Raw genomic sequence first — 115343 nt, forward strand, 5'->3', positions numbered from 1 at the left:
TGAGTTTTAGTATTTCACTATTGAATTGGAGGAGTTTCTCCCTGATGTTAAGCAGGCCTGGATGTGCTAACAAAAAATGGAGACAATGTTAAGGGGTTATTTTCATACCCTTAACTTTTTAAATCCTCCTTTGGATTCTTCTTTTCTTCTTTTCTTCTTTTGTTTAAACTGCTTTGCTATATAATCTGAAGAATATTCAGCACGTGTAATCAGATCCAACAGCTTGACCAAATTTGGGATAGTAATTGTGTCTTTTTGATATTGAAGGTCATCAATCAACAATTCTTTAGATGGGAGTTTATCATAAATCTGATTTACTTTTCCTTCACCAGCAATATTCATTCCGCATCGCTCTTCTATAGCTTTTGCACTGTATTCTTTTCCCAGGCTACTGCCATTAAAAACGTTTTTTGTTATATGGTCAATAAAAGTAATGCCATAAAGCTGACCTTCCATACTTCGTCTAAAAATGGCATAAATCCCCTCTTTTTCCAATAGCTTTGCAAGTTTGCTCACAGGCATTGCTTTCTCGTTCAAGAGCGCCGTATTAATAGCATTTTTTACATGCAACTTATCCGTCGTTTTTCTTATCTGATTATCTTTAAATTTCTGCTCTAAAAATTTCAAAGTCGGTTTGTTATAAAAACTACTCGATTTTATTGGAACACCAATTGGTTTGCCTTGCTCATTTAGTATGCGGTATACCAATCCTTTTGCTGAAAATATTTTGGAATTTTCATTACCACGGTCAGCCAGAACATTGTATTGCTTTAGTACTGCATTAAGTTCAGCTAGGCTTGAATACTTATAATGGTTCAAAACAGTGTTCAGAACATTAAGAATAGCTTTTTTAGATTCAGTCTTTCCATATTGAATCCTTCCCATTGAAATAGGCTCTAAAGTAAATGCTTCTTTCTGTTTTTGTCCTTCTGCTTTTATGAGCCCAAATTGTTCTTCAATCTCCTTTCTTGCAGGTTCTGATTTTCTGATTCCTAAGTGATGCAGATCAATACGTTTGCCATCTTTTTGGATATTTATGGAAACCACATGCAAATGCGCATGTCCTGCATCATGATGCTGGTATACTAAATAAGGCTGTTCTGAGAATCCTATTTTCTCCATATACATATCGGCAATGGCTATTAGTTTTTCTTTGGAATGTTTTTCCGATGGGTCAAAATTCAAGGAAATATGAACTGTATTGCACTTTACATTTTCGTTTAATTCCGCACGTTTTATAAACCGATTGAGTTTCATGGTATCGCTCAATTTTTCAACATCCGAAGGATAGTTTCCTGCTGTGATACACTCGGCAACCCCAGCTTTGACTTTGTTCTCATTGTAGTAAAAAACACTACGAATGGAATGACTTGTTTTTATGATTGCAACCATTTGTAGGTAATTTTTGAGGTATGGCTTTCAATCTGGTCTATCTTATTATTTATGATTTTTGGCTGAAAATCGACTTTAAACAATCTGACAATGGTAATTTTAAGCTGAACCAATACCATCAGAATTATGGGTATGATTTGGAAGCAAGTCTGGCAAAACATTCAATCAAAGAGCTCAATACTCCGCAGTATAAAGAAGACCTTTTAAATTCCCTTAAAAAAGGAAACCTTCAGTCGGCGACTTTTGTTGTCGGCGGTACTGAAAGTAAAATGTTTGTGGAGGCAAATCCCCAGTTTAAGACTGTTAATGTTTATGATGAAAATTTACAAAGAATTAATCATCGAGAGAGCAAGGAAGAAAAAAAGGCTGAATCTCAAAAAGAATCAGTATCTAAAGATCAAAAAAAAAATCTAGATTCTGATGAAGGTGATTCAGGGAGGAAAGATAATAAAGTAAAGAAAAGAAAAACTCCTTCACTTTAAAAGTTATGGAAAAAATAAAGCCTTTATCGGATTTTTTTACCGCAATAGAGAATGATTACCGGATTAGTCCGATGCATATTGCCATTTATGCAGCTCTATTACAATTTAGATCCGTTAAGGGCTTCATTAATCCAATTTTTGTCTTTAGCTCGGAGATTATTGTTATTGCTAAAGTTTCTTCAGCAAATACGTATCATAAATGTGTCCAGGAACTTCATCAGTATGGATACATAAAGTATAGACCATCTTTTAAAAAAAATCGTGGCAGTGAAGTATATTTTTTGTTTTTAGCTGATGCGGACAATTAAAGGTTCTGCAATTAATAATTTTATGAAATTGTATTATGAATGAAATTGTAACCAAGGAAGATCTGAGACAGTTTGGTCTTCTTCTAGTTGATAAAATACAGGCTGTATTTAAAGATAAGGATTCTGAACGGAAAGAAACTTTGGAACCAGAGTGGATTAAAAGTAAGTCTGTGAGAAAACTGCTTGATATTTCAGCAGGTTCAGTTCAGAATCTTAGAACAAGCCAAAAAGTCCGATTTAAAAAAGTGCTTGGCTCGTATTATTACAATAAAGAAGATCTTCGAAAACTTTTTGATGATGATAAACACTAAAAGATTAAAAGAAAGCTATATAATGAGTTATCTGTCAATGTATAGTAATGATCCTAAACTAAATGTCTGGCATTTGTCGATTTTAATAGCAATATTAGGATTAGGGTACAGGCAGGGGCAGAGAAGAAGGATTAAAGTCAGCCGCAGTAAAATTATGGAACTCTCACATGTGAATACACTGCCAACTTATCATAAGTATTTTAAACAGCTTCAGGATTTAGGATACATTAAGTACACCCCATCTTATCATCCAGGTTATAAAAGTGAAGTTAAACTATATAAAAAGAGACTATCTCAAAATATTTGAGGTAGTCTCTTTTAAGTTTAAATATATTTTGAAATTATTTATCACGAAGAAATGTTGTATTTCTTTTTGATTGCCTGGATTTCTTTTTCAAGTCTTCCCAGAACCGCTAAATCGGGTTTTGAAATCTTTGAAGCGGTTTTGTTGAGTTTTTTATTCAGAATGGACATTTCACGTCCGATTGTTGCCTGCTCTGTTATGGCATAGGCCTCGGTCTGTTTTACCGATGCATGGCCGAGTAGTTCCTTTACGACATTTATTGGAACATTGTTATTGAGAGTTACCGTGCTTCCAAAAGTTCGGCGGGCCATATGCGTGTTGAGCGTAAAAGGAAATCCGCATAAAACTGCAACTTCTTTCAGATATTCGTTCATTTTCTGATTTGAAGAAACAGGCAGTACCGTGCCACACTGAATACAGAGCGGGTGGTCTTTATACTTTTCAATTATTTTTAGTGCCTGAGGAAGCAGAGGGACATTAAATGAAGAATTGGTTTTCTGCCTTTCAGACATAATCCACAGGTTTCCGTCAATACCTTTTTTGATATCAGTCTTTTTTAATTGGTATGCATCGATGTAAGCCAGTCCGGTGTAGCATTGGAAGACAAATACATCCCTTACGACATTAAGCCTGTCAGTCGTGAAATAATGACTTTCAAGTTCGTACAATTCCTGTGCGGTGAGTGGTTTTTTTACCAGTTTTGTTTTACGTCCCTTAAAGTTCTTAAATGGGTCCTTGGTGATTAATTCCTTATCAATGGCGCGGATTACAATCTTTTTGAAATTTGCAATATACTTTAGGGTTGTGTTGTTGCTGCAGTCGCGTACAGTTCTAAGGTAAAACTCGAAGTCCTTTACAAACTCAAGATTCAAATCCGCAAATTCAAGATCGTGCTTTTTAAGCTTGAATTTGATAAAAGCTGTTAAATGGTTTTTAGTAATGGTAAACCGGTCAAGGGTGCCTTTTGCATAGCCTTTTCCAAGAAGCGCCTCCATTTCATCGTTATGCTTTTGAAATTCTTCGAGCACCTTAATCTTTGGCCCTGTCCTTCCCAGAACCTCGTCCATAATTTTCTCAGCGGTTATGGTTTTGCCGCTGTACATCATTTCGGTTTTGATTTCATTGATTTTTAAAGTCAGCGAATCCAAAAAGAAGTTCAACGACTTTGCATCTTCCTTTGATCCGACCGCTCTTTCGAACCTTTGATCCCATCGTGTATTATCCCATCTTCTCTTAGTTGAACCTTCCTTACGGATACCGTCAACAGTTATTCTGAAATATACGATCCATTCTCTACTTTCTATTTTGGGTCTTTTTAAAAAGAATCCCAAACCAAAACTGCTTTCCAACATAATCCTACTTTTTAAATTAATAAATGTAGAATAATATCACTTTCAAATCAAGTCGTTAATCTCGTTAACCCCTATAAAGTAAGGGATTTTTGCTGTTTCTGGTGCACTTTTCTGTGAGCCGGAAAGTGCACCGATTCTGCACCTTTAATTTTGCGAGCATTTATAAATATTGAAAACAGGCAATAAAGCAAAAAAGCCAGTAAATCATCGGATTTACTGGCTTTAAGACATTTTTTAAGGCTTTTTGAAAAGATTGAAAACTTTAAGTTTTCCGGCTTTTCGGCCTTTCCGTGGGGAGAGCAGGATTCGAACCTGCGAAGTTTACACAGCAGATTTACAGTCTGCCCTCGTTGGCCGCTTGAGTATCTCCCCGAAGCTTGTATTGATGCGCTTTGTTGTGCTAAGCGGTTGCAAATATATAAACGTTTTTGATGTTTACAAACTAAAATCACACTTAATTTTAAGTTATTTTCAAGATATTTTTTAATTGGTTGGTATTGAATAAAATAAAAAAATCTCCACCAGGGAGATTTTTTTATTTTATGCTGAATATTGGTATTATTTAGCTAAAAGCTCTAAGATTTTTGCTCTTAATTCAGGACCTCTTAAGTCTTGGGCAACTACTTTTCCTGTTGCATCAAGTATAAAAGTTGCGGGAATCGATTCAACATTGTATTGTTTAGCGATTGGTTCGTCCCAGTATTTTAAGTTAGAAACCTGTGTCCATGTTAAGCCATCTTTTGCGATAGCTTCTTTCCAGGCACCAGCTTCTTTGTCTAAAGAAACACCAACAATATTGAGTCCTTTTGCATGTAGCTCTTTATAAATAGCGACAACGTTAGGATTTTCTTTTCTGCACGGTCCACACCATGAAGCCCAGAAATCAACAATTGTTACTTTACCTAAACTCTGTTTAAGAGAAATTACTTTCCCTTCGGGATTAGGCGCAGAAAAATCTGATCTTCATTTAGCGTCACCAGCAGGAGGAGCTGTTGCACCAACTGCAGGCATTTTTGCTTGACCGATTTTTGTTTTGATTTCTTTACCAGGAGCAGTATTTTTTAATGACTCATCTAAAGAATTGTATAAAGCCTCCGCTTTTTTAGCATCAGTAGAAGGATCTCCCAACATACCCTGAATGATCAAAGCAGAAATAAATGATTTTGGGTGAGTTTCAGCGTAAGCTACATATTTCTTTTTAGAATCAGCTTGTACTTCAGTTTGAATAGTCACGTATTGTTTCATCAAACCATTGATAGTTGCAGTATCCTGAGCTTGTTGAGCTGCTTGCATTTTCTGAGTATTGTTTTTCTGAAAATCAGCTAGTCTTTTTTGAGTTTTAGTAAGTTCGTCATTGAATTTTACATACTCATCGTTATTGTAAGTTCCGGAAATTTTAGATTTATGGATACTGTCTTTGTCAATAGCAATATTGATTTCTCCGGTTTCTAAGATAAAAGGGATTGGTCCGTTAGCACCCTGAAGGATTAACGTATGGAAAGCTGGTTCAGTTACTTTTCCTTTTATTTCAAATTTTCCGTTTTCAACTTTTACAGTATCAAGCGCTACTGCCATTTTTGTAGTAGGATCCTGACCTTGAAGAATGATAGTTTTTCCGTTTTCGATTCCTTTTGCAGTTCCTGTAATTAGGTACTCTCCGTCTTTAACTTTGCTGCATGAAATGATTGCTATAGAAGCAGTAAGTAAAAAAAATATTTTTTTCATTATAAAAAATTAATTAGTTAATTGATTTGTGCAACAAAAGTATCTAAAAATATAAAATATAAAGAATTTTGTTGCCTAAAATTTTGTTATAGTTTTTTTGTGCTTAATTAGCATGTTATCAGAGTATTTATCTGTGAAATTTAACTAAAAAATTTTAATAATAGTATAATTGTGGCGCTAAAAGCATAAAATTTTAATTTTAAAGCATAAAAAAAGCATCCTGTTGCCAGAATGCTTTTATAGATAATTTGGATATAAATCTATTCCTGATTTGTTTTTTTTCTCCACGTAAAAGAGTTGAGAATATGTCTTTTAGCAAATCTTCCTGGAGAATCTGCATTTACCATTTTTACATAAGTAGCTTTAGGAACACTGATGTATTCGTAAACGCTACCGTTAGAGAAATCGATAATTAAACGACCATCAACAAATTTATAATCTGTAATTGAACAAGTCGAAATTGTTTCCGTGTATTCCGGTAAGTTAGCTTTAATCGTTTCAGGATTAATGCTTACCAAAAAGTGATAAGCCTCAATGATCGCTTTACTTTTTTCTTCCGCAGCTTTCAAACCAGCATCATCACCTTGAAATTTATCAGGATGTGATTCTTTCATCGCATTACGATAGATGGTTTTTAAATCTTTTAGTTCTGCAGTTTTTTCTACATTTAATAACTTACGGTATTCAACTATTTTTTTCATAAATAAAAGGTAACTTATTGTCTATTAGTTTGAAATGTGTATTTAATACTTCAAAACGACAAATTTTTTGCAAAGGTACACTTTTTTTTAACTTTTTAGTTTTGAAGGAAAAAATATTCGTAATTTTTATAGTCTCAGTCTCAGTCTTCAGTCTCAGTTTACAGTTTCAGTTTTAACATACAGGTAAAACATGACCACGGCTGCGACTGAAAACTAAAAACTACTTCTGTTCCGGCTTGTAATTGGCCTTATCGAAGTTTTTAGACTTTTTAGGATATTTGTCGTAGCTGATATCGCTTGGATTTTCAATAACAGATTTAATGGTGATCATATCGCCTACATTAAAATTGGAATGCGCTAATTTGTAATCTAAAAGATATTCTCCACAAAAATAATTATTGTTTTCATCTTTCTCAATGATGCCGGTATAAACTCCTTTTTGCAACATTTTTTCGTGTGATCCTTTCGACATGACTTTTTTATTTTTAGAATTGAAGCTGCAAAGTTAATCAATATATCGTTTGGTTTGGGCAGTTTAAGACAATCTCAGTATATTTGCACATGCAAAAAAACTTTAGACCCCATCCGAATTCTTTCAAAAATACATTTTGTGTTTTTAATGAAGTTTCACCGGATGCTGTAACAGGTTTAAAAATCCAGTTCGAAAGTAAAGCCGGAAGCACCTATTATTATACCGAAAAAGGGATGTACAGGGTTTCGAATCATTGGGGAAGACTAGCCAACAGTAAATGGCGTCTGGTCGCAATGGAACCGGAAACGCCATCGAAAACTAAAATTGGTTTTGCTGCCTGGAATGAATTCTATCCGGACAATGCTACTGATAAATTGTATTATATTCAGGCAGATTTCGAAAAAAACACGGTTAATTATCAGCACCGAAATAATCCGGATTATGATAAAAAAGCAGTTTTAAGAACGGGTTTCGAAACCACAAAACGAATCAAGCAAATCAGGAATTTGCAGCAATTAACTTCCTGGGCGAAATATTTTGAGGAAGACATCGATATTTTGAGAGAGAAGATAATCACCGAATTGATTTTTACCGAAAAAACATTAGACGAAATTAAAAGAGAAATATAATGGGACGCAACAACGAAAGAAATATTAAAAAACACAATGATAAGCTCCATAAAGCGCAAGACAAAGCCAAACAGGCTGTAATCTCACGAAAAGAAAAGCTAAAAGAAATTGTGAGAAAGTTTAACGAAGATAAAAAGGAAGAATAGAAAAAGTAGTTTCAAGTGAAAAGTAAAAAGGGAGAAGTGAAACCTGGAACTTGAAACCTGAAACAAAAAAACAAAGTAGATATGAATACAAAATTCGAAGACTTAAAAGTAAGTGTGCAGGAGATAATTGACCTGATTGCAGCGAAAAATGACAAAGAAGCCAATAATAAATTACTGGAAGTAAATGAAACTTTAGATGAACTGTTGGATCACGCCGAGGAAGACGAAGATTTAAGAGAAATCAGCAGGTATCAGGTTTTACTGAACCAGCTGCATGTGAAAATCAATGGTGAAGAAGAGGTTGATGGAGAGTAAAAAATGTTTTTGCGATACGGGCTTATCGTTTAATGCTTGTTGTGGATTGTACCTGGAGCAAAATCAAAAAGCGCCAACTGCATTAGCTTTAATGCGCTCCCGATATTCGGCTTATGCGACTCACAATGCCGATTATCTTCTGGAAACGACACATGTTTCAGAAAGGCAATATTATTCAAAAACTGAGATCCTGAAATGGGCAACCAGTAACCAGTGGCAAAAATTAGAAATTTTAAGTTCGTCTGAAGATACGGTTGAATTTAAGGCTTATTTTTTAAATGCAGATCGACAACCTCAGACACATTACGAATTTTCGACTTTCAGATTCGAAAAGGAGGGTTGGTTTTATGTGGATGGAAAGTTTGAATAATTTATAATTTAGGAGTAATTTCCGTCTATTTCATGGTGTTTTTTTAACTAAAAATTAATAAACGTTTCTTTTTTCGTAATTCTAAAAAACCGTAATTTTAGAATTATGAAAAACGAATTTAAAAAAGGTTTTTACTTTAAGACTTACGAAGCACCGTTTCAGTCTCCGTTTGAAAAACTTTTTGGCATTTTCAAAGAGCTGATCACCCATACTTCGGGCGATTTTGATGAAGCCATAGACTGGCTCAGGGAGCTGGATATCGAGTATAAACTTACCGATGAAAACTACACAATCGATGATTTTATCGAAGATTTAAAAAAGAAAGGTTACATAAAAGACGAAGCCAAAGACGATGGTACGCCAGGATTTGGAATCACTGCTAAAACAGAACGTGCAATAAGGCAGCAGGCCTTAGATCAGATTTTTGGTAATTTGAAACGTTCCGGAAGCGGAAATCACAAAACCAAACATGCCGGAAATGGTGATGAGCATACAGGAGAATTCCGTGAGTTTAATTTTGGAGACGGTTTAGAGCGTATTTCTTTAACAGAAAGCTTGAGAAACGCCCAAATCAACAATGGAGTGGAAAGCTTTATGCTTACCGAAAACGATTTGGTGGTAGAAGAAACGCAGTACAAAGCACAAATGAGTACGGTTCTGATGATCGATATCAGCCACAGTATGATTTTGTATGGAGAAGACCGAATCACCCCGGCCAAGAAAGTAGCCATGGCTTTAGCCGAATTAATCACGACACGTTATCCGAAAGATACATTGGACATTCTGGTTTTCGGAAACGATGCGTGGACAATTCCGATTAAAGACTTACCGTATTTGCAAGTGGGACCTTATCATACCAATACGGTTGCGGGACTTCAGCTTGCAATGGATATTTTACGCAGAAAGCGAAATACCAACAAACAAATTTTTATGATTACCGACGGGAAACCAAGCTGCGTTCGCGAACGGGATGGTTCGTATTACATGAACAGCAACGGTCTTGACGACTATATTGTAGACAAATGTTACACACAGGCACAGCAAGCCCGAAAATTACACATTCCGATTACGACTTTTATGATTGCCAACGATCCTTACTTACAGCGTTTTGTCAATCATTTTACAGAAGCCAATCAGGGAAAAGCATTTTATACCGGACTTAAAGGTTTAGGCGAAATGATTTTTGAAGATTACGAAACGAATAGGAAGAAGAGGGTTCGGTAGTTTTCAGTGTCAGTCTCAGTTTTCAGTTGTCATGCTGAGCAGAGTCGAAGCATTTTTAAATGGATAAAGGTTTCAACGCAGAGGAGCACAGCAGTGCGTCTTTTCAAAGTTAATTCGCAGCAGGTGCATTTGCACAAAAAAAATGATAAATAACAAAATAGATATTTCAATAAAAATGGAAATAAACAATATAAATACATTAGGTCAGTTAAAAGCCTCAGGATATAAAAGTATAGGTATCAAAGACGAATTACGAAATAATCTTCGGGAGAAAATCAAATCCGGACAAGCTGTTTTTGAAGAGGTACATGGTTTCGAAAATACAGTAATCCCGGAATTGGAGAGAGCCATTTTATCACGCCACAATATCAATTTATTAGGACTTCGCGGACAGGCAAAAACGCGTCTGGCCCGAAAAATGATTGAATTGTTAGACGAGTATATTCCGTTTGTTTCGGGTTCTGAAATCAATGACGATCCTTTAAATCCGATTTCCCGTTTTGCAAAAGATCTAATTGCGGAAAAAGGAGATGAAACTCCAATTTTATGGTTGCACAGAAGTGAACGATTTTTCGAAAAACTGGCTACTCCGGATGTAACAGTGGCCGATTTAATTGGCGATGTCGATCCGATTAAAGCGGCAAATTTGAAATTATCGTATGCAGACGACCGCGTGATTCATTTCGGAATGATTCCAAGGGCCAATCGCTGTATTTTTGTAATTAACGAATTACCGGATTTACAAGCCAGAATTCAGGTGGCTTTGTTTAATATTTTGCAGGAAGGCGATATTCAGATCAGAGGTTTCAAATTGAGAATGCCGCTTGATATGCAGTTTGTTTTCACTGCAAATCCTGAAGATTACACCAACAGAGGAAGTATTGTTACTCCGTTGAAGGATAGAATTGGTTCTCAAATCTTAACGCATTATCCTGAAACTGTAAAAATTGCCAGAACAATTACTGAGCAGGAAGCCAAATTAGATCAAAATCAAAGTGAAACCGTCTATGTTCCAAGTCTGGCTAAAGATATATTAGAGCAAATAAGTTTTGAAGCGCGTGACAGCGAATATATTGACAATAAAAGTGGTGTCAGTGCCAGAATGAGTATTACGGCTTTCGAAAATTTAATTAGTACCGCAGAACGTCGTGCTTTGATAGCCGGAGCAGATAAAACCACCTTGCGTTTGTCAGATTTTATCGGAATCATTCCTGCTATTACCGGAAAAGTCGAATTGGTTTACGAAGGAGAGCAGGAGGGAGCAGCTTCCGTAGCTCAGACTCTGATAGGTTTGGCCGTCAGAACTTTGTTTTCGGAGCATTTTCCTAAAATTGAAAAATTAGAAAAACCCGGAGAAAAAACTCCTTATTCTGATTTGATCGAATGGTTCTTTGCAGAAAGTGGTTTCGAATTGTTAGACGATTGCTCGGATAAAGAATATCAGGATATCTTAGACGAAGTTACGCCTTTAGATGTTTTATTGAAAAAGTACCAGCCTCAACTGGATAAAAAAGATCAGTATTTCATGAAAGAATTTATTTTATGGGCACTGGTTGAATATAAAAAATTGAGCAAGGATCGTTTTGCAAAAGGACACCAGTTCAAAGATATGTATGGAAGTTACATCAGTAAGTTGTAAATACTTGTGATATTAAAGAATTTCAAAACCTGACACGTTTTTAAAACCTGTCGGGTTTGTTTTTTAAACTTAGTAAATTATGTTTCAACAGTTTATTATTTCTAAAAATCCCTTTACCACTTTAAAATCAACTACCTTGTTCCGTTGACTGTAATTGCAGTCTTTCCTAAAAATATAATGGAAGATAGTTTTGAAGATTTGATCGCTTCGTACATCGAAAATAAAGTAGGTATAGCGGAGCATTTTTTAACCCCTGAATTAGCAAATCATTTAAAACAAAATTTACTCGATTTAAATCAGAAAAATTTATTGTTAAGCGCCGGAATTGGAAACTCGGATAAACTGTCGTATGACGGTGCCATCAGAAGCGACTCGATTTACTGGCTGGATAAAAATCACAATAATGTTTTCGAGAATGAATTTTTTGCCAAAATTGATGCTTTTATACTATACCTTAATGAAAGCTGCTATACCGGAATTACAGGTTACGAGTTTCATTATGCCTTATACGAAAAAGGAGATTTTTACCTGAAACATTTGGATCAGTTCAAAAATAATCCCAGTCGTAAATATTCCATGATCAGTTATCTCAACAGCAATTGGCAGGAAGCCGATGGCGGAGAATTGCTGATTCATCAGGTGAATAATAATCAGAAGATTTCACCAACACAGGGTAAAACTGTTTTTTTTAAAAGTGACGAACTGGTACACGAAGTTTTAGTGACTCAGAATACGCGAATGAGTATTACAGGCTGGCTTAAGAGTGATTAATATTCTTTTTTTTTAGAAGTTATAAAAGAGATAAACGTTATTTTTGCATTCAAAAAGAACCTTATGTTATTTCTCGTTTTAAGTATTATTTGCAGTGTTGTGGTGGGCGTTATTTTTAAAATCACCAGAAAATACAATACGAATCCAACCCAGATTGTCGCTTTCAATTATGTGTTTGCAATGCTGCTTTGTTATTTTACTTTTAGTCCGGATCTTAAGGAAGTTACTGTTAATTCGCCCTGGATCATTTATATCGCCATTGGTGTTTTGCTGCCTGCTGTTTTTCTGTTTTTAGTAGCTTCTATAAAACATATGGGAATCGTAAAGACAGATGCGGCCCAAAGATTGTCGTTATTTATCCCTATTTTGGCTGCCTGGTTTATTTTTAAGGAAGAATTCAACAGTTATAAAGTAATTGGGCTTCTGACGGGTTTTCTGGCACTTTTATTCATCTTAAAAAAACAAGCCACAAATACGGGGAACAAGTGGATGTATCCGGCAATTGTTTTGTTTGGCTTTGGTGTTATTGATATCCTTTTTAAACAAATTGCTCTTTACACGACTTTACCTTATACTACTTCACTATTTGTAGTTTTTGCAATTGCATTGCTTGTTGCGGTATTTATTGCTGCTTATGAGTTTGTCATTAAAAAAGCCAGATTCGAATCTAAAAATATTCTTTTTGGAGCTTTGGTAGGCCTTTTTAATTTCGGAAATATTTTGTTTTATCTGAAAGCACATAAAGCATTCTCTGAGAATCCTTCGACTGTTTTTGCAGGAATGAACATGGGAGTTATCATTCTTGGCAGCGTGGTTGGTCTTCTTTTTTTTAAAGAAAAACTGTCCAAAATTAACTTCGTCGGAATCATTTTAGCTCTAATTTCCATTATTTTTATTGTTTTTTCACAATTGAAGTAATTTTTTTACTTGTATAAAGTCTTTATTTACAGGCTTTTTTGTAGTAGAATTCATTTTGTTTAAAATTAATTCTACTAATTCCATAGAATATATAAAGTAATTTATATAGATTTGCAATGACAATGAAAAACTATAGCCAAAATAGCATTCCGTTTATGTGCAGCTTCACGATGTGTTGCATGATGAACGCTGTAATGAAATGGCCTTAATAGAAAATGGACTTGTTAGTTATTTTTTTTTTAGCCTTTCATGCACCATGAAAGGCTTTTTTTGGAATTATTAAAAAATTATAAGATGCGATCAAATAGAAATACCAACATAATGATGCAGTGCTGTCTGATAAAAATACCATGTTGTATCCGTTGAAACAATTAGAAAAGCTGAACAAAAATAAACAACCCCAATTTAAAAGATATATAAAATGAGTGCAGAAATAATAAAACAGAATCCCTTTCAATCTATGATTGATCGCTTTAATATCGCCGCTGATATTCTTAATTTAGAGGAATCCATCAGGCAGAAATTGCAGCGTCCGGAAAAGCAAATCGTTGTGAATTTCGCTATAACCTTAGACAATGGAACAATTCAAAATTTTGAAGGATACCGCGTCATTCACAATACGGCACTTGGACCGTCAAAAGGCGGAATTCGTTACGATACAGGTGTTAATCTGGATGAAGTCAAAGCACTGGCTGCCTGGATGACCTGGAAATCTGCTGTAACAGGAATTCCTTTTGGAGGTGCAAAGGGCGGAATCATTTGTGATCCGAGAACCCTTTCCAAAACAGAATTGGAAAAAATAACCAGAGCCTATACCAAAGCATTAGCTGATATCTTCGGACCTGAAAAAGATGTTCCTGCTCCCGATATGGGAACCGGACCTGACGAAATGGGCTGGCTCATGGATGAATTTTCATTGGTACACGGCAAAACGATTCATGCCGTAGTGACCGGAAAACACCTGCATTCCGGAGGTTCTTTGGGAAGAGTAGAAGCAACAGGGCGCGGTGTAAGCATCATCAGTATTCTGGCGCTTCAAAAGCTAAAAATCAGACCTGCAAGAGCTACGGCTGCGATTCAGGGTTTTGGGAATGTTGGTTTGCATTCGGCTTTGTTTTTATTCGAAAAAGGATTGAAAATTGTCGCCGTAAGTGATGTTTCTGAAGCTTTTTATAATCCGGACGGACTCAATATCCCGGAACTGATATTGTATTACAATCTGAATAATAAATCAATAAAAGGATACCGGAGAATTCACCAGATCAACAAGCGTCTGGAAGATATATTGGAAAAAGGTTTTGATACCGTTTTTAGAGTTGCAGCAAAATATGATGTAACGCCTCGTATTGCGGCTTATATTATTGCATTGAAAAAAGTGGCTGAAACGCAGTCTGTAAAAGAAGTGGCGGCAGATAGTCCAAAGTATAAACAGAATTAAAAATTTACTCTAAAATTAGACCTGGATAATTTTCATCAATTGATACTTTTCTGTGAATGGGATGGTATCAATTGATGAAAATATCTTCTTCCTGACATATTTATAATACAACAAAGTAATTTTTAAAAATGGAACATATTAATTTTCTTGCTTTCGCAATGCCTGCCTTTTTTCTTTTTTTATTTATTGAATTTAAGATAGCGCAACGAAAAAAAAGACCGGAAATTTTTAATTACGAAAGCTCTGTTTCGAATATTAGTATTGGTATTGCCGAAAGATTAATTAACCTGTTTAAAGCGGCGAGTTTCTATCAGTCCTATTATTTCATTTATAATAATTATCGGATTTTTGATATTCCATCGAATTTTTTTGTCTGGTCTGCCTTAATTCTCGCAACCGATTTTGTCTGGTATTGGTACCACAGGTTAGGACATGAAGTCAATTTTTTCTGGGCAGCTCATATTGTGCATCATCATAGTGAAGAATTTAATTTTACCGCTGCAGCGAGAATTACTACTTTTCAGGCTGTTATCCGGACTGGATTTTGGTGTGTTCTTCCGTTTGTAGGGTTTCATCCAACAATGGTCATAACAATGCTGATTGTTCATGGTGCTTATTCTTTTTTTACGCATACACAGCTTATCGGAAAAATAAAGTGGCTGGAATATGTTTTTGTTACGCCTTCTGTTCATGGAGTCCATCACGCCTCCGATGAGAAATATCTGGATAAAAACTATGGGGATATGTTTACTTTCTGGGACCGACTTTTCGGGACTTTCCAGACGGAAGAGGAAAAACCAAAATATGGATTGACGCATCCGTTGAAAAGCTACAGTTTCTTATGGCAGCATTTTCACTATTACTTTGAAATTTATGAATTGATGAAACGCTCCACACATTTCAAAGAAAAATGGAAAGCAGTTTTTGGAAGCCCCGCACATATGGATCAGGACATTCGGCCCCTGCTGGAAAAACGGTTTTTACAGGATAAAGCGAATCCGAATCAGCGACTTCGATTTAAAAATTATCTTTATATCCAGTTGGGAATTTCGACTTTTTTGCTAACGGTTTTTACCTATTATTTTGAATTTTTAAATGGTTTTGATAAGGTTTTTGTGCTGTCGATTATATTGATTACGCTAATTAATTGTGGTGCTTTACTGGAACAGCGAAAATGGATTTATTATCTCGAATATGCCCGAATTTACATGATCGCGGTCTATTTCCTGTACGAAGAAAATTTAATCACCTTTTTCTTTATCCCACTAGGAATTATGATTTTCGCTGAACAATTATTCTCCTTGGGTAAACGGTATCAGAATGTGGTGCTTCAGTTGGAATCTTCGGACTGAATAGAAGTGAGAAGTGAGGTGTGAAAAGTATAGAAAAAAGCGGTATTTGAAAGGGTGTCGTTTTTTTTTTTTTTTTTTGCCACTGATTTACGGATTTTAAAAGATTTTTTAATCTATGTGAATCTGTGCAATCTGTGGCTTTTTTTTAAAATTATATGGTTTTAATCGCCATGATTTTCTCTTCAAAAGTATCTTTAAAGTCGGATTTGCTTTTGATTCTTGTTTTGTACGTATAGATTGTAGCTACGGAAAGTTCCAGAAATTCAGCCATTTGGCTGCTGTCCTGAATTCCCAGTCGATACAATGCGAAAATTCGAAGCTCGGTGTTTAAGAGTTCGCCTTTTTTTACAATGCATTTATGGTCATTCGGAAATAAATGATTGAAATCGGTCACAAAAGTCGGGAATAACTTCAGGAAGATTTCATCAAACTGATGGAATAAATTCTCGCGTTCTTCCTTTACATTATAGCGTTTTAAACTCGCAATCACTTCATCTGTTTTCTTTGTAATGATCTTATGAAGCGTACTTTTCTGAATATGATCTATTTTATTAATGAATGCCGATGTTGCTTTGATAAAATAGGTAATGTATTCTTCCTTAATAGCATTGGCCTCGCTCAGGCTGATGTTCATCTCCTGCAGCTGACTATATGAAGAAGCCATTATTTTTCTCGCCTTATTTCTTTCTTTTAGTTGCTTGAAAATAATGATCGAAAACAAAATGATAATCACGGTCAGTATCGTTAACAGAATAATAATTCTTTCCAGTTTATCATTCTTTTCTTTTACATTATTCAGTTGTGCTTTTTCGATGATTGGCAAAATAGACGAAATCTCAATTTTGCGGTGTCTGGCGTTGTAAAAAGTAGCATCATCCATAGCAATATTAATGTATTCGTTGGCTTTGTCGAGATACCCCATTTTAAAGAGTTCATTGGCCAGATTTCGCAAGGCGACGGTTTCTTTGGTCGCATTTTTTACGTCAGCAATAGCAGCAAGTGCCAGGTAATGAACGGCTTTTTTGGTGTATCCTCTTTCTGAGTAAATGTAACCCAGACTTGAAGTTGCAATTCCGTAATAATCGGGAGGCAGATCATAATTATTAATCCAATAGCTGAAGGCAAATTCGGCACCACGCCAATCCTGCTGCTTGAGTCTTTTCAGACTTTCGGCGGCCCAATATTCGTTGGTGTTCGTTCCGATTAATTCTAATGCCTTTTTCAGAAAATGATTTCCCTGTTGTACATAGTGAATGTTAAAACGCTGATCACGGTTATAATCGGCTAAATCATAATAAGCACGCGCTTTTATATTGTAATACTCAAATTTGTTTTGTGAGTCCAGTTTTTTGTCGTCAACGACATTCAAAGTATCAATAGCTTCTTTAAATAAACCGGAGGAAAGGAGTACGAAACCTTCTTTAATTCGGCTTTTGGCCAGGTATTTGGGATCTTTCAGCACAATCGCCTTAATCTTTGCTTCTTCTAAATAATAATAAGCGGAATCATATTTAAAAGATTTGTATTCTTCAAACAGCGACATATAGCAATTATAAAGGGCGGTGTTGTTCTGGCTCAGTGTAAATTTGGATACATTTTTTTTTAGTGCTTCTATCTTCTGATATTTCTTTTTGAGATATACTTCCTTTTTAAGGAGCACTTTATCTAATTCTTCCAGAACAGGATCTGTCTCTTTCGCAGTGAGAGAAAAACCTGCAATGAAAAAATACAGAATTAATATTCTTTGCATAGTCATGTTTTGGTTTAGGATAAAAATAGTTTTTGGTTGGTGTGAGTTAATTCGTTTTTAATTCAACATAAGCCTGAGAGCTCAGACCTGATAACTTTTAGAATTTAGAAAATTGAGACGTAACACATTTAAAAACAAGGGTTAGTTTATTTAAAAACGGGCTCTAAATGTTAAAAGTAGTTTAATAATTTGCAATTATACAATAAAAAGCAATTATATATATGCATAGTGAAAAAAATATACACTTTAATTTTGATATTGTCATTTATACCATTAATCAAATGCCATTTTTTATCTAAACAATGTCTTGATTTTTGCTCTTGTAAAAATATCTTAAATAATTGATTATTAAATAGTTGTTATGTTTTTTGTTTGATTTTTATCTTGATTTTTCTCAGATATTTTTTTTAAGATTTATTTAACGTATAGCTTCGCTCTGTCCTTTAGGAATAAAAAAACTAACAATCAAACCACAAATTTATGAGATGTAAAAGTATTTATTGGTTGGCTGTTGTGATGAGTTTAACAGCCATTGGCTGTGATAACACTGACGACGGAAGCCACGTTGATCCCATTACCATTTATGAAAAAGTAAACGGCAACTGGGGATTAACAAATCTGAAAATGGTTGATGAATTTGCGAAAGCAAGTAAAATCGAACCAAACGAAGAAAACTTGAGTACCTATTTTAATTACGAAGATTTTAAAATCAACTTCGTAGCAGACGCACAAAACAGGCCTACAAGTTATGAAGTTACCGGAAATGTTCCTCCATTATTTGCTCCCAAAGGATATTGGGCATTAAGCTCAGATTTTCAGCAGACCAATGCCAGTGCAATACGAATCTATTTGTACAGCGATGCTCAGAAAACTCAAAAAACAGATGAACTCAGGATAATTTCAGTTCCGGGTAAAAATGAAGAAATGCAGCTTCAGCTGATGCGTACTTCCGGCGGAGTGGATTTTGTGTCTTATGTATTCAAATTAAATGCTATTAATTAAAAAGTAATATGAAAAAGTTTATATATACAATTTTACTTGCCCTGTTGATGGCTCCGAATTTTCTAACGGCCCAGGAAAATGCCGGTGCTGTGGGACCAATGTCATCCTATCCGGTAGTGTACAAATATGATGAAGCAGTAACCTGGTATTTTGATCTTTCAGGAACCACGTTTGCAGAAACTGAAGATCTTTACATCTGGATTTGGTCCCCATCTGAGCCTGATGCGGGCAACTGGGAAAACTCTTCTGATTTTGCCAAACTAAAATACGAAGGTGATAAAATCTGGAGTTTTAAGCTGACCCCAACGGCGTATTTTGGTAAAACTCCCGAGGAAATCGCAGCAAGTGCAGGTTTTTGGTTCCGTTTAAAAAACAAAAACGGATCGAAGCAAAGTGATGTTGCCAACATGACGTATACTGATTTTTCCTCCTTTTATACAGCAAACGAATTAATCAGATCCTATCCGGCCAAACCAACAATTGATAAACCGGTAAGTATTTTATTTAATTCGAATTTAAAAGACGGTTTCGCCGGAGTTCCAAGTGTTCACTTCCATAGTGGTTTAAACAACTGGGCTGTTTTGCAGGAATATCAGGCGTGGCTTCCGGAAGTTTCTGAAAAAACAAAACTAAAGGATTTAGGAAATGGTTTTTACAGAATGGATTTGATTCCACAGGAATATTATAATACGGAACCTGGTTTTGTTATGGAAAACATTACGTTTTTAATGGTAGCAAAAGACTGGACCACTAATTCCGGTGATCAGATTATATATGCAGGCGAATTTGTGCCGCCACCGCCGCCTGTTTTTGCTTTTTTCCCTTTACAGATCAGTCAGAAAGACTTTTTGGGAATGTCAAGAAAAAACAATGAATCGGGGGTAAACAAATTGATTTACACCATTACAGCCGGCAGTAAAACCTTTTCTGGTGAGTTTTCGGGAGGAACTGCTGAGATCAAAGGATTTGTCAATTTAGTTTCAGAACTAAACGGAGTTCCGAATTTAACTGAAATTCATGTCCTGGTAAAAGATAACAAAGACAAAACAATTTCGGATACGTCGATTCCCCTTAAAACTTTAGACAAATAATTCACTATCAAATTAAACACCAATTCTAATGAATAGTAAAAATATAAAAGGAGTCCTGCATCTGATGTGGACTACTAAATCGGCGGTATTGATGATATTCATGCTTTTTCTTTCGGCAGGAGTTTTTGCCCAGGGAAAAAAGCAGGTATCAGGAACCGTTTACGACAATACCGGAAGTGTATTGCCGGGAGCTTCTGTTATTGAGGTGGGAACCAAAAACGGAACAACTACAGACTTTGACGGAAAATTTACTTTGCAGGTAGCGGTAGGAAGTGCCATCGAAGTGTCATTTATAGGCTCCACAACCCAAAAAGTTCAGATCACCGGAACAACTGCTAATCTTGATGTTCGTCTGCAAAATGACGGTTATACACTGGCAGAAGTTCAGGTCGTTTCTGTGGGATACGGAAAAGTAAAAAAATCAGACTTAACAGGTGCCATTTCTACCGTTGGAGCAGATGATTTAGTAAAAGGAACCATCTCTTCAACCGAGCAGGTTTTGCAGGGAAAAGTAGCGGGATTGAATATTATTCGTCCCTCCGGTGATCCGGCTGCAGGTGCTACAATCCGTTTGCGTGGGGGAACTTCGCTTACAGCAAGTAACAGTCCGTTGATCGTGGTTGATGGTATTGCAGGAGTTGATATTAATGTGGTTCAGCCTTCCGATATCAAATCGGTAGACGTTTTAAAAGATGCTTCGGCAACGGCTATTTACGGTTCAAGAGGTGCCAACGGAGTCATCATGATTACAACCAAATCAGGGACAAAAGGAGTTTCTGTCGTTTACAGCGGCTTATCGAGTATTGGTTACGTTGCAGATAATTTAGATCTTTTATCTGCCAATCAATGGAGAGGTTATGTACGTGATACCGGAAATACGGATGCTGTTGATTATGGTGGAAATACCAACTGGCAGAAAGCCATCGAACAGACCGCTATTTCACAATCCCACACTTTAAGTATCAATTCCGGAAAAGCAGACAGCGGTTTCAGAACTTCGATTTCGTATTTGAATAATGAAGGGGTTATAAAAAAATCCGGCCTGGAAAGAATCAGCGGAAACGTTAGCGCTTACCAATATCTTGGCGATAACAAAGACGTGAAATTTGATATGGGATTGTTTGCCAATATCGATAAATGGAATCCTATCGATTACAGGATTTTTGAACGTGCTTACAATTTAAATCCAACGATTCCGGTCTATGACGCCAATGGAAATTTTTCTTCTGTGAGTGGAAATATCTATGAAAACCCGGTTGAAATTCTAACCAACAGAACTGTTGATAATGAGAGACACAGACTTTTGGGATATTTTAAAACGGAAGTTAAATTCCTGAGCGATTTTACAGCTTCAGCTAATATTTCCCTGGAACATAATGCCGTAAAAGGTGGAACATACAAACCATCCTACGCCGTTATGGAAGGGAGAACAGAAGATGGCTACGCACAAAGAACCTATGCAGAATACACCAACGCGCAGGGTGAAATCTTTGTGAATTACAACAAAACTTTAGACAAACATACGATTGGAGCCTTAGCCGGATATTCCTATTTTGAAAATATATATGAAGGTTTCGGAGCACAAAGAAGTGGTTTTGTAACAGATGCTTTTGGCTATAATAACTTAGGTGCCGGTTACAATTATCGTTTGGGCGATGTGTATTCCTATAAAGGGAAATCAAACCTGGTTTCGTTTTTTGCGCGTGCGAATTATTCTTACGACGGAAAATATCTTCTGACTGCTACGGTAAGACGTGACGGTTCAAGCCGCTTTGGAGAAAACAACAAATGGGGAACTTTCCCGTCTGCTTCTGCTGCCTGGAAAATTTCAGGTGAAGAATTTATGAGTTCTTCCAAAGGCTGGCTGGATAACCTGAAACTAAGAGTAGGTTACGGAGTTACCGGTAATCAGGACGGAATTGGGGAATACAAATCACTTTCTATTTTAGGAGTTGGAAACGACAGTTATTACGATCCGGTTACGAAGACATGGAGTTTAGCTTATTCTCCGAAACAAAACCCGAATGCTGATCTGAAATGGGAATCCACGCAACAAATTAATATTGGGGTAGATTTCGGTTTATTCAACAGAATTACGGGTTCATTCGAATGGTATTCCAAAACGACAAAAGATTTATTATATACCTACGAAGTACCACAGCCTCCTTATTTAGTAGGAACAATGCTGGCCAACGTGGGTGAAATGTCCAATAAAGGTGTGGAACTTACTTTGAATGCCAACATCATCAAAGGCGATAAGTTTACCTGGGATGCGAATCTGACTTTAGGGCACAACATTCAGAAAATTGAAAAATTATCAAATCCAACGTATAAAACAGATGTCATCTACAGCGGCTCTTTACACGGATTAGCAGGGATGTCCGGACAATATTCGCAGGTTATTGCTGAAGGATATCCGGTTGGAACTTTCTGGGGTTTTCAAAGTGCAGGACTGGATGCCGATGGAAAAATGTTATACTACAATGCCGCAGGGGAGACGGTAGCAGAGAGTGCTTTGGTGGATGCAGATAAAAAAGATTTAGGAAATGTACAGCCGGATCTGACTTTAGGAATCGGAATGAACTTTACCTACGGAAATTTTGATCTTGGTATTTCAGGATACGGAATGTTTGGACAAAAAGCCTTAAATGCGACCAATATGATGCTGAACGATCCGAACAGATTACCGGCTTTCAACGTTCCGGATGATTTCCTGTCAAGCGGAATCACTTCAGCGCCGAAATACTCCAGCTACTGGATAGAGGATGCTTCTTTCTTCAGGCTTCAGACCCTTTCTGTTGGGTATACATTACCCTTGAAATACAAAAGCTCTAAGCTCAGAATTTATCTAATGGGAGAAAACCTTGCTGTATTTACAAATTATAAAGGAGTGGATCCGGAAATTGGTTTAAATGCACAGGATGGTGCAGACCAAACCGGATTAGCCTCGCCTGGAATTGACCGATACAACAATTATCCACGACCAACAACGATTTCTGTTGGATTAAATTTTACGCTGAATAACTAAGCGAATTGATAACCATAAAATATTAAAAATGAAAATCAAAATAACAGCAGCGATACTTTTAAGCATGCTTTTTACGGTGTCATGTACAAATTTGAATGAAGATCTGTATGATAAAGTAGAAGACGGAAATTTTGGAAACACTCCAAAAGAAATTGATGCGCTGGTAGGTGGAGCCTATTCTTCGTTAAGAGGATTTGCAGACGGGATATCCAATAATTATCCAACTTGCGAATATGTTTTCTTTTTGAATGAAGTGGTGTCTGATGAAGCTACCATTCCAACCAGAGGAACCAACTGGTATGACGGCGGACAATATCAGGACGCACAAAAACATACCTGGAAAGCAGACAACAGAATGATCCTTTCGGCCTGGCGTTATAATTACACCGGAATTGCCAAAATCAATGCGATCATTTATCAAATTGACAAATCTTCCCTGACCACTCAGGCAAAAACACCGATTTATGCGGAGTTAAAAGCGTTAAGAGCCTACTACTATTACAATCTTTTGGATATGTTTGGTAATGTGCCAATCGTAACCAATTTTGAAGACCTGGATTTACCGTCTAATTCGACAAGAAAACAGGTGTATGATTTTGTAGAGAAAGAATTGCTGGATGCCATTCCGTATTTGAATTCTAACATTGTATATTCTAAACTGACCAAAAATGTGGCCTATTCTATTTTGGCCAGGTTGTATCTTAATTCAGAAGCATTCATCGGGACAGCGCGTTGGCAGGATTGCCTGTCCATGTGCCAGAAAGTTACAGGTTATACTTTGACACCGGATTTCTTCGCCAATTTTGCAACAGAAAATCAAACTTCGACTGAAATTATTTTTGCCATTCCGTACGATTCAAAAGCGGGAACAGTAGGGAATTATATGAGTTCCATGTCTTGTCATTATTTGCACAAACTAACGCTTTCGCCAACAGGAAATTATCCGTGGAGTGCCAACGGAATGTGTGCACAACCGGGAGTTTATTCTGCCTTTGCCGATACCGATAAAAGAAAAAAATGTATGGTTGCAGGTGATCAGATCAATCTGGCAACTGGCTCTGTCATTATTATGGATAACGGAGAACCGCTTACTTACACAGAGAACCTGACAAGTTTAGCCGATGCTAAAGAAAATGAAGGAATCCGTTTAGGTAAATATGAAATGAAAGCCGGAGAAAACTGGGAACGTGACCATGATTTTGTACTCATTCGTTATGCCGAAATCCTAATGATGCAGGCAGAATGTTATGTACGTTTAGGTTCCGCAGATTTAGCAAAACCATTTTTACAACAAATAACAGCACGTGCGGGAGAAGAAATGCCGGCAACAATCGATCTTAATTTCATTGATCAGGAATTACTTAAGGAATTTACTTTTGAAGGAAGAAGAAGAACAGATAACATCCGTTTTGGAACTTTCTTTTTACCATGGTGGGAAAAAGGAGCAACTCCTAAAACCAGGGCTATTTTTCCGATCCCAAGCAGTGTTTTAACGACCAATAAAAATCTGGTTCAGAATCCCGGGTATCCTGTAAATTAGATTCTGGAATGTCAGTCTTCCCTGTTGGTTAGTCGCGGAAGGCTGACATATTTTTAAATACTCACTTTCCAAAAAAAATATTTTTAGCCACAGATTAAAAAGATTCTCACAGATTCTAAAGTTAAGAAAACAGTACATAAAATCTTTTTTAATCTCTGATCCCGATAGCTATCGGGACTGGTAAAAAAAAGAGAATATTAAATTTTACAAATATTTTTAATTACAGTGAAAGACGAGTTATAAAAACAAATATCAATTAAAATGAAAAAATACATCACATTATTATTTTGTGTAATTGTGAATTTTTTAGTGGCACTCGGTTGTAGCAGCGACGATAAAAATTCAGATACACCTGTAACGCCGGAAACAATTGCGCCGGTTGCCATTGAAAAAACAAACAGCACCAAAATTTATGTGCACTACATGCCGTGGTTTGAAACCAATGAAAGTAGTGCCGATAAAAAATGGGGATATCACTGGACAATGGCCAACAAAAATCCAAATACTATAGATGCAAATAACCGCAGGGAAATTGCATCGTATTATTACCCGCTTATCGGTCCTTATCATTCAGGCGATAAAAATGTGATTGAAAACCATTTATTACTGATGAAATATTCAGGAATTGATGGTGTTTTGATTGATTGGTACGGTACTTATGATGTTTTCGATTACAGAATGGTAAAAGAAAATACAGAACAGCTTATTGCTATGCTGGACAAAGTTGGATTGGAATATGCTATTGTTTATGAAGACCGGGTAACAAAAAGTGCTGTCGATGCCGGAAAAGCCATTTCTGTTACCAGCGCCGCAAAAACCGATTTAGCGTACATGGAAAAAAATTATTTCGACGATAAAAATTATATCAAAATCAATGGAAAACCTTTGCTGCTGAATTTCGGACCAATCGTTTTGCAAACACCGGCAGAATGGACCAATGTTTTTAATACCCTGACCGTAAAACCAACTTTTATAACCCTTTGGGACCAATCGATTGAAGCCGGAGAAAATGCGTCAGGAGAATATGCCTGGGTGTATAAAAACAGCACCTATCTGACTAATTTTTATACGAATACAAAACCAAAACTTTCGGTAGCAATAGGAAGTGCTTATCCCGGTTTTAAAGATTTTTATGCCCAGGGAGGCGGCGGAGCAGCAATTGGATGGACAATCGAGCCTAATAACGGAGCTACACTCGATGAAACACTTGCGATGGCTAAAAATGCCAATCTAAATTATCTGCAATTAATTACATGGAATGACTTTGGAGAAGGTACGATGTTCGAACCCACAGTGGAATTTGGATACACCTATATCGAAAAAGTAAAAGCCTTTGCCGGAGTTAAAAGTGCCGAAAATGTATTCCCTGATATTAGCCAGTTATACAATTTACGCATACAAAAGAAAGGGAATGCCGATGCCCAGAAAAAATTAGACCAGGCTTTCAATTATTTTGTTTCTATGCAGTCCGCTAAAGCAAAAGAATTACTTAATGAAATTAAATAAGAGTTGTAATTAATACAATTAGATAATGAAAAACATAAGATATAGCTATTGCCTGATTACTTTAGCATCCATGCTGATTTTTGCCTGCAGTACTAAAAAAACATATACCATAAGTTCACCTGATAAAAATGCTACATTAGTTTTTGAATTAACAGCGTCAGGCCAGCCTCAATACAGCTTTTCTTCGAATGGGAAATCGGTTATAGAACCTTCTTTGCTGGGATTTGAATTTCAGGGAATCCAGAAAATGACCGATCATTTTGAGGTCGTTTCAACCGAAGAAAAAACGGCTGATGAAACCTGGGAACAGCCCTGGGGAGAATTCAAAAAAGTAAGGGATCACCATACCGAAATGATTGTTCACCTGAAAGAATCTGAAGGCGAAGAGCGTTTGGTTGATATTATTTTCAGGGTTTTTGATGACGGTTTAGGATTTCGGTATGAATTTCCGAAACAGCCCCATTTAGGGAAAGTAAAAATCTCAAATGAAGTTACCCAATTTACGTTCAAAGATAATAATGACGTTTGGTGGATTCCCGTACATCGCGAAAACAGCTATTACGAAAGCACCTATCGCAAAACGTTAATGAGTAAAACGGATACGATCAATACACCGGCAACTTTTGAAACGAAAGACAAATTGTATGTTGCCATTCATGAAGCGAATCTGACAGACTTTGCGTCAATGACTTTATTAAAAACTTCCGACAAGCAATACAAAAGTGATCTGGTGGCCTGGGCAGATGGTGTAAAAGTCTATGCGGAAACGCCTTTTAAAACACCCTGGAGAACAATTGTGGTTGGTAAAACACCCGGAGATGTCGCTACTTCAACCATTATGCTAAATTTAAATGAGCCTTCCAAAATTGAAGATTTATCCTGGATCACCCCTTCTAAGTATATTGGAATCTGGTGGGGAATGCATTTAGAAAAATTCACTTGGGGGCAAGGCCCAAAACACGGTGCTACGACTAAGAATACCAAAGAATACATTGATTTTGCTGCGAAAAACAATTTTGACGGCGTTCTGGTGGAAGGCTGGAACGAAGGCTGGGACGGCGACTGGACTGCCGACGGATCTGCTTTCAGTTTTGTAAAAGCATATCCTGATTTTAATCTGGAAGAAATTACCAAATATGCAGCCATGAAAAATGTTCGTTTAATCGGACATCATGAAACGGCCGGAGCTACTAAAAATTACGAAAGCCAGCTGGAAGATGCTTTTAAACTGTATCAGAAAATGGGAGTAAATTCCGTAAAGACCGGTTATGTAAACAAATATTTAGATAAAAAAGAATGGCACGACAGCCAATACGGAGCGCGCCATTACAGAAAAGTAATCGAAACAGCTGCGAAATATCATATCATGATCGATAATCACGAACCGATGAAAGGAACGGGAATACAACGTACGTATCCAAACTTCATGTCGCAGGAGGGCGGAAGAGGGCAGGAATACAACGCGTGGTCCGCAGATGGCGGAAATACTCCCGAGCATCTGACGACTTTGCCTTTTACCAGAATGTTATCCGGTCCTTTTGATTATACTCCGGGTAATTTCAATTTTGATTATAAAACGCCTTCAGGAGCCAGGGTACAGACTACCTTAGCCAATCAGCTTGCCTTGTATGTAATTATTTTCAGTCCGCTGCAAATGGCTTCAGACTTACCTGAAAATTACGTAGGAAAGCCGGAATTTCAATTTATTAAAGACGTTCCGTGTACATGGTCTGATACGAAGGTTTTAGATTCCAAAATTGGAGAATATACTACAATTGTCCGTAAAGACTGGAATGAAAAAAATTGGTATCTGGGTTCTATTACCAACAGTAATGCCCGTGACCTGAAAGTAACGCTGTCATTTTTAGATCAAAACAAAGAGTACGAAGCAGAAATATACGCAGATGGAGTGGGAGCCAATTATAAAACAAATCCGTATCCGGTTACTATTTCGAAACAAAAAGTAAATAACAAAACAGTTTTAGATATAAAACTGGCAGCTGGCGGAGGAACAGCCATAAAGTTTACTCCAATAGAAAAATAAGTTGGTTGAGTTTATTTGAGTTAAGTTGAGCAACAAACCCGATTTCTGAGAAGAGGTCGGGTTTGTTTTTTGAGGTTCTTAGATTCTGAGATTCTGAGGTACAAAGGTTCAGAGTTACAAAGGTTCAAAGATGAAAGATATAAGCGTTTAAAAGTGTAAAATTAAGGATGTAGGAAGACCACGGTTTTTAATTGCATGCAGCTTTAGTTAGAGGTAAAAGGATGATGCTAGAAAGGGCTTTAGCCAAAATTTCTATTCTCTTTCATCTTTCATCTTTCATCTTTCATCTTTCATCTTTCATCTATTTTCTTTCATCTAAACCCTGTTATAATCCGCTTTCCAATGAACAATTGCTTTTTTGATGGCGGCTCCGGTCAGGCTGTTTTTAAGGGTGTCTTCTACAAGGGGTAACAACTCATCGTCCGGTGCAAATCGCAGGGCAAATAGCTGATCGTCGGTTAATTTGTATTCAAATTCTTCGAATCTTTTTCCTGAAACTGTAAAATACCGGTACCGAAGCTCCAGTCTGACAATTCTGTTTTGTAGCGTTAAGGCATAATGCTGGCGCAACATAAAAGCAAGGCAAAACAAAAAGATAAAACCAACACTGATAAAGGCCCAGATTAACTTTTCATCTTCGGTAAAAGCAAAATAAATACTGCTAATCAAAAATGCAATCAGAATTGGATAGTATACAAAATGGTGTGGAGGATAAAACCGAATATGATTTTGGTACGTTTGAATTTTCATAATGATTTGGTTTATGAGATATGTGGTAAAAGTATAAAAGCTATTCTAATAAAAGAATAGCTTTTTTTTCAAAATAAACTAACAACCAATATTTTATAATTTAAATCTTTGAATGTAATTTATAAGAGTGAGTTTTTATAAATACAAAGAGTTTAAATTATTTCAATACCTTAAAACCTTTTGGTAAAATTATTGGATTACCTAAAGAAGCTGTTACATTTTAAAATCATAATCTTATACAATTCAAATATCAATCATCTTTTTTTTTTTAAAGTGTAGTTATAACTTTCCATTCCTTTAATTTTGACTCAAATGACTTACTCGCATTTGCAGGACTAGATGACGGTAAAGTTATGAGTTGGAATGTTTTGTCGATAGAAACGTATTTTTTAAAAAATGCCGCTGCTTTTTGTCCGTTAAACAAAATGGTTGTGATGTTGGGATGCTCTGCTAAAAATGTCTCAAAGTCATTTGCAATTTCATTTTTTATGGCACTGTCTAAACTTCCGACTCTGTCGCAAAATTGTAAAACATCCCATACAGCAATTTTATGCTTCATCAGGATTGTTTTTTTAGTGTCATAATCAGACGTACTATCTTCTTGTAAGATGGTAAAAATAAACTTCCAGAAATTATTCTGGGCGTGGCCATAGTATTGATTCAATTCCAAAGATTTTGTCCCGGGCATTGTGCCCAATATCAACAGGTTAGCGTCTTTGGCGCTTATAGGAGAGAAAGAGAAACTTTTCATGCTTTTTTATTAAGGTGAAAGGTGCTGTACAGCTTAAATCATTTAGAGTTAATTATAAAACAATTTACAAAAATTATATAACACTTTTCGCTGTTGATTATTGCAACTTTGAACTAGATATTTTTAAGGAATTTTTCTATAAAAGAAACGTTCTTTATTACATCTATAAGTAGCAGATTATCAAATTTAAATACAGGTAAAATGAAAGTAGTTACTATAAATACAGAGAAAATTAAAGATATTTTTGAAGCTTTGGCTTTAAATATTGGAGGTAAAGCAACTTTTGATTTAGACGAATATACTTTAGAGTTTAATAATAGTTTTGCTAAGGGGTCGATTATTGGATCCTCTTTTAATGATGCTATTTCCTATGTTCAGTTTGATATGACTTTTTCTGCTGACGTACAGATGAATATTGCAAATCCAAAATCATCTCCTGTCTATTTTGCCTATTGCTCTAAAGGAAATTTGTCTCATAGTTTCGGAATTTTAGGCGAGGAAAGAAAACTAAAAACCTTTCAGACTGCGATACTTTCTTCCAAAAAAGAAAATGAAAACGTTTTGTTTTTTGAAAAAGGCATCAAAACCAAATTTACATTGATTATTGTTGGAACTCACCTTTCCGAACAAAATCAGACCAATTCGCTGAATGCAAAAGTAAAGGAAACATTTTTTGAAAACAGCGCACGCGAAGATTTCTTTTATCTGGGTTCTTATAATTTAAGAATTGGTGAAAAAATAGAACAATTAAATGCTGTAACCCAAACGGGTATTGTTCGTAATTTACTGAAAGAAGGTATTTTAAGAATTATCCTGGCTATGGAAATTCAGCAGCATACAGACGATTTAGCGGCTACCTCAAAAGATACCAATTGTCTTACCTTAAAAGAAATGGAAGAAATTAGAGAACTTTCAGAAGCTATAAAAGCAAATCCTGAAGAGGCTTTCACCATAAAATCATTAAGTAAAAAATCCGGCCTGTCTCCGAATAAACTGCAGGAAGGGTTTAAGATGATTCACAATCGTACCGTTAACGATTACATAACACATATGAGAGTTTTAAAAGCTGAAATCCTAATCAGAACTTCCGATTTAAACATCTCGGAAATCGTTTACTGTATTGGTTTTACAAGCAGAAGTTACTTCTCCAAAATCTTCAAACAAAAATTCAATTGCAGTCCAAAAGAATATAAATTCAATTTGAATCCTTTGGCTATTACAGCTTAATTTATTTAAAGTTTCTAAGCTGCTAAGGTACTAAGGCTCTGAGGAAAATCAGAATCTTAGTCATTCAGTAGCTTCGTATCTAAAAATCAATTGAATCCTTTGGCTATTAGAGCTTGATTTATGAGGATTTAAGTTCTTAAGGTGATAAGGATCTAATAAAAAAAACTTAGAAACTTAGAAGCTCAGCACCTCAGTATCTAAAAAACATATATATTTGCATAACTAATTATGTAATTAACTATATTATGAATTTTTTTGATAAAGTAGGCAAGGTAGCTTTAGGAAGCCGTCTTCGATTGATGACCGCTGCGATTACAGATGATGCAGCTAAAATATACGAGTTGTACGGGATCAGTTTTATGCCCAAATGGTTTCCGGTTTTTTATATGCTGACCGAAGAAAGAGAAATTACCATCACTGAAATTGCCAATGAAATTGGACATTCGCAACCTTCAGTGAGTAAAATTATTCAGGAAATGACGACGGCGGGGCTCGTTCAGGAAAATCTGAAAACAACCGATAAACGCAGAAATAGTGTTGCTTTGACCAGCCAGGGGATAGTGGTTTCGAAAGAATTAAAACTACAATGGGTCGATGTTGAGGCTGCTGTTGAGTCTTTAATAACAGAATCAAACCATAACCTGTGGGCTGCACTGGAAGAATGGGAGTTTTTGCTGGAACAAAAATCACTGCTGAAAAGAGTGATTGAAAACAAAAAAATACGCGAAAGCCAGGACGTGCAGATTGTAGCCTTTGAACCAAAATACCTTGACGCTTTTAAAGCCCTTAACGTAGAATGGATTTCGACTTATTTTGAAATGGAAGCAGCAGATTATAAAGCATTAGACAATCCGCAGGAATATATTCTGGACAAAGGCGGTAAAATCTTTGTGGCTTTATACCATGATGAACCGGTTGGTGTCTGTGCGTTAATCAAAATGAAGGATGAAAACTATGATTTTGAAATGGCAAAAATGGCTGTTTCACCAAAAGCACAAGGGAAAAACATAGGCTGGCTATTGGGTCAGGCTATTGTAAACAGTGCAAAAGAACAAGGAGCAAAGAAAATATACCTGGAGAGTAATACGATCCTTAAGCCCGCTATCAACCTGTATCATAAATTAGGATTCCAGAAAGTTTCGGGTCTCGCGACACCTTATAAACGTTGTAATATTCAGATGGAGTTGGTTATTGCATAAAGTTGCTAAGGTTCTGAGTTGCTAAGTTTCTAAGAGAAGACTTAGTGTCTTAGGAACTCAGAACCTTAGAACCTTAAAAAAGACCTCAGCGATGAAATCTGTAATACTCTAAATCAACATGTTTTTTACCTTCGATCGAACATAAAATCGAATTCATTCCAATGACACTGAAGGTAATTCCGTTTCCTCCGAAGCCTAAAACGTAATGTTCGTTTTTATTTGGATCCGGTTTTCCTAAATAGGGTAAACCATCCTTGGTTTCACCAAAGGTACCTGCCCAGGAATAATCAATTTTGAAGTCGATATTTGGGAATTTCCTTTGGAATTTTTTTAATAGAAATTGTTCTTTTTTTGGCAATATTTTATCACGCTTCTTAGAATCTTTAAATTCTTCGTCACCGCCTCCCGCAATGATTCGGTTGTCCTGCGTTCCGCGGAAATATAAATACGGAGAAGAGGTGTCCCAAAAGACCGCATTTTTAAAAGCTTTAGGTAAATCCGGAAGACTCTCGGAAGTAATTACAAACGTGCTTTTCAGGTCAACAACTTTCTCTGTGAGTGTTTCGGTACTTTCATAACCGCTGCAGTGTATGACATGATCGGTGGTCACTTTAAATTTGGTATCTGTGTATGCAATAACTTTTCCTTTATGGTCCTGAGTGGATGTAATATTGGTACGGTCCAGAATTTGCATTCCTTTTTTCTCACAATACTGTATTAGATCCTGAGCCAGTTTATACGGATCCATAACAGCTGCTGTTTTAGATTCTATGGCAGCAAGGGCATTGAGTCCTAATTTTTCAAGATCCCACTTTTCCAGCCAGCTTACATCGAAACCATTTTCTTTTCTGGATTTAAATTCGGCCTTCAGGAAAGGAAGATCCTTTTTTAAGGAACAGAAATAAATGCTTTTTTTGAATTCAAACTGGCAGTCGCTTTTTATGGTATCGATTATATTTCGCAGGTCAAAAATGGCTTTTTTTCCATTTCTGTAACTGTCAACAGCACATTGTAATCCTCTGATTTTTATTAATTCATGTAAAGATATGTCTATTTCATACTGAAGTAATGCGGTACTTGCGGCGGTACTCCCGTTGCAAATATCACGGCGATCCACCATAATTACTTTTTTTCCTTCGTTTATGAGTTTATAGGCGGTCAGTGCTCCGGTAATTCCTGCGCCGATAATTAGGATTTCTGTCTCTAAATCTGAATCTATTGACGGATAACTTACTTCCATGGCATACTTTAATGGCCAGAAGGTTTCTGTTGAACGTAGCTTCATTTTTTTGTGATGTTTTTGGTACGTGTTTTTGTCCTGTTTTTATCTTTCCGTTCATGTTGCTCATCTGCTTCAGCAATAGAATGCGATGTTCTCACACTTTCGTCTTTTTTGGCAAGCTCACTAAGTCTGTGGTAATATTTCTGTACGATAATCATCTCTTCTTCAGTCATACTTTCAATATCAACCAGAGTATTGCTTGAATATTCATTTGAAGCAACTAATTCATTTAATTTCAATTGAATAGCCAGAGAATCTTTATTCTGTGCTTTCTGAATTAAAAAGACCATTAGAAAAGTAATAATTGTCGTTCCGGTATTGATTACCAGTTGCCAGGTTTCAGAGTAGTTGAAAATGGGGCCTGAAGCAGCCCACACGACAACAATTAAAAAAGCACTTATAAAAGCAGTTGTACTTCCTGCTGCCTTAGAAACGTGTGTAGCGAATTTTTCGAATGCACCGGTAGTATTCTGTTTTTTCTTTTTCATTTCAATTTAACGTTTACGTTTGCTGACTTTTTCTTCCTTAATCACTTTATTGTTTTTTTCGTCATAGACAGCATCGTTTATCTTTTGTCCTGTCTTACTGAAAATCTTAATTTTCGGATCATCATGCGTACCTGTAATCACAATTGGGAACCCGATAAGGCCAAACAGCGGAAGGCCTAAACGCATTCGTAAATCCAATAAGCCGTCAAAACTGGTGGTTCCTTTTATAGTGGGTTTAAAACCTGCTACCGTAAAAGTAAAGGGCTCAATATGAATCAGGTTGTTATCAATAGTGGAGACAATTTCGATGCCTTTCATATCCGGATTGCTTAAGCCTTTTTGGCCTGTCTGTGAACTTATTCCGTCAAATAATTTCATGCCTTTTACCTGTACATCACGTAAATTCAGTATTCCGCCACCTTCAAGAGATTCATAAATTGGACCCATATTACCGTTCAGATCCCCTTTTATATTATAGTCCACAGAAATGATTCCCTGCGCTTTTTCGGCAGCACTAACCATGTTATGAAACATTGGAATTTCTTTGTAAGCCCTTTGTACACTGAAATCTTTGGCTGTAAAATGAGCGTCAAAATGGGCTGAGGTTGGTGATTCATCTTTGTAGTTGGCATCAATACCCAAAAGGCAGTCAATAATGTTGAAAGTGGTTTTTTCTAAATAAAAATTACCTTTTGTAATTCCCACTTTTCCCGCAAGTTTATTGAAAACCAAACCATTGTATTCTACTTTATCCACGTTTGTTTTCAGTCCGACATTTAAATTTTTAGGAATAATGACCACGCCGCTCATTTTCGGATGGTCTTCTTTGGCGTATTCTACGTCAATATTCCGATCTTTATTTTCTCCTTGCTTAAGTGCCATAAACTCATCAACATTGATCAGTTTTGATTTCATATTAAAATCTCCGCTCAGCGTTCCGTTTGATTCCAGGAAGTAATTAATGGTATTGAGGAGATATCCGTTAATGGCAAAATCTGATTTTCCATAAGAAGCATCAAATTTTTCAAACCACATCTTCTCATTTTGAAAACGAAAATTACCCTGTTTGATAAAAAAGGCTTTTGGGAAAAGTTCAGATGTCGCTTTTATGTTTTTAAGGATGATCGTTCCTTTATTGTCTAATTTGTCATATTGTCCGTTGGTTGCATAACTTTGTTTTCCTTTCAGGGAAAGATCAGCTTTTGCATAACCGGTTATATCAACACCTTTTCGGGAAAAGACTTTGTAAATACGTCCTACATTCAATTCTCCCTTGACTTTTGCATTATAAGCCAAATCACTAAAGTCGGAAAGTGTCGCATTTACATACACAGGATTTCCTTCAAAAGCAAAAGAGGCAGGTGCCACAGAAACAATCAAATCCTTAAATGTTCCGGCTTTGTTGAGTACATTGGCTACCAAAGTAATATCGGTAATCGGATTTGGATAAGATTCTGTTTTGAGCCAGCCGTTTCGCAGTGAGATTCCACCAATCGTTTTAGGAAATAATTTTTTCGTGGTACTGAAAGTTCCTCTTGCCTGAAGATTCGTTTTTAAGATTCCTTTTAATTCAAGTGAAGTCAAACCCAAAGCAGCATCAACTGTTGCGAGATCCAGCGCCCCTTTTACACTGGCATTGACATCCATTTCAGTAAAACCTTTGCTGTGCAGGTACGCTGTGAAATAATCTTTTTCACCAACTTTAAATTTAAGGGTATTTAAATTAATGAGCAGTTTTTCAATATCAAGCGAAGGCATAATGGCATTGAGGTTCATTTGAAAATCTGTCAGTGGAGCAGGGGCGTTTTGATAATTGATTGCGCCTTTTTCAATTTTAAGGTTAAAAGCAAGATCCGGTTTTAGTTTTTTGGCGACATTATAATCTCCTTTAAACGTAAAAAGCAAATCACTGTTCCCGGAAATTTCGGTTTCGTTCATCCAGGTTAAATATTCCGGAGGCATTACGGAAAATAAATCTTTTAAGGTTGTTTTCTCTGATGCCGCTTTGATATTGATTTTATACCCATCTCTTAAAATGGTCAGTAAACCGGTAAATTTCAGTGGTAGTTTATTGATTTTTAATTCATTTTTCTGAAGAATAAAAGAAAGCGCATGCGTATTGATTCTGGTAATTAAATCAGCACGGACTTCTTTCTTTCTGAGGTAAGCGGTTCTGTTGTAATAGAAATCAACGCTGTCAATTTTTGCATCTGTATTTAAATCAAAAATATCTTCACTTAAATTTCCTTTTCCAATATAATTGAAGCCTTTGGCATCTATCAGAATTTTGGCAGAGCGATCGTTGTATTTTACGTGACAGTCTTCAAGGTCAATTCGTTCCAGTCTGAGCGCAGTTCCTTCTTCGGCATCTTCTTTTTGATTTTTTTTATCTTCGGGAGCGATATAAATGTTATAATTGGCCTGTCCTTTTTGGTTGACCATTACATTTATTAAGGCTTTGGAAATATATAATTTGTTGATTTTAACTTCATTGTCGAAAATCAGCCTTTTGAGGTTGATTCCAAAAGCAACCTGCTCGGCTTTTATCAAAGTATCATTGCCGAAAGGAGCGGAGCCGGTCATCGATAAATCATCTAAGGAAACAGTTAAAGAAGGGAAATGTGTAAAAAAAGAAAGTCTTGATTTCGTAAAATCAAGTTTAGTATCCAGCCGTTCATTGGCAATTTTTTTTACTTCAGAAGCGACTTTTCCGGGAAATAAAAGCGGAATCAGGAATAATAACAGCAGGATTGCTGCTGTTATTATTCCTGTTATTTTTAAAAATTTAAGGGCGGTATGTTGGAATGAAAATGGCATGTACAATAGATTTAAAAATTATTCAACACATAAAGGTGAAGATTTTAATTTTGAAAAGGCGGAAAAAAGCAGCGTTTTGATACATTTTACATTTTGCAAATAACAGTTTGCAACTACTTATTTTTTCTCTTTTTGGGCTTCTGCTTTTTTAGCGTCTTCCTCTTTTTGTTTTTCCTCTTTTTCTTTTTGTTCTTTCTCCTTTTTCTCTTTTTCTTTTTCAGCTTTTTCCTGTTGTTCTTCTTTTTTCTCTTTTATTTCTTCCTGTTTTTTCTCTTTTTGTTTTTCTTTTTTCTTGTAATATCCTCTCAACAGGAAATTACTTTTTGCAGCTTCCATATTTTGACTAAAACCTTTGGTTCCGCTTTCGAGATTAGAGAGTGTATTAGAAACGCTGTTGGCCATTTTATCATCTCGGACCAATCGGGCCAGGGCTCCGTTTCCGTTATTCATACTGTGGCTGAAAATTGCCAGTTCATCGGTTATGACGGCAGCATTGTCAACACTTTTCTTAACGCTTTTCATTAAATCCTGCATCTCAATTCCGTTAAGAGAAGCAATTGCACCGTTATTTTCGATTACTTTAGTAGATTTCACTCCCGGAGAAATAGTCAGGACTTTATCGCCCATTAAACCATCAGAACCAATACTGGCACGGGCATCTGTTTTAATGAATTCGCGAACATCATCTTTTATAACCATCGAAACCACAACAGAGGAATCGTTTATCAACCTGATTTCTTCGACTGTTCCGATATTAATTCCTGAAAAACGGACATTATTTCCCACTTCTAAACCGCTGACCGTTTTAAATTGTGAGGTGATATGAAAGGTTGATCCAAATAGATTTTTTTGTTTTCCGATGAAGTAAATTGCCATTATAAAAAGCAACAATCCAACTGTTACAAACATTCCTAATTTCCAAGTATATCCAGATTGCTTATCCATGATTTCTAATTTTATTTTTAAGTTTATTCAAAAAAAGAGCATACCCACTCGTCTTCACTTTTTTCTAGTTCTTCGTAAGTTCCTTCAGCATGTATTACACCGTCTTTTAAAACCATAATGCGGTCTGCAGTAAGTTTTGCGCAGGCCATATCATGTGTAATAATGATTGATGTTGTTTTGCGTTTGTGTTTTATTTCTAGGATCAACTCGCTGATTTCTCTCGATGTGATCGTATCTAAACCGGTTGTTGGTTCGTCGTATAAAATAATTTCAGGTTTAAGAATTAAAGTTCTGGCCAGACCAATTCTTTTTTGCATTCCGCCAGATAATTCAGAAGGCATTTTATCTATCGCATCGCTCAACCCTACATTATCAAGTGCTTCCAGAACTTCGGCTTCTACTTCTTCCGGTGTTAAATCCCTTTTGTGTTTTCTCAGTGTAAAAGCCAAATTTTCGCGAACTGACATCGAATCGTACAAAGCACCACTTTGAAATAAAAAACCAATTCTTACCCTGATTTCATTCAGGTCTTTTTTACTCAGGTTCAGCACATTTTCGTCGAATACTTTTATTTCGCCTTTGTCAGGTTCAATTAAGCCTACGATGCATTTTATGGTTACTGATTTTCCCGAACCGGAACGGCCTAGAATCACCAGGTCTTCCCCTTTATTTACAGTAAGATTGACTCCTTTTAAAATCGTATTATTTTTGCCAAATGTTTTGTGCAGATTTTTAATCTCGATTATTGGAGTTTTACTTTTTGCTTTCGGTTCTTTCTCTATATTTTTTTCTTCTTTAATCATCTTTAAAAAAATAAGTCAGTTATTTGAACGGCTACCATATCAATTATAAAAATGGCTAAAGAGGCGGTTACCACAGCAGAGTTTGCTGCTTTTCCAACACTTTCAGTTCCATTAGAAGCATTAAATCCTTTGTAACATCCAATCATTCCGATAAAAAAGCCAAAGAAAAAAGTCTTTATTGTGGCCGGAAATAAATCCAGAAATTCTAATGATTGGAGAATTTGTGTCAGATAACGATAAAAATTGACATCCCCGTGAATATTAATACCAATATATCCGCCGACAATTCCTACTGCATCAGCAAAAAACACCAATATCGGAACCATTAACGTACAGGCTAAAATGCGCGTTACTACCAGATAATTGTACGGATTAATAGCCGAAACTTCCATAGCATCAATTTGCTCTGTTACTTTCATAGAACCTAATTCAGCACCAATTCCTGACGATATTTTTCCGGCACAAATCAGAGCGGTAATTACGGGAGCAATTTCACGAATTAAAGAAAGTGCCACCATTCCCGGTAACCAGGATTCGGCTCCGAATTTTACCAAAGTCGGCCTTGATTGCAGTGTAAGAACCAATCCCATAATGAAACCTGTTATAGCGACAAGCGGCAATGATTTATATCCTATAATATAGCATTGCTTCACGAATTGTTTTGCCTCATAAGGAGGTACAAAAACTTCCTTAAAAAACTGCTTTGCAAACAAGGTTGCATTACCAATCTCTTCGAATGTATTTTTTAAAGTGAGAATCAAAATACTACTGTTTTAGTTAGTTTAAATTTTTGAAAATCAATATTTTAACATATCTGAATTTTCCTTTGTTATTTCTGAATAAAATTACCCTATTAGTTAACAAAAATTCTTACACAACTTTTTATGATGTTTATATAATTTACATAACAGTACAATAATTTTAGCAAGTTAACGTTTCTTCAAAAATTCTGAAAAACAAAAAATCCCTTTGCGATAAAGGGATTTTTAAAGTAGTAGTAGAAAATTCAGTTTTTTGAAATATAGAGTAAGTGGTTAAATTATTGATTAATAGCAACGCCGGTTTTAGCTTTCATTAGCGGAATCACCTTGCTTTCTGATAACTTTAGATTTTCCATAATTAATCTTGCCGTTAGATAACAAACCGTAGATTCTGATCCCTGATTCAGGTTTACATTTTCTTTTTCCAGACCGTCATATCCTCCTCCGCTAATCGGATTATACATAATTTGATTGAGGTGATTTTTCCCTAAAAACCAGTTAAAGGCAATTTTCATCTTTTGTTTGTATTCCGGATTTTTAAAGGCGCTGTAAAAAGAGTTCAGTGTTTGAATCATGTACGAAACATCAATTGGCTGTTCGCCATATTCATGCGGCTCTGAATCTTTGTGGTACCAGCCGTTGTTTGAAATTACTTTGAAATTATCGCCTTTATAAGTTTTCGAAATCAAGAAATCCAACGATTCTAGAGCTACTTTTTTATAGATAGGTTTATTGGTTACTAAATAAGCGTACAACATAGACTCCGGTAAAATTCCGTTTCCGTAAGTCATATAATTTTCGAACCATTTCCAGTCTTTCGTTGAAGAAATTTCATAATTAGACAATAATTTGGCATTCAGTTTATTGATAATTGCAGCCACATATAAATTAGGAACAGCACTGTGATACAAATACAAACCTTTTGTTGCAAAACCAATAGAGCGTGGCGACTGAATACTTTCTGCCCATTTTAAAGAGTTCAATAAACATTTTGCCGCTTTTTTAGTTATAGATTCCGGCAACAGGCTGCCAAGAGAAACAACAGTTCCTAAAGCCCAGATGCCGCGTGCATTAGAATCTTCTAAATTAACTTCTTCATTTTGCTCAATATGTTCCCGATTGTGCTGATCTACATAATTCATGAAATTACCTTTTGGTTTCTGGCAACGTTCAATGAAATCTAAATAAATCAAAATATAAGGCAAATCATCTTTGTCTTGTGTTAGTTTATAATGCATACAAATCGCAACCAGGGCTCTTGCATTGTCATCCAGCGTATAACCGGAAGAAATATCGGGAACAGAAATTTTGCTAAACTGAATGATACCAAGTTCGGTAGTCATTTTTTTAACGTGGGCCAACTGAATGGAAGGATAGCTATATTTGATTTCATATGTTTTATCCATCAGCTTTTTGTAAGTATTCATATGCGTAATCCCAACATTTTCCCAGGAAGAAGCTCTTGTTTTTCTGAAAGCGTTTTTCCCCATTTCTTCTCTTAGATTTTCATCATTAAGTAGTTTAATGGCAGCTGCGGCAAACTGATTTTCATCTCCAATATCAACTAAAATTCCTGAATCTTCTGTTAGCACTTCTTTGGTATGCGGAATTTTGGATGCTACAATCGGGCAGGCACAACTCATGGCGTAAGAAAAAGTGCCGCTTACAGCCTGATTCGGATCTTTTGAGGTAAACATATAAATATCTGTTGCCTGTAAATATTCTAAAAGCTGATCTGTTTCAAGATATTGGTTGATAAAACGAACATTATCATGTAAGTCCAATTCATTGACAATACCTTCAAGTTTTTCACGGTATGTATCAACGCCGTCAATAATTAAGTTTGGATGTGTTCTTCCAATAATTAAATAAAGTGCATTTGGTGTGTTTTCTACAATTTTACCTAAAGCTCTCAAACCGGTTTCAATATTTTTTCCTTCTCCTAAAAGTCCAAAAGTAGATAAAACAGTTCGGTCTTCAAATCCTAATTTTGCTTTCGCTGTTTCCGGTGCCTCGTAAACAACAACGTGTGTTCCGTGAGAAATAGTGGTGATAAATTCTTTTGGAATATCATAATCATTAATCAATATTTCTTCGGATCTGTTTGTCATTACAAATACAGAATTACTGTAATTCAGCAATAATTTTACAAATGTTCTTAATTCGTTATTAGGACCGGGAAGTACAGTATGAAAGGTAAACGTTACGGGTTTTTTGATCACATTTAAGAAATCTAATAAATGATCGCCGTAGTTTCCTGAAAACAAACCAAATTCATGTTGAATATGAACGAGCTTAATACTTTCATCCGCATTCATTTCTTCCGCAACGCGCGTATAATCTTCTCTGTTTTTTGTGTTTAAGGTAAAGGCCTGTGTTGGTTTTGCTTTTGGTTTATCGACCAGTTCACAAATTTCACAAGTGACAGATTTACCATAAACATCGGTAATTCCTTTGATTGTATCCTGCGTATAAGTAGCTATTCCACATTGCGTTGGTGGGAAAGTAGATAGAAAAACTATTTTTAATTTACTTGATAGTGCTTTCATGGCGATTATTTTTTAATTCGTTTAATATTTAGTAAGGACACAGATTCAATTGTTGGTTTGTCATCTTTTTCTAAAAGGACTGCTATTTTTTGTAGCCAATTTCATCTTTTTCAGTGTTTATTTTTATAATGTTTAAAATTAGAACTAACATAAGGCCACGATTAATCCAATCCGCTAAAAAATTAACTCTAAAGGATTTACGTGGGAATTCTGTAAGACATAAATTGAAATTCTGATAGTTCTGCTGGATTTTCAGCATTATTGTGTTATGTACTCGATTGCGCTAAAAAAAAAATGGATTGAGTTAAAAGAAGCTGTTTTTTAAAAAGAAATTTGAAATAACAAATCAGACCTTATAAGTCATTTTATAAACTAAAAAATCAAATATTATGTTACGTTGGACAGTCATTTTTATTATTCTTGCTATAATAGCCGGAATATTTGGCTTTGGTGGAATTGCCGCCGGAGCAGCTAGTATTGCAAAAGTTTTATTCTTCATATTTTTAGTGTTATTCGTTATCTCATTAATAAGCGGAAGAACAAAAGTGTAGTGATCATTCATTAACTTATAAATTAAAAGCGTCGCAAGTGTATTACTTAAGACGCTTTTTTTATTGTGAAAATGAGATAATGAGAGAATGAGATAATGAGAGAATGTGATAATGAGAGAATGAGAGAATGAGAGAATGAGAGAATGTGAAAATGAGATAATAAGAAAATGTAAAAATGAGAGAATGTAAAAATGTGAGAATGTGCGACGGCGACTGCCACTGCTTTTTCGACCACCCCTGAGACTGAGACTGTCACTGTGCCTGCTTTATTTTCTGTCACAACTTTACCAATCGTCTGCAACTGACTCAGATGTCTCCGGATGTGGATGAGTGCAAAACTAACCCATTCGTAAATGGTGAATTTGCCGAAGCCGGGAATTTCGAAATCGAGGCAGGTTAAGGTTAAATCATAGTTTTCGGAAACATTTAATAGTTCCTTTTCAATTTTTAAAAGGGATAATGCTAATGAGTTTTTGTTGTAAGTTATATTTGACGGAATTATAGCTTCCGGAGATTTCATTTTTATATCGTAATTAAAGAAAAGAGCTTCTATGTCTTTCACTTTTTCGTCTGGCTTTCTGGACGTTTTCCCGGTCTTTCCTGCAAACATTTCAGGAAACCCGGAACATCCCATAATCAAATGCTGTATAACTTGTCCGGCAGTCCAGCTTCCTTCAAACGGAACGGTATTTAGTTCTGTTTCAGAAAAAGAAGTGAGTTTATGATTTAACTCCTTAAAGGTTTCGACTATTTTTTTTTGAATTTCTGTCTTCATTTTTTCTGATTTAGAAATTATTTTTTTACAGCTGTAATCCACCAGACATTACCAAAAGGATCTGTTACACCACAGGCTCTGCCGTAATCCTGGTCGCTTGGCGGCATCAGAACGGTTGCACCGGCCTGAACTGCTTTTTCAAAAGTTGCATCGGCATCCGGGACATATACAAATAAGTTTGCTGTTTGTTTTTTCCAGTCTTTAGATTCATCTGTAACCATGATGGTGCTTCCGTCAATACGTATTTCGGCATGCATTACAGTTCCGTCGTCCCGAAACGATTGCGGATCGGAGGTTTCGGCATTAAAAACATTTTGGGTAAAAGCTATAAATTGTAATGCTCCGTCTAAAATTAAATAGGGCATTATGGTCTGATGGCCGGCAGGTAATTTCATCGTTATAGTATTTAACAATTAGTAACAATTAATGCTGTAGAATGAATATTTTAAAAAGTACTTCCGTATAGTTATGCTAATACTTCACAGTGATATCCGTAGGAGTTAAGAAGGGCTATTATTGTTCGGTTTGAAATTGATACTGCATGAATTCTCAAAATCTTATCACAATCTTCAAGGTCAAAATTAATGACACTGTCAGGAAAATGTTCAAGAAGCTTCATTACAATCATTTTTGACTGCTCCGTTTCCTGAACATTTGTTTTAAAAACTTCGATCATTGTTTTGAAGTTTATAACGCGATATTTTTATGTCGCTCAATTTTATGATAATAGAAATAAGAAATCAGCAGGATCACCAAAATGATTAATGGGAAAAAAGACTGAAATCCGAATCCGTCCACTGCAAAATGGCTTATGGAAGCAAATAAAAAGTCAAAAGTAAAGCCGGCGTAAGCCCACTCCTTTATTCTGTTTGGTACTTGCGGAATCACCAGTGCCAGAACGCCCAACACTTTAAAAACGACCAAAGCGTTACCGAAATATTCAGGATAGCCTAAATGTCTGATGCCTTCTTTGGCCAGTTCGGTCTGTGAAGTCAATGCAGGCATAACGCCTTCGAATAGAAAAATAATAATAGTGGTGATCCAGAAAATAATTTTTGCTTTCTTCATTGGTTTGTTTTTTAAATAGTTAAGTTGAATATTTAATACAAATCTACCATTGTTATTCCTTTATTGAATACGTATTTGCGACTTTTTTAGGGTCATTTACGACAGATTTTTTTTTAGGTACAAAGTTGCAAAGGTTCAAAGGTTGAGAGGTGCTGAGTTGGAATTTGGAATTTGAAAAATTGGAATTTAATTAAAGAATATAATTTTTGATGACAAACAAATCGGCAAAACCCAATCGGGTGTAAATATCTTTTCCCATTGCAGAGGCCTGCAATAAGGCATATTCGGCTTTTAAATCTATGGAGCGATTAAGAGCAAATTTCATGATTGCTTCGGCAAAACCTTTTCGTCTCATTTCCGGGATTACTCCAACGCCGTGAATTCCGATATTATTTCCGGTTTGAAATAACATGCAGGTCCCTATAGGTTGATTTTCCAACGAAAATAAATAAAAAGAAACCTGATTGTAATTCCGGATCAGGATTTCTTTACTGATTTCATAACCAAAAGCTTCCGGATATAAATCAGCCCAGATTTTGGCGTCCTGTTCATTGGTAACCCGTTTGAAATGCAGATTGGTTTCGTATTTGAATTTTTGTTCCAATCGCAACGCCATTGCGACTTGTTCTGTTTTAACCGTTAAACCTTTGGCTTCCAGAATTTCGTTTGAATTGCTGTGGTGAATATCAAAATACGGAAGAACTAAACCTGAATTGGCCTGCATGATTTGTATTGCAGTTTCAGCATCAGTTTCAGAAATATCCGTTCGAAACCATAATTTGTTGGGCCAGCCTGAATTTTCGATTTTGCAGTATTCCGAATTTTCTTTTTTATGATAAGATTCAAAAGGAGTTCCGACGGTTTTCCATAAACCGGTAAGATTATCAATATTGTCGCGGATCAGATTGCTATTTTTCATTTCGTAATAAATTATACAACAAAGGTAAGTTTCGTTTTTAGTCAAAACCTTTACATATGTTGATTACAGGTCTTTTTCAAGACTTTTTCTGATCCGGCTTAATTGTGTAGGCGTAATCCCTAAATGTGAAGCGATGTGGAGCAGGGGAATCCGGTTCGAAATATCGGGATGTCTGGAGATAAATTGCAAATATCTTTCGGTGGCGTTTTCCATGACTAAGGAGATTTCCCTTTGTTCTTTTTCAATCACCCAGTTTTTTTCCAGATAAGCGATGTAGAAATTTTTAAGATCATCATTCCGGAAAATCAGTTCCCGGTATTTTTGGTAATTGATGCGGATCACAATTGAATCTTCGAGTGCCTCTATAGAAAAATCAGAAGGGGTTTGCTGTAGGGAAGAAGCTGTTGAACCTGCAAAAGAGCCTTCGGTAAAAATATTTTTGTTGTAAATAGTGCCTTCTTTGTCGGTAATATAAGCTCTTAAAATGCCTTTGCAGATGAAATAAAGTTCTTTGGCTACCTGACCATTTCTAAGTAAAATATCTCCTTTTTTTACCGATTGAAATGCAGTAATGGCTTCTATTGACTGCCAGGATTCAGAAGTGATCGGAGCATAATTTTGAAAATTTAACTGTAATTCGCTGAGATATTTGTTTTTATCAATTGTCATGGCTTAGAAAAGATTTTTTATTGCTTATCAAAAGTATTTATTTTTTTTGTTTTGTGAAGGTTCAAAGGTGCAGAGGTTCAAAGGTGCAGAGGTACAAAGGTGCAAAGGTGCAGAGGTCTAGCGTTTTTTCTTTACTCTTTGTTCACACAAACAAAAAAAACGCTGCAGAATCGAAATCCTGCAGCGTCACTCAAATAAATAATTAAAAAACGGGTATTATCTCCAACCTCCGCCCAATGCGCGATATAACTCGGTATTGGCAGATAGTTGTTCTCTTTTCAAATTAGCCAGTTCTAACTCACTTTGCAATAAATTGGACTGCGCCGTGATAACTTCAAGATATTCTGCCATTCCGTTTTTGAATAACAAATTGGCGTTTTTAATGGCTTGCTGTAATGTTTTTACACGCTGCTCAAGGAAAGATTTCTGAAGCTCTAATTTCTCCACTTTTACCAAAGCATCAGCTACTTCACTAATGGCTACCAGAACAGCTTGTCTAAAGCTTAAAACGGCTTTTTCTCTTTCGGCAACTGCAATATTGTATTGTGTTCTTACCTTTTTATTATTCAGTAAAGGTTGTGTCAAACCTCCTGCAACAGTTCCGAATAAGGAAGCAGGAATGTTGAACCAATTACTGGTTTCGAATGAATTTACGCCGCCCTGAGCAGTAATTTTAAGCGACGGATACAAATCGGCTTTTGTAATTCCGACGTTTGCATTGGCTACTTTTAAGGCCAGTTCGGCACTTTTTACATCCGGTCTGCGGCTTACTAAAGAAGACGGAATTCCGATTGCATTGTTATTTTTAACTTCAAGAACGCTTAAACGGGTCGTTCTGGTTTTTGAATTTGGAAAAGATCCTGTTAAAACACTTAAAGCATTTTCCTGAACAGCAATGTTTTGTTCCAATTGCGGAATCAATTGTTCTGCAACCAATTTCTGTGCTTCAGATTGTTGAATCGCCAGTGTAGTAACCTGACCCGCATCGTATTTTAATTTAATGATGTTGGTCGTACTGTCGTTTAACTGTAAATTTTTCTTAGCGATTTCCAATTGTGCATCCAGCATTAAAAGATTGTAATATCCTTTCGAAACATTGGCTACGATAGTAGTCTGCAATGCTTTTTTTACTTCTGCAGATTGAAGATATCCGGCATAAGCGCCTTTTTTCTGATTACGGATTTTACCCCAAATATCAGCTTCCCAGGATAGTGATGCTCCGGCAGAATAATCGTCAATGTGTTTTTGACCTAAAGCCTGATTCAGGTTCATGCCCGTAAAACTATTGTCAGACGGATTACTCGTGCTTGCGGTTACATTTAAATTAATCTGAGGAATATTTCCCCATTTTGACTGTGTAAATCGGTATTGTGCGATTTCAATGTTTTTCGTAGCGATTTGTAAATCATTATTTCTCGCCACTGCACTATCAATCAATTGAATAATGTCACTTTCTGTAAAGAAATTTTTCCACTCCAGATCCCCGATACTTGTCGTATCCTTTGAAACCGATGCACTCCTGAAATTTTCAGGAAATGCATCTTTTGGAGTTTCAATATCCTTAGAAACTTTACAGGATATGAATGTGATGATCAGAATAGTGGCCATCACGATTTTGGTTATATACTTTTTCATTTTATAGGTTGTCATTAAATTTCTTTACAAGTATCTTTTCTCGTGTCAAGATCTCTTGAAATTTTATAGGATATGTAAGCGATGCCCGTAATAATGGTCACCAGTATTGTCGTTATATAATTTTCCATTTTTATTTTTCTTCGTTATGAATTACGGCTACCGGTTTTCCGGTAACTTTTTCTTGTAAATATTGGAATACGATGAATAAAACAGGGATGATAAACAAGCCCAGAATTACTCCCGAAATCATTCCTCCGGCGGCACCAATACTAATAGAGTGGTTACCCTGAGCCGATGGACCTTTGGCACTCATCATCGGAATCAATCCAACAACGAAAGCCAGTGACGTCATGATAATCGGACGTAAACGCAGTTTGGCAGCATCGATGGAAGCTTTGACCAATGCCTGACCTGATTTTCTTTTTTGTACCGCGAACTCGACGATCAGAATCGCATTTTTGGCGAGCAATCCGATAAGCATTACCAGTGCAACCTGTACATAAATGTTATTTTCGATTCCTGTTAAACCAATCGCTACGAATACTCCAAATATACCTGCAGGTATTGAAAAGATTACGGCCAGTGGCAAAATGTAACTTTCATATTGTGCAGCAAGTAAGAAATAGATGAATATCAGACACAATAAGAAAATTGTTGCCGATTGCCCTCCGGAAGAAATCTCCTCACGGGTTTGTCCTGAAAACTCATAACTGTAACCTGCAGGTAATTGCTGTGCTGCAACTTCTTCAATCGCTTTGATAGCATCTCCCGAACTAAATCCCGGTTTTGGAATCGCATTAATCGAAATAGAGTTGAATAAGTTGTATCTCGAAGCGGTTTCTGAACCATAAATACGGGTTAGTTTTACTAAAGTATTTATCGGAACCATTTCGCCATTTTTGTTTTTTACAAACACACGGTCAATAGCGGACGGATCTGCTCTGTCGGCAATATCGGCCTGAACCACGACTCTGTAATATTTACCAAATCGGTTAAAATCGGAGGCCTGAGCACTACCAAAATAAGCCTGCATCGTCTGCAGTATATCTTTGACTTTTACGCCTAACTGATCGGCTTTCTCATCGTTGATATCCAATTGTAATTGTGGATAATCGGCTTTGAAACTCGTAAAGGCTACGGCAATTTCCGGACGTTTCATTAATTCTCCAATGAAGGTTTGTGAGATGCCGCTAAATTTATCCAGTTTACCACCGGTTTTATCCTGTAATACTAAATCCAATGCCTCAACATTACTAAAACCCGGTACAGTCGGGAAACTGAATACGAAGAAACTTCCTCCTGAAATCGCGCCTAATTTGCCACGAACCTGATTCATGATTTCGTCGATATTTTTGATATCCCCACGCTCTTCATTTGGTTTAAGCAATACGAAAACAACTGCTGAAGAAGGACTGGTAGAGTTCGTCAATAAGTTGAAACCGGAGATTGCCGTTACAAATCTTGAAGCATCAAGACCTCTTAACGTATTTTCTGCCTGCGTCATTACTTTCTGAGTTCCATCCAATGATGTTCCTGAAGGCGTATTTACCGCAATGGCAATAAATCCCTGATCTTCTGTCGGAATAAATCCTGCAGGAGTTGTTTTAACCATTACAACCGTAGCGAAAGTAATTAAAGCCAAACCACCTAAACTCACCCATTTGTTACGGATTAAGAATTTTAATCCACCCACATAACGGTTGGTTAAAGCATTGAAACTATTGTTAAATCCGGCAAAGAATTTTTCTTTAAACCCTTGTTTAACGTATGGAGTTTCTCCGTCGTGTGCTGCATGATTATCTTTTAAGAATAAAGCGGCAAGGGCAGGGCTTAAAGTAAGGGCGTTTACAGCTGAAATTACAATTGCAATTGCCATTGTGAAAGCAAACTGGCGGTAGAAAACCCCGGTTGAACCTTCCATAAAACCTACCGGCAGGAATACAGCAGCCATTACCAGCGTAATCGAGATAATAGCACCCGTAATTTCGTGCATTGCTTCATGAGTTGCTGCTTTTGGAGACAGATGTTTGTGCTCCATTTTCGCATGCACGGCCTCGACGACGACAATCGCATCATCGACCACAATACCAATCGCTAAGATTAAAGCGAAAAGCGTAAGAAGGTTAATCGAGAATCCGAATAACTGCATGAAAAAGAACGTTCCTAAAATTGCTACGGGAACAGCAATCGCCGGGATTAATGTCGATCTAAAATCCTGAAGGAAAATAAATACCACAATAAATACCAATATAAAAGCTTCAATCAAAGTATGTTCAACCTGCTCAATAGACTGGTCTAAAGAAACTTTTGTACTATAGAAAATATTGTGTTTTATTCCCGCAGGGAAATCTTTTGAGGCTTTAACCATCAATTTGTTGATCGCAACCTGAATATCATTGGAGTTCGAACCCGCTAACTGGATAATACCAATTACAACTCCTTTTTTACCATTAAGACGTGTTAAACTGTTATAAGAATAAGCACCAAGTTCTACTCTCGCCACATCTTTCAATCGAAGTACAGAACCATCTGCATTAGAACGAATGGCGATGTTTTGATAATCTTCGGGTTTGGTCAGTTTTCCTTTGTATTTAATAACGTATTCAAAAACCTCTTTACTTCTTTCTCCAAATTTACCCGGAGCAGCCTCTAAACTTTTGTCCTGAATAGCGGCCATAACTTCATTTGGCGTAACATTATGAGTAGACATTTGTGTTGGGTTTAACCACACACGCATGGAGTAATCTTTGGTACCACCAAAAATAGCAGCCGAACCTACACCCGGAATACGTTTGATTTCAGAGATAATATTGATTTGTGCATAGTTGGCAACAAAAGTCTGGTCGTATTTCGCTTCATCTTCGGTATACATACCGATTGCCATAATAAAACTGTTTTGTTGTTTGGCTGTGATTACACCTTGCTGTACCACCTCTGAAGGCAGCTGACTTGTAGCCTGTGCCACCCTGTTCTGAACGTTTACAGCAGCCTGATCGGCATCTGTACCCAATTTAAAGAAAACAGTAATCGCTAAAGTACCGTCATTACTGGCTGTTGAACTCATGTAAGTCATGTTCTCAACACCATTTATAGACTCTTCCAGAGAAGGGGCAACAGAACGTAAAACCGTTTCTGCGTTAGCTCCCGGATAAACTGCCGTTACCAAAACCGATGGCGGCGCAATATCAGGAAACTGTTGTAAAGGTAATTTTGTAAGTCCAAGTACTCCGAGGATCACCAACAAGATGGAGATAACGGTTGCCAGTACGGGTCTTTGTATAAATATTTTGAACATTTTCGTAAAAATTATTTTTTGTTAGTTATTTGTGCAACCTTGGCAGTAGCAGCTTTCTCAGGCTGAATCAACTGACCTTCCTGAAGTTTGTCGATACCGCTTAATACAATTTGGTCACCCGATTTTACACCATCCTTAATAAGATAATTGGTACCGCTTTTACCGATTACAGTAATTGGCATTTTGGTTACTTTATTGTCAGTTCCTACAGTAAAGACAAAAACTTTATCCTGCATTTCAATCGTAGCCGATTGCGGAACCAAAATAGCGTCATCATGCTGAAGACCTAAACGTATTTTACCGGTGTTACCTGAACGTAAAGTTCCGTTTGCATTTGGGAAAGTGGCTCTTAACGTAATAGCTCCGGTAGTTTTATCAAACTGACCGTCAACCATATCAATTTTTCCGGTTTGCGGATAGGCATTATTATCGGCTAATATTAAAGAAACCGGAGGTAATTTTTTTATTTTGTCTCCAATGCTGTTTCCGGCATATTGCGATTTAAAGTTGATGAAATCAGTTTCACTTAAAGAGAAGTAAGCAAAAACTTCATGTACATCGGAAAGTGTTGTTAAAGCTTCAACATCTGTTGCAGAAACGAGGCTTCCTTGTTTTTTTGGTAATCTTCCGATATAACCACTTACAGGAGCAGTAACATTGGTATAGCCTAAATTGATTCTTGCTGATGCTACCATTGCTTTTGCCTGCTCAATATTGGCAGCGGCAATTTTCTGGGAAGCTTTAGCCGTTTTCAGCTGATGGTCAGATACTACTTTGTTTTGTACGAGCGGAGTTAATTTGTCTACTTCTAACTGAGCGTTGATCAAAGCAGCTTCAGAAGCGTGAAGACTTGCCAGGGCATTGTTTAACTGCTCACGGAAAGGACGTTCGTTTATTTTGAAAAGCGACTGGCCTTTAGAAACATACGCTCCTTCGTCTACCAGAACGCGATCTAAATTTCCACTTACCTGTGGACGGATCTCAACATCTACAGTTCCTTGTATAGAAGCAGGATATTCAGCATCAGTCGTCGTGTTAGCACTTGTGATTACCGAAACAGGTAAAAGTGGTGCCGGAGCTGCAGCTGGTGCCTGAGATTTATCAGCACAACTTATCAGCACAAGTGCCAGAATAAAGCTGGTTATAATTACATTTTTCATTTTAATATTGGTTTTAATTTGTTGGACATTCTCGTTTTTTAAATATTTATTTTGGGTATTATCTGAATTCATCTTATGGTTATTAAATTTTCTAACGTTGTTAAGTAAATAAGTGTAAAAGTCTATATAATCATGGTTGCCAAATCTATTTCATAATTGGTATTAAATTATTTATCACCGTTAAGTAGCACAGAAAAAAAAGCCTCTATATTACTCTATTAAATTTTCTAACACTGTTAAGTAAAGTAGTAAAAAAATAGTTGCTAAATTACCTATTAAATCATTTATCACTGTTAAGTAAAAATGAAATTTTTTTTATTGTATTGATTTTATAATACCACCAATCGCATCTTTTAAGATTTGGGCATTTATGGTTGCCATGATATCACTTTTATTAATGATGTTAATGGCAATCAAACCATGAATAACAGAAAAGAAAGTAAAATATTTTTGTTTGATAACCTCTTCCGTTGGATTACTGCTTTTCATAATTTCAGCAATTACAGAAGTAAATAATTTATAAGGTGTTTTAGAAGCATCACATTGTTCCGAACAACAGTTCATTTGAACCCCAAACATGACCTGATACATTTCGGTATCCGTAAAGGCGAAATCCCAATAGGCCATCCACATAGCTTCTATCTGCTCTTCCGGTTTTTCAAATTTAGCTTTGGCACTTTCAAGTTCCCTGCCCAATTTCATAAAACCTTTACCGGTTAATTCCCTTAAAATAGCATCCTTGTTAGAAAAGTATTCATAGATAATAGGAGCCGTATATTCAATCTTATCAGCAATCTTTCTCATACTCAGACCTTGCCATCCTTCTTCTTTGACGATAGCGTAAGCAGCCTCAAGAATATTAGTTCTTGTCTCTTCTTTTTGTCTTAAAATACGATCTTTACTTGCCATTTTGATTAAGTATTAAATTGTTTAACACCGTTAGGCAAATGTAGGACGGTTTTTCTGATTATCATATAATTTCATTATAATATTTTCTTATTGTAGTATAGAGTACTGTAAAAAAATGCCGGAAGTCCTTATTTATAAGGGTTTCTTATTTAAAAATTATTTTTAAGAACCAGTTTTTTCGTATTTGATCGCTTAATAAGTGTGCATTTTTTTATCGCCTGCATAATAATTTATCTTTTTTAATGATTCAGTAATTATAATTCTTTATTTTATTGGATAATTATCGGGATTTTGTGACGTATGAAAAATAGCGTTTAGAAAAACAGTTTTTGAAGGTTCATCTACCATATAAAAAGCTATGTAAGGAAATTTTTTGAAGGGCAAAAAACTATAATTATTATCGTGAATTTGATAAAAAGGGTTTATTTGTAAAGCTTTATAAGTTTTTTTGTAATCATTAAGAAAATCTAAAGCTACTTTTTTACTCGCTTTTGCAATATAATATTCAAGAGCTTTTTCAATATTCTTTAATGCAATAGGAGAAACGATAATCTTATAACTCATACTTCTTTTTTAGATCTGTATAAAGTGATTCAGCGTCTGTATATAATTTTTCATCGGGGTTAACCTGACTGTCCAAAATTTCTTGCTGCTTATCAGATAATTTATAAGGTTTTACATTTTCGATCTCAAATTTTATCTTTAGTGATTTCATGAAATCTTTAACAGCTTCTATCTGAGAAGCATCTTTTGTATATGCCGTGATGTTGATTGCTTGCATGATTTAAAATTTACTAAAGTTGATAAACAAAGTTAATACAAAAGTCTAACTTTCATGTTGATCATCATAATTTATTTTAATCAGACAGCTAACTAAAAAAGGGCTTTTGTTATCCTTAAATTACTTTACTTTTTTCGATTGACGTATATGATAATTGGATTTTTACCATCCAAACCTCTTTTATTGCGACCAAATAAACCAATTTCAGTATCATCCGGGCTTTCTGATTTTAATTCGTTTGGATTTACATAGGTATACATTCCATAGCCATGGCCGGAGATAACCCAACCATCAGTTTTATTTAAATGTGTAACTCCAAAATCTCCAGCTGGCCCACCTGGATAAACAGGCCCAAATTCTTTCATTAATTTTATTGCTTCACTTTCCAAATTTGGAATTGTGTCTGCACTGTCAAAGATTATATATGTTCCGTTTTTAAATTAAACCCAATCCTTAAATTTTGGATTTATGGCAAGTTCAACGTGATTTACTAAAGTTTTTTGAGTCATTGTGTTAGTTTTCTGGATGTTAACTTTCTTTTTCTCTGAGTTACTACAACCTAATAAAAATAAGTTTAGAAGGATAAAAAATATTTTAAATCTTTTCATTATCGGCGGTTTAGCATTTATGGAGTATTTATAACTAACTCTTAAGAAGTTTCAGGACTTTGTAACAGCAATATTAGTTGAATAACTTTTAAAAACAATGAATTTACGTAAAAAGCAAATTGGAAAGTTAAGTAGGGCGCAAGATCTAACAGTATTCCTTCTGGTATTATTTTCATTTCTTACCACTTAGAAAAAAGACCGCAAAAAAAACATAATTATAATTATTTTCTTACTTTTTAATTCTTCTTATACTATCTTAGTTTTTAAAATTAAAAAGTGTTGAAAACTAAAATCTAAAGATAGTAGTTTTACTATCTTTGTAAAGCCATTGTAAAATGAAGTCAAGAGAATTTATTAGGGAAGCTGTGCGAAATGGATGGGTATTCTTAAGACAAGGTAAAGGAAGTCATGAAATTTATAAAAAGCAGGGAAAGCAGGTTGCAATTCCCAATCATGGAGCAAAAGAGATAGGAAAGGGGGCTAGAACAAAAACTGAGGAAAGAAATGGGACTTTAATTTTTTGTAAATAATGAAAAAGTATGAAAACAATTAGAATTATAATCGAAAGAAACGAAGATGGTTTTTGGGGATATGCAGAAAATGAAAAAGCAATTGTTGGCGGAGGAGATACGGTGCAGGAATGTAAACAAGATATATTGGATTGTATTGAAACTTTAAAAGATTTAAATACAGCTAGTAAACCAGCTTTTCTGGAAAAAGAGTATGGGCTAGTTTATAAATTTGATACAGCTAGTTTATTAAGCTATTATAAAGGAATATTTAGCAATTCGGCACTTGAAAGAATTACTGGAATAAATCAAAAGCAAATACAACATTACGCATCTGGTCATCGTAATCCAAGAGCAGAACAACGTTTGAAAATAGAAAATGCTTTACACAATCTGGGTAGAGAACTTTTGGCGGTAGAGTTATAAAGGATTAAAAAATCTGGTGATAAGATTAAGAAGGTTATGAGAGATAATTGTAATTCAATAGTTATCTATTTAACATAATTTGGTGACACACATGCTTCCCAATAACTTACAATTGTTTTGATGGTTTCTTTAATATCGTTATACGCTGTAGGTTTAACAAAAAAGCCCTGAATTGATTTCGAATAAGCATCGATAACATGTTTTTGTTCGGCACTGGTAGAAAAGAATAAATACGGAATAGATTTCAGTCTTAAATCTTCATTTTCATGAATTTTTGCACGTAATTCCATACCACTTAACTTGGGCATATTGATATCAGAGAAGATAATGAAAGGCTCAATTTCTGTAGAGGTTAGGTACTCTAAAGCTTTTTCGCCCTCAGTAAAAAAGATGATTTCATTTTTATAATTAAGCTCTTCAAATATATCAGTTAAAATTTCCTGATCATCTAAATCGTCTTCAATAATAATAATGGGGCCGCCCTTGTTCATTTTTAGTTTTTGGTAAAGATAGTTTATTTTAATCCGGTAAGCAATCTTTTATAATTATGGAGACACTTCATTTTTAATTTAAAAAGAAGATCCGGAAGCATTTTTAGAATTCTCCGGAACTAAAAAGGCTTTAGCCAAATACGCCTATTCGGCTAAAGCCAGGATTCTTACAAATACAAAATCCCTCCACCTAAAGCAGGAGGCAATCAAAGTAAGTTATGGTAAACCAAAGTTTTTAGCCCAAAAACTTAAATTTTCTTATATAACTTAAATGTTAGGAAAAACTTAAAAACAGACCTCAAACTTCACTGTTTTTAAATAGCTTCAAGCTAAAGCAGCAGGCTATTGATTCGGTTATAAAATGGAGTTTCAATTCCGTATTGAGCCGCTTTTTCAATCACATAATCTACCAAAAATGGTTTCTCGGTTTGATTTTGGTTTTCGAAATCCAATTGCAGAGATGATTTGGATTCGAATGGAAACTTAGTCAGTAACTCTTTTGAAGTTTTAATGTCTTCGTTTGTCAAATTAATATTGTTTTTACTGGCAAGGGACTGAATTTCCATCATCATATTTTCAAGAATCTCCATTAGATTTGAGTCTTCCAGAAGTTGCCCGAAAGTGACTTTATAGGCAGAAGTGATTGCGGCAACAGGTGCAACGAATAAGTATTTTTTCCATAAAATTTCGTTGATGTTAGCCACATGTGTAATGTCTAATCCACCTGCTGCCAATAAATTAAGTATCGATTGGTCTTCGTTTCCTCCAACAAAAATTTTCCCGGGACCCCCAACATGCTGAATATGTCCGGGCTTCTTAACATTTGAAGCAACATAAATACAACCTTCCATAATTTTTCCGGTCTTGGGTAAAGTCTCACGGATTATTTCTCTGGCATTCACTACATTTTGCAAGGTGATTATGACTGTTTCGTCATTGATACAATCTTGATAAGTGGCTAATATACTGCTTATAGAATAGGACTTACAAGTAAGAATCAGCACATCCAGAATTCCAATTTCGGTTGGATTATCTGATACTAAATCCGGAAATATAGTTTCTTTAGTGCCTTTAGATTCAAATAGTAAACCTTCGTTTTGAATCGCTTTTTTAGTATCGCCTCTACAAATGAATATAATTTTGGTCGTACTGTCCTTGTACTTTTTTGCTAACGGAGCGCCAACAAATCCGCCGATTCCACCAATTCCGATAATTCCTATTTTTATTGTATCTGAGTTCATATTGTAGTATTTTGGGTTTAAATTCGTAATGCAAAGTAAATAGGTTCATAATCATTAATTGATGTAAAAATATAGGTTATATTTGTAAAAATTAAGGATTATGAAAGACACGTTTTTTATATACAAAGATTTCGAAATTTATTCGGTAGAAGAACTTACCTGGAAAAAGGAAGTTCACAGGCATAACTTTTTCGAATTATTGTATATTGAATACGGAACGGGAAATCATACTTTAAATTCGATTCCGCACCAGTATAAAAAGCACGATATTTATTTGCTTACCCCAAAAGATTATCACTCTTTTAAGACACTGGACCCTACAAAATTTCACTGTTTGCGTTTTCTGCCCGGTTTTTTTTCGAATAAAAAAGAAATCGAAGAAATCGAGAAGTTGTTTTACTACCACAATCAAACCAACGGTAATTTGGTTTTCCCTGAAGACGATAAAGCCTTTTGCGAATTGCTTATTGTAAAAATACTGGATGAAATAGCAAAGCAAAAAGAACAAAACGAAATTATAATCAAGACTTTGATGATGTCGCTGATTCAAATCATTCGAAGAAACGCCAGTATCAGTGAAAGAAATTTAAACCTGCAAACGACTCAGGTATTAAAGATAGATACTATTTTGAGTTACATTCGCTCTAATATTGCCAATCCGCATTTGTTAAGGAAAAAAGAAATCGCCAATCATTTTAATGTTTCGGTCAATTATATTGGCGAGTATTTTAAAACGCATTTAAATATTACTTTAAGAGACTATATCGAGCAGACAAAGCTTAAAGTTGTCACAGAGAAATTAAGCAAAAGCAATCTGACTTTCTCAGAAATCAGCAACGATCTGGGCTTTATCGACAGCAGCCATTTTAATAAATTCATAATGCGAAGCACCGGAATTTCTCCCTCTGAGTTTAAAAAAGCATTAAGTAGTACTTCATAACGTATTACTAGCTTTCTTAAAAATAATGGTGTTGCCATTCTATGTATATTCAAGCAGAAGGCTCACACGGCAGCTCAAAGTTGTTGCAAAATACAAAATGAATAAATTTGTAACCATTTGTGTTTCAAAATTTCTGTTTCAAAAAAAAGAAACATAAATTTTGAAACAATTTTTGTAACAAAGTCAACAGTGCGATAGATAAAAAAAGTAAGAAAAATCTTTTAAAAAATGAAAGTTTTTTCTTATTTTTGCAGCTCTTAAATCTTCACATTAAGAACGTATTAAAATTGCCTGGGAACAGGTTTTATATTCACTAAAAATGGAAGATATGAGTACAAACACTTTTTCAAAAGAAACTGAAACAAGATTAATTGATTTTTTTAACCACATCATAGCCCCGGAGGATATGGCGAAGGTAATCCGACAGGTAAATTATACAATGGCCTTAGGTGTGATGCGGGAAAAGGAAACTCCCCAAAACGGAATAGAAAACAACTTTTACTGGCTGAATGAATTGGCCGAAATTTTAAATCCTTATTTAGAAGTGGAATAAGTTTTTTCTTTGGTATTATTTTTAAAATGAGAAACCTCGATCTTGGAAAAGGTCGAGGTTTTTTGGTTTAATAAATATACAATAGCCTCCTGCTTTAGCTGGAGGTTTATAATAGAATAGTAAAAGGGCTTTAGCCAAAAATAAACATTCGGCTAAAGCCAAAATCTTATAATACGAAATTCCTCCAGCTAAAGCAGGAGGCTATTCAACCTTTTGAAACTTAAAAAAAGAATTAAAGTTTGCTCTCGTCCCAAAGTTTCGGGATCGCGATTGCGTCTTTGTGAGAGATTTTCTGTTGCTTATTACAATACGTACAAGGTTTTAAAAACCTTGCAGGAAAGCCTGAAAAAATAAAAATAAAATTTTCTTGTATGACTTATATGGTAGAAAAAACTTTACTAGTAAATCCGCAACGAGAATTAAATCTTTGTCGAACCACTTGCTAAGATTTCTCCTTCGTCGAAATGACAGAAAGTGAAAATAAAAACTTTGCGTCTTTGCGGGATTATTTTTATTTTCATAAGCCTTGTCCCGAAGCTTCGGGACGTTCAGGATGACAATTAGAGGATTTAAGAATAATCTAAAAACTTTGTGAATCGCCACTAAATCTTCCATAAAAAAAGGACGATACTTTATAATGTATCGTCCTTTAAGATATTTTATCTACATTTTAAAATTAGCTTTAAAATGTAGCTATCAGAATGAATTATTTTACAATAATTTCTTTGTTTAAATATTGATTTCCTACCTGGAAAACAAAAAAGTAAACTCCTTTTGACCAGCTAGATACTTCTACCTGAGTAGGATTTGCTATAGTTTTTACTAATGCACCTGTAGAAGAATAAATTTTTACTGCATCTATAGGATCCGGAGAACTAATAGAAACCGTATGACTTGCAGGGTTTGGATAAACTTTGATTGTATTATTTAAAACAACATCATTCAGACCCAAATTATATTGACAATTGATGCTAAAAGTTACTGTTTTATCGTAAACCCATGTTGTAGTTCGAACACTATTAAGGTCATCAACTTGTATACAGCTTAAATCCGGGTTTAAACTGGCTTTCATTAAATTAAAGAAAAGTGTTTTTCCGTTATTTAAGTTCAAAGACCTAAGTTTATTAGCTCTGCAATCTATAGAGGTCAGTTTCACATTTAAACTAATGTCTATATCCACAATTTTATTATTCTCGCAGCCAAGGTCGTAAAGCACTAGATTTTTAGACAAGTCTAATGCAGTAAGCAGGTTTGATCCTGTTCTTAATCTTTCCAGTTTAGTATTGTTAGAAAGGTTTAATGATGGGATCTTATTAGTACCACACTCCAGCGTTTCTAAATTTACAAGTGCTGATGTATTCAACGCTGTTAAATCATTTCCAACAACGTATAATCCATCTAACTTGGTATTGCTACTTAGATCTACTGTTATTAAATCGTTATAGTTAGCATTTAATCCGGTAAGGTTTATAAAAGCTTCAATTCCGGATAAATTTTTGATTGATTGCCAGCTACAATCCATGTATCCTGTGAAAGCTTCCGCTTCGGTTTTGCTTATTTCAGCATCACCATCTGTGTTAATCTCCGTTTTTCCAACTAAAAAGGCTTTGAATTTTACATCCGGAATTGTAATGTTTTGCGATTGTACTGCTGAAATTGCCAGTAAAAGAAATGTAGAAAGAGTAATTTTCATTTTCATAGAAAAAATTTTAAGGATTAATTTGTAGCGCAATTTAGAAATTTTAACATTATAAAAAAATGTTAATTATACAATTTATACAAAGTTTACTTACAATGGAATGTCTATTAAAAAATTAAATTTCAAATCGATATTCGATTTTTTTTTACTTACTGAAAGGAGAATATTTTTTATAGGAAAAGCATTAAAAAAGAGGAGTACGATAGCAGGAAATAGCTACTTAAAAACCTTAAGGTTTTCTTTAATTAAAAGTTTTGAAAAAAAAGAGCATAAAAACTTTGCTCCCGAAGCCTCGGGATTCTGTCTTTGCAAGCCAATTTCATCAGCCAAGTTATTACCTTCAAGGTTAGAAAAAACCTTGCAGGAAACTTGAAAGAAGAAGCCTTCTATGATAAAAAAAGGACAGCACTTTTGTATGTGCTGTCCTTTAGGCAAATGGTACAGATTTTTGGTAATCTACTATAAGGAGACTAAAACGCAGGTTATTCGTTTATAATGTCGCCTTCCTTAGTTTCTTCACTGGCAATTTTCACCAGTTTATCTTGCGGGTTCAAATCGCCGAAAATTTCAATTTTATCGTCGATTTCTCTTCCCCTTTTTACGTCTACCCGTGTTGCTTTATGATTCAGGACTTTGATTACAAAAGTACCTTCGGCAGAATTGACAAGTGCTGATTTCGGGATTACAAACGTGCTGTCTTTAGCGTTAAGCGGTAAAAGCACTTCGGCCACCATTCCCGGTAATAAATTTTTCTTAGTATTCTGAACATCCATTTCTACACGTTCCGAACGAAGTTTCAAATCTAAAGCTCCCGACATTCTGGTAATGGTTGCTTTAAACGTTTCCGGTAACGATTTTACATTAAAACTCATTTCGTCGCCATTGTGTAAATATCCCGTATACAATTCCGGAACCGAAACGGCCAAACGTAATTTGTTTTGTTGCTGAATCGTCAGTAAAGGCAAATCTGATCCTTTTCCGGCTGGGCCTACAAAGGTTCCAAGATTCACATTTCTTGCTGCCACAACACCGTCAAAAGGCGCACGGATTTCAAGATACCCTCTCATGATCGACACTTCTTTGTGGGCTGCCACTGCCGCCTGATATTGGGCGTAATCGGAGTTTTTCTTTCCGTTGGCCATTTCCAGATCATTTTTAGAAATTGTTCCTTCCACTTTGCTCGTTTCATACAAACGGTTGTAGGTACTTTTGCTGGTAGCGTAAATGGCTTCCATCGATTTTAATCTCGATTCGGCTGCCGCCAGTTGTGAACTGATTTCGGGTGCTTCCAAAACAATCAGAAGTTGTCCTTTTTTTACCTGAGTACCAATATCTACTTTTAGTAATTTCACGAAACTGCTTACTTTGGCATATAAATCTACTTGTTGAAAACCGGTTAATTCGGCAGGCAAACGCAATTCTGTCGTTAGCTTTTCTTTTTGTAAAAGGAAAGTTTCTGTTTTAGGCTCCAGTTCCGGAGTAACCGTTTCTTCTTTCTTTGAATTACAACTGGCTAGAAAAAATACAGCTGTAAAAAATAATGCGGTCGATTGTATAATTTTATTTTTCATAAATGTGAAAGTTATTTTAGAAAGGTCATTTATGTTATCACCTTTTAATTTATTGGTATTTGTTTTCAACAAATTAGTTTTTAGTGGTGATTTCATTTTCTGATTTTAAGGATGAGATATAATGGATGCTTTCTTCGTCTTCAGGATCTAAGGAAACCGACTGTGTTGTGGTATGTTCCTGTGCCCAGGCAAAGATAAGTGGCAGGATTAGTAAAACGGCAAAGGTCGAGAATAATAATCCGCCAATAACGGCTCTACCCAACGGTGAAACCTGATCGCCGCCTTCTCCGTGTCCAATTGCCATTGGCAACATTCCCGCAATCATCGCGACAGAAGTCATGATAATCGGACGAAGACGTAAGGCCGCTGCTTCACGGGCCGATTCTAAGGCATTCCCGTTTCGTTTTCGCAATTGTTCTGCGTTGGTGACCAGTAAAACGGCATTGGCAATCGAAACCCCAACCGACATAATGATTCCCATATACGATTGCAAGTTTAACGTTGAACCTGTCAGCGTCAGCATCAATAACGCTCCTAAAACAACCGCCGGAACTGTGGTTAAGATAACCAGCGACACTTTGAACGATTGAAAATTAGCGGACAACATTAAGAAGATTACAAATATGGCAACCAATAATCCTACCTGTAAACTGCTTAATGTTTCGCTTAATACTTTACTTAAACCAATTGGCGTAATGAATAACCCCCTCGGTAATTCTCCCAATGCGTTTATTGTTGCATCCACATCTTTTACGGCCGTTCCTAAATCGGTCTGGCTAATGTTGGCTGTAACGGTAATGTATGGCATAGCCCCTAAATTGTCATTTTCACCACTTACAAATCCGGGTGTAATTTTGGCAACGTCACTTAATACAGGACGAAGCGAGTTTTTCAATACCGGAATTTCTCCAATATCGGTTTTGCTTTTCATTTTGTTCAAAGGCACCTGCACCTGAACGTTATACGATAATCCGGCTCTTTCGTCGACCCAGGTGTTTTTCTCTGTATATCTGGATGATGAAGTTGAAGCGACCAATGATCTTGAAATATCATTCATATCTACGCCTAATTCAGCGGCACGCGTTCTGTCAATATCAATATTCATGGCCGGATAATGAATGGGTTGACCAATTTGTACATCTCTGAAATAAGAGAATTTTTTCAGTTTCTCTACGATTTGATTGGCATATAATTCATTGCGTTTTTTGTCTTTTCCGGCAATACGGACTTCGATTGGAGTAGGGGAACCCTGGCTCAATACTTTATCGGTCAGTTCGATTGGTTCAAAAGAAAGTTTTACATCCGGAAGGACTTTTTTAATTCGGGCTCTGAAGTCGTCTTTAAAGTCATCCATATCGGTATGGTATTCTTTTAAACTCACCTGAAAAACGGCTTCATGCGAACCTGCCATGAACAAATAAATCGGGTTGATCGAGAATAACGATGGATGTTGTCCCACATAAACAGAAGAGATTCCGATATGTTCCTTGCCCACCATTTTTTGCAATTCCTTCAATACAATAATCGCTTTCTCTTCGGTACGTTCTAAACGGGTTCCGTCGGGAGCACGCATTCTTAACTGGAACTGACTTGAGTTTACTTTAGGAAAAACATCTTTTCCGATAAAAGAAATAAAAACTACAGCAAGCACCGTAATTCCGATAAGATACACTAAGGCGGTTATTTTTTTATAAGGAAACAAACGATCCAAAGTTCTCATAAAACGGATTCTGAAGCGTTCGAAAGCACCAATTTTCCCGTTATTGTCCGTATCTGTTTTTTCAACATATCCTTTTTTCTGCGTGATCAGGTCTTTCTCCGATTCAGGTGTCAGGCCGCAGGCGTTAAATTCTGCTTCATCATCTGTAATCGCCGGACCATGTTCGTGCTTCGGGTGCGCTTTCATCAGCCAGTTCGCCATTACGGGAACAAAAGTCTGTGACAGTAAAAACGAAATAACCATTGAGAATCCGATTGCTAAAGCCAAAGGCAAAAACAACGCTCCCGGAATACCCACCATGGTAAATGCCGGAGCAAATACCGCCAGAATACAAAGTAAAATCAATAATTTAGGCAAGGCAATTTCCTGACAGGCGTCCCAAATGGCGAGTGCCTTGGGTTTGCCCATATCGAGATGCTGGTGAATGTTTTCGATTGTAACCGTACTTTCATCTACCAAGATTCCAATCGCCAGAGCCAGTCCGCTTAAAGACATTAAGTTGATCGTTTGTCCGAATAATTTAAGGAATAAAACCCCTGAAATAATCGAAATCGGAATGGTTAAGATTACGATCAGCGCCGCACGTCTGTCACCAAGAAAAAGTAACACCATTAATCCGGTTAAAACCGCTCCGATAATTCCTTCGGTAATCAAACTTTTAACCGAGTTGATTACATAAACCGACTGGTCAAATTCGTAGGATAATTTTACGTCTTCCGGTAATGTACTTTGAATTTTAGGCAATTCCGCTTTCAATTTCTGAACCACATCCCAGGTCGAAGCATCTCCCGCTTTTGCAATACTGATATAAACCGAACGTTTTCCGTTGACCAAAGCATAACCGGCCGTAATATCGGCACCATCTTTTACCGTGGCAACATCACCCAGTTTTAAGTTTTGAACCCCGCCTTTAAACAAAGGAATCTGCTCAAAATCCTTAACTTCTTTAATTGTATTGTTGGTAGGTGTAATATAATTGACATCGCCCATTCTGACATTCCCTGAAGGAGCCGTCTGATTGTTGATACGGATCGCCTCAACCACCTGATCCGGAGTCATATTGTGCGAACGTAATAAATCGGGATCAACGTTAACCTCAATTGTTCTTGGGCTTCCGCCGAAAGGAGCCGGAGATAATAAACCGGGAATCGAAGTAAACGAGGCACGCACGTAAACGTTGGCTAAATCCTGCAGTTCGTTATTCGATCTGATTTTACTGCTCAAAACCAATTGTCCGATCGGTAGGGAAGAAGCATCGAAACGAATGATAAACGGAGGTTGCGTCCCCGGAGGAAATGCCGCCTGAATCCTGTTCGAAAGGGAACTCAGTTCGGCTGCTGCCTGCGCCATGTTGGTGTTTTCATAATAGGTTAACTTCATGATCATTAACCCCTGAATATTTTTGGTTTCAACTGATTTTACACCATTGGCAAAAGGTAAAATGTTGACATAAGTTTTAGCAAAATAAGCCTCCATCTGGTCGGGGGTATACCCTCCGAAAGGATGCGCAATATAAATTACCGGCAGGTTCATTTTAGGAAGAATGTCTACCTTAATGTCCTTGATGGCACCAATTCCGAAGAAAAATAAACCAGCAACCATTACCAGGATGGAGATGGGTTTGCGGAGTGCGAAACGTATTAAATTCATTACGATCTATAATTAAAATTCATTTATAAATAAGTCAAAATTGCCGGTTGCGGCCACTTTTAGCAAATACGATTGCCACACATTGTTATTGGTAATATCACGATCAATTTCGGCACGGTTTAACGTATACATGATTTGTGTTAAATCGGTCAGATCCGTTAATCCGTTTTTGTATAAAGTCGATTTTTGCAGGTAAGCTTTTTTGGCAGCATCAACCTGAATAGGTGCTTCGGCATAATTGTCCAAAGTGATTTTGATCTTATCATCGGCAAAATTCATTTGCGATTTCAGTTCCCGGTCTGCCTGATTGTATTCTTCCTGTAAAGCCTGTGAAACAAACTTCTGAGCGCTTACCTGTTTGCTCATTCGGAACGGAGTAGTCAGGTTCCAGCTAATTCCAATTCCAACCAGATAATTGGTGCGATCCGGATTTACGCCATCCCAGTAGTTTCTGGTAAAAGCGGTCTGATCGGTAATATAATCAGATTGAAATCCTGATGCTCTGGTCTGCAGGACACCAAAAGCGGTCATGGTCGGGTAATAAAAATGTTTGTATAATTTAGCCTGCTGATTGCTGTAATCCATTCGGGCTTTGTACAATTGAAGTAACGGATGCAGACTATCAGTCGTTTTTTCAGCCACTAATAATGCTTTCGGAACATTATTGACAAAAAGCGTATCAACAGCAAAATCCTGAGGGGCAACGCCCATTAGATCGACTAATTTATTGTTCTGTTCCTTGACGAAATTCCGGGCCAGATTCAGCGCAATTTTAGCTTTCGAAACTTCGGCTGTCGCTAAAGTGGAATCTACTCCGGCCAATAATCCGTTTTTTACCCTCGCAGCAGCAGTTCTTTTGAAAACTTCAGCACGACTTAAATTCTTTTGCTGTGAAATCAATAAACGCTGACTTGCCAGCAAATTAAGATAAGCGGCAGAAATCCGGATTTCCTGCTGGAACATTTCTTGCTTTAAATCGGTTTCTTTCGTCTGAACGTCCATTTTAGCCAAATTGATTTTTTCTTTCGCTTTTCCGAAAGTGAAAAAATCCCAATTCATATTGACTAAATAAAGCGCTCCAAAAGCAGAATTCCAGTTCTGATCCGGTAAAGCCGGTCCGGAAGAAGCCGTTCCCAAACCATTGAAACCATACAAAGCACCGTTTTGGCCGTTGATGGTTCCGTAATCCTGTTGAGCCGACAAGTTCAGGTTGGGTAAATAATCGCGTTTTGATTGTTTCAGCGTCTCCCGCGATGCATTGGTGTAGTTGTTTTTTGCTCTGATTGAACCGTAGTTTTCAAGCCCCGTTTTTATAGCTTCTTTTAAAGACAGGGTTTGTGAATAACCAAGAGTGGCAAAAATCAAGAAAAATAGTAAAGTAATTTTTTTGAAATACATAAAATTCGTGGTATCAAATTATGAAACAAAATTATTTTACTTCCAATGATTTTTGTCATCTTAAATGATGTAATACGATTAAAAATGACGAATTGAATTGGTCATTTAATGGAAAAATTAAATAAAAATAAGTGGTTAATTTGTAAACTATTTTAAGTTTAAAAAATGAATAAAAAATTTGATAACATATTGGATAACAAATGGTGGCAGGAGATTGCCGTTGTTGCCTTTTCATTTACGATCTACACGTTAAAAAATGACTGGATGTTATTTAGTTCTTTTACTTCCATATTAATGGGGGTTTTTTTCTATTTTATTTTATACATGCACGCCCAGTTCAACCGTTTTTTACTGTTGCCCATACTTTTCAAAACCAGAAGACCCGTAACCTATATCTTACTGACGCTGTTTGGGGTGTTTGTGTTTTCAATTGTCTTATATGAAATAACGATGCTGGATATGTTCAGCAATTGCCGTTTGTACCAAAATTCACATCAGAGAAGTTATGTCTATCAGCTCGCCAGCGTTTTAGGAACACTGGTTTGTATACTGAGCCCGATCATTGTTTTCAAGTTCTACAGAATTCACAGAAAACAAACCGATGAAACTTTATTGTTCAATCAGATGCAGCTGAATTCTTTGAAAGGACAATTGAATCCGCATTTCTTATTCAATACTTTCAATACGCTGTACGGAATAAGTCTCGAATTTCCGGACAGAACGCCGGATCTGATTATGAAAGTTTCGCAACTTATGCGCTATCAGCTGGAAAGTAATAATAAACAATGTGTATCTTTAGAAGACGAACTGGAATTTATAAACAGTTATGTACAGCTTGAAAAAGAAAGGGTAGGATATCGTTGTGACATTACGTATGATTGTAAAATCGACAACGAAAATGCCTATAAAGTATCACCCATGCTGTTGATTGCTTTTATTGAAAATGCCTTTAAACACGGAACCTGCGCGATCGAAAAATGTTTTGTACGTATTATCGTTACGGTAGAAAACGGCTTGTTGCATTTGCATGTTGTCAATTCAATTCCAACCAAGAAAACAGATGTTGTTTCGACAAAGATTGGTTTGAAAAACACGATTGAACGTCTGAACCTGATTTATGGAAAAGACTATAAACTGAATATTCAGGACGATAAAAATACGTATATAGTTGATTTGAAATTACAACTGAAAAAGTTCGTATAATGACAGAATCTAAAAAATGTATTATTGTTGATGATGAGCCGGCAGCGCATTATGTGCTGGCCAATTATATAAAGCAAAATCCAAATTTGGAACTTGTTTTTCAGGGGTATAATGGTATTGAAGCCATGAATTATCTTCGGGAAAACAAAGTTGACCTGATGTTTCTGGATATTAATATGCCGGAGATTTCAGGTATGGAACTGCTCAAGATTCTTCCTGTACATCCTAAAACGATCTTAACGACTGCTTATTCTGAATTTGCACTCGAAAGTTATGATTATGGTGTCATTGACTATCTTTTGAAACCCATTTATTTTCCCAGATTTCTTAAAGCAATAGATCGTTTTTTTGCCACTGAAAATGTAAAAGCGAAACAAGATGAAGTGGTAGTCAATTCGGTTAGTGTAAAAGTAGATAGCTATGTAATTGATATAAAATTAGACCAGCTTTTGTTTGCACAGAGTTTTGGAAATTATGTGAAATTATATACCACCAAACGGACGTATCTGGCTTCGATTACAACCAGTGAACTCGAGAAATGCCTTCCGGAGAAAAACTTTATGCGCATTCATAAATCCTATATTGTGGCCTTAGATAAAATTGAAGCTACGGAGAAGGATTTTATCGTTATAAAAAAAGAGAAATTACCAATCGGAATTACCTACAAGCGGGAACTATCGGATCGGCTAAAAAAATAAAAAGTTTTACAGAAATTCATTTTAAATTCATTTAATAGTAGTAGTTTTATTACGCATTTTAAAGATGGTTTAATTTAAATATTGAAATCATGAAAAACTTAATTTTAGCTTTCGCTTGTTTTTGCAGCAGTTTTTTGATGGCACAAAACGGAATTATGCCAACAGGAGTAATCACTCCGCCAGAAAAAGTCAGATTTACTTTTGAAAAAGAGTATCCGAAAAAAGTTCCGGTCTGGTCGATAGAATACGTGGGAGATGATAATGATGAAATCAGATATGAAGCGAAGTTCAATGCTGATAATAATACAAAAGCACTGGCTGTCTACGATAATCTGGGAAATCTAAAGGCCTATGAATTACAGATTCCGCTGAGCCAGCTTCCCCAAAAAGCGCAGGCGTACCTGAAAAATAACTATTCCGCTCAGGCAATTCGGGAAATTGCAGTAGTTGTCGATTATAAAAACAAAACAACCTACGAAGTCGGAATAGAAAAAGAGAACAAATTTTATGATGTGGTCTTCGATAAAAATGGAGGTTTTGATGTCATCATTCAAAAAGATTAAAAACAAGAATTCTTACTAACTCAATATATTTCAATGACAAACCCGACAGGTTTTAAACCTGTCGGGTTTTGTTTTATAATCAGGATACGAAAAAATGGATTTAGATTGTCAAACCCGACAGGTTTAAATAGAAGACATCTAACATCTAACATCTAACATCTAATATCTAACAATTACAACATCATACCACCGGAAACCTCTATACGCTGTGCATTTACCCAACGGGCATCTTCGGTACATAAAAAGGCAACCACACCACCAATATCATCCGGTAATCCAACCCTTCCTAAAGCGGTTAAAGAAGCGATATGCTGGTTAAGCTGCTCATTGTCTCTAACGGCTCCGTGACCAAAATCAGTTTCAATAGCACCGGGAGCAACAACATTTACTTTTATTTTTCGATCTCCCAACTCTTTTGCCTGATATTTAGTCAGCGTTTCGATTCCGCCTTTCATAGATGCATAAGCAGAATAACCAGGGAACGAAAATCTCGCCAAACCGGTAGATATATTGATAATTCCACCACCGTCATTCATGATGGTTAATGCTTTTTGAGTTAGAAAAAACGGGCCTTTAAGCTGAATATTACTCAACTCATCAAAGTCTGCTTCCGTAGTTTCCATGTACGGTTTATGAATTCCGATTCCGGCATTGTTCACCAGAAAATCGAATTTATCAGCGTTAAAAGTAGTTTTTAAAGCTGTTTGTACGCTTCCTAAAAAAGTAGCAAAAGTATCGGATTGCGCCACATTCAATTGAATGGCAACCGCTTTCTGCCCTAAATTTTCGATTTCTTTTACCGTATCTTCCGCTTCTTCTTTTTTACTGTTGTATGTCAGAATAACGTTAATTCCTTTTTTTGCTATAGCCAATGCCATATTTTTCCCTAAACCTCTGCTTCCGCCTGTTACTAAGGCGATTTTTGTATTTACTGCCATTTTTAGTTGTTTTTAAATTTTGATTATTTGTATTGAAATGCTATCGCGGATTAGTAGATTTAAAATTTAAAAAATCCCCTAAATCTGCTAAATCTGCGAGAGAAAGAAAAACATAGAGAAGTGTTATCTTAATTAGAATGCATTGCATTAAAATGATTTCTCAAATCTTCAGCACTTGCGTTTAATCGTGTTTCGCTGGTTCCAAAAGTAAGTTCGCTCCTTCCGTCTTTCAATTGCTCAAAAATAGATTCGATAAAACTGCTCACACTCGGATGCGCATCGTGAAGACCGGTTCCGCCAAGATTCGTGTTTAGTGCCGGTGGAATAATTTCGATCACTTCAATATTTTTTGATTTCAGGATATGACGAAGTGAAAGCGTAAACGAACGGAAAAAAGCTTTTGTGGCCGAGTATACCGGAATTTTTGCAAAAGGTGAAAAAGCCAGCCCCGACGTCACATTCATCACCGTCGTAAGTGATTTTAAATTCATAAATAAAGAAGTCAAATGCAATGGTGCTTCAATATTCGTATTGATTTCGGCTTTAGCGCTTTCGTAAAAATCAGCATCCGTAACCGAAACCCATTTCTGAATTCCTGCATTGTTGATTAATACATTTAAGTCGCTGTGATTTTCGTTAATCCATTCGTAAAGCGCTACACGCTCTGCCTCAACAGACAAATCACATACTTTGGTTAGTACAGCCGGAAACTGAGCCTTAACTTCATTCAAAACCGATTCTCTTCGACCACAAATAATTACAGTATTATTTTCTTCAATAAATCGTTGTGTAAGTCCCAGACCAATACCGGTTGCACCACCGGTGATTAAAATTTTGTTGTTTGATAAATTCATCTTTTCGATCTTTTAAATTGATAAGACAAAGGTAGGAGTGAAGTAGTATTGGGGAATTGTAAATATCAAACCGTTATTTGCAAAATTCAAATCATGAATATTTAAAAGCTAAATTTCAAACTCCAAATTCCAAATTCCAAATTCCAAACCTAAAATCAGCTTCTAAAAGCTAAAGGGGTAAAGGTGGTTTGTTTTTTAAAGAAATTAGAAAAATGCGCCAGTTCTTCAAAACCTAAAGAATACGCAATTTCAGAAATGTTCCAGTCGGTTTGTTTTAAAAGAATTTTGGCTTCGCTGGTTAATCGGCTGCTGATTAATTCAGTGGTCGTTTTTCCGGTATTTTCTTTTAAAACCTTATTCAGGTGATTGACATGCACGGATAACCTTTCGGCAAAATCCTTTGCTGTTCTGAGCATAAGTCTCTGATGCGGAGATTCTATGGGGAATTGTCTTTCTAATAATTCGGCAAATAAAGAAGAAACCCTGGCAGCAGAATTGTGCTTCGAATATAAGGCTGTTAGAGGCTGAAGCTTTTGTCCAAAGTGAATTAATTCGGCAACATAATTCCGAATCAAATCATACTTGTAAACGTAATCGGAATTGATTTCTTTTTGTATTTTGTTGAATATCAGTTCTACTTCGATAACTTCTTCATCAGATAACTGAAAAACAGGATAACCGTCCGTTGCAAAAATAGGCAGTTCGTCAAGGTCAATTCCGCTTTTGTTTTTGGAAAGAAATTCACTCGTAAACACGCAAAACTGCCCGGATTGATTCGTGTCCTGGGGAAGATAATTATAGGGGATTTTGGGAGTTGCAAATAAGAGCGCATGCTGCTCTATTTCAATGATTTTGTCTGCATATTCAGCCCTGTTTTTTCCTTTTATCAGACTTATTTTATAATAAGCCCTCCGGTCATACGGCATAATGGATTTCCCCTGGAGCCTGTCTAAAAGTTCTTTAATGTCAAACACATTAAAATGACCAATTTCCTTTTTAATGTCGTTGGGTAATAACGAACTCGGTTCAACAGATGAACCTTCAGTAATGTCCTGGTAAAATGAGTCTAGTGATTTCATAAAAGAATTGTAAAATTCAAATATACGAAATTTGTTTTGGGTTTCAAGTTTGAGGCTTCAAGTTTGAGGCTTCAAGTTTGAGGCTTCAAGTTTGAAGTTTCAAGTTTCAAAATTCTCTCATTATCTAATTCTCATTATCTAATTTTCAAATTTTCAAATTTCAAAACAAACTTCCCTGGACTAATTCCGCTTGCGGATTACTGCCAAAAGAAAAAGTATCAATAACAAAAAACTGTCTCTTAACAGGATCTAATTCGCGCAAAACAATTTCACAACATAAAAAATCAATAGCTATTGTAGTAAAAAGCTGCGATGCTATTTTAAGATTTTCGGGAGTTAATCTTCGGCCAATAGACAGGTGTGGATCTTCGCTCTTTTTTAGTTTTAAAGGTTTTAAAACTTCATGTGTTTTTTTCATGATCGGCTTTAAATTGTTTTTGGAATCTTCATTCGGAGCAATAAAAAAGGCACCGCTATTTTCGTAAGACCCAAAATGATCCAGATAAACGGGAAAAGGAGTAAATGTATCGCAGATTCTAAAAACCTTTTGTTTGTATATTTCTATTTGAGAATCATCAATGGTAAATTCACAAATTGTGATATGGGCGGTCGAATTTTTACTGTTGTACCAGCCAATTTTGGTTTCCAGATAATCTTTAAGGGTTTTGATCGCAACGATTACATCTTGCGAGGGATAAATGGCAACAGAATACTTTTTCTCCATTTCATCAGTTTTGGTTGAGACAAATTTAGAGTTAATAATGGTAATTAGATAATTGGATAATGTGAAAATGAGAGAATTTGGAAACCTTAAACCTGAAACTCAAGATCAGTTCTATAGTTTTCCTTTTAAGTGCAACCTGTGGTAGATTTCAGATTGCAATAATCCGCTTCCGCCGCCAAAATGTTCTATTACTTCTACTTCCGGATGGTGTTTTAAACAAAATGAAGTGAACTCTTTTTCGACATGATCCTCGATGGCAGAACTTAACAAGACCATATCAATTTTGTTTGCCAGAAAATAGTCCTGTGCTTCATTTTCGTCACTAAAACCAACAGCATTCCAGTTTTCATTAGCATTGACAAGTCTTAGCAGAATGGTTAAAATGGCTTCGTTTTTTCCGAGTATTAAGAATTCAAGTGTTTTCATAATCAGTAGTTTGTTTGACAAATTTATTGGATTAATAATAATTTCAACTTAACCTGGATTAAGATTTTTTTTTAAGTCTCAGTCTCAGTCTCAAATGTTCAGTCTCAAATGTTCAGTGGTAAAAAAATATTTGACAAATTTATGTCTTTGGATGGATTGCTAACTTGATCTGATACAAGGAACTACAATTGTAAAATTATAAATTATTGAAAAGATTTTGTTAGAATGTGGGAAACCGTAATTATTTCTATATCAGACCATGTAAATTTGTATCACAGAAGCGGAATGTGATCTATGTTTTTTGCCTTTTCAGTCAGTATTGAGGCTTCTGTGTTACTGTTTTTTTGGAGAAAAACAATTTAGTTAAAAGAAAAATTGGATAGATTCATTTGATCGTGGTTGCTTTGTAATAATACAATAAAGTCTGTTTTTCTATGGTCTATAGATTTGGTTATTTGTTTAGCCGGATCTATAGACTTTTTTTTATTTTAATAAGAGCGGTCTTTTAATCCATAATTGGATGACGTCCCGGTTGATTTTAAATTTTTGAGGTGAACAACCATAGTAATTTTTAAAAGCTGCCGAAAAATGGGATACCTCTTTATAGCCACATTTACAGACAGCCTCATTTGTTATGGCTTTATTTTAGAATGATCAGTTTTAGAACTTATTGCTTTTTAGCCAGTCTTCACATTGTTTAGTCCAGTATTTATTGGTGTCTCCAATGCCCAATCCGAAGCCGTGGCCGCCATTTTCATATAAATGTAACTCGGCTGTAACTTTATTTTTTTTAAGTGCCAGATAGTAATTAATGCTGTTTTCAGGTAAAACGGCGCCATCATCTGTAGCGTGTATCAGAAATGTTGGAGGAGTCTGAGCGGTTACCTTTTTTTCATTAGAAAAAGAATCAATTAATTCCGAAGAAGGATTTTGCCCCAGTAAGTTAGTTTGTGAACCTTTATGGGTGATTTCATTTTGCATAGAAATTACGGGATAAATCAAAAGAGCAAAATCAGGGCGTGCACTTACTTTAGAGGTAGTTTCATATACTTTATCATCATAATGGGTAGCTAGCGTAGAAGCCAGATGTCCGCCTGCAGAGAAACCCAGAACTCCAACTTTATTCGGGTCAATATTCCATTTAGAGGCATTTTGTCTGATATAACGTATCGATTCCTGCGCGTCCTGCAATGGTCCGATCGTTTTGTCTTTCATTATTAAATCACTCGGTAATCGGTATTTTAGTACAAAAGCCACGATTCCCAGACTATTAAACCATTCAGCGACTTTTGTACCTTCTTTATCAATGGCCAAATGCATGTATCCGCCACCCGGAAAAATAACGACAGCGGTTTGACTGGGCTTGCTTTCTTTGGGTAAAAAAACGGTTAGCGTTGGTGTTGTAACTAAAGTTGTACTCTGTACTTTACCGTCTTTTACAGTTTCTTTTTCGGTGTAATCCTGAGCTTTGATCTCTCCCGGTATCTTATTCCAAAGCGGTATAATCTGATTTTGTGCCTGTAATTGATTTAGCATTCCCAACAATAAAAGCAGATTCAGGAGTGCATTTTTTAAGATAAGGTTTTTTAATTTTTTCAATTTTATGAGAGTTTTGTAAGGTTTGCTTTCGTACATGAAATTCAAATTTAAGGTTTTATTGTTTCCCTTTTATCCCAATTTACAAACAACTGTAGTTTTTACACTAAAAAACACATGGAAAATGTTACAAATGGAGTAATTTCAGGACAATTTTGACACGTTAAACGGATTTTTTTTAGCTATTGTTATTTAACAAATATATTGTTTAATATGTAATTTAGCATTCTGTTTTTTGTGCGATGTGTTTATTTATCATAATAAAATAATTTTATATGCAATTTATTTGGATTATAAAGATTTAAAACTATATTTGTGCAATCGATTACATTATTTGATTTTTTGTTGCATTTAATGTTGATTATGAATACTGCAAGAAGCTAATTTAATTTATTGAAATTGTTTACCGGAAATATAAATTATACCAAAAAACCTTTACTATGAACCAGACCAATTCAGTTACTATCAGTCAGAAAAACACCTCCGTAGGGAAATATCGTTGGAGTATATGTGCCTTGTTGTTTTTTGCCACTACCATCAATTATTTGGACAGACAAGTACTTTCTTTGACCTGGAATGATTTTATTGCGCCTGAGTTTCACTGGACCAATAATGATTACGGAAATATTACCGCATTATTTTCTATTTTTTATGCAGTATCACTCTTGTTCGCCGGAAGGTTTGTGGATTGGCTGGATACTAAAAAAGGATTTCTGTGGGCCATCGGGATCTGGTCTCTCGGAGCTTGTTTACATGCTTTTTGCGGAATTGCAACGGCAGGAATAATGACAGGGAATTGGTTTGTTGGTTTTGAAGGTGCTAGAGAAATTATTCATTTAGTAAAAGATACAGGTTTGGTGATTAATGTAAGTGTGGCTTTATTCATATTTGCCCGTTTTGTATTGGCGGTGGGAGAGGCAGGAAATTTTCCGGCAGCCATAAAAACTACAGCAGAATATTTTCCTAAAAAAGACAGGGCTTTTTCTACCAGTATATTTAATGCCGGAGCAACAGTTGGGGCTTTAGCAGCTCCCATCTCAATTCCGTTTATTGCAAAATCTTTCGGGTGGGAAATGGCTTTTATTATCATTGGAGCTTTAGGTTTTGTCTGGATGGGATTCTGGGTTTTTATGTATGATAAACCGGAAAGACATAAAAGAGTTAGTGCCGCAGAATTAGAATACATTCAGCAGGATGATATTGCTGATGCTAAAATAGTGGGTTACGTGCCTGATACTTCGACAAAAGTGTCTTTTGTAGATTGCTTTAAATACAAACAAACATGGGCATTTGCTTTTGGTAAATTCATGACAGATGGTGTCTGGTGGTTTTTCTTATTCTGGACTCCGGCTTACCTGAGTTCTGTTTACGGAATGGATTCTACAGAAGCAGCTCTGCCATTATTTGTTTTATACATGATTACGCTGCTTTCTATTATCGGAGGCTGGCTGCCCACTTATTTTGTAGAGAAAAAAGGAATGAACCCCTACGAAGGAAGAATGAGAGCCATGCTGATCTTTGCTTTTTTTCCATTATTAGCCTTAATCGCTCAGCCTTTAGGATATATAAGTTACTGGATTCCGGTAATTATTATTGGAATTGCCGGGGCAGCGCATCAATCCTGGTCGGCAAATATTTTTACCACTGTGGGAGATATGTTTCCTAAAAAAGCAATTGCAACCATTACCGGAATTGGTGGTTTGGCAGGAGGAGTGGGTTCTACTATAATCAACAAAGGTTCGGGATTATTATTTGATCATGCCAAGGAAACCAATATGACTTTCATGGGTTTTCATGGAATTGAATCGGGATATTTTATCATTTTCTCTATTTGTGCCGTGTGTTATTTAACTGGCTGGATCGTAATGAAATCACTGGTTCCTAAATACAGACCGATTACTGATCTTTAAGAGATTTAACCAACCAACTAACTAATCAACCAACCAAACCAATTAAATATGAATCAGGCTAATGCAGCAATCGGAAAGTATCGCTGGACAATATGTGGTTTAGTATTTTTTGCTACGACCGTAAATTATTTAGATCGAAATGTAATTAGTTATTTACGCCCTTTTTTGGCAGAGGCTTTTCATTGGACTCCGGAACAGGAAGTTATTGATTATTCTAATATTGAATTGGCTTTTAAAATCGCATATGCATTGGGTATGCTGGTTGCCGGAGGCATTATAGATAAATTGGGTACCAAATTAGGCTATGCAATTGCTACTGGTCTGTGGAGTCTGGCTGCTATAGGCCATGCACTGGCAACTGGTACGGGAGGATTTTTGATAGCCCGTGTGTTTTTAGGAATCACAGAAGCAGGAAATTTTCCTGCAGCCATAAAAGCTACGGCAGAATGGTTTCCACAAAAAGAAAGAGCATTAGCCACAGGAATATTTAATTCAGGCAGTAATATAGGAGCCATAATTGTTCCGTTGACCGTGCCTTTTATCGCCGAAAATTATGGCTGGCAATGGGCTTTTATCCTAACAGGAATTGTTGGTTTTGTCTGGTTGGTTTTGTGGTTTCTTCTTTATGAAATCCCTCAAAAACAAAAACGTTTGTCTCAGGCGGAACTAAATTATATCACTTCTGATAAAGTAGAAACTACTGAATCGGAAGATACCGAAAAAGTATCCTGGAGAAAGTTATTGTCTTTTCGTCAGACTTGGGCTTTTGCCATTGGGAAATTATTGACAGATCCGGTTTGGTGGTTTTATTTGTTCTGGTTGCCGGATTTCTTAATGAAACAATACAAACTCTCTTCTACCGAAATCATCTGGCCTTGTGCTTTAGTTTACATGATTGGCAGTATTGGCAGTATTGGAGGAGGCTGGCTTCCGTTAAAATTAATCAATAACAACTGGCCGGCTTATAAAGCCCGTAAAATCAGTATGCTGCTTTATGCCTTTGCTGTTTTACCGGTATTATTTTCCCAGTATTTAGGCGCAATCAATATGTGGCTGGCCGTTTTGGTAATAGGTTTTGCAGTTTCGGCACATCAGGCATGGTCGGCAAATATCTTTACAACGGTATCAGATATGTTTCCGAAAAAAGCAACTGCTTCCGTAACAGGAATCGGTGGTATGTTTGGAGCGCTGGGCGGAATTCTGCTGACTTTGGTGGTTCAGAAAAATATGTTCGTTTATTATACGAAAATCGGCCAGATAGAAACGGGATATTTTATCATGTTTTGTATTTGTGGTGCATCTTATTTGCTGGCATGGCTCATCATGCATTTGCTGGTTCCGAGAATGAAGAAGGTTGAATTATAATTCATTAAATGCTAAAATTAAAATAAATTTTAGTTAGAATTATGGTTTTTAAATATAAAAATATAATTTTGTGCAATCGATTACATTAAATGAAGAATTATGACAAAATATAGCTCAAGATACGCATCAAGTCCGGAAGCGGTCAAAAAATATGATACACAACAATTAAGAGATGAATTCTTAATTGATGATTTAATGAAGGAGGACGAAATTGTATTAGTCTACTCTCATTATGACCGATATATTGCGGGTTCAGCAGTTCCGGTAAAAAGTGAATTAATATTAGAGACTATTGATCCTCTTAAAGCTCCGTATTTTTTGGAACGAAGAGAAATTGGAATTATCAATGTTGGAGGAAGTGGTTCCGTTATCGTGGAAGGAAAATCATATGAACTAGGATTTAAAGATGCTTTATATGTCGGCAGCGGTAATAAAGAAGTCGTTTTTAAAAGTAGCGACAGCAATAATCCTGCTAAGTATTACATCAACTCTGCACCGGCTCATACCAGTTACCCAACGGTAAAAGTGAGTCTGGCAGAAGCCAATAAATTAGAATTGGGTACAATGGAAACGGCAAATCACCGTACCGTGAACCAAATGATTATAGGAAGTGTTGTAACCACTTGCCAATTGCAGATGGGAATGACAGAATTGAGACCGGGAAGTGTCTGGAATACGATGCCGGCACATGTTCACGATCGCAGAATGGAAGTTTATTTCTATCTGGATATTCCGGAAAATCAGGCAGTTTGTCATTTTATGGGACAGCCTCAGGAAACGAGACATATCTGGATGAACAATCATCAGGCTGTAATTTCTCCGCCCTGGTCTATTCATTCCGGTTCAGGAACCAGTAATTATACTTTTATCTGGGGAATGGCAGGTGAAAATTTAGATTACGGAGATATGGATGTTTGTAAAATCACAGATTTAAGATAAGATGACAAATTCATTATTTGATATAAACGGAAAAATTGCCCTTATCACAGGAAGCACACACGGGCTGGGAATGGCAATGGCAAAAGGACTGGGGCAGGCGGGAGCGATAATTGTGGTCAATGGCAACTCTTCTCAGCAAAAAATTGATGATGCCGTAAAAGAACTTCAAAACGAAGGAATCAATGCGGTTGGTTATAAATTTAATGTAACAGACGAGCAGGAAGTGATGGCTGCGGTTGAGAAAATTCAAAGTGAAGTCGGACCAATTGCTATTTTAATTAACAATGCCGGAATCATTAAAAGAATTCCGCTAATTGAAATGGAAGTGGCTGATTTTAAAGAAGTAATCGATATTGACCTGGTAAGCCCTTTTATTGTTTCAAAGCATGTTGCCAAAGGAATGATTGAAAGAAGACAGGGAAAAATAATCAACATTTGCTCGATGATGAGCGAATTAGGCCGAAATACAGTAGGAGCTTATGCTGCCGCAAAAGGCGGTTTGAAAATGCTGACGAAAAATATGGCTACGGAATGGGCAAAATACAATGTTCAGATCAACGGAATCGGTCCGGGGTATTTTGCTACAGAACAAACCAAACCAATCCGGGTAGACGGACATCCGTTTAATGATTTTATAATCAGCAGAACGCCGGCTGCAAAATGGGGAGATCCCGGTGATCTGGCCGGAGCAGCGATATTTTTATCTTCAAAAGCCAGTGATTTTGTCAACGGTCATATTTTATATGTTGATGGCGGAATCCTTGCAACCATTGGAAAACCTTCAAACGAAGAATAATTCTCAACTTATATTTTAAAAGACATGAGCGCTAATCAGACCTTCATAAACGATAATTTTTTACTGGAAAATAAATATGCTGAAGAGTTGTATCACAATTATTCTAAAAATCAGCCTATTATAGATTACCACAATCATTTAAATCCTCAGTTTATTGCCGAAGATAAAATCTTTGACAATATTACACAGGTTTGGATAAACGGGGATCACTACAAATGGCGCGCCATGCGTACGTTGGGTATCAGCGAGCAGTTTGTTACCGGAAGCGGTTCCGATAAAGACAAATTCTTAAACTGGGGAAAAACGGTTCCGTACACGATGCGTAACCCTTTGTATCACTGGACACATCTGGAACTGGCACGTTATTTTGATATTTATGATTTGTTGAATGAAAAATCAGCAGAGAAAATCTATATCGAAACTTCGGAGAAAATTAACTCAGAAGCCTACAGCACGCAAAATCTTCTTAAAAAAGTAAATGCGGAATTGGTCTGTACGACTGAAGATCCGATAGACAATTTAGAGCATCATCAAAAAATTGCTAAAAACCCTTTCGGAACAAAAGTGAGTACTGCTTTCAGGCCTGACAAAGCTATTTTGATTTCAAATGACGGATATAATGCCTATCTGGACACCTTAGGGGAGATATCGGGAATTGCGATTCATGCCTATTCTGATTTATGCGACGCCTTGAAAAACAGAATAGAATTCTTTGCTCAAAATGGCTGTAAATTAAGCGACCATGGTTTAGATCAGATTTATTTTGAAGAGTTTACGGAAGCTGAAGTCAATGTGATTTTCAAAAAGAAAAGAGAAAACAGAATTATAACTCCTGAAGAAGCTTTGAAATTCCAAAGTTCCATATTGTTGTTTTTATCCGAAACCTATCATGAAAAAGGCTGGGTACAACAATTTCACTTAGGAGCGTTGCGTAATAATAACGCTCGTATGCACCTAATTTTAGGACCTGATACAGGCTGGGATTCTATTGGAGATTATCCGCAGGCACAAAAACTATCGTCATTTTTAAACGCTTTGGACAGTAAAGATAAATTGACCAAAACAATTATTTATAACTTAAATCCGGCTGACAATGAAGTAATGGCGACCATGATTGGAAATTTCAATGATGGAAGCGTCAGGGGAAAAGTACAGTTCGGCTCCGGATGGTGGTTTTTAGACCAGAAAGACGGAATGACAAAACAATTAAACGCGCTTTCCAACATGGGATTAATCAGCTGTTTTGTTGGAATGCTGACGGATTCGAGAAGCTTTCTATCTTTCCCGAGACACGAATATTTCAGACGAATTCTTTGTAATCTTCTGGGAGACGAAATTCAAAGAGGCGAGCTTCCAAACGATATGGAATGGATCGGAAAACTGGTTCAGGATATATCCTATAATAACGCAAAAGAATATTTCAAGTTTTAATAAGAAGAAAGAATAGAGAAGAAAGAATTTTAAGCCCGCAGATCTGGCAGATTGAGCAGATTTAATTTTAAGAATCCTTTTAATCTTTTATCCCGATAGCTATTGGGAGTGGCAAAATAAAAAATAACCACTAAGATTCAAGTATAATTTTCTTAATCTCTTACTGGTAAAAACAAACAAATTAGTATGAATAAAGTAGTTGCATTCGGCGAAATTATGTTGCGTCTTTCGACAGAGAGACACCTGCGTTTTTCACAGGCAAAAGAGTTTGGGGCTTCTTATGGAGGCGGCGAATTTAACGTTTGTGTTTCACTGGCAAATTATGGTATAAATGCAGAGTTTGTGACCAGATTGCCTGAAAACGAAATTGGGGCTTCTGCCTTAAAGGAAATGCGAAAAATGAACGTAGAGTCTAAAAACATTGTTTTTGGAGGCGAACGTTTAGGAATCTATTTTCTGGAAACCGGAGCAGGAACACGCGGCAGTAATGTGGTTTACGACCGTGCGCACAGTTCTATGGCAACTATTCAGAAAGGAAGTATTGACTGGGAAAAAGTTTTAGAAGGGGCCAGCTGGTTTCACTGGAGCGGAATCACTCCGGCGATTTCAGAGAGTGCTGCCGAAGCTTGCCTGGAAGCTATAAAAGTAGCCCACAAAAAGGGAATCACCATTTCATGTGACTTAAATTACCGATCAAAATTATGGCAATATGGCAAAACACCAAGCGATGTAATGCCCGAAATGCTGCAATACAGTAATGTAATTCTTGGGGATATTGATACGGCGTATTTTATGTTGGGAATTCCGAAAGTAAATCCCAATTATCAGGACGAAAAATCACTTCCGGTTTTGTACACTAAATTATTCGAACTGATTCCGAATTTAAAAATTGCGGCCTCAACGCTTCGTTATTCTGTAAGTGCCTCGCACCAACGAATCGGTGGCGTTTTGTTTGACGGAAAAGCAATTTATCAGGCTGCTGTAAAAGAAGTTACTCCGGTCATAGACCGTGTAGGCAGTGGTGATGCTTTTATGGGCGGATTGATTTATGGTTTGTCAGAATATGAGAATAATAACCAGAGAGCTTTAGATTTTGCGGTTGCAGCTTGTTGTTTAAAACATACCATTGCCGGGGATTACAATTTGGTGACACTAAAAGAAGTTGAAAATATGCTGGATGGCGATTCTGCCGGACTGGTATCAAGATAATAAGTATAAAATGGCAAAATATTCAAGAATTGAAGTGGCTTCGCAAATGAAAGAAAACGGAATGGTTCCGTTGTTTTTTCATTCTGATATCGAAGTGAGCAAAAAAGTACTGAAGGCCTGTTATGACGGAGGTTCCAGATTAATGGAATTTACGAGCCGAGGTGATTTTGCTTTTGAAGTATTCGGAGCTTTAAATAAATACGCTTTGACTGAATTACCGGGAATGATGTTAGGTGTAGGATCAGTGACAGATGCTGCTGCTGCGTCTTTATACATGCAGTTGGGAGCCAATTTTATTGTAACCCCCGTGTTTAGGGAAGATATTGCAATTGCCTGTAACCGTCGTAAAGTATTGTGGTCACCAGGCTGCGGAACGCTGACGGAAATTGCCAGAGCAGAAGAGTTAGGTTGTGAAATCGTAAAATTATTCCCCGGGGATATTTATGGCCCGGAGTTTATAAAAGCCGTAAAAGGACCTTGCCCGTGGACGAGTATTATGCCAACAGGAGGTGTTTTACCCACTGTAGAAAGTCTTACTTCCTGGATTGGCGCAGGCGCATTTTGTGTGGGCTTGGGTTCGCAATTAATTTCAAAAGAGATACTCGATAACAATGATTTTGACGGCTTGAAAACGAAAGTGAGTCAGGTGCTGGAGATCATCAAAAATATTAAAAATAAATAAAGGAATAATCATACCTGTTCCTTATTTGGCTTGCAATTTTTTTAAAAGTTTTTAGATATTGTAACAGAGCATTACGCTTGCAAAATAAATCTTGTCACTCCTCACAGCAAATTTTATTTTACTCATTCAGGTGTAATGCTTCTTTTACAATTAAAAAAAATAAAGCTAAATAAGTCTTTACTATGATTGTTTATAATGCTTTAAAGAATTTATAATGGAAAAAATAAACAGATCAAATTCGGAGTTTTCAAATAAGCTTCCAATAAAAATTGTACAATTTGGAGAAGGTAATTTCTTGAGGGCTTTTGTAGAATATGCTATTCAGAAATTAAATAAGGAAGCCGGTTTCAATGCAGGAATTGCTGTCGTACAGCCGATCGATAAAGGCCTGGTGAATATGATCAATGCTCAGGATGGTTTGTACACTTTGTTTATGAAAGGGGTGAAGAAAGGACAGGAAATTCAGGAAAAAGAATTGATTACCAATATTGTAAGAGCAATTGATCCTTATGCCTCTTTTCAGGAATATCTGGCTTTGGCCAAAGAAGAAGAGTTGGCTTTCATTATATCAAATACGACAGAAGCAGGTATTGAGTATATATCATCAGACCTTCCGACAATGCAGCCTCCGGTTTCTTTTCCGGCAAAATTAACGGTACTTTTACAAGAACGATTTAAGCATTTTAACGGAGATGAATCCAAAGGATTAACCATTATTCCTTGTGAGCTCATTAATTATAATTCAGATACTTTAAAAGAAATTATTTTAAAATATGCAACAGAATGGAAACTGGGTCAGGACTTTATTTTCTGGCTTTTAAACAGTTGTTCATTTCACAATACTTTAGTAGACAGAATTGTTCCGGGATATCCAAAAGATCAGATTGAAGAATACAACAGTCAATTGTCGTATAAAGATGATTTGATTGTAAGTGCAGAAAGTTTCTTTTTGTGGGTGATTGAAGGTGACGATGCCTTAAAAGCAAAACTTCCGTTTGAAAAAACAGATTTAGATGTAAAAATAGTGGAGGATATGCAGCCCTATCGTACCCGAAAAGTTCGAATTTTAAATGGGGCACATACCGCTATGGTTCCTTTTTCATTGCTTTATGGAAATGAAACCGTTAAAGAAACCGTTGATAATTCATTTACAGGAGATTTCGTAAACAAAGCTGTTTTTGATGAAATCAATGACACACTGAATATGGACAAAGCAGAATTAACCAGTTTTGCTGAAGAAATTCTGGACCGTTTCAGAAATCCTTTTATCAAGCACTTATTGTCTTCCATTGCTTTAAATTCAATTTCGAAATTCAAAGTACGTGTTTTGCCAAGTTTGACGGAATATGTTGCCATTCATAAAAAATTGCCGGTTCATCTGACATTTGCCTTTGCCTGTTTAATTCGTTTTTACCAGGGAACATGGAAAGGTGAAACTTTGCCCCTGAACGACAGCGAAGATATTATTGCTTTTTTTAATGAAGTTTGGAAATCAAATGATTATAATAAAATAGCGACACTTACCTTGCAGAATAAAAATTTCTGGGATGCCGATTTAACGGCTGTTCCTTCTTTAACGGAAGCTATTGCAAAAGCATTAAAAGAAATTGATGAAAATGGTGTAGAACAAGGTTTTGCCAATTTTAAAAAAATAAATTCAGTAACTCACATACAATAGTTATGGAAACGCAAAAAAAATTAATAAAAGTTAATCCTACTGATAATGTAGCGGTAGCTTTAGTAGATCTGTTGGCTGGAGAGGTGATTAACTTTGAAGGTGAAGCTATTACAATTGAATCTGATGTAAAAATGAAGCATAAAATTGCTTTACTTCCTTTAGAAATCGGAGACAGAATTATTATGTACGGCGTTTTGGTTGGAAAATCAAGTGCCAGAATCGAAAAAGGCGGATTGCTTTCTACGGTAAATGTCAAACACGAAAGTGATAAAGTGACCGGTAAAACGGAAACTATTGGGTGGACAAAACCCAATATCGATAAATGGAAAGACCGGACTTTTCTGGGCTATCACAGAGAAGACGGACAAGTCGGTACTGAAAATGTATGGTTGTTTTTTCCTTTGGTTTTTTGTGAAAACAGAAACATCGAAATCTTAAAAGATATCTTCGAAAAAGAGTTAATGAAGCCTAAAGAAAATGATTATCAGTTATTGCTTCGTTCTTTAGTGAAATCAGAAAGCGGTGGTGCCAGTAATGAGGCGGCTTCCAATGATTCTAATTTATTCAATAATATTGAGGTAAAATTTATTACGCACCAGGGCGGTTGTGGCGGAATCCGTCAGGATTCGCATAGTCTGGCCAAATTACTGGCGGGATATGTCAACAATCCAAATGTTGCGGGAGCTACGGTTTTAAGTTTGGGTTGTCAAAATCTTCAGATTCAGATTTTTAAAGATGCTTTGGATGCGATAAATCCAAACAGTAAAAAACCTGTTTTAATTTACGATCAGCAGCAAATAGGAACTATTGAAACCATGTTGAGCAGTGTTGTAAAAGACACCTTCGAAGCTATTAAAAAAGCAAACGACATCCAAAGGACTCCTGCGCCTTTGTCTAAATTAACCATTGGTCTGGAGTGCGGTGGTTCTGACGGTTTCTCGGGAATTTCGGCTAATCCTACCTTAGGCGTAACTTCAGATTTACTGGCCGCTTTAGGAGGAACAACCATTCTTTCTGAGTTTCCTGAATTATGCGGGGTAGAGCAGGAACTGGTCAACCGTTGTGTGGAAGATGAAAGCGGAAAGCGTTTTCTGGATTTAATGCAATGGTATGAAAAAACAGTTGTTGATGCCGGTTCAGGATTTGATATGAATCCATCTCCGGGAAATATTAAAGACGGTTTAATTACCGATGCGATGAAGTCTGCAGGAGCTGCTAAAAAAGGTGGAACTTCACCAATTACGGGTGTTTTTGATTATGGGGAATACATCACAAAACCAGGATTAACGTTACTTTGTACGCCCGGGAATGACGTTGAATGTACCACTGCAATGGTAGGTTCCGGAGCCAATATGGTTTTGTTTACTACAGGTTTAGGAACTCCGACAGGAAACCCGATTGCACCGGTTGTAAAAATTTCGTCTAATAGTGAGTTAGCCAGAAAAATGTCCGATATTATTGATATTGACACAGGAGGAATTATTACAGGTGAAAAATCCATAGACGAAATGGCTGATGAAATGCTGGAATTCATTATTGATGTTGCAAGTGGTACCATTAAAACCAAAGCAGCAATCTTAAACCAAAATGATTTTATTCCGTGGAAAAGAGGCGTTTCACTTTAAGATTTTCAACATAATATAATGTAGAGACGCACCGCTGTGCGTCTTTTTTTTGTTTACCATGTAAGTGATGTAAGTTCATTTTAGCGTTGCGCATAATCCATTCGGCTTATATTTACTTACATCACTTATATGGTAATAGATTCGACGAAATTCGTGAAAAAAAATCTATTCAATCTTTTATCCCGATAGCTATCGGGAGTGGCAAAAAAAAAGACACAAAGCAGTGCGTGTTTTGTTGTTTTACCATATAAGTCATTAGAAGAAAATATAAGCCACAGATTGTAGTGATGTAAATGATTTTAAAAAAAAAGTTGCCACGAATTATACGATTTTACAAGAATCTAACTCTAATAATTCGTGTAAATTGGTTTAATTCGTGGCAAAAAAATCTATTTAATCTTTTATCCCGATAGCTATCGGGAGTGGCAAAAAAAAGACGCACAGCAGTGCATCTTTTCTTGTTTTACCATGTAAGTGATGTAAGAAAATATAAGCCACAGATTGTAGTGATGTAAATGATTTAAAAATAAAGGTTGCCACGAATTACACGATTTTACACGAATCTTACTCTAATAATTCGTGGTAAAAAAATCTATTTTAATTTTTTATCCCGATAGCTATCGGGAGTGGCAAAAAAAAGACGCACAGCAGTGCGTCTCATAATATTGTTTAAGTGAATTAGAAGCTCCAGTAAAAATACCCAAAGCTAAAATGAACTTACATCACTTATGTGGTAAAGAAATAATTTAAATAGTAGTTCTCGAAGACGATTTACGAATGTGTAATTCCGGTGCGAGCACTACCTTTTTTTCGATTTTAATAGTGTCGGTTTTATCAACTTGTTCCAGAAAAACGCGTGCTGCCATTTTCCCCATTTCAAGAGGAGACTGATCTACAGAAGTAATCGACAATTCCATGAATTTTGTGAAAGGCTCGTTACTGAAACCTGCCACACAAAACTGTTTAGGAATACTGATGTTTTTATCTTTCAATTCCTGAATAGCTCCCAAAGCAGCAAAATCACTCGATGAAAAAATAGCATCAGGCGGAGTTTTAAGCTGTAGTAAAACATTCACGGCCTCTTTTCCCGACTCTACACTACTTTTGGTGCGAATCACATATTCTTCATTAAACGTCATTCCGTTATCCAATAGAGCTTGTTTGTAACCTAAAAACCTGTTTTTGAAAATTTCAAGAGACTGATCCCCTGAAAAATGAGCAATTTTACTGCAGCCTTCATCAATCAGGTGTTTCGTGGTAATATAACCTCCCTTAAAGTCATTGATTGTAACTGAACTGACACCATCAATATGTTTACTTCTGTCAAAAAACACCAGAGGTACATTTTTTTCTAATACATAATGAAAAGCCCCCGTGTTTTCGTTGGCCACATCCGTAACAGACATTAATATGCCATCGACCTGCGCATCAATTAAAGTATATAGGTTTTCATTTTCTCTTTTTGGATCTTCATGGGTCTGGCAAATAATAACCTGGTAGCCGTGTGGGTGTAATTCTTCTTCAATTCCTCTGATGACAGATGCAAAAAAGTTGCTGTCAATACGCGGAACGATAACACCTATATTGTTACTGCGACCACTTTTTAACGCCAAAGCAAGTTTATTTTGCTTGTAATTCATTGAAGCTGCCGTTTTGATTACCAATTCACGGGTGCTCTCTTTTATTTTCGGATTGTTATTTAACGCCCGGGAAACTGTAGCAGCAGTGATATTCAATTTCTTGGCAATATCATAAATGGTTATTTTTTCGCTCATTCAAAAGGTTTTCAAGTTAATTACTGGACAAAAGTACATTTTTTTTTTTATAACAAATAAAAATTGTTATCGATTACCATAATTGATATCTCAAACGTTTTCAATGTTACAATCATAATAAATTATCTGTTTTTTTACATTAAGTGTAAATATACTAGATAATAAAAATTAAATATATAAATTTTTTCTAAATAAATTTGGTGCAATCAAACTATTTTTTTACTTTCGTGTAATCGATTACATAAAAGGTTGCATTTGCTGGCCTCCACTCTTAAAATAGTATATAAATGATTACAAGTAAGTCTCTAACATTAAAAAATACAACTCTTTTTGGTTTTGTATTCCTGCTTTTTTTGTCGTGTGGTAAACAAGTTTCCGGTATTTCTGAAGCTAACCCCTGGAAAAAAATGGATTTAATCATAAAAAGCATGCCTGGAACCCATTTTTCTGATAAGACTTATAATGTAAAGGATTTTGGTGCCGTATCAGACGGAAAAACTTCTAATACGCTTGCTTTTGAAAAAGCAATTAAAGAATGTGCCAAAAACGGTGGTGGTCAAGTACTTGTTCCAAACGGAAAATACCTGACAGGGCCGATTCATTTAGAGAGTAATGTGAATTTACATTTAGAAGATCAGGCAGAGATTCTTTTTAGTATAGATGCAAAAGAATATCCTTTGGTGCATACCTCCTGGGAAGGAACGGAGCTGATGAATTATTCTCCTCTTATCTATGCAAAAAACAAAACAAATGTTGCAATAACCGGTAAAGGCACTCTTAACGGTCAGGCTAACAGCACCAACTGGTGGATTTGGTCAGGAGGTAAAAACTACGGATGGCAAAAAGGAATTCCGTCGCAAAATGATCCGACAAATCGCGATGTATTAATCGATATGGCTGAAAAAGGGGTTCCGGTTTCAGAAAGGGTTTTCGGAGAAGGGCGTTATTTACGACCTACTTTCATCGAATTCTTCGAATGTAATACGGTTTTAATTAAAGATGTTACCATTATCAATGCGCCTTTTTGGGTTATGCATCCTATAAAATCAAAAGACATGATCATTGACGGCGTAACCGTAAACAGTCACGGACCAAATAATGACGGCTGTGATCCCGAATATTCCCAGAATATAATTATCAGAAACTGCACCTTTAATACAGGAGACGATTGTATCGCAATCAAGTCAGGAAGAGATGCAGACGGAAGAAGAGTTGCCATTCCAAGTAAAAATATCATTGTTCAAAATTGTAAAATGATAGATGGTCACGGCGGAGTGGTTATGGGCAGTGAAATATCAGCTGGAGTCAATAATGTTTTCGTTGAAAATTGCATTATGGACAGTCCAAATCTGGACAGGGCCATCAGGATCAAAACCAATTCGAAACGCGGCGGGACAACAGAAGATATATATGTAAGGAATATTCAGGTAGGAACAGTGAGGGAATGTGTTTTGAGAGCAACGATGACCTATGACGTATATGGAGCCCAAAAAGGAAACTTTATACCTGCCATCAGAAATATAAGCCTTGAAAATATCAAAGTCAAAAACGGTGGAAAATATGGGATTCTGGCAGATGGTTACAAAGAATCCCCGATAGAAAATATTACGTTTAAAGATGTCGTAATTGAAAAAGTAGATTCGGTCTATTCACTTAAAAATGTTAAAAATTTAAATTTTATAAATACTTACATCAATGGAAAAAAAGTAGAATCAATTAAAAACTAAAAAAAAACTATCAATTAACCAAACTATTAAATAAGCTATGAACATTAAAGAACTATCAAAGAAAAAAATAAAATACAATGTGGTATTTTTATTTTTCCTGAATTTCCTTTTGAGCAATACAGTTAGTGCTCAGTCTACTGTGATTGAGGGGAAAATTACAGATGCAGCAGGATTATCACTTCCGGGAGTAAATATTCAGGAAAAAGGGACTAAAAACGGAACTTCAACAGATTTTGAAGGGAGTTTTAAATTAAATGTAGCCAGTAACAAAGCGATATTGGTAATCACTTATTTAGGTTTTCAGACACAGGAAGTAAGTGTGGCCGGGAAATCTAAAGTAAATGTTAGCCTTGCTGAGCAGTCAAACTCCTTAAATGAAGTGGTTGTTGTGGGATATGGAACGGTAAAAAAGACAGATTTAACAGGTTCGGTAAGTACAATAAACGCGGCAACAATTACTGAAAGAAATACAACAAGTGCCTTAGAAGCCATTCAGGGAAGTACGCCTGGGGTTACTATTACATCTTCTTCAGGACGTTCCGGTGACGGATTTAAAGTGGTCATCAGAGGAAATAACTCTTTAGTGGGATCTTCTCCTTTATACGTTGTAGACGGTGTACCCGTTGATAATATTGATTTCCTTAATCCACAGGATATTTCAAGAATGGACGTTTTAAAAGATGCCTCTTCTGCAGCTATTTACGGTTCAAGAGGAGCGAGCGGTGTTATTATTGTAACTACAAAAAGCGGTGCAAACGTAAAATCCGGAATCAATGTAACTTTTGATTCTTCTTATGGAACAAGAGAAGCTGCAAGGCTTCCTAAAATGATGAGCGGTGAAGAATGGTGGAAATTTCACCAGGTGGCTTACATGAACGCAACACCTGCAAATCAGACTCCGGCACAGCTTGCGACCTTATCCGGAAATCAAAGTCCGTTATTAGTGTCAAGAGCTAAAAGCGGTTACAATTTCGACTGGGCAGATGCAGTTCTTAAAACAGGGATGACTCAAAATAATTATTTGAATGTTTCCGGTCGTTCTGATTCCGGTTTAAGCTATAATTTAGGTTTTGGAGTGCAAAGCGACGAAGGGCTTATCGACAATGATTCAACAGATAAATATTCTTTTAAATTAGGGTTAAATCACAAGATAAATGACAAATTTACAACTGGTGCTAACATCACTATTGCAAGAGTTGATACACAATTAGGAAGTGATCTTGCCATGCAGGATGCTTTCAGACTTAGTCCGCTAATGTCTCCATGGGCTGTTGATGCTGCCGGAAATGAACAAGTAGGAAATTTATTCTTCCTTCCGGGTAAATTAACCTATCCTGATGGTTCGTGGGCAATTAATAAGACCAGTAATATCAACCCGTTAATGGAAATCGCCAATTCTTCTCAAACAGAAAAAACATGGCAGAGTGTTGGTAACGTATTCTTTCAATACCAGCCCTTAAAATGGCTTTCCTTTAAAACAACATTTGCGGCCGGAATAGAAAATACGGTTACAAGCTTAGCCTATGGCGCACAAACCAATGCAGGTGTTACCTTAAATGGGAAAAATTCAGCATCAATTAAAAACTTCAATAATTTTAATTACACCTGGGATAACCAGATTGATTTGAAAAAAACTTTTGCTGATGTGCATGATTTCAGCGTATTGTTATTACAAAGTTTGTATTCTAATACAGATGAAACTTCTTATTTGTATTCTAACAATCAGCCTTTTAATACAGGGTCTAATAATTTGGGATCCGGGATTCAAACCAGTTATAACGTAAGTTCAGGTTATCAGAAAAATACATTGAGTTCTTATGCCGTTCGTTTAAATTATACGTTTAGAGACAAATATTTATTAACGGCTTCTTCCAGATGGGATGGATCTTCTGTTTTGTCTGAAGGAAATAAATGGCAGAGTTTCCCTTCTGTAGCCTTAGGATGGAAAATCAACAAAGAATCTTTCTTAGAAAACAGCACTGTAATTTCAGACCTAAAACTGCGAGCCAGTTTAGGGTATACCGGAAATGATAACGTAGCACCGTATACTTCTCAGGCTTTATTAAACCAGCAGACTTTTTATGCGAACGGAGCGAATGTAGTTTCCGGCTGGCAGACCGAAAATTTAGCCAATCAGGAGCTGACCTGGGAAAAAACAAGAGAACTTAATTTTGGACTTGATTTCGGTTTCTTAAAAAACAGGATTTCAGGTAGTGTTGATGTTTACGACAGATTATCAGACAAGTTAATTTACAAGCAGGAATTACCTCTTGAAGCAGGATATAAAAATACTTTTGCCAACGTGGGTTCTGTAAGCAATAAAGGTGTCGAGGTTTTATTAACGACTAAAATTATTAAAAGTGAATTTGTAAACTGGGAAACTACTTTAACGTTCACTAAAAACGTAAATAAATTAGAATCCATTTACAACCAGGACAAAGTGAATGATATTGGAAATAAATTAATTTTGGGATCAGAGTTAAATCCTAATTACAATTATGTATACGATGGTGTTTGGCAGGAAAGTCAGAAGGCAGAAGCAGCAACTTATAATATGCTGCCTGGTCAGGCAAAACCAAAAGACCTGAATAATGATGGTAAATTTAATAGTGATGACAGAACTGTAATCGGAAACGTAAATCCGGAATGGCAGAGTAGTTTATATTCTAAATTAACGGTAGGGAACTTTGATTTTAACTTTTCGGTATTAACCAGTCAGGGGCAAACTGTTTTGAGTACTTTTCACCAAAATTTTGCTGATGTAAGTGACAGAGGCCGTCAAAAGATCGCAATGGATTACTTTATTCCGACAAACGGAGCAGGTATTGAGTCGAATGCCAATAATACAAACCCAAGACCAGGGCCGGTTGCCACTGGTGCAGGGGCTTACTGGGGTTCTTTATTCGGATATTACAGAGATGTTTCTTATGTAAAAATTAAAAATATATCTTTAGGGTACACATTTAATTCCGAATTATTAAAAAGACTTAGAATGAGTAATTTAAGATTGTATGTAAATGTTTTAGATCCATTCGTATTTACAAATTTCGATGGATATGATCCGGAATGGGCTGCATCTCCTTTTGGAGTTAATCGTCCTGCATCAGTTACGACGCAATTGGGAATAAGTGTTAAATTTTAATTAAGACATCAAATGAAAAAAATAATTATATTACTAGGAATTATTATCACGGCTTTAAGCTCTTGCAGCGATTATATCGAAGAAGAAAGCCTTTCGAATGTACAGGCAGATGAAACCTATAAAACCGCATCAGGATTTCAGTTATTGGTAAATTCAAATTACGCCTGGCTAAAAAGTATTTACGGTGGAAATCCGTGGTTGTTTGAATCAGGAACAGACATGTACGCTGAGGGAAGAACACCGGAACCGGCAGGTCTGAGCCAATACGCGCTTTTAATTCCCACATCAGATAATGTAGCTGATTTGTACCGTCCTTGTTATCAGTTAATTCAGTCGGTAAATAAAACTATTTATTATTCAGGTGTAACAGAGCAGACTTCAAACTTAAATACTTTAGTAGGTGAAGCCCGATTTTTAAGAGCACAGGCTTATTTTTTGCTGGTGCAGACGTATGGCGGTGTTCCAATCGTAAATGAGCATGTTACAAGCCCTGTTTTATCTTTTCACAGAAATACTGCCGAAGAAGTGTATACGCAGATTATAGGAGACTTAGACGCTGCTTTAGCAAGCGTTGGAACTAGTGCATATGCTACATCCGGAAAAGTGAATAAAAGAGCTGTAAATGATTTATTGGCTAAAGTTTATTTAACCAGAGGATATGAAACTTATGGTAAAACAGATGATTTCACAAAAGCCGCAGCTTATGCTGACGCTGCTATTGCTGGTCAGGCATTAAATATTCCTTTTAGTCAATTATTCACTGCTACTGCAACCGGTGATAACGATTTAAATGCAGAAACTATTTTTTCTGTTCAATACGATAAAGCATCAACAAGCACTGATCCTACCAAATTAGGAAACAACCAGTTTTACTATTTTGGTCCGTATTTAGGAGGAGCTGAAACGGGTGCACCATTAAGAAGCTACAACTTATGTCCGACAGCCTATGCTTTGAGTTTATACGAGAAAGGAGATAAAAGATGGGAAGCTACTTTTATGACCGAAATATTGGAAGGCCCGGAAACCACAAATGGACAGACTAAAACGGTTCTTTATTTTCCTTACTACAGAAGCACTAATCCGGCAGCTTTGAAAGTAAGACATTTTTACGAGCCAAAATGGTTTACACCGGCAGACAGATTAGCCTGGGAAACGGCAAATGCATCCAGAAAAGCAGCCACTTTTGTGTATCACCCGTGGGGAGAATATGATGCAGCGCATACCTTAATCGATAACCGTGACTGCTATACGATTCCGGTAAAGAAATTTGATGATCCAAATCCAAATACGCCAGCAAGTACAGGTCCTGTAAGTACAAGAGATATTATCCTGGCAAGACTGGGTGAAACGTATTTAATTGCTGCAGAAGCCTATTTAAAAGCAGGTGTACCAACAATTGGTTTAGATCGTTTAAATGAAGTTAGAAGAAGAGCCGGAGTTGCCAATGCAACAATTGGACAATTCAATATCGATTACATTTTAGATGAAAGAGGAAGAGAATTAGTGGGAGAATACAAACGTTGGTTCGATTTAAAACGTACCGGAACATTAGTGGCCAGAGCTTCGGCTCATAATTATAAAATCAAGGCTGCTAATTTTGTTGGAGTAGACGGACAGTTAAAAATTTTAAGACCAATCCCTCAAACGGCACTGGACTTAAACCAAAATAAAGATTTCCCTCAAAATCCGGGATATTAGTAATTGGTAATTTTGAAATATTAGTTTTTTTTTTGAAGCAGTTAAAAAGGAGTCTGAACATGGTCAGGCTCCTTTCTTAACTGAAAGTAAAGAATGGGAAATGAAAAAAATACTGGTACTTTTAGTCTTGTTTTTAAAAGTCATTGCTGCCAGCAGTCAATACAGGACAGATACTTCCTATACCGTAAAAAGTACCTATACCAAATTAATAGATAAATATCCTTTTATAACAATTGCCAAGGCGAAAAAAAATCCAAATGTAGATCAGGTTAATGACGTTGTTTATAACCAGCAAAAAAACCGGGACTTACATTTTGATGCTTTTTTAAATACAAATAAAAAATTAAATCCCGCTGTAATCCTCATTCATGGTGGAGGCTGGAGATCCGGAAATAAAAATCAAATGCAGGAAATGGCACAGGAAATAGCTTCAAAAGGGTATTCTTGTTTTGCCATTGAATACAGATTATCACTCGAGGCAAAATATCCGGAAGGGATTTATGATGTGAAAAATGTGATCCGGTTTATAAAAGATAATGCCAAAAAATTCCGTGTAGATCCGGATAAAATTGCGGTTTTAGGATGCTCTTCGGGCGGACAAATGGCAGCTTTGATCGGTACAACAAATGGAAATTCGGCTTTTGAAGATGCAGCGAATACAAGTAAATCCTCTTCAAAAGTAAACGCAATTATCGATATAGACGGCATTCTGGCTTTTAAGCATCCGGAATCAAAGGAAGGAGAAATGGCCGCTTTTTGGCTGAAGGGCACTTATGAAGAAAATCCGGAAAACTGGAAAAATGCCTCGGCTTTAAGCCATGCAGACAAAAATACACCACCGGTACTTTTTATAAACAGCAGTTTCGAAAGATTTCATGCCGGGAGAGACGATATGATTGTTCTTTTAAATCAGCATAAGATTTACAGTGATGTGAAAACAATTGAGAATTCACCACATTCCTTTTGGTTTTTTCAGCCCTGGTTTGATGCAATGATTGGATACACCACACAGTTTTTAGATAAAATTTTTAAATAATTACGATATAATGAAAGCAAAAATTAAAATAGCAGCCTTATTCCTATTGGGTTTTTCTGCTACAAATGCCCAGAAATACGACGTAAAAACAGCTAAAACCTATGCTGAAATTTCAGCAAAAACAGACGGGAAATGGGAAGGCCGAAAATATATTGGTGGTACAGCTTTTAAAAATGTCGACAAACTAAAACTGTCTCCCGAACATACTGATCACTCCTTTGATATTCGTTATGAAGGACCGGGATGGGAAAATAACAGAATCGGATATCGTTTGTATTTAGACTGGAGAAATGCGATTGATATTTTCGGAAAGAAAACTTCAGAGAATATTTTACCAAAAGTAGGGCAGGACAATTTTGATTCCTATCACGAAATGAGCGATTGGGGAGCAGATATCCTGAAAGCCGGAAAAGGAATCGGAATCGGGTCTATCGATCGTTACCTGAACAAGGAAAAATTACACTTCCGTGAAGTCGATTCAACGATTGCCTATGTGAGCAATAAAACCAACGAATCGGTTGTAAAAATCGATTATTTCGGATGGAAAACTGCGTCTGATAAAATCAATTTCACATCAGAATTGACGATCAAACCAGATCAGCTTTACACACAGCATACCATTAAGGCATCAAAAGCAATTCAGGGAATTTGTACCGGAATTGTCAAACAGAAAAATACCGAATTGCTTAAAAAAGATAGCAAGAATAAAAAATGGGCCTACTTAGCCACTTACGGTCAGCAATCGTTGGTTCCGGATAAACTTGGCATGGCGATTTTTTATGAAGTAAAGACAATAGAGACTATTGAAGATACAGATTTAGACTATTTGCTAGTTTTCAAACCCACCACCAAATCGACTTCATTTTACCTTTTGGGTGCCTGGGAACAAGAAGTAAACGGAATTAAAACACAGGAAGAATTTGTAAAATACCTGAACGATAAATTAGAAGTACTAAACAAAAAAGGTAAAATGTAATTGTATGTCTAAATCTGTCTGTACAAAAACCAATTTTATAAAATACCTTCTTGTTGTACTGCTTATTGTTAGTGGTAAAGCAAGCGCACAGCAGCTGGAAAATTCAGAAAAAGCTAATATTTCTTATCAGTTAAAATGGTCGGAAAGAACAGCACTTTCTATTTTAAACCAATATCCGAATGCCTGGCAGCTGGATGGAAACGACAAACCAAAATGGGACTATAAAATGGGTTTTGTATTGTCCGGTTTTGAAAAATTATATCAGAAGACAAATCATAAAAAATATCTCAATTATATAAAAGACTATGTCGATGAAATGATCGACAGCACTGGAAACATTAAAAAATATGATCTCAAAGAATACAATATCGATTGCTTAAATCCGGGAAAACTGCTGTTTAATTTATACGATATAACAAAAGACGCTCGCTATCTGAAGATCACAGGGCAATTAAGAAATCAACTGGAAACCCAGCCGAGAACGCCAGGCGGAGGATTTTGGCACAAACAGATTTATCCCGATCAAATGTGGATTGATGGTCTTTATATGGCCGAACCTTTCTACACGCAATTTACCGTAAAATATGAAAAAGGAAAAAGCTTAGACGATATTGCCAGACAATTTGAACTGGCACAAAATAATATTACGGACAAAAATACAGGTTTAGTATACCAGGCCTGGGATGAAAGCAAAGTAATTGGCTGGGCCAACAAACAAACCGGAACCTCACCAACGATCTGGGGACGCGGGATTGGCTGGTATATGATGGCTTTGGTGGAAACGCTGGACTATTTTCCTAAATCACATCCCAAATATAAAGTTCTGATCGGGTATCTAAATTTGATTGCAAAAAATGTAAATGAATACAAAAGCCCGGAAGGTTTGTGGTATCAGGTAGCAGATAAACCACAGTTGTTTGGGAATTATGTAGAACCATCTGCTTCAGGAATGATTATTTATGCTTTTGCTAAAGGGGCAGATAGAGGATATTTACCTTCCGCCTACAAAAGAACCGCTCAGAAATCATTTGACAGTTTCGTAAAAGAATTTGTAAAAGTAGACAATAAAGGAGAAATAACGATTCTCAATGTTTCTTCCAATGTTGGTTTAGGAGGGAAACCTTTTCGCGATGGCACCAATGATTATTACCTCACTGCAAAGACAAAAGAGAATGGCGCAATAGGTATTGGAGCATTTTTATTAAGCGCAATTGAATTGAACAAATAACCGTAATACATCTTCAAAATGGTACATTATAGAAAGAAAGATCATTTTATTGCCGTCCTGCTGATAGGTCTGATCCTTTTTTCGTGCAGTAAAATAACAGCTCAGGAAACTTCAAATCCTGCAATTGTCATTTCCAAAGATTTAAAATGGTCCGAAAGAATGGCACTTTCGATACTGAAACGGGATACCAAAGCATGGCAGATCGATAATAACGAAAAAACCAAATGGGACTATAAGTTAGGATTGGTTATGACTTCTTTCGATAAACTTTACAAAGAAACCAATAATCCGTTGTATGCCAATTACATAAAAGACTACGCTGAAACGGTTATTAACAGCTCAGGGAAAATTTTGAATTACAAACTGGAAGATTACAATATCGACAATATCAATGCCGGAAAAATGCTTTTTGATCTTTATGCCAGAACAAAAGAAGAGCGATATCTTACAGCAATAAAAACGCTTAGAAAACAGTTAGAAACGCATCCGAGAACAAATTCCGGTGGATTCTGGCACAAAAAAATATATCCCAACCAAATGTGGCTCGACGGTCTTTATATGGGAACACCGTTTTATGCGCGTTACACCGCAGAATTTGAGGGAGGGCAGCATTTTGACGACATTGCAAAACAGTTCGAACAAATTCATCTTCATACACTGGATCAAAAAACCGGTCTTCTTTTTCATGCCTGGGATGAAAGCAAACAAATGGACTGGGCGAATAAAGTAACCGGAACTTCACCAAATTTCTGGTCGCGTTCTATTGGCTGGTACATGATGGCTTTGGTGGATGTTTTGGACTATATGCCAAAAGACCATCCGAAGCGGAAAGAATTGATTCAGTACTTAAATGAGATTGCCAAAGCTGTTGCCAAATATCAGGATTCTACAGGACTATGGTATCAGGTTACAGATGCCGGAAACAAAGAAGGCAATTACCTCGAAGCATCAGGATCTGAAATGTTTGTTTACGCTTTTGCAAAAGGGGTAAATCAGGGCTATCTGCCTGCCAGCTATAAAAAATTGGCAGAAAAAGGTTTTAACGGCATAATCACGAAACTAATTACGGTTGATGCCGATGGCGAAATTCATATCACACAGGTTTGTGCAAGTGCCGGATTAGGAGGGAATCCGTATCGCGATGGTTCTTATGAATATTACATAAAAGAGAAAATAAAAACAGACAATTCTCATGGACTGGGGCCTTTTATTCTGGCCGCATTAGAATTAAAAAAATAACAGAATTTAAATATATTTTGAAATGAAAAATAACAGAAAAAAAGGATTTATATCGGTTGTATTAATTGGACTTATGGTTTTTACAAGCTGCAAAGTAACTTCTCAGGAGCCTGCAAGTAAGGATATCGTTATTTCTAAAGATTTAAAATGGTCTGATAAAATGGCTTTGACTTTGATGAAACGTCACCCGGAAGCCTATATGATTGACGATTCAAAAACACCAAAATGGGATTATGTTCACGCCCTGGTTTTACATTCCATTGAAGAATTATATAAAAAAAATCCGGACCCAAGATACAAAGCCTACATAAGACGTTATGTTGACACATTGGTGCAAAATGATGGTAGTATTAAAACCTATGAATTCGATAAGTATAATATTGATTTAGTGGTACCTGGACGTCTTCTTTTTGATATTTATGCTACGTCAAAAGAAGAAAAATACCTTATCGCATTACAATTGATTCGCAAACAGCTTGCAGAACAGCCCCGTACAAAAAGCGGTGGATTCTGGCACAAACAAATCTATCCGAACCAAATGTGGCTGGATGGGCTGTATATGGGAGAGCCCTTTTATGCACAATATACCGTTACATTTGAGAACGGAAAAAGCCTTGATGATATCGCTAAACAATTTGAACAGATTCAATTGCATGCAACCGATCCGAAAACAGGATTGTTATACCACGGCTGGGATGAAAGTAAAGCAATGCCATGGGCAAACAAAGAAACAGGAAATTCACCCAATTTCTGGTCAAGAGCCTTAGGATGGTACGCAATGGCTTTGGTTGATGTATTGGATTATTTCCCAAAAGAACATCCCAAACAAAAAGAACTTGTAAAATATTTAAATAACGTTTCAGCCAGTTTGGCCAAATATCAGGACAAATCAGGTTTATGGTATCAGGTAACCGACAAAGGCGGAAAAGAAGGAAATTATCTGGAAGCTTCGGGATCGTCTATGTTTGCTTATGCTTTTGCAAAAGGAGCCAACAAAGGGTATTTGCCTGCAAAATATAAAAAACTGGCCAACAAAGCCTTTGACGGATTAACCACACAACTGATTACAAAAGTTGATGCAGATGGCGGAATCACACTAACTCAGGCTTGTCAGGTAGCAGGTTTAGGCGGAAACCCTTATCGTGACGGCTCTTACGAATATTATGTAAACGAAAGAAAAAAAGACAACGATCCTAAAGCAACAGGGCCTTTTATTCTGGCCGCATTAGAATTGAACAGATAATGTAAATCAACAACCTGACAGCTTTTTAAAACCTGTCAGGTCTAATCAGAAAGTTAAATTTTCTTTAAATGAAAAATATAAAAATCATCTTTTCTCTCCTTTCGATTTTTACCGCATAGCAATTTTTCGCTCAGGCATGGGTTGCTGACAATGGAGACGGAACGTATACCAATCCGATTATTCACGCCGATTATTCAGATCCGGATGCGGTTCGGGTGGGAGATGATTTTTATATGACCGCTTCGTCTTTCAATTGTATTCCGGGATTACCGATTTTACATTCCAAAGATTTGGTAAACTGGAAAATTGTAAGCTACGCGCTTGCCAAACAGCCTCCATTTGAAACGTACAATACAGTACAGCATGGTAACGGAGTCTGGGCACCGAGTATTACTTTTCATAACAATGAATTTTACATCTATTACCCAGATCCCGATTTTGGAATTTATATGATAAAGTCAAAAAAAGCCGAAGGCCCCTGGTCGGAACCGCTTTTGGTTAAAGCAGGCCTTGGACTTATCGATCCGAGTCCTTTATGGGATGACGATGGAAAGGTGTACATGGTTCATGCCTTTGCGGGAAGCCGCGCCCAGATTAAGAGTTTGTTGGTAATTTGTACCATGAATGCTGAAGGAACTGTTGCGAACAATGATGAAGTAATGATTATTGACGGACACGAAAGTGAAGGCACAATTGAAGGGCCGAAGTTTTATAAACGAAATAATTACTATTACGTTTTTGCTCCGGCTGGAGGAGTTTCTACCGGCTGGCAAACCGTTTTAAGATCTAAAAATGTTTGGGGTCCTTATGAGAAGAAAAAAGTTTTAGAACAGGGAAAAACCAATATAAACGGCCCTCATCAGGGAGCGTGGGTACAAACCCAAACGGGTGAAGACTGGTTTATTCATTTTCAGGACAAAGGCGCTTACGGCAGGATTGTGCACCTTCAGCCCATGAAATGGGAAAACGACTGGCCTGTAATGGGACAGGATTTTGATAAAAACGGTATCGGAGAACCGGTAACCACTTTCAAAAAACCGAATGTTGGAAAAAAATATCCCATAGAAGCCCCTGCAGCATCAGATGAGTTTAATTCATATAAAGTAGGACTGCAATGGCAATGGCAGGCGAATTCTCAGATTCATTGGGGATTTCCAACCAGTTCCGGATATTTTAACTTGTTTTGTATCAACAGTATTAAAGACGAAAAGAAAATCTCTGACGCCCCGAATCTGTTACTGCAAAAATTTCCCGCCGAAGAATTTACGGCTACGGCCAAACTAACTTTTAATGCAAGATTAGACGGAGAAACTACGGGACTTTTGATCATGGGTTTAGATTACAGTTATTTATGTCTGAAAAATAATAATGGCAAATTATATTTAAATCAGAAAACGGGAACTTTTGACAAAACAATTTCACAAACAGAAACAAAACCTGTTTTAGTAGAAAACAACACCATATATTTGAGAGTTACAGTTAGAAAAGGAGGAATCTGCAGCTTTTTTTACAGCTTGGATGATGTAAAATATCAGCCCATTGGTGCTAATTTTACTGCAAAAGAAGGAAAATGGATTGGCGCCAAATTAGGACTCTTTGCTTTAAGCCAGAAAGTGACCAATGATTCCGGAAATGTCGCCGTGGATTGGTTTAGAATAACGAAATAAAATAAGATGATTCCATTTAAAAAAATAGTGCTGCTTGTTTTAGTCGTTACAGGTTTTGCAGCAATCGGCCAGAACAAGAATAAAACGGGTACGAATAAGGAGACTATTGTGGCTCAGGATGGTTCGGGAGATTTTACAAAAATTCAGGATGCCATAAATGCGTCTCCGTCATTCCCGTATGAAAAAGTAACCATACGCATCAAAAACGGAACCTACACAGAAAAAGTCAGAATCCCGGAATGGAATACGCAGCTGGAACTGATTGGGGAAAGTAAAGAAAACACCATTATTACTTTTGATGATAATTTTTCGAAAATAAATCTAGGGCGAAACAGCACTTTTCATACCTACACGGTTTTGGTTGAAGGAGATGATTTTTCTGCCTCCAATTTAACGATTAAGAATACTTCAGGAGATAAGGGTCAGGCAATTGCATTGTCGGTGGTGGCCAATCGTGTACAAATTTCAAATTGTATCATAGTAGGAAATCAGGATACTTTATACCTGTCAGGAAAAGAATCCAGACAATATTTTAAGGATTGTTATATCGAAGGAACAACCGATTTTATCTTTGGAAGCGCTACAGTTTTATTCGAAAACTGTGTAATTCACAGCATAAAAAGCTCCTACATCACAGCAGCTTCAACTCCGCAGGGAAGTGAATTTGGATTTGTTTTTAAAAATTGTAAACTGACCGCCGATCCTGCCGCAACAGCAGTTTATCTGGGAAGGCCCTGGAGGATTTATGCCAAAACCGTTTATATCAATTGTGACATGTGAAAACAGATACAACCCGAAGGCTGGGAGAACTGGTCTAAACCGGAAGCAGAAAAGAATGCTTTTTATGCCGAATACAATTGTAAAGGCGAAGGATATCAGCCTGCTAAAAGAGTGTCATGGTCACACCAGCTTTCAAAAAAAGAAGCGGAAAAGTATACAACGGAAAATATTCTTAAGGACAGCGCACCCAACTGGTTTTTGAAACAAAAATAGTTTTCACAAAAAACAAAAAATATGAATTTTAGAGTCCTTCTTTTTGTAGTCATTTCATGGAGTTCTTTTGCTCAGAAAACTGAATTTCCAACGGCAAAGGTAGATTCGATTGTAAATAGGATTCAGTTGCCTGTTTTTCCTTCGTATCAGATCAATGTTCTGAAACTTGGGGCAAAAGGGGATTCTGTAACCAATAATAAATCCTTTTTCGACAAAGCAATGGCCTTATGCAAAAAGAACAAAGGCGGAACTATAATTGTACCTAAAGGCATTTATAAAATAAACGGTCCCATTCACTTTGTGAGCAATGTCAATCTTAAAATAGAAAAAGGCGCCAAAATTAAGTTTAGTGATGATCCAAAAGATTACTTACCAATGGTACTGACCAGTTGGGAAGGAACGATGCTTTACAATTACAGCCCGTTAATTTATGCTTATGATTGTTCCAATATTGCCATAACCGGTGAAGGAACAATCGACGGTGAAGGTGGTAATATTTGGAAAAGCTTTAAAGCCAAAGAAAACGACGGCAAAATGCGTAGCCGTGAAATGAATCATAACAGTGTTCCCGTGAGTGACAGAAAGTTTGGAGAAGGTTATTTTTTACGTCCGCAAATGATTCAGTTTTTTAATTGTAAAAATATCATGGTTGAAAATATACGGATTGAAAATTCCCCATTCTGGTGTCTGCATGTATTAAAATCAGAAAGTATCACTGTTCGCGGAGTAAGTTATAAATCATTGAATTACAATAATGACGGAATTGATCCGGAATATGCGAAAGATGTTTTAATTGAAAATGTAACCTTCGATAATGGAGATGACAATGTGGCGATTAAAGCAGGCCGGGATCATGAAGGCAGAGCGAATTCGGGTACTCCAAGTGAAAATATCATAATTAGAAACTGTAATTTCAAAGGACTCCACGGAGTGGTTTTGGGCAGTGAAATGTCCGCCGGAATTCAGAATGTTTATGTAGAAAATTGTAAAACCACCGGTTATCTGAAAAGAGGAATTTATATAAAGACCAATGCAGATCGTGGAGGTTTTATAAAAAACATCTTTGTGAATAACCTGCAATTGGATGAAGTTGAAGACTGCCTTTACATAACAGCCAATTATCACGGTGAGGGTAGCGGTTTTCAATCGGACATATCAAATGTTTATTTTTCGAATATTTCCTGTAACAAAGCCACAGCATCGGGAATTGTGATCCAGGGATTTCCGGAGAAAAAAATCAGAAACATCTCTTTAAAAAACATTGAAATAAAATCGGCAAAAAATGCTTTGTCAAATGAAAATGCCGAGAATGTGCTCATGACAGATGTTTTTATTGGTCAACGGGCGACTGTTCCCTCGGCAGCTAAATAGGTTTTTCTTTGGAGGTTCTAAGTGTCTAAGGTTATGAGGTTTTGATATTCTGAGATTTTTTAGGTTCAAAGGAGCAAAGATTCAAAGGAGCAAAGATTCAAAGGAGCAAAGATTCAAAGGAGCAAAGGTTCAGAGGAACAAAGGAACAAAGTTCTGCGAACCTTACGGTTAGCATTAACTTTCAAATCTAATAATCAAAAATCTAATAATCAAAAATCTAATAATCCAAAAAATGAAATACTTCCTTTCCATTTTGTTTTTAATTTCCATCAGCTGTTGGGCACAGAAAACAACCCTGTATTGCATTGGTGATTCGACTATGGCTACTAAAAAAGATCCCGATAAAAATCCGGAGCACGGATGGGCGCAGGTTTTACAGCCTTTTTTCACGGAAAATATTATCGTAGAAAATAAGGCAGTAAACGGACGCAGTACCAAAAGTTTTATCAATGAAAAACGCTGGGATTCCATCTGTACAAAACTCAAAAAGGGGGATTATGTTTTTATCGAATTTGGCCATAATGACGAAAAAATAACAGATTCTGCCCGATACACCAATCCGCATACAAGTTATCGATACAACTTAATCCGGTTCGTAAAGGAAAGCAGGGAAAAAGGAGCAATTCCAATTTTACTGACCTCCATCGCCAGACGAAATTTCAACGAACAAGGAGTATTGGTGCCAACTCATGGCGATTATCCTTTAGAAACAAGATTAGTGGCGCAGGAATATAAGGTTCCTTTTATTGATTTAGAATATTATACAGAATTACTGGAGCAATCCTATGGACCGGACAAATCGAAGTTGCTTCATTTGCATTTTAAAGCCGGAGAAGTTCCCTATTATAAAGAAGATAAAAATGATGATACGCATCTTTCTTTAAAAGGAGCTACGGAAATTGCCAAAATTGTAATTGCTCAAATCAAACTTCTGGAAGATACTTCTCTTGATAAACTTAAAAAAGAAATTAAATAACGATTTGTATTGCTTTATAATTGTTGTAAAATCTGGATACTAAATTAACTTTTCTATTTTTAAATTATACTTTCAGAAGGACAGGAGACCCTTTTTTGAAAGGTCTTTTTACAAAATCCTGTGATGGTTTTCTTTGAAAAACCGCATAGTATTTGGAATGGAAATGATTCATTTTGGCATAACTTAATTCATATACAATTTCGATTAGTGTATGGTAATTGCCACTCTGAAGCAGCTTTTTGGCTAAAAGCATTTTTTCATTCAGAAAAACTTTTTTCGGGGTATCATTAAAGTGCTTCTTAAACAATATTTTATATTTGGTAGAAGACATACCAGCCATTTCCGATAAGAAATTTATCGTTGGGAAGGGACTGCACAGGTCTTTTAAAAAATAATCCTGTGTTTTGATAACGGCCTCAAGTTCTGTTTGTGTAATTTCATTTTTTTTGACGGATAAATTTTCATATCGATTCAGAAAATTGCCCAATAGTTTTAATGAAATTCCTTTTAAATAAGAATCAAATGAAACATCAAAAACAGATTTATCCATAAGGGATCTGATGAGTAAAATACTGTTGCTGTCGATATGGTCATAATAATAAAGCGATTTTCCCTGATATTTGTTTTTTTCGTTATGATATTCTTCGATAGAGTTTGTTTCTAAAAGTTCATTCAGTAATTTTTTATCAACAAGAAGTCGTAATGCCAGTGTTCGCTCGTGAAATGAAGGCTTAAAAGAACTTTCCGTCTGATTGTCTATAATGGCAAGACCTGGATTTTCGCGGGAACCAATTTTGTAGTCTACCGTATCAATTTTTATAAAATTCACGGAATCACTTAAATCGAAATGAAAAATATAGGATTCAGTTTCAGATTTCAACCGATTTATTTCAACCGGCTCCGCCAAAACAAAATCGACAAACAATGCAGAAATTCCCTCAGCTATGGGTGTGAAATAGGAGTGGCCTTTACCAAGAGTTTCCGGTATAACAATTATTTTATCATCAATAAGCTCCCCTTTTATTTCCTGAACTAATTGTTCTTGCCAATCCGGTGTCAGACTATAGAAATGATTGATCTTTTTCATAAGTGTAGTGTTTAGAATTATAATTGTTTGATAAAATTTTTTGGCGAGATCCCAAAATGTTCCTTAAAGTTTAAAGTAAAATGAGAATTATTACTATAATGAAGCCGGTTTGCAATCTGGGATATTGTGAGTTGTTTGTCTTCAAGAAGTTCTTTTGCAAGGGCCAGTTTATTGTCCATAAAAAAAGAATTAGGTGTTAAGCCCGTTATTTTTTTAAACAAATTTTTAAACTTTGATTCAGACATTTCAATCTTTTTTGCCATTAATGAAATGCTTGGAAAAGGGCCTTCAATATTTTCAATCAGAAACATTTGCATGGCTATTATATTTTTGATATCCGTTTCTCTAATGGTTTGAATGATCGTCCTGTTACGCGCTATTTTCTTTAAATAATTAGACATCAGCATATGTACTGTAGCCTTGAGATTTAAATCGAAAACCGGGCCGCCCACTTTTAATTTGCGCAGATCATTGAGTATATGAAAGCTCTCATTACTGATTCTGTCAAATTTGATGATCGTATTTTTTTTTGGATCAGTTATTTGCTGCAGATCGGAGAAAAGAACAGTATCATCCTTAATAAAAGCGGCAAGCTTATTTTTTTGTATGAATATGCAAAGTGCATAAGTATGGCTCCCTGATTTTACCTGGTAATTGGTTTTTAAGCTGCCGTCAATCACCGCTAAATTATATTTCCATCGCCCTAAATCACAAATGGCAGTATTGGTCACCAGACGGGCTTCACCATCAGTAAGGTCATAGTAGAATCCAATAAAATCATCTTTTGTATTTTTTTGAATAAAATGAAGGTTTTTATAATATTTTACATTGATATAATAGGCGACAATCCCTTCTTCACATTCCAGAAAATACCTCGTTCCGGATTGTACCTCTTCGGGAACAACTATAAAATTTCCATCTATTTTTCCTTTGAGCTGTTTTGCAAGAGGTTCTGTCCAGCTTAGGTCAGCACAATAGGAATGTTCAATTATTTTCATGTGGCATTTATTATATTACAAAAGTTTTACTGCTTTAATTTTACTGGTTAGGAAGGATTTAATACGCTCCTGTTTGTTCCGTTCTGTAAATTATATCTTGTAAGAATTTGAATTAAATTTGCTTTTTCGGAGGTAATTTACTTTAAAAAAGCTTGGCTTTTTTAACCGTTTTATAACTGTAGGGATTCAATTGATAACTGTATTTTTTCATCGATTTTGAAGTCGGAAAATGCATGAAAAAGTAACTTTATGTTCTAAAATGGATGAAAACTTTATTCTGACATTTTTATGTCTTAAGTGGGCTATCCTGTAAGTACTATTCCACTTAATTTTGCTTTTTTCATTAGAGGACTAATAAAATGAATGAACTAAATTAATTAATACGATAAGGATGAATACTTCGAAATTTTCTGCAGAGTTTGAGTTGAATATTAATGAAATACAAAAACTAAATAAGATGTATTTTAAACGTTTGTACAAAGGACGGGTTAGGGTCTTTTTTATACTTATTTTAGTCGCTTTCCTCTTTTTTGACTTTTTAAATTTAGAAAGCCAGGAAGATTTTATGAAATGGCAGTTACAGAGTTTAATTTTGATTGTCTCGTTTTTTATGTTTCATTATTCATTTGTAAATGCAACATGCAAGTTCTTTTTTAAGTTCATGAGAAAACTTGTCGGGTACAGCAGTCTTACCGGGAGATATAAACTCAACTTCACCAGTTCTTATATTTATGTAAATTCTCCATTAGGTGCTTTTGCTCACACCTGGAGTCAGATTGATAAAGCAGTTCTCACTAAGGATTTTTTCTTTTTATATGTTAAGGATAAAGATCAGCACATTATTTCTATTTCAAATAAATCCGGCTGTCACAGGAATATGACGGACCTGATCACATTTGTAGAACGTCATGTCATGCACATTACTAAAATGTAAGAGATTGGCAGTTCATCTGATGAATATAAATTGAAAGCTGTTTTTTTATCCTAACCACTATCGAAAAGAGCAAAGGTTTAAAGCTTTTACACGCTTTCTACCTCCTTAAAATGGGTTCCTAAAGCTTAAGAATTTACTTCAATAAGGTGTTATAACAGGTCAGGGCAAAAAAATAAAAAATAAAAACAGAGAAGACTTTTTTTGTAATTGTTTGATTATAAGACCCGAAGAGTGTCGGTTAATTTAATATTAAGAGGTCAGGCAAAAACGGGTATAATTTTAACATTAAAGATGCGTTATCTATCAAGCAAACTTTTATTTTTGCGCCTTAATTTAACAAGTATAAGCATGAAAGATCTATTAGTAAAAATCAACGCCGAAATCGACACATTCAAAGCAGAAGCTGAATCACTAACTGAAAAAGGTGTAAAAGCTGCTGGACCAAGAGCACGTAAATCAACTTTGGAAATTGAAAAACTTTTAAAAGAGTTTAGAAAAGTTTCTATCGAAGAATCAAAAAAATAATATTTGTATTCAGAAACAAAACCTCGTTTAAGTATTTAAACGAGGTTTTTTTATGGAAATTATTTTAGGATTTCTATAGCTTCTTTAAGGCTGCAATTATTTTTACGTTATAACGAAATTAATGCTACTGCTCTAATCATACAATTTACCGGTACGTAATACTTTGCCATCATTATTTTTCGGTTTAATTCTATTCCGGCTTTCACAAACTAAAGAAATTGCTTACTTTCATAGAATAGTTTCAAAAACAATCTAAATGGACAAAAAGTTAAAACAATTCGGGATTAAATCAATTGTCGTGTTGCTGCTGATTCATTTAGCTTATTTTATCTACGGATATTTTCAGTTTGCAGGTATAAAGAACATCAATATTTATACAGAATTCTACAGATTCAAATTTTATGATGATGTTTCCATTTCTCATTTCTTCGTGAGTGGTTTATTATTATTGCTGTTTTTAATTTTTTTATTGCGAAATCATACCAGACAAGCATATTCGACTTTAAATCTGGTCAAAATTGGCGGAGTGATTTTGTTGATTTCATTTCTTTCTTTTTCCTTTTTTATCAGTTATAGTTTTGGTCTGAATGCAAAACTAAAAACAGAATTACCGGAAACAGATTTCAATACCGACAAGGCTTTACTCAATGTTTTAAATCCGTTTTTATACAATTATACCTCTTATAGTTCTGAGAAATTATTCAATCCCGAAAACATTTTATATCCAAAACCCTATCCGGTAATAAAAGGAACAGAGTCCATCAATTACGATTCAAACGGGAGCGAATATGCAATCGAAGAACACCGTTATTTCAGTATCGATACACTGAAACTGCTGACTTCGACATATGAGAAAGTAAATAATAAAGCAGATTCTGTTTTTAATATTTTAGGATTTGATAAAGAAGAACTGACGAAAAGAATCATCTCAAAAAAAGTGATTAAAGACAGTACCGAAATTGTTTTCAAAGGAAGAGAAGTCAATCTGGACTATGACGGGGATATTTGCATATTTCTGCAGAATAAAAAATTGTACGCACCAATACACGGTATCCCTGTTGAAAAACAACAGTATCAGAATGCTGTAGAAAGATATAAACTTCTTTATAAATACAAACCGGATTCTTTATTATACTCTTTTCAAAAGCTGGATACTTTATTGAAAAAATACAATATCGAAACACAGATTCAGCCAAAATTGCTAACGAAGGATGCCTTTTATTACAGGGATAATAACAGAGCACCTTTAAACGGAATTAGAAATACCTACGACAGAGTTGCCCTGAAAGATAAATTTAATACGCTGGAGAAATTGTTTTATGAACCGAACTATTTACATCCGTCGATAATGATGATTTTCTTTACGGTCATTTTAGTAGTCTGGCTAATTTTGTTTCTATTTTATGTTTCATGGAATTATAAGAATAAAAAACAAATCGATAAGATTTAGGATTTAAATATATGTATAACCGACGGCGCAGTGAGAAATCCTGCGCCGTCTGCTTTTTTACGTATACGGTCTGGATTTGTATACTTCCCGTATTTTATATTACTTTGTAAAGAATACTAATCGGTATCTTTTATGAAAAAAGCAGTTTCGACACGACTTTCCATTCTTCAGAAATCATTTGAATTAATCTATACGCACGGGTATCAGGCTACCAGTATTGATACTATTATTGCGACAACCAACGTAACCAAAGGTGCATTTTTTTATCATTTTAAAAATAAGGACGAAATGGGGCTCGCCGTTATTAACGAAATTATGTATCCGTTGATGTATGCTGATTTCGTAAAACCACTTTTGAGTTCAAACGATCCCGTACATGATATTTATAAAATGATGCATTATTTACTTTTGGAAAATGAGTTTTTGCTAAAAAAATACGGCTGCCCGGCCGGGAATCTAACGCAGGAAATGTCTCCGGTAAACCAACTGTTTAGCCAGGCACTTTCTAAACTGACTACAGAACTAAAAGAAGCGATGCAAATTGCCTTAAAAAAAGGTAAAGATTCAGGAAGTATAAAATCCGGGATAAACGAGGAGCAGGTAGCGCTTTTTGTATTATCGGGTTATTGGGGCATTCGGAATTTTGGTAAACTTTCGGATGATAATGATTGTTATATTGTTTATTTAGAGGAACTTAAGTCGTATTTGAAGAATTTGGAAAAAAACTAATTTCAAAAACATACTACTTAGTATGTTTTATTTATATTTGCATTATTATTTTAAAACAAATAACAATGTATCTAACACTATTACTTTTGCATTCCACCGTGAGATGGCTGGTGCTTTTGAGTTTATTTTATTCTATTATTAGGGCATATCGGGGATACCAAAACAAATTTTCTTTTTCTAAAATAGATAACGTAGTCCGCCACTGGACGGCGACTCTTGCTCATCTTCAGTTAATGCTGGGTATAGTGTTGTATTCGCAGAGTGCCTTAATTAAATACTTCTGGAATAATTTTGCGGAAGCTTCAAAGGATCTAAGCACACTTTTCTTTGGTTTAATCCATCTTATTTTAATGCTGGCGGCGATTATAATCATAACGATTGGTTCGGCAGCAGCAAAGCGCAAGACACTTTATTCCGATAAATTCAAAACGATGTTTATCTGGTTTTCTATTGCCTTACTGCTTATTTTCATAGCCATTCCGTGGCCTTTTTCTCCTCTTGCCAACAGACCTTATTTTAGATAATTATGACAAATTTTTTCAAAACAAACATCGGGCGATTAAGAATTCTTGGTTTTCTGGAAGGCTTATCTTTATTGATTTTAATTTTTATTGCGGTTCCTCTTAAATATATTTTCGATAACCCGTCGCTGACAAAAATGATGGGACCGATTCATGGTGCCTTATTTCTGCTTTTTATATTCAATGCCCTGAGTGTTGGTGTAGAACAAAACTGGAAATTTAAAACGACAACTTCCAAAGTTCTTCTGGCCTGTATTATTCCTTTTGGGACCTTTTATATTGATCATAAAATTTTGCGTAAATCGAAATTGAAGATAAATAACAAAGTTTGTAAACCAATTTAGGAAAATATAAACCAGAACAATCATGATTGAGATTTTCAAAACCAATGTAAATTCAAAAAGACAATCCGGCAGGATTTTAAAAATGCTTAAAAGGATATTTCCAAACGCTTCTTTTATTTTTGATTTGGAGGATTGCGACAAGATTTTACGGGTCGATCATATCGAAAGCATACAAATAGCAACCATTAAAAACGAAATCATAAATTTGGGTTTTGTCTGTGAGATATTGGAAGATTAATATCCTTAAACAATAGGTAAGTTGAGGTAATTTACAGCATTAATTTTTAGTCAAAAGCGGCTGATTCTGTTCTGGAATCAGCTGCTTTTTTTATGATAGATTAAGTTTTTCATAAACCGGATTATGTATTGCTTTTTTGCTTAGCTTTCGCAGGGCTACAAGTGCAAAATATATGTTTTTTACGTAAAAAAAATATATAAGTAAAATCATTAGATCTCAAAATAAATAATAGGTAAAGATTTATATTTTGGATTTAATTACAACTCATAGTTATATTCTATAAGGCGCTTTGTAAGAAAAAAAACAGGATTATCCGTAATATTGCGATAGGAAGTTTTGTTTGAAATTTCAGCATTTCCTTATCATTTTTGAATATGAAATGATTTTTTGACCATCACTTTCTTTAAAATTTCCCCAAATCTCTAAAATAACTATTAATTAATTATGTTCTTTACTCTCACTCATGACCAGATACAATTTTGTTATGGATCAAAACGCTGGCAATACAGTTTTAATGAAATTGTGGAGCTCGGATTACTTAAAAAAAAGAAGTCTTACCTTCTTGAAAATGGTGCTTTCATTGCCATTACCGCTATAGCTTATTATTGCATGGTTTTTTCAAATTTAATGGAGATGTACTATATCGTACCTACTTTATTATGCTATACTATTATCATTATTTCCAGATTTCATGCCAGCATCGATGCCGAATATTATGTTATCGTAAAAGATGTTTATAAAAAGGAAATCCGGGTAAAAATAAAAAATTTAGACCGGCCTGTCATAGGCAAACAAATAGATCAGTACTTAAATCTCGAGTTCGATCGGATGGTACATAAACAAAAATCCAACACTCAAAAATAATTCGATGTTATCAAACGAAACTTTTGGCTACGACCTTACTTTTATTGTCGTTGCCGTAGTGTATGGTTTTATTATTACGACCAAAAGAAAATAGAAATGCAGCTTCATTAACCTAATATTGAAGTTGTATCAGATCAAGTATTAAAAGGTATAGTTACAGTACCCCTACATTTAATAGTGAACTGTTAGCTGTACAAGATCCCCCACAAAGAGCTTATGACCACTTCAATAAAAAATAAAATTAAAAGCATCAGAGAGTTAAAAAATTATACTCAGGAATATATGGCAGATCAACTAGGCGTTACCCAGGCGGGTTATAGTAAAATAGAAAAAGGAAAAACTGTTCTTTCGTTTGTTAAATTAGTAGAAATAGCCCGTATTTTAGAAGTCAGTGTAGAAGATATACTTAGTTTCGATAGTCAGCGGTATTTCAATAATTTTAATAAAGTCAAAGGAAATAATAATGGCAGCATTCAGATTAATCCGGATAACAGTACCGCTTTAAAAGAACTTTATGAAGATAAAATAATGCTTCTGGAAAAATTACTCAGTAAAACAGAAGAAGAATTAAACCGCTATAAAAAGAAATTCGGTCAGCTGTAGCAACAAAAAAACGAGGTTGAAGCCTCGTTTTTTTATTTGTTATAATTTATGCTGTCTGATCCTCTGTAGTGGCATCGGGAGCGTTTGTTTTTACTGAAGCTATTCCATTGTCTCTGGCAGAAGTACTTTCGTACATTTCACTTGCACCGATGATCTGGCCATTTCCGGCTTTGAGATTGAAATAAGGTTTGCCGCTGCTGGATTCTTTTTTATCATATCTGCTGTCGTCCTGCGAGTTTGTTTTGACAGATTCGATTCCGTTTGTACAGGCAGATTTTGTAGAATAACCTTCGCTGGTTAAGATAGTCTGGCCATTTCCGGCTTTTAAATTAAATTGAAATTCACCATTTGATCTTGTAGTAATTACAAATTTTCCCATAAATTTTCGGTTTTTTTAAGTTAGGCATTCCTTATTTTGATATTTATAAAAGTACAAAACTTAGTCTTACAAATGATATACGCATAAAAAATAACCCCGATATAACGGAAAATTTACTATTTTTTGTTAAAAGCAGGCAGGATATACTTCTGAATAATTTCATCACTTGGCGATTGTGAATTGTAATTTCCACCGGTAATAATCGTAACCATATCTTGTTCTTCCCAAATGTAAATCTTCTGTCCGCCGTTTCCCTGTGCAGCTTTTCCATTATAGCGCACTCCGTTTACATCCAGATATTTAAGCCACCACAAATAACCGTAATTAACGCCCTGCACCACAGATTGTTTGGTCAGGGATTCTTTTACCCAGTCTTTCGATATCACCTGTTTGCCATTCCAAACTCCCTTATTCAGATAAAGCAAACCTAATTTCCCCATGTCTCTTGAACTTAAATAAACCTGGCAGAAGGTTTCTGAACTCGAAGCATCCGGTTTAAAATTCCAGACAAAATTTTTAATTCCAATGTCTTTAAAAAGAGTTTGTTTTGCAAAATCGGGCAGTGGCATTTTTGTCGCTTTTTCAATTATCCTGCCCAGTGTTATCGGATTTCCGGAGCAGTACATTCCTTTTCCTCCCGGTACGTCAATCATGGGTAAGTCCAGTGTAAATTGTATCCAGTCGGCCGAATTATTCATGGTGGTCTCGTTGCCTTCCGATTTTGGATTACTCACATCACAATCCAGACCGCTTTGGTTGGTTAGAAGGTTTTTAATCGAAATTAGCCTTTTGTCTTCCGTAAGATTTTTAAAAGTATATTCGGGAAAAAAGGATAAAACGGTTTCGTCTTTACTTTTTATAAACCCTTTATCAATGGCAATTCCGGTAAGCGCCGAAACAAAACTCTTTGTGGCAGATCGCAGTTCGTGTAATTTGGCTTTATTGTATTCATAAAAATATTCCTCAAATACAAGCTTTCCGTCTTTAATAATCAAAACACTATGAACGTTAGGCAATGTACCGTCTACGATTTTTTGCATCATTTCACTCAATAATGCTTTATCTAAAACGGTTTTATCGATACTTCCGGTCAAAATTCCGTCGACATCTTGTTTGGGTTGTTGATAAACATATTTAAAATCTTTTGGATTGAGTCTCGGGTACCACATTTCTTTTGGAAATGCTACTTTTTTGGAAACTAGATTGAAACCACTTCCGTCAGAAGTATAACCGGTAATAATTCCCGCCTTTCTGTTAAAAGTTACCTTTTCATTTGACATATTTTCAAAAACATCTTTGTCAATTGCTTTTAATTTATATTTGCTTTCGTTGATAATGGCGAACAAAACAGTGTCTTTTGGTGAAGCCGCTATTTTAAGAGAACCTTTATTTACATATTCATAAACACCTTCATATTCTTTTAATTGTTCGTAGGTAATTTTGAATTTTTGTTGTGAATAACCGGAATAAATCCCCACTAAAAATAACAGAAGCAAATGGTTTTTTTTCATTCTTTTTTGGTTTTAAAAGATTGTTCGTTAGTTAATTAAGGAAAGTTATAAAAAAAAGAGACACCTAATAATAAATTAGTGTCTCTTTTTTTATTGGTGTATATTTTTAAATATGCTATTTAATGCTAATCGGAACTTCAACTGTTGTTTTGTCCCAGCCGATTACTAAATTAGTAACAGCACCCTGAGTGGTAAAAGCAATCGATAAAGCTTCTACAGGAGTTGAGATTGGTTTAACCGGAACAACAATTTTTACCAGATCCTTGCTGGAATCATAAGCGTATGCACCCCATAAATCAACTTCTTTATTGATGATAACGGTCCATTTGTCTTTTTCAGGAATAGCAAAAAGACTATAAGTTCCCGCAGGAACCGCAACACCATTGATCGTTGCAGGTTTGTAAAATTTGATTTCCGTGTTTT

The 115343-nt window shown here is 36.0% G+C and carries 105 protein-coding genes, 1 tRNA gene and 2 pseudogenes (1 of these 108 running past the window's edge); 60 read left to right on the top strand and 48 right to left on the bottom strand.

What is annotated here, in order from left to right:
* Positions 1-102: 102 nt before the first annotated feature.
* Positions 103-1392, bottom strand: a complete 1290-nt coding sequence (locus EV142_RS16455) for a relaxase/mobilization nuclease domain-containing protein (RefSeq protein WP_132036941.1) — start codon at positions 1390-1392, stop codon at positions 103-105.
* Between the two features lie 20 nt (positions 1393-1412).
* Between EV142_RS16455 and EV142_RS16460 the strand changes: the two genes are divergently transcribed.
* The 4 genes from EV142_RS16460 to EV142_RS16475 are packed head-to-tail and all read left to right on the top strand — an operon-like array spanning position 1413 to position 2800.
* Entirely contained in the window at positions 1413-1874 is a 462-nt protein-coding gene (locus EV142_RS16460) for a hypothetical protein (protein WP_238698742.1), read from the top strand.
* A 5-nt stretch (positions 1875-1879) separates the two neighbouring features.
* Positions 1880-2182, top strand: coding sequence for a hypothetical protein (locus tag EV142_RS16465; RefSeq protein WP_132036942.1), 303 nt, complete (start codon positions 1880-1882; stop codon positions 2180-2182).
* Between the two features lie 35 nt (positions 2183-2217).
* Positions 2218-2493 (top strand): DNA-binding protein, encoded by a 276-nt coding sequence (locus EV142_RS16470; RefSeq protein ID WP_132036943.1) that lies wholly within the window; start codon positions 2218-2220, stop codon positions 2491-2493.
* Positions 2494-2515: 22 nt separating this feature from the next.
* On the top strand, positions 2516-2800 hold the full coding sequence (locus EV142_RS16475) for a hypothetical protein (protein ID WP_238698743.1): 285 nt from the start codon (positions 2516-2518) through the stop codon (positions 2798-2800).
* 41 nt (positions 2801-2841) lie between these two features.
* Here EV142_RS16475 and EV142_RS16480 read toward each other — a convergent pair whose 3' ends face one another.
* The 6 genes and pseudogenes from EV142_RS16480 to EV142_RS16505 all read right to left on the bottom strand — a co-directional run bounded on the left by EV142_RS16480 (position 2842) and on the right by EV142_RS16505 (position 7047).
* Entirely contained in the window at positions 2842-4149 is a 1308-nt protein-coding gene (locus EV142_RS16480) for a site-specific integrase (protein ID WP_132036944.1), read from the bottom strand.
* A gap of 291 nt (positions 4150-4440) precedes the next feature.
* A tRNA-Tyr gene (locus EV142_RS16485) sits at positions 4441-4521 on the bottom strand.
* 186 nt (positions 4522-4707) lie between these two features.
* Positions 4708-5094, bottom strand: a pseudogene (locus tag EV142_RS16490) (peroxiredoxin family protein); the annotation flags it as partial.
* Between the two features lie 18 nt (positions 5095-5112).
* Positions 5113-5874, bottom strand: a complete 762-nt coding sequence (locus tag EV142_RS16495) for a DUF4369 domain-containing protein (protein WP_132036945.1) — start codon at positions 5872-5874, stop codon at positions 5113-5115.
* 260 nt (positions 5875-6134) lie between these two features.
* Positions 6135-6575: a KTSC domain-containing protein gene (locus EV142_RS16500; protein WP_132036946.1), complete on the bottom strand. Its 441-nt coding sequence runs from the start codon at positions 6573-6575 to the stop codon at positions 6135-6137.
* Between the two features lie 220 nt (positions 6576-6795).
* Positions 6796-7047 carry a hypothetical protein gene (locus tag EV142_RS16505; RefSeq protein WP_127336708.1) on the bottom strand — a complete coding sequence of 84 codons (252 nt, stop codon included), beginning with the start codon at positions 7045-7047 and terminating at the stop codon, positions 6796-6798.
* Positions 7048-7136: 89 nt separating this feature from the next.
* Between EV142_RS16505 and EV142_RS16510 the strand changes: the two genes are divergently transcribed.
* The 10 genes from EV142_RS16510 to EV142_RS16550 all read left to right on the top strand — a co-directional run bounded on the left by EV142_RS16510 (position 7137) and on the right by EV142_RS16550 (position 15849).
* Positions 7137-7676 (top strand): hypothetical protein, encoded by a 540-nt coding sequence (locus EV142_RS16510; RefSeq protein ID WP_132036947.1) that lies wholly within the window; start codon positions 7137-7139, stop codon positions 7674-7676.
* Positions 7676-7822: a hypothetical protein gene (locus tag EV142_RS24160; RefSeq protein ID WP_164502534.1), complete on the top strand. Its 147-nt coding sequence runs from the start codon at positions 7676-7678 to the stop codon at positions 7820-7822. Before EV142_RS16510 ends, EV142_RS24160 begins: the two co-directional genes overlap by 1 nt.
* Positions 7823-7903: 81 nt before the next feature.
* Positions 7904-8137 carry a hypothetical protein gene (locus tag EV142_RS16515; protein WP_132036948.1) on the top strand — a complete coding sequence of 78 codons (234 nt, stop codon included), beginning with the start codon at positions 7904-7906 and terminating at the stop codon, positions 8135-8137.
* Entirely contained in the window at positions 8127-8507 is a 381-nt protein-coding gene (locus EV142_RS16520) for a YchJ family protein (protein WP_132036949.1), read from the top strand. Before EV142_RS16515 ends, EV142_RS16520 begins: the two co-directional genes overlap by 11 nt.
* Before the next feature lie 105 nt (positions 8508-8612).
* The gene (locus EV142_RS16525) at positions 8613-9731 is read left to right on the top strand and encodes a vWA domain-containing protein (protein ID WP_132036950.1); all 1119 of its coding nucleotides are present in this window, start codon (positions 8613-8615) and stop codon (positions 9729-9731) included.
* 175 nt (positions 9732-9906) lie between these two features.
* Positions 9907-11370, top strand: coding sequence for a MoxR family ATPase (locus EV142_RS16530; RefSeq protein ID WP_132037156.1), 1464 nt, complete (start codon positions 9907-9909; stop codon positions 11368-11370).
* A 177-nt stretch (positions 11371-11547) separates the two neighbouring features.
* Positions 11548-12141 carry a 2OG-Fe(II) oxygenase gene (locus EV142_RS16535; protein ID WP_132036951.1) on the top strand — a complete coding sequence of 198 codons (594 nt, stop codon included), beginning with the start codon at positions 11548-11550 and terminating at the stop codon, positions 12139-12141.
* Positions 12142-12204: 63 nt separating this feature from the next.
* Positions 12205-13059: a DMT family transporter gene (locus tag EV142_RS16540; RefSeq protein ID WP_132036952.1), complete on the top strand. Its 855-nt coding sequence runs from the start codon at positions 12205-12207 to the stop codon at positions 13057-13059.
* A 421-nt stretch (positions 13060-13480) separates the two neighbouring features.
* Positions 13481-14497: a Glu/Leu/Phe/Val family dehydrogenase gene (locus EV142_RS16545; RefSeq protein ID WP_194100245.1), complete on the top strand. Its 1017-nt coding sequence runs from the start codon at positions 13481-13483 to the stop codon at positions 14495-14497.
* A gap of 128 nt (positions 14498-14625) precedes the next feature.
* Positions 14626-15849, top strand: a complete 1224-nt coding sequence (locus EV142_RS16550; protein ID WP_132036953.1) for a sterol desaturase family protein — start codon at positions 14626-14628, stop codon at positions 15847-15849.
* Between the two features lie 151 nt (positions 15850-16000).
* On the opposite strand, the gene EV142_RS16555 is transcribed toward EV142_RS16550, so the two are convergent.
* Positions 16001-17599 carry a DUF6377 domain-containing protein gene (locus EV142_RS16555; RefSeq protein WP_132036954.1) on the bottom strand — a complete coding sequence of 533 codons (1599 nt, stop codon included), beginning with the start codon at positions 17597-17599 and terminating at the stop codon, positions 16001-16003.
* 480 nt (positions 17600-18079) lie between these two features.
* On the opposite strand from EV142_RS16555, the gene EV142_RS16560 reads away from it, so the two are divergent.
* The 6 genes from EV142_RS16560 to EV142_RS16585 all read left to right on the top strand — a co-directional run bounded on the left by EV142_RS16560 (position 18080) and on the right by EV142_RS16585 (position 27810).
* Complete coding sequence (locus EV142_RS16560) at positions 18080-18601, top strand: DUF5004 domain-containing protein (protein WP_132036955.1); 522 nt, start codon at positions 18080-18082, stop codon at positions 18599-18601.
* Positions 18602-18609: 8 nt separating this feature from the next.
* Positions 18610-19692, top strand: coding sequence for a hypothetical protein (locus tag EV142_RS16565; RefSeq protein ID WP_132036956.1), 1083 nt, complete (start codon positions 18610-18612; stop codon positions 19690-19692).
* 28 nt (positions 19693-19720) lie between these two features.
* Entirely contained in the window at positions 19721-22720 is a 3000-nt protein-coding gene (locus EV142_RS16570) for a SusC/RagA family TonB-linked outer membrane protein (protein WP_164502535.1), read from the top strand.
* A gap of 28 nt (positions 22721-22748) precedes the next feature.
* Positions 22749-24260: a RagB/SusD family nutrient uptake outer membrane protein gene (locus EV142_RS16575; protein WP_132036957.1), complete on the top strand. Its 1512-nt coding sequence runs from the start codon at positions 22749-22751 to the stop codon at positions 24258-24260.
* A 261-nt stretch (positions 24261-24521) separates the two neighbouring features.
* Positions 24522-25766 (top strand): glycoside hydrolase family 71/99-like protein, encoded by a 1245-nt coding sequence (locus EV142_RS16580; RefSeq protein WP_132036958.1) that lies wholly within the window; start codon positions 24522-24524, stop codon positions 25764-25766.
* A 25-nt stretch (positions 25767-25791) separates the two neighbouring features.
* Positions 25792-27810 (top strand): glycoside hydrolase family 97 protein, encoded by a 2019-nt coding sequence (locus EV142_RS16585; protein ID WP_132036959.1) that lies wholly within the window; start codon positions 25792-25794, stop codon positions 27808-27810.
* Positions 27811-28125: 315 nt separating this feature from the next.
* Here EV142_RS16585 and EV142_RS16590 read toward each other — a convergent pair whose 3' ends face one another.
* Both EV142_RS16590 and EV142_RS16595 read right to left on the bottom strand, forming a co-directional pair.
* The gene (locus tag EV142_RS16590) at positions 28126-28560 is read right to left on the bottom strand and encodes a DUF6526 family protein (RefSeq protein ID WP_132036960.1); all 435 of its coding nucleotides are present in this window, start codon (positions 28558-28560) and stop codon (positions 28126-28128) included.
* Between the two features lie 268 nt (positions 28561-28828).
* Positions 28829-29311: a DNA-deoxyinosine glycosylase gene (locus EV142_RS16595; RefSeq protein WP_132036961.1), complete on the bottom strand. Its 483-nt coding sequence runs from the start codon at positions 29309-29311 to the stop codon at positions 28829-28831.
* 201 nt (positions 29312-29512) lie between these two features.
* Between EV142_RS16595 and EV142_RS16600 the strand changes: the two genes are divergently transcribed.
* Together EV142_RS16600 and EV142_RS16605 are read left to right on the top strand one after the other, a co-directional pair.
* The gene (locus tag EV142_RS16600) at positions 29513-30538 is read left to right on the top strand and encodes a helix-turn-helix domain-containing protein (protein ID WP_132036962.1); all 1026 of its coding nucleotides are present in this window, start codon (positions 29513-29515) and stop codon (positions 30536-30538) included.
* A 245-nt stretch (positions 30539-30783) separates the two neighbouring features.
* Positions 30784-31737, top strand: coding sequence for a bifunctional helix-turn-helix transcriptional regulator/GNAT family N-acetyltransferase (locus EV142_RS16605; RefSeq protein ID WP_132036963.1), 954 nt, complete (start codon positions 30784-30786; stop codon positions 31735-31737).
* 85 nt (positions 31738-31822) lie between these two features.
* Here the strand turns inward: EV142_RS16605 and EV142_RS16610 are convergent, their stop codons facing one another.
* The 7 genes from EV142_RS16610 to EV142_RS16640 all read right to left on the bottom strand — a co-directional run bounded on the left by EV142_RS16610 (position 31823) and on the right by EV142_RS16640 (position 41382).
* Positions 31823-33022: an NAD(P)/FAD-dependent oxidoreductase gene (locus tag EV142_RS16610; protein WP_132036964.1), complete on the bottom strand. Its 1200-nt coding sequence runs from the start codon at positions 33020-33022 to the stop codon at positions 31823-31825.
* Entirely contained in the window at positions 33019-33507 is a 489-nt protein-coding gene (locus tag EV142_RS16615) for a low affinity iron permease family protein (RefSeq protein WP_132036965.1), read from the bottom strand. The genes EV142_RS16610 and EV142_RS16615 overlap by 4 nt, the downstream gene beginning before the upstream one ends.
* A gap of 6 nt (positions 33508-33513) precedes the next feature.
* Positions 33514-36324 (bottom strand): AsmA family protein, encoded by a 2811-nt coding sequence (locus EV142_RS16620; protein WP_132036966.1) that lies wholly within the window; start codon positions 36322-36324, stop codon positions 33514-33516.
* A gap of 117 nt (positions 36325-36441) precedes the next feature.
* Positions 36442-37269 (bottom strand): MlaD family protein, encoded by an 828-nt coding sequence (locus EV142_RS16625; RefSeq protein WP_132036967.1) that lies wholly within the window; start codon positions 37267-37269, stop codon positions 36442-36444.
* Between the two features lie 23 nt (positions 37270-37292).
* Entirely contained in the window at positions 37293-38072 is a 780-nt protein-coding gene (locus tag EV142_RS16630; protein WP_132036968.1) for an ABC transporter ATP-binding protein, read from the bottom strand.
* A 2-nt stretch (positions 38073-38074) separates the two neighbouring features.
* Positions 38075-38833: an MlaE family ABC transporter permease gene (locus tag EV142_RS16635; RefSeq protein WP_132036969.1), complete on the bottom strand. Its 759-nt coding sequence runs from the start codon at positions 38831-38833 to the stop codon at positions 38075-38077.
* A 278-nt stretch (positions 38834-39111) separates the two neighbouring features.
* A complete protein-coding gene (locus EV142_RS16640) occupies positions 39112-41382 on the bottom strand; it encodes a glycosyltransferase (protein ID WP_132036970.1) in 2271 nt (756 codons plus the stop codon).
* A 389-nt stretch (positions 41383-41771) separates the two neighbouring features.
* On the opposite strand from EV142_RS16640, the gene EV142_RS16645 reads away from it, so the two are divergent.
* Positions 41772-41933 (top strand): DUF1328 family protein, encoded by a 162-nt coding sequence (locus EV142_RS16645; RefSeq protein WP_047777346.1) that lies wholly within the window; start codon positions 41772-41774, stop codon positions 41931-41933.
* A 46-nt stretch (positions 41934-41979) separates the two neighbouring features.
* On the opposite strand, the gene EV142_RS16650 is transcribed toward EV142_RS16645, so the two are convergent.
* The 13 genes from EV142_RS16650 to EV142_RS16710 form a co-directional block, all read right to left on the bottom strand.
* Positions 41980-42708, bottom strand: coding sequence for a DinB family protein (locus EV142_RS16650; RefSeq protein ID WP_238698744.1), 729 nt, complete (start codon positions 42706-42708; stop codon positions 41980-41982).
* Between the two features lie 17 nt (positions 42709-42725).
* Positions 42726-43103 (bottom strand): VOC family protein, encoded by a 378-nt coding sequence (locus EV142_RS16655; protein WP_132036971.1) that lies wholly within the window; start codon positions 43101-43103, stop codon positions 42726-42728.
* 71 nt (positions 43104-43174) lie between these two features.
* Complete coding sequence (locus EV142_RS16660) at positions 43175-43384, bottom strand: hypothetical protein (RefSeq protein ID WP_132036972.1); 210 nt, start codon at positions 43382-43384, stop codon at positions 43175-43177.
* Positions 43385-43395: 11 nt separating this feature from the next.
* Positions 43396-43776, bottom strand: a complete 381-nt coding sequence (locus EV142_RS16665; RefSeq protein ID WP_132036973.1) for a DoxX family protein — start codon at positions 43774-43776, stop codon at positions 43396-43398.
* A 190-nt stretch (positions 43777-43966) separates the two neighbouring features.
* Positions 43967-44695, bottom strand: coding sequence for a GNAT family N-acetyltransferase (locus tag EV142_RS16670; RefSeq protein ID WP_132036974.1), 729 nt, complete (start codon positions 44693-44695; stop codon positions 43967-43969).
* 63 nt (positions 44696-44758) lie between these two features.
* Complete coding sequence (locus EV142_RS16675) at positions 44759-45364, bottom strand: Crp/Fnr family transcriptional regulator (RefSeq protein WP_132036975.1); 606 nt, start codon at positions 45362-45364, stop codon at positions 44759-44761.
* 216 nt (positions 45365-45580) lie between these two features.
* Positions 45581-46999 (bottom strand): TolC family protein, encoded by a 1419-nt coding sequence (locus EV142_RS16680; protein ID WP_132036976.1) that lies wholly within the window; start codon positions 46997-46999, stop codon positions 45581-45583.
* A gap of 130 nt (positions 47000-47129) precedes the next feature.
* The gene (locus tag EV142_RS16685) at positions 47130-50294 is read right to left on the bottom strand and encodes an efflux RND transporter permease subunit (RefSeq protein ID WP_132036977.1); all 3165 of its coding nucleotides are present in this window, start codon (positions 50292-50294) and stop codon (positions 47130-47132) included.
* Between the two features lie 11 nt (positions 50295-50305).
* On the bottom strand, positions 50306-51454 hold the full coding sequence (locus tag EV142_RS16690) for an efflux RND transporter periplasmic adaptor subunit (protein ID WP_371311646.1): 1149 nt from the start codon (positions 51452-51454) through the stop codon (positions 50306-50308).
* Between the two features lie 315 nt (positions 51455-51769).
* Entirely contained in the window at positions 51770-52363 is a 594-nt protein-coding gene (locus EV142_RS16695; protein WP_132036979.1) for a TetR/AcrR family transcriptional regulator, read from the bottom strand.
* Between the two features lie 264 nt (positions 52364-52627).
* Positions 52628-52927, bottom strand: coding sequence for a type II toxin-antitoxin system RelE/ParE family toxin (locus EV142_RS16700; protein WP_132036980.1), 300 nt, complete (start codon positions 52925-52927; stop codon positions 52628-52630).
* On the bottom strand, positions 52917-53144 hold the full coding sequence (locus EV142_RS16705) for a DUF2683 family protein (RefSeq protein WP_132036981.1): 228 nt from the start codon (positions 53142-53144) through the stop codon (positions 52917-52919). The genes EV142_RS16700 and EV142_RS16705 overlap by 11 nt, the downstream gene beginning before the upstream one ends.
* A gap of 125 nt (positions 53145-53269) precedes the next feature.
* Positions 53270-53533 (bottom strand): hypothetical protein, encoded by a 264-nt coding sequence (locus EV142_RS16710; protein ID WP_238698745.1) that lies wholly within the window; start codon positions 53531-53533, stop codon positions 53270-53272.
* Between the two features lie 554 nt (positions 53534-54087).
* Between EV142_RS16710 and EV142_RS16715 the strand changes: the two genes are divergently transcribed.
* Both EV142_RS16715 and EV142_RS16720 read left to right on the top strand, forming a co-directional pair.
* Positions 54088-54282: a type II toxin-antitoxin system HicA family toxin gene (locus EV142_RS16715; RefSeq protein WP_132036982.1), complete on the top strand. Its 195-nt coding sequence runs from the start codon at positions 54088-54090 to the stop codon at positions 54280-54282.
* Positions 54283-54291: 9 nt separating this feature from the next.
* The gene (locus EV142_RS16720; RefSeq protein WP_132036983.1) at positions 54292-54687 is read left to right on the top strand and encodes a type II toxin-antitoxin system HicB family antitoxin; all 396 of its coding nucleotides are present in this window, start codon (positions 54292-54294) and stop codon (positions 54685-54687) included.
* Positions 54688-54752: 65 nt separating this feature from the next.
* On the opposite strand, the gene EV142_RS16725 is transcribed toward EV142_RS16720, so the two are convergent.
* Positions 54753-55178, bottom strand: coding sequence for a response regulator (locus tag EV142_RS16725; RefSeq protein ID WP_132036984.1), 426 nt, complete (start codon positions 55176-55178; stop codon positions 54753-54755).
* A 329-nt stretch (positions 55179-55507) separates the two neighbouring features.
* On the bottom strand, positions 55508-56419 hold the full coding sequence (locus EV142_RS16730) for a ketopantoate reductase family protein (RefSeq protein WP_132036985.1): 912 nt from the start codon (positions 56417-56419) through the stop codon (positions 55508-55510).
* Positions 56420-56519: 100 nt separating this feature from the next.
* On the opposite strand from EV142_RS16730, the gene EV142_RS16735 reads away from it, so the two are divergent.
* Both EV142_RS16735 and EV142_RS16740 read left to right on the top strand, forming a co-directional pair.
* The gene (locus EV142_RS16735; protein ID WP_132036986.1) at positions 56520-57359 is read left to right on the top strand and encodes an AraC family transcriptional regulator; all 840 of its coding nucleotides are present in this window, start codon (positions 56520-56522) and stop codon (positions 57357-57359) included.
* 328 nt (positions 57360-57687) lie between these two features.
* Complete coding sequence (locus EV142_RS16740) at positions 57688-57912, top strand: hypothetical protein (RefSeq protein WP_132036987.1); 225 nt, start codon at positions 57688-57690, stop codon at positions 57910-57912.
* Between the two features lie 706 nt (positions 57913-58618).
* Here the strand turns inward: EV142_RS16740 and EV142_RS16745 are convergent.
* The 4 genes from EV142_RS16745 to EV142_RS16760 form a co-directional block, all read right to left on the bottom strand.
* A complete protein-coding gene (locus tag EV142_RS16745) occupies positions 58619-59611 on the bottom strand; it encodes a T9SS type A sorting domain-containing protein (protein ID WP_132036988.1) in 993 nt (330 codons plus the stop codon).
* 482 nt (positions 59612-60093) lie between these two features.
* On the bottom strand, positions 60094-61182 hold the full coding sequence (locus tag EV142_RS16750; protein ID WP_132037159.1) for an efflux RND transporter periplasmic adaptor subunit: 1089 nt from the start codon (positions 61180-61182) through the stop codon (positions 60094-60096).
* 73 nt (positions 61183-61255) lie between these two features.
* Positions 61256-64552 (bottom strand): efflux RND transporter permease subunit, encoded by a 3297-nt coding sequence (locus EV142_RS16755; protein WP_132036989.1) that lies wholly within the window; start codon positions 64550-64552, stop codon positions 61256-61258.
* Positions 64553-64564: 12 nt separating this feature from the next.
* The gene (locus EV142_RS16760) at positions 64565-65950 is read right to left on the bottom strand and encodes a TolC family protein (protein ID WP_132036990.1); all 1386 of its coding nucleotides are present in this window, start codon (positions 65948-65950) and stop codon (positions 64565-64567) included.
* A 165-nt stretch (positions 65951-66115) separates the two neighbouring features.
* Here EV142_RS16760 and EV142_RS16765 point away from each other — a divergent pair, with 165 nt between their 5' ends.
* The 3 genes from EV142_RS16765 to EV142_RS16775 all read left to right on the top strand — a co-directional run bounded on the left by EV142_RS16765 (position 66116) and on the right by EV142_RS16775 (position 68414).
* A complete protein-coding gene (locus tag EV142_RS16765) occupies positions 66116-67153 on the top strand; it encodes a sensor histidine kinase (protein ID WP_132036991.1) in 1038 nt (345 codons plus the stop codon).
* Positions 67153-67851 (top strand): LytR/AlgR family response regulator transcription factor, encoded by a 699-nt coding sequence (locus EV142_RS16770; RefSeq protein WP_132036992.1) that lies wholly within the window; start codon positions 67153-67155, stop codon positions 67849-67851. The genes EV142_RS16765 and EV142_RS16770 overlap by 1 nt, the downstream gene beginning before the upstream one ends.
* Before the next feature lie 89 nt (positions 67852-67940).
* Positions 67941-68414 carry a PepSY-like domain-containing protein gene (locus EV142_RS16775; protein WP_132036993.1) on the top strand — a complete coding sequence of 158 codons (474 nt, stop codon included), beginning with the start codon at positions 67941-67943 and terminating at the stop codon, positions 68412-68414.
* 173 nt (positions 68415-68587) lie between these two features.
* On the opposite strand, the gene EV142_RS16780 is transcribed toward EV142_RS16775, so the two are convergent.
* The 6 genes from EV142_RS16780 to EV142_RS16805 all read right to left on the bottom strand — a co-directional run bounded on the left by EV142_RS16780 (position 68588) and on the right by EV142_RS16805 (position 74034).
* Entirely contained in the window at positions 68588-69352 is a 765-nt protein-coding gene (locus EV142_RS16780) for an SDR family oxidoreductase (protein ID WP_132036994.1), read from the bottom strand.
* Positions 69353-69480: 128 nt separating this feature from the next.
* Positions 69481-70206, bottom strand: a complete 726-nt coding sequence (locus EV142_RS16785) for an SDR family oxidoreductase (RefSeq protein ID WP_132036995.1) — start codon at positions 70204-70206, stop codon at positions 69481-69483.
* A 155-nt stretch (positions 70207-70361) separates the two neighbouring features.
* Complete coding sequence (locus tag EV142_RS16790; RefSeq protein ID WP_132036996.1) at positions 70362-71285, bottom strand: helix-turn-helix domain-containing protein; 924 nt, start codon at positions 71283-71285, stop codon at positions 70362-70364.
* 160 nt (positions 71286-71445) lie between these two features.
* Positions 71446-72009 (bottom strand): 2'-5' RNA ligase family protein, encoded by a 564-nt coding sequence (locus tag EV142_RS16795; RefSeq protein ID WP_132036997.1) that lies wholly within the window; start codon positions 72007-72009, stop codon positions 71446-71448.
* A 111-nt stretch (positions 72010-72120) separates the two neighbouring features.
* A complete protein-coding gene (locus EV142_RS16800) occupies positions 72121-72435 on the bottom strand; it encodes a hypothetical protein (RefSeq protein ID WP_132036998.1) in 315 nt (104 codons plus the stop codon).
* 660 nt (positions 72436-73095) lie between these two features.
* Entirely contained in the window at positions 73096-74034 is a 939-nt protein-coding gene (locus tag EV142_RS16805) for an alpha/beta hydrolase (RefSeq protein WP_238698747.1), read from the bottom strand.
* 437 nt (positions 74035-74471) lie between these two features.
* Here EV142_RS16805 and EV142_RS16810 point away from each other — a divergent pair, with 437 nt between their 5' ends.
* The 9 genes from EV142_RS16810 (at position 74472) to EV142_RS16850 (ending at position 85666) form a co-directional block, all read left to right on the top strand.
* Positions 74472-75941: an MFS transporter gene (locus EV142_RS16810; protein WP_132037000.1), complete on the top strand. Its 1470-nt coding sequence runs from the start codon at positions 74472-74474 to the stop codon at positions 75939-75941.
* A gap of 48 nt (positions 75942-75989) precedes the next feature.
* Positions 75990-77306, top strand: coding sequence for an MFS transporter (locus EV142_RS16815; RefSeq protein WP_132037001.1), 1317 nt, complete (start codon positions 75990-75992; stop codon positions 77304-77306).
* Positions 77307-77405: 99 nt separating this feature from the next.
* Positions 77406-78245 (top strand): 5-dehydro-4-deoxy-D-glucuronate isomerase, encoded by an 840-nt coding sequence (kduI, locus tag EV142_RS16820; RefSeq protein ID WP_132037002.1) that lies wholly within the window; start codon positions 77406-77408, stop codon positions 78243-78245.
* A 1-nt stretch (position 78246) separates the two neighbouring features.
* Entirely contained in the window at positions 78247-79041 is a 795-nt protein-coding gene (locus tag EV142_RS16825; protein WP_132037003.1) for a gluconate 5-dehydrogenase, read from the top strand.
* 24 nt (positions 79042-79065) lie between these two features.
* Positions 79066-80472: a glucuronate isomerase gene (gene uxaC, locus EV142_RS16830; RefSeq protein WP_132037004.1), complete on the top strand. Its 1407-nt coding sequence runs from the start codon at positions 79066-79068 to the stop codon at positions 80470-80472.
* 186 nt (positions 80473-80658) lie between these two features.
* Positions 80659-81681, top strand: a complete 1023-nt coding sequence (locus EV142_RS16835) for a sugar kinase (protein WP_132037005.1) — start codon at positions 80659-80661, stop codon at positions 81679-81681.
* A gap of 10 nt (positions 81682-81691) precedes the next feature.
* Positions 81692-82363 carry a bifunctional 4-hydroxy-2-oxoglutarate aldolase/2-dehydro-3-deoxy-phosphogluconate aldolase gene (locus EV142_RS16840; RefSeq protein WP_132037160.1) on the top strand — a complete coding sequence of 224 codons (672 nt, stop codon included), beginning with the start codon at positions 81692-81694 and terminating at the stop codon, positions 82361-82363.
* A gap of 214 nt (positions 82364-82577) precedes the next feature.
* On the top strand, positions 82578-84041 hold the full coding sequence (locus EV142_RS16845) for a tagaturonate reductase (protein ID WP_132037006.1): 1464 nt from the start codon (positions 82578-82580) through the stop codon (positions 84039-84041).
* 2 nt (positions 84042-84043) lie between these two features.
* Positions 84044-85666: a UxaA family hydrolase gene (locus EV142_RS16850; RefSeq protein WP_132037007.1), complete on the top strand. Its 1623-nt coding sequence runs from the start codon at positions 84044-84046 to the stop codon at positions 85664-85666.
* Between the two features lie 746 nt (positions 85667-86412).
* Here EV142_RS16850 and EV142_RS16855 read toward each other — a convergent pair.
* Positions 86413-87441 (bottom strand): LacI family DNA-binding transcriptional regulator, encoded by a 1029-nt coding sequence (locus tag EV142_RS16855; RefSeq protein ID WP_132037008.1) that lies wholly within the window; start codon positions 87439-87441, stop codon positions 86413-86415.
* 287 nt (positions 87442-87728) lie between these two features.
* Here EV142_RS16855 and EV142_RS16860 point away from each other — a divergent pair, with 287 nt between their 5' ends.
* The 12 genes and pseudogenes from EV142_RS16860 (at position 87729) to EV142_RS16915 (ending at position 104737) form a co-directional block, all read left to right on the top strand.
* Positions 87729-89168, top strand: a complete 1440-nt coding sequence (locus EV142_RS16860; RefSeq protein WP_132037009.1) for a glycoside hydrolase family 28 protein — start codon at positions 87729-87731, stop codon at positions 89166-89168.
* A 37-nt stretch (positions 89169-89205) separates the two neighbouring features.
* Positions 89206-92310: a SusC/RagA family TonB-linked outer membrane protein gene (locus EV142_RS16865; RefSeq protein ID WP_132037010.1), complete on the top strand. Its 3105-nt coding sequence runs from the start codon at positions 89206-89208 to the stop codon at positions 92308-92310.
* 12 nt (positions 92311-92322) lie between these two features.
* Entirely contained in the window at positions 92323-94008 is a 1686-nt protein-coding gene (locus EV142_RS16870) for a RagB/SusD family nutrient uptake outer membrane protein (RefSeq protein WP_132037011.1), read from the top strand.
* 100 nt (positions 94009-94108) lie between these two features.
* Positions 94109-95044 carry an alpha/beta hydrolase gene (locus EV142_RS16875; RefSeq protein ID WP_132037012.1) on the top strand — a complete coding sequence of 312 codons (936 nt, stop codon included), beginning with the start codon at positions 94109-94111 and terminating at the stop codon, positions 95042-95044.
* 10 nt (positions 95045-95054) lie between these two features.
* Positions 95055-96020 (top strand): DUF4861 family protein, encoded by a 966-nt coding sequence (locus tag EV142_RS16880; protein WP_132037013.1) that lies wholly within the window; start codon positions 95055-95057, stop codon positions 96018-96020.
* Positions 96021-96024: 4 nt separating this feature from the next.
* Positions 96025-97248: a glycoside hydrolase family 88/105 protein gene (locus tag EV142_RS16885; protein ID WP_132037014.1), complete on the top strand. Its 1224-nt coding sequence runs from the start codon at positions 96025-96027 to the stop codon at positions 97246-97248.
* A gap of 18 nt (positions 97249-97266) precedes the next feature.
* Entirely contained in the window at positions 97267-98487 is a 1221-nt protein-coding gene (locus tag EV142_RS16890) for a glycoside hydrolase family 88/105 protein (protein ID WP_132037015.1), read from the top strand.
* A 22-nt stretch (positions 98488-98509) separates the two neighbouring features.
* Positions 98510-99730 carry a glycoside hydrolase family 88/105 protein gene (locus EV142_RS16895; protein WP_132037016.1) on the top strand — a complete coding sequence of 407 codons (1221 nt, stop codon included), beginning with the start codon at positions 98510-98512 and terminating at the stop codon, positions 99728-99730.
* Between the two features lie 176 nt (positions 99731-99906).
* Positions 99907-101397 carry a glycoside hydrolase family 43 protein gene (locus EV142_RS16900; RefSeq protein ID WP_132037017.1) on the top strand — a complete coding sequence of 497 codons (1491 nt, stop codon included), beginning with the start codon at positions 99907-99909 and terminating at the stop codon, positions 101395-101397.
* 6 nt (positions 101398-101403) lie between these two features.
* A pseudogene (locus EV142_RS16905) lies at positions 101404-102390 on the top strand (pectinesterase family protein).
* Between the two features lie 21 nt (positions 102391-102411).
* Positions 102412-103761: a glycoside hydrolase family 28 protein gene (locus EV142_RS16910; protein WP_132037018.1), complete on the top strand. Its 1350-nt coding sequence runs from the start codon at positions 102412-102414 to the stop codon at positions 103759-103761.
* Between the two features lie 232 nt (positions 103762-103993).
* Positions 103994-104737, top strand: coding sequence for a rhamnogalacturonan acetylesterase (locus tag EV142_RS16915; RefSeq protein WP_132037019.1), 744 nt, complete (start codon positions 103994-103996; stop codon positions 104735-104737).
* A 64-nt stretch (positions 104738-104801) separates the two neighbouring features.
* Here EV142_RS16915 and EV142_RS16920 read toward each other — a convergent pair whose 3' ends face one another.
* A complete protein-coding gene (locus EV142_RS16920) occupies positions 104802-105824 on the bottom strand; it encodes a helix-turn-helix domain-containing protein (RefSeq protein ID WP_132037020.1) in 1023 nt (340 codons plus the stop codon).
* A 17-nt stretch (positions 105825-105841) separates the two neighbouring features.
* Positions 105842-106822: a helix-turn-helix domain-containing protein gene (locus tag EV142_RS16925; RefSeq protein WP_132037021.1), complete on the bottom strand. Its 981-nt coding sequence runs from the start codon at positions 106820-106822 to the stop codon at positions 105842-105844.
* A 661-nt stretch (positions 106823-107483) separates the two neighbouring features.
* Between EV142_RS16925 and EV142_RS16930 the strand changes: the two genes are divergently transcribed.
* From EV142_RS16930 to EV142_RS16970, 9 genes are all read left to right on the top strand, one after another.
* A complete protein-coding gene (locus EV142_RS16930) occupies positions 107484-107756 on the top strand; it encodes a YcxB family protein (protein ID WP_132037022.1) in 273 nt (90 codons plus the stop codon).
* Positions 107757-108104: 348 nt separating this feature from the next.
* Positions 108105-108281, top strand: coding sequence for a histone H1 (locus tag EV142_RS16935; RefSeq protein WP_132037023.1), 177 nt, complete (start codon positions 108105-108107; stop codon positions 108279-108281).
* A 256-nt stretch (positions 108282-108537) separates the two neighbouring features.
* Complete coding sequence (locus EV142_RS16940; RefSeq protein ID WP_132037024.1) at positions 108538-109731, top strand: hypothetical protein; 1194 nt, start codon at positions 108538-108540, stop codon at positions 109729-109731.
* A 132-nt stretch (positions 109732-109863) separates the two neighbouring features.
* Entirely contained in the window at positions 109864-110460 is a 597-nt protein-coding gene (locus tag EV142_RS16945; protein ID WP_132037025.1) for a TetR/AcrR family transcriptional regulator, read from the top strand.
* A gap of 65 nt (positions 110461-110525) precedes the next feature.
* Entirely contained in the window at positions 110526-110984 is a 459-nt protein-coding gene (locus EV142_RS16950; protein WP_132037026.1) for a hypothetical protein, read from the top strand.
* Between the two features lie 2 nt (positions 110985-110986).
* A complete protein-coding gene (locus EV142_RS16955; protein WP_132037027.1) occupies positions 110987-111325 on the top strand; it encodes a DUF3817 domain-containing protein in 339 nt (112 codons plus the stop codon).
* Between the two features lie 22 nt (positions 111326-111347).
* Positions 111348-111563 carry a hypothetical protein gene (locus tag EV142_RS16960; protein ID WP_132037028.1) on the top strand — a complete coding sequence of 72 codons (216 nt, stop codon included), beginning with the start codon at positions 111348-111350 and terminating at the stop codon, positions 111561-111563.
* A gap of 444 nt (positions 111564-112007) precedes the next feature.
* The gene (locus tag EV142_RS16965; protein WP_132037029.1) at positions 112008-112427 is read left to right on the top strand and encodes a hypothetical protein; all 420 of its coding nucleotides are present in this window, start codon (positions 112008-112010) and stop codon (positions 112425-112427) included.
* 216 nt (positions 112428-112643) lie between these two features.
* Complete coding sequence (locus tag EV142_RS16970; protein WP_132037030.1) at positions 112644-113030, top strand: helix-turn-helix transcriptional regulator; 387 nt, start codon at positions 112644-112646, stop codon at positions 113028-113030.
* Between the two features lie 46 nt (positions 113031-113076).
* Here the strand turns inward: EV142_RS16970 and EV142_RS16975 are convergent, their stop codons facing one another.
* From EV142_RS16975 to EV142_RS16985, 3 genes are all read right to left on the bottom strand, one after another.
* Positions 113077-113409: a YegP family protein gene (locus EV142_RS16975; protein WP_132037031.1), complete on the bottom strand. Its 333-nt coding sequence runs from the start codon at positions 113407-113409 to the stop codon at positions 113077-113079.
* Positions 113410-113525: 116 nt separating this feature from the next.
* Positions 113526-114920, bottom strand: coding sequence for a serine hydrolase domain-containing protein (locus tag EV142_RS16980; RefSeq protein WP_132037032.1), 1395 nt, complete (start codon positions 114918-114920; stop codon positions 113526-113528).
* A 115-nt stretch (positions 114921-115035) separates the two neighbouring features.
* Positions 115036-115343 carry the 3' portion of a DUF2911 domain-containing protein gene (locus EV142_RS16985; protein ID WP_132037033.1) on the bottom strand. It continues 253 nt past the right edge of the window, so only the last 308 of its 561 coding nucleotides appear in the window; the start codon falls outside the window, past its right edge; the stop codon is at positions 115036-115038.

Origin of the sequence: Flavobacterium circumlabens, assembly GCF_004345565.1 — a bacterium.
In the GTDB taxonomy this organism is placed as follows: Bacteria; Bacteroidota; Bacteroidia; order Flavobacteriales; family Flavobacteriaceae; genus Flavobacterium; species Flavobacterium circumlabens.

Bases quoted from the DNA above. Each gene is read 5' to 3' on its own strand.
- EV142_RS16600 (WP_132036962.1), top strand. From the start codon at position 29,513: ATGAAAGTAGTTACTATAAATACAGAGAAAATTAAAGATATTTTTGAA.
- EV142_RS16730 (WP_132036985.1), bottom strand. From the start codon at position 56,419: ATGAACTCAGATACAATAAAAATAGGAATTATCGGAATTGGTGGAATC.
- EV142_RS16850 (WP_132037007.1), top strand. From the start codon at position 84,044: ATGGAAACGCAAAAAAAATTAATAAAAGTTAATCCTACTGATAATGTA.
- EV142_RS16620 (WP_132036966.1), bottom strand. From the start codon at position 36,324: ATGCCATTTTCATTCCAACATACCGCCCTTAAATTTTTAAAAATAACA.
- EV142_RS16610 (WP_132036964.1), bottom strand. From the start codon at position 33,022: ATGAAGCTACGTTCAACAGAAACCTTCTGGCCATTAAAGTATGCCATG.
- EV142_RS16810 (WP_132037000.1), top strand. From the start codon at position 74,472: ATGAACCAGACCAATTCAGTTACTATCAGTCAGAAAAACACCTCCGTA.
- EV142_RS16910 (WP_132037018.1), top strand. From the start codon at position 102,412: ATGAATTTTAGAGTCCTTCTTTTTGTAGTCATTTCATGGAGTTCTTTT.
- EV142_RS16510 (WP_132036947.1), top strand. From the start codon at position 7,137: ATGCAAAAAAACTTTAGACCCCATCCGAATTCTTTCAAAAATACATTT.
- EV142_RS16595 (WP_132036961.1), bottom strand. From the start codon at position 29,311: ATGAAAAGTTTCTCTTTCTCTCCTATAAGCGCCAAAGACGCTAACCTG.
- EV142_RS16660 (WP_132036972.1), bottom strand. From the start codon at position 43,384: ATGATCGAAGTTTTTAAAACAAATGTTCAGGAAACGGAGCAGTCAAAA.
- EV142_RS16945 (WP_132037025.1), top strand. From the start codon at position 109,864: ATGAAAAAAGCAGTTTCGACACGACTTTCCATTCTTCAGAAATCATTT.
- EV142_RS16725 (WP_132036984.1), bottom strand. From the start codon at position 55,178: ATGAACAAGGGCGGCCCCATTATTATTATTGAAGACGATTTAGATGAT.
- EV142_RS16720 (WP_132036983.1), top strand. From the start codon at position 54,292: ATGAAAACAATTAGAATTATAATCGAAAGAAACGAAGATGGTTTTTGG.
- EV142_RS16470 (WP_132036943.1), top strand. From the start codon at position 2,218: ATGAATGAAATTGTAACCAAGGAAGATCTGAGACAGTTTGGTCTTCTT.
- EV142_RS16515 (WP_132036948.1), top strand. From the start codon at position 7,904: ATGAATACAAAATTCGAAGACTTAAAAGTAAGTGTGCAGGAGATAATT.
- EV142_RS16955 (WP_132037027.1), top strand. From the start codon at position 110,987: ATGACAAATTTTTTCAAAACAAACATCGGGCGATTAAGAATTCTTGGT.
- EV142_RS16605 (WP_132036963.1), top strand. From the start codon at position 30,784: ATGAATTTTTTTGATAAAGTAGGCAAGGTAGCTTTAGGAAGCCGTCTT.
- EV142_RS16715 (WP_132036982.1), top strand. From the start codon at position 54,088: ATGAAGTCAAGAGAATTTATTAGGGAAGCTGTGCGAAATGGATGGGTA.
- EV142_RS16745 (WP_132036988.1), bottom strand. From the start codon at position 59,611: ATGAAAATGAAAATTACTCTTTCTACATTTCTTTTACTGGCAATTTCA.
- EV142_RS16655 (WP_132036971.1), bottom strand. From the start codon at position 43,103: ATGAAATTACCTGCCGGCCATCAGACCATAATGCCCTATTTAATTTTA.
- EV142_RS16890 (WP_132037015.1), top strand. From the start codon at position 97,267: ATGGTACATTATAGAAAGAAAGATCATTTTATTGCCGTCCTGCTGATA.
- EV142_RS16975 (WP_132037031.1), bottom strand. From the start codon at position 113,409: ATGGGAAAATTTGTAATTACTACAAGATCAAATGGTGAATTTCAATTT.
- EV142_RS16540 (WP_132036952.1), top strand. From the start codon at position 12,205: ATGTTATTTCTCGTTTTAAGTATTATTTGCAGTGTTGTGGTGGGCGTT.
- EV142_RS16775 (WP_132036993.1), top strand. From the start codon at position 67,941: ATGAAAAACTTAATTTTAGCTTTCGCTTGTTTTTGCAGCAGTTTTTTG.
- EV142_RS16565 (WP_132036956.1), top strand. From the start codon at position 18,610: ATGAAAAAGTTTATATATACAATTTTACTTGCCCTGTTGATGGCTCCG.
- EV142_RS16580 (WP_132036958.1), top strand. From the start codon at position 24,522: ATGAAAAAATACATCACATTATTATTTTGTGTAATTGTGAATTTTTTA.
- EV142_RS16465 (WP_132036942.1), top strand. From the start codon at position 1,880: ATGGAAAAAATAAAGCCTTTATCGGATTTTTTTACCGCAATAGAGAAT.
- EV142_RS16505 (WP_127336708.1), bottom strand. From the start codon at position 7,047: ATGTCGAAAGGATCACACGAAAAAATGTTGCAAAAAGGAGTTTATACC.
- EV142_RS16860 (WP_132037009.1), top strand. From the start codon at position 87,729: ATGATTACAAGTAAGTCTCTAACATTAAAAAATACAACTCTTTTTGGT.
- EV142_RS16550 (WP_132036953.1), top strand. From the start codon at position 14,626: ATGGAACATATTAATTTTCTTGCTTTCGCAATGCCTGCCTTTTTTCTT.
- EV142_RS16940 (WP_132037024.1), top strand. From the start codon at position 108,538: ATGGACAAAAAGTTAAAACAATTCGGGATTAAATCAATTGTCGTGTTG.
- EV142_RS16705 (WP_132036981.1), bottom strand. From the start codon at position 53,144: ATGCAAGCAATCAACATCACGGCATATACAAAAGATGCTTCTCAGATA.
- EV142_RS16615 (WP_132036965.1), bottom strand. From the start codon at position 33,507: ATGAAAAAGAAAAAACAGAATACTACCGGTGCATTCGAAAAATTCGCT.
- EV142_RS16920 (WP_132037020.1), bottom strand. From the start codon at position 105,824: ATGAAAAAGATCAATCATTTCTATAGTCTGACACCGGATTGGCAAGAA.
- EV142_RS16460 (WP_238698742.1), top strand. From the start codon at position 1,413: ATGGCTTTCAATCTGGTCTATCTTATTATTTATGATTTTTGGCTGAAA.
- EV142_RS16735 (WP_132036986.1), top strand. From the start codon at position 56,520: ATGAAAGACACGTTTTTTATATACAAAGATTTCGAAATTTATTCGGTA.
- EV142_RS16525 (WP_132036950.1), top strand. From the start codon at position 8,613: ATGAAAAACGAATTTAAAAAAGGTTTTTACTTTAAGACTTACGAAGCA.
- EV142_RS16755 (WP_132036989.1), bottom strand. From the start codon at position 64,552: ATGAATTTAATACGTTTCGCACTCCGCAAACCCATCTCCATCCTGGTA.
- EV142_RS16835 (WP_132037005.1), top strand. From the start codon at position 80,659: ATGAATAAAGTAGTTGCATTCGGCGAAATTATGTTGCGTCTTTCGACA.
- EV142_RS16885 (WP_132037014.1), top strand. From the start codon at position 96,025: ATGTCTAAATCTGTCTGTACAAAAACCAATTTTATAAAATACCTTCTT.
- EV142_RS16770 (WP_132036992.1), top strand. From the start codon at position 67,153: ATGACAGAATCTAAAAAATGTATTATTGTTGATGATGAGCCGGCAGCG.
- EV142_RS16865 (WP_132037010.1), top strand. From the start codon at position 89,206: ATGAACATTAAAGAACTATCAAAGAAAAAAATAAAATACAATGTGGTA.
- EV142_RS16870 (WP_132037011.1), top strand. From the start codon at position 92,323: ATGAAAAAAATAATTATATTACTAGGAATTATTATCACGGCTTTAAGC.
- EV142_RS16925 (WP_132037021.1), bottom strand. From the start codon at position 106,822: ATGAAAATAATTGAACATTCCTATTGTGCTGACCTAAGCTGGACAGAA.
- EV142_RS16800 (WP_132036998.1), bottom strand. From the start codon at position 72,435: ATGAAAACACTTGAATTCTTAATACTCGGAAAAAACGAAGCCATTTTA.
- EV142_RS16790 (WP_132036996.1), bottom strand. From the start codon at position 71,285: ATGAAATCACTAGACTCATTTTACCAGGACATTACTGAAGGTTCATCT.
- EV142_RS16640 (WP_132036970.1), bottom strand. From the start codon at position 41,382: ATGAAAGCACTATCAAGTAAATTAAAAATAGTTTTTCTATCTACTTTC.
- EV142_RS16875 (WP_132037012.1), top strand. From the start codon at position 94,109: ATGAAAAAAATACTGGTACTTTTAGTCTTGTTTTTAAAAGTCATTGCT.
- EV142_RS16815 (WP_132037001.1), top strand. From the start codon at position 75,990: ATGAATCAGGCTAATGCAGCAATCGGAAAGTATCGCTGGACAATATGT.
- EV142_RS16785 (WP_132036995.1), bottom strand. From the start codon at position 70,206: ATGAATTTATCAAACAACAAAATTTTAATCACCGGTGGTGCAACCGGT.
- EV142_RS16520 (WP_132036949.1), top strand. From the start codon at position 8,127: ATGGAGAGTAAAAAATGTTTTTGCGATACGGGCTTATCGTTTAATGCT.
- kduI (WP_132037002.1), top strand. From the start codon at position 77,406: ATGACAAAATATAGCTCAAGATACGCATCAAGTCCGGAAGCGGTCAAA.
- EV142_RS16690 (WP_371311646.1), bottom strand. From the start codon at position 51,454: ATGAAAAATGTAATTATAACCAGCTTTATTCTGGCACTTGTGCTGATA.
- EV142_RS16880 (WP_132037013.1), top strand. From the start codon at position 95,055: ATGAAAGCAAAAATTAAAATAGCAGCCTTATTCCTATTGGGTTTTTCT.
- EV142_RS16895 (WP_132037016.1), top strand. From the start codon at position 98,510: ATGAAAAATAACAGAAAAAAAGGATTTATATCGGTTGTATTAATTGGA.
- EV142_RS16500 (WP_132036946.1), bottom strand. From the start codon at position 6,575: ATGAAAAAAATAGTTGAATACCGTAAGTTATTAAATGTAGAAAAAACT.
- EV142_RS16455 (WP_132036941.1), bottom strand. From the start codon at position 1,392: ATGGTTGCAATCATAAAAACAAGTCATTCCATTCGTAGTGTTTTTTAC.
- EV142_RS16750 (WP_132037159.1), bottom strand. From the start codon at position 61,182: ATGAAAAATAAAATTATACAATCGACCGCATTATTTTTTACAGCTGTA.
- EV142_RS16795 (WP_132036997.1), bottom strand. From the start codon at position 72,009: ATGGAGAAAAAGTATTCTGTTGCCATTTATCCCTCGCAAGATGTAATC.
- EV142_RS16700 (WP_132036980.1), bottom strand. From the start codon at position 52,927: ATGAGTTATAAGATTATCGTTTCTCCTATTGCATTAAAGAATATTGAA.
- EV142_RS16965 (WP_132037029.1), top strand. From the start codon at position 112,008: ATGTTCTTTACTCTCACTCATGACCAGATACAATTTTGTTATGGATCA.
- EV142_RS16670 (WP_132036974.1), bottom strand. From the start codon at position 44,695: ATGAAAAATAGCAATCTGATCCGCGACAATATTGATAATCTTACCGGT.
- EV142_RS16555 (WP_132036954.1), bottom strand. From the start codon at position 17,599: ATGCAAAGAATATTAATTCTGTATTTTTTCATTGCAGGTTTTTCTCTC.
- EV142_RS16495 (WP_132036945.1), bottom strand. From the start codon at position 5,874: ATGAAAAAAATATTTTTTTTACTTACTGCTTCTATAGCAATCATTTCA.
- EV142_RS16855 (WP_132037008.1), bottom strand. From the start codon at position 87,441: ATGAGCGAAAAAATAACCATTTATGATATTGCCAAGAAATTGAATATC.
- EV142_RS16650 (WP_238698744.1), bottom strand. From the start codon at position 42,708: ATGAAGACAGAAATTCAAAAAAAAATAGTCGAAACCTTTAAGGAGTTA.
- EV142_RS16545 (WP_194100245.1), top strand. From the start codon at position 13,481: ATGAGTGCAGAAATAATAAAACAGAATCCCTTTCAATCTATGATTGAT.
- EV142_RS16840 (WP_132037160.1), top strand. From the start codon at position 81,692: ATGGCAAAATATTCAAGAATTGAAGTGGCTTCGCAAATGAAAGAAAAC.
- EV142_RS16590 (WP_132036960.1), bottom strand. From the start codon at position 28,560: ATGAAAATTCAAACGTACCAAAATCATATTCGGTTTTATCCTCCACAC.
- EV142_RS16675 (WP_132036975.1), bottom strand. From the start codon at position 45,364: ATGACAATTGATAAAAACAAATATCTCAGCGAATTACAGTTAAATTTT.
- EV142_RS16960 (WP_132037028.1), top strand. From the start codon at position 111,348: ATGATTGAGATTTTCAAAACCAATGTAAATTCAAAAAGACAATCCGGC.
- EV142_RS16535 (WP_132036951.1), top strand. From the start codon at position 11,548: ATGGAAGATAGTTTTGAAGATTTGATCGCTTCGTACATCGAAAATAAA.
- EV142_RS16530 (WP_132037156.1), top strand. From the start codon at position 9,907: ATGGAAATAAACAATATAAATACATTAGGTCAGTTAAAAGCCTCAGGA.
- EV142_RS16695 (WP_132036979.1), bottom strand. From the start codon at position 52,363: ATGGCAAGTAAAGATCGTATTTTAAGACAAAAAGAAGAGACAAGAACT.
- EV142_RS16665 (WP_132036973.1), bottom strand. From the start codon at position 43,776: ATGAAGAAAGCAAAAATTATTTTCTGGATCACCACTATTATTATTTTT.
- EV142_RS24160 (WP_164502534.1), top strand. From the start codon at position 7,676: ATGGGACGCAACAACGAAAGAAATATTAAAAAACACAATGATAAGCTC.
- EV142_RS16570 (WP_164502535.1), top strand. From the start codon at position 19,721: ATGAATAGTAAAAATATAAAAGGAGTCCTGCATCTGATGTGGACTACT.
- EV142_RS16845 (WP_132037006.1), top strand. From the start codon at position 82,578: ATGGAAAAAATAAACAGATCAAATTCGGAGTTTTCAAATAAGCTTCCA.
- EV142_RS16475 (WP_238698743.1), top strand. From the start codon at position 2,516: ATGAGTTATCTGTCAATGTATAGTAATGATCCTAAACTAAATGTCTGG.
- EV142_RS16915 (WP_132037019.1), top strand. From the start codon at position 103,994: ATGAAATACTTCCTTTCCATTTTGTTTTTAATTTCCATCAGCTGTTGG.
- EV142_RS16480 (WP_132036944.1), bottom strand. From the start codon at position 4,149: ATGTTGGAAAGCAGTTTTGGTTTGGGATTCTTTTTAAAAAGACCCAAA.
- EV142_RS16630 (WP_132036968.1), bottom strand. From the start codon at position 38,072: ATGATTAAAGAAGAAAAAAATATAGAGAAAGAACCGAAAGCAAAAAGT.
- EV142_RS16645 (WP_047777346.1), top strand. From the start codon at position 41,772: ATGTTACGTTGGACAGTCATTTTTATTATTCTTGCTATAATAGCCGGA.
- EV142_RS16980 (WP_132037032.1), bottom strand. From the start codon at position 114,920: ATGAAAAAAAACCATTTGCTTCTGTTATTTTTAGTGGGGATTTATTCC.
- EV142_RS16685 (WP_132036977.1), bottom strand. From the start codon at position 50,294: ATGTTCAAAATATTTATACAAAGACCCGTACTGGCAACCGTTATCTCC.
- EV142_RS16950 (WP_132037026.1), top strand. From the start codon at position 110,526: ATGTATCTAACACTATTACTTTTGCATTCCACCGTGAGATGGCTGGTG.
- EV142_RS16680 (WP_132036976.1), bottom strand. From the start codon at position 46,999: ATGAAAAAGTATATAACCAAAATCGTGATGGCCACTATTCTGATCATC.
- EV142_RS16760 (WP_132036990.1), bottom strand. From the start codon at position 65,950: ATGTATTTCAAAAAAATTACTTTACTATTTTTCTTGATTTTTGCCACT.
- EV142_RS16970 (WP_132037030.1), top strand. From the start codon at position 112,644: ATGACCACTTCAATAAAAAATAAAATTAAAAGCATCAGAGAGTTAAAA.
- EV142_RS16740 (WP_132036987.1), top strand. From the start codon at position 57,688: ATGAGTACAAACACTTTTTCAAAAGAAACTGAAACAAGATTAATTGAT.
- EV142_RS16825 (WP_132037003.1), top strand. From the start codon at position 78,247: ATGACAAATTCATTATTTGATATAAACGGAAAAATTGCCCTTATCACA.
- EV142_RS16575 (WP_132036957.1), top strand. From the start codon at position 22,749: ATGAAAATCAAAATAACAGCAGCGATACTTTTAAGCATGCTTTTTACG.
- EV142_RS16625 (WP_132036967.1), bottom strand. From the start codon at position 37,269: ATGGATAAGCAATCTGGATATACTTGGAAATTAGGAATGTTTGTAACA.
- EV142_RS16560 (WP_132036955.1), top strand. From the start codon at position 18,080: ATGAGATGTAAAAGTATTTATTGGTTGGCTGTTGTGATGAGTTTAACA.
- EV142_RS16930 (WP_132037022.1), top strand. From the start codon at position 107,484: ATGAGAAAACTTGTCGGGTACAGCAGTCTTACCGGGAGATATAAACTC.
- uxaC (WP_132037004.1), top strand. From the start codon at position 79,066: ATGAGCGCTAATCAGACCTTCATAAACGATAATTTTTTACTGGAAAAT.
- EV142_RS16765 (WP_132036991.1), top strand. From the start codon at position 66,116: ATGAATAAAAAATTTGATAACATATTGGATAACAAATGGTGGCAGGAG.
- EV142_RS16585 (WP_132036959.1), top strand. From the start codon at position 25,792: ATGAAAAACATAAGATATAGCTATTGCCTGATTACTTTAGCATCCATG.
- EV142_RS16935 (WP_132037023.1), top strand. From the start codon at position 108,105: ATGAAAGATCTATTAGTAAAAATCAACGCCGAAATCGACACATTCAAA.
- EV142_RS16780 (WP_132036994.1), bottom strand. From the start codon at position 69,352: ATGGCAGTAAATACAAAAATCGCCTTAGTAACAGGCGGAAGCAGAGGT.